Origin of the sequence: Streptomyces sp. NPDC057697 (genome assembly GCF_042799335.1) — a bacterium.
In the GTDB taxonomy this organism is placed as follows: domain Bacteria; phylum Actinomycetota; class Actinomycetes; order Streptomycetales; family Streptomycetaceae; genus Streptomyces.
On the sequence record NZ_JBHVJA010000001.1, the window covers coordinates 1,064,617 to 1,163,227 of the forward strand.

General features: G+C 72.2%; 84 protein-coding genes, 2 tRNA genes and 1 pseudogene (1 of these 87 cut by a window edge). 44 read left to right on the top strand and 43 right to left on the bottom strand.

The window, feature by feature from the left end; translation table 11 throughout:
• Positions 1-126, top strand: partial view of a glycoside hydrolase family 3 protein gene (locus ACFVFH_RS04630; protein ID WP_383763264.1) — the 3' portion only. Its footprint begins 1,740 nt before the window's first position; only the last 126 of its 1,866 coding nucleotides appear in the window; its start codon lies beyond the left edge, outside the window; the stop codon is at positions 124-126.
• Between the two features lie 540 nt (positions 127-666).
• On the opposite strand, the gene ACFVFH_RS04635 is transcribed toward ACFVFH_RS04630, so the two are convergent.
• Entirely contained in the window at positions 667-1,110 is a 444-nt protein-coding gene (locus ACFVFH_RS04635; RefSeq protein ID WP_383763625.1) for a hypothetical protein, read from the bottom strand.
• On the opposite strand from ACFVFH_RS04635, the gene ACFVFH_RS04640 reads away from it, so the two are divergent.
• Both ACFVFH_RS04640 and ACFVFH_RS04645 read left to right on the top strand, forming a co-directional pair.
• Positions 1,085-1,507 (top strand): peptidoglycan-binding protein, encoded by a 423-nt coding sequence (locus ACFVFH_RS04640; RefSeq protein ID WP_383763607.1) that lies wholly within the window; start codon positions 1,085-1,087, stop codon positions 1,505-1,507. The two genes, ACFVFH_RS04635 and ACFVFH_RS04640, sit on opposite strands and share 26 nt — an antisense overlap.
• Positions 1,508-1,649: 142 nt before the next feature.
• Positions 1,650-3,044 (top strand): choice-of-anchor A family protein, encoded by a 1,395-nt coding sequence (locus ACFVFH_RS04645; RefSeq protein ID WP_383763267.1) that lies wholly within the window; start codon positions 1,650-1,652, stop codon positions 3,042-3,044.
• Positions 3,045-3,243: 199 nt separating this feature from the next.
• On the opposite strand, the gene ACFVFH_RS04650 is transcribed toward ACFVFH_RS04645, so the two are convergent.
• Together ACFVFH_RS04650 and ACFVFH_RS04655 are read right to left on the bottom strand one after the other, a co-directional pair.
• The gene (locus ACFVFH_RS04650) at positions 3,244-4,728 is read right to left on the bottom strand and encodes a S28 family serine protease (RefSeq protein ID WP_383763270.1); all 1,485 of its coding nucleotides are present in this window, start codon (positions 4,726-4,728) and stop codon (positions 3,244-3,246) included.
• Positions 4,729-4,858: 130 nt separating this feature from the next.
• Positions 4,859-5,305, bottom strand: coding sequence for a hypothetical protein (locus ACFVFH_RS04655; protein WP_383763272.1), 447 nt, complete (start codon positions 5,303-5,305; stop codon positions 4,859-4,861).
• A 174-nt stretch (positions 5,306-5,479) separates the two neighbouring features.
• Between ACFVFH_RS04655 and ACFVFH_RS04660 the strand changes: the two genes are divergently transcribed.
• Positions 5,480-5,974, top strand: a complete 495-nt coding sequence (locus tag ACFVFH_RS04660; RefSeq protein ID WP_383763275.1) for a hypothetical protein — start codon at positions 5,480-5,482, stop codon at positions 5,972-5,974.
• A gap of 30 nt (positions 5,975-6,004) precedes the next feature.
• Here the strand turns inward: ACFVFH_RS04660 and ACFVFH_RS04665 are convergent, their stop codons facing one another.
• From ACFVFH_RS04665 to ACFVFH_RS04685, 5 genes are all read right to left on the bottom strand, one after another.
• Positions 6,005-9,823, bottom strand: a complete 3,819-nt coding sequence (locus ACFVFH_RS04665) for an ABC transporter ATP-binding protein (RefSeq protein WP_383763278.1) — start codon at positions 9,821-9,823, stop codon at positions 6,005-6,007.
• A gap of 156 nt (positions 9,824-9,979) precedes the next feature.
• Positions 9,980-10,951 carry a serine hydrolase gene (locus ACFVFH_RS04670; protein WP_383763281.1) on the bottom strand — a complete coding sequence of 324 codons (972 nt, stop codon included), beginning with the start codon at positions 10,949-10,951 and terminating at the stop codon, positions 9,980-9,982.
• A 201-nt stretch (positions 10,952-11,152) separates the two neighbouring features.
• Positions 11,153-12,838, bottom strand: a complete 1,686-nt coding sequence (locus ACFVFH_RS04675; protein WP_383763284.1) for a thiamine pyrophosphate-binding protein — start codon at positions 12,836-12,838, stop codon at positions 11,153-11,155.
• The gene (gene speB, locus ACFVFH_RS04680) at positions 12,835-13,803 is read right to left on the bottom strand and encodes an agmatinase (RefSeq protein ID WP_383763287.1); all 969 of its coding nucleotides are present in this window, start codon (positions 13,801-13,803) and stop codon (positions 12,835-12,837) included. Before speB ends, ACFVFH_RS04675 begins: the two co-directional genes overlap by 4 nt.
• Before the next feature lie 99 nt (positions 13,804-13,902).
• Complete coding sequence (locus ACFVFH_RS04685) at positions 13,903-15,378, bottom strand: sodium:solute symporter (RefSeq protein WP_383763290.1); 1,476 nt, start codon at positions 15,376-15,378, stop codon at positions 13,903-13,905.
• 123 nt (positions 15,379-15,501) lie between these two features.
• On the opposite strand from ACFVFH_RS04685, the gene ACFVFH_RS04690 reads away from it, so the two are divergent.
• Positions 15,502-16,971 carry a PucR family transcriptional regulator ligand-binding domain-containing protein gene (locus tag ACFVFH_RS04690; RefSeq protein WP_383763293.1) on the top strand — a complete coding sequence of 490 codons (1,470 nt, stop codon included), beginning with the start codon at positions 15,502-15,504 and terminating at the stop codon, positions 16,969-16,971.
• 45 nt (positions 16,972-17,016) lie between these two features.
• Here ACFVFH_RS04690 and ACFVFH_RS04695 read toward each other — a convergent pair whose 3' ends face one another.
• Positions 17,017-17,346, bottom strand: a complete 330-nt coding sequence (locus tag ACFVFH_RS04695) for a hypothetical protein (protein WP_093548558.1) — start codon at positions 17,344-17,346, stop codon at positions 17,017-17,019.
• A 287-nt stretch (positions 17,347-17,633) separates the two neighbouring features.
• Between ACFVFH_RS04695 and ACFVFH_RS04700 the strand changes: the two genes are divergently transcribed.
• The 4 genes from ACFVFH_RS04700 (at position 17,634) to ACFVFH_RS04715 (ending at position 20,606) form a co-directional block, all read left to right on the top strand.
• Positions 17,634-18,431, top strand: coding sequence for a helix-turn-helix domain-containing protein (locus ACFVFH_RS04700; RefSeq protein ID WP_383763295.1), 798 nt, complete (start codon positions 17,634-17,636; stop codon positions 18,429-18,431).
• A complete protein-coding gene (locus ACFVFH_RS04705) occupies positions 18,424-18,660 on the top strand; it encodes a DUF397 domain-containing protein (RefSeq protein ID WP_383763297.1) in 237 nt (78 codons plus the stop codon). Before ACFVFH_RS04700 ends, ACFVFH_RS04705 begins: the two co-directional genes overlap by 8 nt.
• Before the next feature lie 358 nt (positions 18,661-19,018).
• On the top strand, positions 19,019-19,603 hold the full coding sequence (locus ACFVFH_RS04710) for an ALF repeat-containing protein (protein WP_383763300.1): 585 nt from the start codon (positions 19,019-19,021) through the stop codon (positions 19,601-19,603).
• A gap of 226 nt (positions 19,604-19,829) precedes the next feature.
• Positions 19,830-20,606 (top strand): hypothetical protein, encoded by a 777-nt coding sequence (locus ACFVFH_RS04715; protein WP_383763303.1) that lies wholly within the window; start codon positions 19,830-19,832, stop codon positions 20,604-20,606.
• Positions 20,607-20,908: 302 nt separating this feature from the next.
• Here the strand turns inward: ACFVFH_RS04715 and ACFVFH_RS04720 are convergent, their stop codons facing one another.
• The 5 genes from ACFVFH_RS04720 to ACFVFH_RS04740 all read right to left on the bottom strand — a co-directional run bounded on the left by ACFVFH_RS04720 (position 20,909) and on the right by ACFVFH_RS04740 (position 27,020).
• Entirely contained in the window at positions 20,909-22,147 is a 1,239-nt protein-coding gene (locus ACFVFH_RS04720; RefSeq protein WP_383763306.1) for a lanthionine synthetase LanC family protein, read from the bottom strand.
• Positions 22,148-22,498: 351 nt separating this feature from the next.
• Positions 22,499-22,663 carry a hypothetical protein gene (locus ACFVFH_RS04725; RefSeq protein ID WP_383763308.1) on the bottom strand — a complete coding sequence of 55 codons (165 nt, stop codon included), beginning with the start codon at positions 22,661-22,663 and terminating at the stop codon, positions 22,499-22,501.
• Positions 22,627-25,332, bottom strand: coding sequence for a lantibiotic dehydratase (locus tag ACFVFH_RS04730; protein ID WP_383763311.1), 2,706 nt, complete (start codon positions 25,330-25,332; stop codon positions 22,627-22,629). The genes ACFVFH_RS04725 and ACFVFH_RS04730 overlap by 37 nt, the downstream gene beginning before the upstream one ends.
• 1 nt (position 25,333) lies before the next feature.
• The gene (locus ACFVFH_RS04735) at positions 25,334-26,164 is read right to left on the bottom strand and encodes a thiopeptide-type bacteriocin biosynthesis protein (RefSeq protein ID WP_383763313.1); all 831 of its coding nucleotides are present in this window, start codon (positions 26,162-26,164) and stop codon (positions 25,334-25,336) included.
• Positions 26,165-26,657: 493 nt separating this feature from the next.
• Entirely contained in the window at positions 26,658-27,020 is a 363-nt protein-coding gene (locus ACFVFH_RS04740) for a VOC family protein (protein WP_383763315.1), read from the bottom strand.
• Positions 27,021-27,253: 233 nt separating this feature from the next.
• Between ACFVFH_RS04740 and ACFVFH_RS04745 the strand changes: the two genes are divergently transcribed.
• The 4 genes from ACFVFH_RS04745 (at position 27,254) to ACFVFH_RS04760 (ending at position 30,985) form a co-directional block, all read left to right on the top strand.
• Positions 27,254-27,673 carry a peptidase inhibitor family I36 protein gene (locus ACFVFH_RS04745; RefSeq protein ID WP_383763318.1) on the top strand — a complete coding sequence of 140 codons (420 nt, stop codon included), beginning with the start codon at positions 27,254-27,256 and terminating at the stop codon, positions 27,671-27,673.
• Between the two features lie 235 nt (positions 27,674-27,908).
• Complete coding sequence (locus ACFVFH_RS04750; RefSeq protein ID WP_093548542.1) at positions 27,909-29,066, top strand: acyl-CoA dehydrogenase family protein; 1,158 nt, start codon at positions 27,909-27,911, stop codon at positions 29,064-29,066.
• 19 nt (positions 29,067-29,085) lie between these two features.
• Positions 29,086-29,961 carry an acyl-CoA thioesterase gene (locus tag ACFVFH_RS04755; protein WP_383763321.1) on the top strand — a complete coding sequence of 292 codons (876 nt, stop codon included), beginning with the start codon at positions 29,086-29,088 and terminating at the stop codon, positions 29,959-29,961.
• 52 nt (positions 29,962-30,013) lie between these two features.
• Positions 30,014-30,985: a cation diffusion facilitator family transporter gene (locus ACFVFH_RS04760; RefSeq protein WP_383763324.1), complete on the top strand. Its 972-nt coding sequence runs from the start codon at positions 30,014-30,016 to the stop codon at positions 30,983-30,985.
• Positions 30,986-30,991: 6 nt separating this feature from the next.
• Here ACFVFH_RS04760 and ACFVFH_RS04765 read toward each other — a convergent pair whose 3' ends face one another.
• The 5 genes from ACFVFH_RS04765 to ACFVFH_RS04785 all read right to left on the bottom strand — a co-directional run bounded on the left by ACFVFH_RS04765 (position 30,992) and on the right by ACFVFH_RS04785 (position 37,486).
• Positions 30,992-32,620, bottom strand: a complete 1,629-nt coding sequence (locus ACFVFH_RS04765; protein ID WP_383763326.1) for an NACHT domain-containing protein — start codon at positions 32,618-32,620, stop codon at positions 30,992-30,994.
• Between the two features lie 130 nt (positions 32,621-32,750).
• Positions 32,751-33,536, bottom strand: a complete 786-nt coding sequence (locus ACFVFH_RS04770) for a phosphatase (RefSeq protein WP_383763328.1) — start codon at positions 33,534-33,536, stop codon at positions 32,751-32,753.
• 71 nt (positions 33,537-33,607) lie between these two features.
• The gene (locus tag ACFVFH_RS04775; RefSeq protein ID WP_383763331.1) at positions 33,608-35,116 is read right to left on the bottom strand and encodes a DUF6056 family protein; all 1,509 of its coding nucleotides are present in this window, start codon (positions 35,114-35,116) and stop codon (positions 33,608-33,610) included.
• Positions 35,113-36,615 (bottom strand): glycosyltransferase, encoded by a 1,503-nt coding sequence (locus ACFVFH_RS04780; protein WP_383763334.1) that lies wholly within the window; start codon positions 36,613-36,615, stop codon positions 35,113-35,115. The genes ACFVFH_RS04775 and ACFVFH_RS04780 overlap by 4 nt, the downstream gene beginning before the upstream one ends.
• Positions 36,616-36,880: 265 nt before the next feature.
• Positions 36,881-37,486 carry a TetR/AcrR family transcriptional regulator gene (locus ACFVFH_RS04785; RefSeq protein ID WP_383763337.1) on the bottom strand — a complete coding sequence of 202 codons (606 nt, stop codon included), beginning with the start codon at positions 37,484-37,486 and terminating at the stop codon, positions 36,881-36,883.
• Positions 37,487-37,582: 96 nt separating this feature from the next.
• Here ACFVFH_RS04785 and ACFVFH_RS04790 point away from each other — a divergent pair, with 96 nt between their 5' ends.
• From ACFVFH_RS04790 to ACFVFH_RS04820, 7 genes are all read left to right on the top strand, one after another.
• Positions 37,583-39,190 carry a carboxyl transferase domain-containing protein gene (locus ACFVFH_RS04790; protein WP_383763340.1) on the top strand — a complete coding sequence of 536 codons (1,608 nt, stop codon included), beginning with the start codon at positions 37,583-37,585 and terminating at the stop codon, positions 39,188-39,190.
• 13 nt (positions 39,191-39,203) lie between these two features.
• The gene (locus tag ACFVFH_RS04795) at positions 39,204-41,285 is read left to right on the top strand and encodes a biotin carboxylase N-terminal domain-containing protein (protein ID WP_383763610.1); all 2,082 of its coding nucleotides are present in this window, start codon (positions 39,204-39,206) and stop codon (positions 41,283-41,285) included.
• Complete coding sequence (locus ACFVFH_RS04800; RefSeq protein WP_383763343.1) at positions 41,282-42,223, top strand: hydroxymethylglutaryl-CoA lyase; 942 nt, start codon at positions 41,282-41,284, stop codon at positions 42,221-42,223. The genes ACFVFH_RS04795 and ACFVFH_RS04800 overlap by 4 nt, the downstream gene beginning before the upstream one ends.
• 32 nt (positions 42,224-42,255) lie before the next feature.
• Positions 42,256-43,422 carry an acyl-CoA dehydrogenase family protein gene (locus ACFVFH_RS04805; protein WP_383763346.1) on the top strand — a complete coding sequence of 389 codons (1,167 nt, stop codon included), beginning with the start codon at positions 42,256-42,258 and terminating at the stop codon, positions 43,420-43,422.
• Positions 43,423-44,017: 595 nt separating this feature from the next.
• Entirely contained in the window at positions 44,018-44,278 is a 261-nt protein-coding gene (locus tag ACFVFH_RS04810; protein WP_383763348.1) for a hypothetical protein, read from the top strand.
• Positions 44,259-45,023, top strand: a complete 765-nt coding sequence (locus ACFVFH_RS04815) for a hypothetical protein (protein WP_383763351.1) — start codon at positions 44,259-44,261, stop codon at positions 45,021-45,023. Before ACFVFH_RS04810 ends, ACFVFH_RS04815 begins: the two co-directional genes overlap by 20 nt.
• Entirely contained in the window at positions 44,993-45,238 is a 246-nt protein-coding gene (locus tag ACFVFH_RS04820) for a hypothetical protein (protein ID WP_383763354.1), read from the top strand. The genes ACFVFH_RS04815 and ACFVFH_RS04820 overlap by 31 nt, the downstream gene beginning before the upstream one ends.
• Before the next feature lie 160 nt (positions 45,239-45,398).
• On the opposite strand, the gene ACFVFH_RS04825 is transcribed toward ACFVFH_RS04820, so the two are convergent.
• Entirely contained in the window at positions 45,399-45,560 is a 162-nt protein-coding gene (locus ACFVFH_RS04825; RefSeq protein ID WP_383763357.1) for a hypothetical protein, read from the bottom strand.
• 72 nt (positions 45,561-45,632) lie between these two features.
• On the opposite strand from ACFVFH_RS04825, the gene ACFVFH_RS04830 reads away from it, so the two are divergent.
• Positions 45,633-46,205 carry a helix-turn-helix domain-containing protein gene (locus ACFVFH_RS04830; protein WP_383763360.1) on the top strand — a complete coding sequence of 191 codons (573 nt, stop codon included), beginning with the start codon at positions 45,633-45,635 and terminating at the stop codon, positions 46,203-46,205.
• An 18-nt stretch (positions 46,206-46,223) separates the two neighbouring features.
• Here the strand turns inward: ACFVFH_RS04830 and ACFVFH_RS04835 are convergent, their stop codons facing one another.
• Positions 46,224-47,276 carry an NAD(P)/FAD-dependent oxidoreductase gene (locus ACFVFH_RS04835; protein ID WP_383763363.1) on the bottom strand — a complete coding sequence of 351 codons (1,053 nt, stop codon included), beginning with the start codon at positions 47,274-47,276 and terminating at the stop codon, positions 46,224-46,226.
• Positions 47,277-47,581: 305 nt separating this feature from the next.
• Between ACFVFH_RS04835 and ACFVFH_RS04840 the strand changes: the two genes are divergently transcribed.
• From ACFVFH_RS04840 to ACFVFH_RS04855, 4 genes are all read left to right on the top strand, one after another.
• On the top strand, positions 47,582-48,271 hold the full coding sequence (locus ACFVFH_RS04840) for a rhodanese-like domain-containing protein (protein ID WP_383763366.1): 690 nt from the start codon (positions 47,582-47,584) through the stop codon (positions 48,269-48,271).
• A 251-nt stretch (positions 48,272-48,522) separates the two neighbouring features.
• The gene (locus ACFVFH_RS04845; protein ID WP_383763369.1) at positions 48,523-49,887 is read left to right on the top strand and encodes a rhodanese-like domain-containing protein; all 1,365 of its coding nucleotides are present in this window, start codon (positions 48,523-48,525) and stop codon (positions 49,885-49,887) included.
• A 144-nt stretch (positions 49,888-50,031) separates the two neighbouring features.
• A complete protein-coding gene (locus ACFVFH_RS04850; protein WP_383763372.1) occupies positions 50,032-50,781 on the top strand; it encodes a sulfite exporter TauE/SafE family protein in 750 nt (249 codons plus the stop codon).
• Between the two features lie 470 nt (positions 50,782-51,251).
• Positions 51,252-51,959: a B3/4 domain-containing protein gene (locus tag ACFVFH_RS04855; RefSeq protein WP_383763374.1), complete on the top strand. Its 708-nt coding sequence runs from the start codon at positions 51,252-51,254 to the stop codon at positions 51,957-51,959.
• Between the two features lie 24 nt (positions 51,960-51,983).
• Here ACFVFH_RS04855 and ACFVFH_RS04860 read toward each other — a convergent pair whose 3' ends face one another.
• Together ACFVFH_RS04860 and ACFVFH_RS04865 are read right to left on the bottom strand one after the other, a co-directional pair.
• Positions 51,984-52,787, bottom strand: a complete 804-nt coding sequence (locus tag ACFVFH_RS04860; protein ID WP_383763377.1) for a hypothetical protein — start codon at positions 52,785-52,787, stop codon at positions 51,984-51,986.
• A 177-nt stretch (positions 52,788-52,964) separates the two neighbouring features.
• Positions 52,965-54,407, bottom strand: a complete 1,443-nt coding sequence (locus ACFVFH_RS04865; RefSeq protein ID WP_383763379.1) for an MFS transporter — start codon at positions 54,405-54,407, stop codon at positions 52,965-52,967.
• Positions 54,408-54,586: 179 nt separating this feature from the next.
• Between ACFVFH_RS04865 and ACFVFH_RS04870 the strand changes: the two genes are divergently transcribed.
• The gene (locus ACFVFH_RS04870; protein ID WP_383763382.1) at positions 54,587-55,042 is read left to right on the top strand and encodes a MarR family winged helix-turn-helix transcriptional regulator; all 456 of its coding nucleotides are present in this window, start codon (positions 54,587-54,589) and stop codon (positions 55,040-55,042) included.
• An 85-nt stretch (positions 55,043-55,127) separates the two neighbouring features.
• Positions 55,128-55,769, top strand: a complete 642-nt coding sequence (locus tag ACFVFH_RS04875) for a GNAT family N-acetyltransferase (protein ID WP_383763385.1) — start codon at positions 55,128-55,130, stop codon at positions 55,767-55,769.
• Between the two features lie 97 nt (positions 55,770-55,866).
• Here ACFVFH_RS04875 and ACFVFH_RS04880 read toward each other — a convergent pair whose 3' ends face one another.
• A complete protein-coding gene (locus ACFVFH_RS04880) occupies positions 55,867-57,501 on the bottom strand; it encodes a beta-N-acetylhexosaminidase (protein WP_383763613.1) in 1,635 nt (544 codons plus the stop codon).
• Positions 57,502-57,648: 147 nt separating this feature from the next.
• Between ACFVFH_RS04880 and ACFVFH_RS04885 the strand changes: the two genes are divergently transcribed.
• The 3 genes from ACFVFH_RS04885 to glmS all read left to right on the top strand — a co-directional run bounded on the left by ACFVFH_RS04885 (position 57,649) and on the right by glmS (position 60,836).
• Positions 57,649-58,530, top strand: a complete 882-nt coding sequence (locus tag ACFVFH_RS04885; RefSeq protein ID WP_383763388.1) for a DUF4429 domain-containing protein — start codon at positions 57,649-57,651, stop codon at positions 58,528-58,530.
• Positions 58,531-58,672: 142 nt separating this feature from the next.
• Complete coding sequence (locus ACFVFH_RS04890; RefSeq protein ID WP_072489218.1) at positions 58,673-58,948, top strand: hypothetical protein; 276 nt, start codon at positions 58,673-58,675, stop codon at positions 58,946-58,948.
• A gap of 58 nt (positions 58,949-59,006) precedes the next feature.
• Positions 59,007-60,836: a glutamine--fructose-6-phosphate transaminase (isomerizing) gene (gene glmS / locus ACFVFH_RS04895; protein ID WP_383763391.1), complete on the top strand. Its 1,830-nt coding sequence runs from the start codon at positions 59,007-59,009 to the stop codon at positions 60,834-60,836.
• Positions 60,837-61,234: 398 nt separating this feature from the next.
• Here glmS and ACFVFH_RS04900 read toward each other — a convergent pair whose 3' ends face one another.
• Positions 61,235-61,756: a universal stress protein gene (locus ACFVFH_RS04900; protein ID WP_383763393.1), complete on the bottom strand. Its 522-nt coding sequence runs from the start codon at positions 61,754-61,756 to the stop codon at positions 61,235-61,237.
• A 940-nt stretch (positions 61,757-62,696) separates the two neighbouring features.
• Here ACFVFH_RS04900 and ACFVFH_RS04905 point away from each other — a divergent pair.
• From ACFVFH_RS04905 to ACFVFH_RS04915, 3 genes are all read left to right on the top strand, one after another.
• Positions 62,697-63,926, top strand: a complete 1,230-nt coding sequence (locus ACFVFH_RS04905) for a helix-turn-helix domain-containing protein (protein WP_383763396.1) — start codon at positions 62,697-62,699, stop codon at positions 63,924-63,926.
• Between the two features lie 9 nt (positions 63,927-63,935).
• Positions 63,936-64,538, top strand: coding sequence for an oligoribonuclease (gene orn / locus ACFVFH_RS04910; protein WP_383763398.1), 603 nt, complete (start codon positions 63,936-63,938; stop codon positions 64,536-64,538).
• Positions 64,539-64,664: 126 nt separating this feature from the next.
• Positions 64,665-64,737: transfer RNA gene (locus tag ACFVFH_RS04915), tRNA-His, on the top strand.
• Positions 64,738-64,893: 156 nt separating this feature from the next.
• Here ACFVFH_RS04915 and ACFVFH_RS04920 read toward each other — a convergent pair.
• The 7 genes from ACFVFH_RS04920 to ACFVFH_RS04950 form a co-directional block, all read right to left on the bottom strand.
• Positions 64,894-66,951: a TerD family protein gene (locus ACFVFH_RS04920; RefSeq protein WP_383763616.1), complete on the bottom strand. Its 2,058-nt coding sequence runs from the start codon at positions 66,949-66,951 to the stop codon at positions 64,894-64,896.
• A 203-nt stretch (positions 66,952-67,154) separates the two neighbouring features.
• Positions 67,155-68,186, bottom strand: a complete 1,032-nt coding sequence (locus ACFVFH_RS04925) for a LacI family DNA-binding transcriptional regulator (RefSeq protein WP_383763400.1) — start codon at positions 68,184-68,186, stop codon at positions 67,155-67,157.
• Between the two features lie 203 nt (positions 68,187-68,389).
• Positions 68,390-69,865, bottom strand: coding sequence for a GH1 family beta-glucosidase (locus ACFVFH_RS04930; protein WP_383763402.1), 1,476 nt, complete (start codon positions 69,863-69,865; stop codon positions 68,390-68,392).
• 156 nt (positions 69,866-70,021) lie between these two features.
• Entirely contained in the window at positions 70,022-70,939 is a 918-nt protein-coding gene (locus ACFVFH_RS04935; protein ID WP_383763405.1) for a carbohydrate ABC transporter permease, read from the bottom strand.
• Positions 70,940-70,954: 15 nt separating this feature from the next.
• Complete coding sequence (locus tag ACFVFH_RS04940) at positions 70,955-71,953, bottom strand: carbohydrate ABC transporter permease (protein ID WP_383763408.1); 999 nt, start codon at positions 71,951-71,953, stop codon at positions 70,955-70,957.
• 365 nt (positions 71,954-72,318) lie between these two features.
• On the bottom strand, positions 72,319-73,650 hold the full coding sequence (locus tag ACFVFH_RS04945; protein ID WP_383763410.1) for an ABC transporter substrate-binding protein: 1,332 nt from the start codon (positions 73,648-73,650) through the stop codon (positions 72,319-72,321).
• Between the two features lie 783 nt (positions 73,651-74,433).
• Positions 74,434-75,135, bottom strand: coding sequence for a FadR/GntR family transcriptional regulator (locus ACFVFH_RS04950; protein ID WP_383763412.1), 702 nt, complete (start codon positions 75,133-75,135; stop codon positions 74,434-74,436).
• 145 nt (positions 75,136-75,280) lie between these two features.
• On the opposite strand from ACFVFH_RS04950, the gene leuA reads away from it, so the two are divergent.
• Entirely contained in the window at positions 75,281-77,089 is a 1,809-nt protein-coding gene (gene leuA / locus ACFVFH_RS04955) for a 2-isopropylmalate synthase (protein WP_383763414.1), read from the top strand.
• A 241-nt stretch (positions 77,090-77,330) separates the two neighbouring features.
• On the opposite strand, the gene ACFVFH_RS04960 is transcribed toward leuA, so the two are convergent.
• The 4 genes from ACFVFH_RS04960 to ACFVFH_RS04975 form a co-directional block, all read right to left on the bottom strand.
• Complete coding sequence (locus tag ACFVFH_RS04960; protein WP_383763417.1) at positions 77,331-78,773, bottom strand: ATP-binding protein; 1,443 nt, start codon at positions 78,771-78,773, stop codon at positions 77,331-77,333.
• Positions 78,770-79,480 (bottom strand): response regulator transcription factor, encoded by a 711-nt coding sequence (locus tag ACFVFH_RS04965; protein ID WP_383763420.1) that lies wholly within the window; start codon positions 79,478-79,480, stop codon positions 78,770-78,772. Before ACFVFH_RS04965 ends, ACFVFH_RS04960 begins: the two co-directional genes overlap by 4 nt.
• A gap of 167 nt (positions 79,481-79,647) precedes the next feature.
• Entirely contained in the window at positions 79,648-80,574 is a 927-nt protein-coding gene (locus ACFVFH_RS04970; RefSeq protein ID WP_383763422.1) for a spermidine synthase, read from the bottom strand.
• A 108-nt stretch (positions 80,575-80,682) separates the two neighbouring features.
• Positions 80,683-81,132 carry a hypothetical protein gene (locus ACFVFH_RS04975; RefSeq protein ID WP_383763425.1) on the bottom strand — a complete coding sequence of 150 codons (450 nt, stop codon included), beginning with the start codon at positions 81,130-81,132 and terminating at the stop codon, positions 80,683-80,685.
• 251 nt (positions 81,133-81,383) lie between these two features.
• Between ACFVFH_RS04975 and ACFVFH_RS04980 the strand changes: the two genes are divergently transcribed.
• Positions 81,384-82,730: a tetratricopeptide repeat protein gene (locus tag ACFVFH_RS04980; protein ID WP_383763428.1), complete on the top strand. Its 1,347-nt coding sequence runs from the start codon at positions 81,384-81,386 to the stop codon at positions 82,728-82,730.
• A gap of 12 nt (positions 82,731-82,742) precedes the next feature.
• Here the strand turns inward: ACFVFH_RS04980 and ACFVFH_RS04985 are convergent, their stop codons facing one another.
• A complete protein-coding gene (locus ACFVFH_RS04985; RefSeq protein ID WP_383763430.1) occupies positions 82,743-83,339 on the bottom strand; it encodes a histidine phosphatase family protein in 597 nt (198 codons plus the stop codon).
• A gap of 230 nt (positions 83,340-83,569) precedes the next feature.
• Here ACFVFH_RS04985 and ACFVFH_RS04990 point away from each other — a divergent pair, with 230 nt between their 5' ends.
• Genes ACFVFH_RS04990 through ACFVFH_RS05005 form a run of 4 tightly spaced genes read left to right on the top strand, consistent with a single transcriptional unit; the run spans position 83,570 to position 88,578 of the window.
• The gene (locus tag ACFVFH_RS04990; protein WP_383763619.1) at positions 83,570-84,577 is read left to right on the top strand and encodes a phosphatase PAP2 family protein; all 1,008 of its coding nucleotides are present in this window, start codon (positions 83,570-83,572) and stop codon (positions 84,575-84,577) included.
• Entirely contained in the window at positions 84,462-85,649 is a 1,188-nt protein-coding gene (locus tag ACFVFH_RS04995) for a hypothetical protein (RefSeq protein ID WP_383763432.1), read from the top strand. Before ACFVFH_RS04990 ends, ACFVFH_RS04995 begins: the two co-directional genes overlap by 116 nt.
• A complete protein-coding gene (locus ACFVFH_RS05000) occupies positions 85,640-87,247 on the top strand; it encodes a hypothetical protein (protein WP_383763434.1) in 1,608 nt (535 codons plus the stop codon). The genes ACFVFH_RS04995 and ACFVFH_RS05000 overlap by 10 nt, the downstream gene beginning before the upstream one ends.
• The gene (locus ACFVFH_RS05005) at positions 87,244-88,578 is read left to right on the top strand and encodes an AAA domain-containing protein (RefSeq protein ID WP_383763437.1); all 1,335 of its coding nucleotides are present in this window, start codon (positions 87,244-87,246) and stop codon (positions 88,576-88,578) included. Before ACFVFH_RS05000 ends, ACFVFH_RS05005 begins: the two co-directional genes overlap by 4 nt.
• A 21-nt stretch (positions 88,579-88,599) precedes the next feature.
• Here the strand turns inward: ACFVFH_RS05005 and ACFVFH_RS05010 are convergent, their stop codons facing one another.
• On the bottom strand, positions 88,600-89,448 hold the full coding sequence (locus tag ACFVFH_RS05010) for a helix-turn-helix domain-containing protein (RefSeq protein ID WP_383763439.1): 849 nt from the start codon (positions 89,446-89,448) through the stop codon (positions 88,600-88,602).
• A gap of 14 nt (positions 89,449-89,462) precedes the next feature.
• Positions 89,463-89,816 (bottom strand): annotated as a pseudogene (locus ACFVFH_RS05015) (DUF6879 family protein); the annotation flags it as partial.
• Positions 89,817-90,766: 950 nt separating this feature from the next.
• Here ACFVFH_RS05015 and ACFVFH_RS05020 point away from each other — a divergent pair.
• Positions 90,767-90,976 (top strand): DUF397 domain-containing protein, encoded by a 210-nt coding sequence (locus ACFVFH_RS05020; RefSeq protein WP_383763442.1) that lies wholly within the window; start codon positions 90,767-90,769, stop codon positions 90,974-90,976.
• Between the two features lie 506 nt (positions 90,977-91,482).
• Here the strand turns inward: ACFVFH_RS05020 and ACFVFH_RS05025 are convergent.
• From ACFVFH_RS05025 to ACFVFH_RS05035, 3 genes are all read right to left on the bottom strand, one after another.
• On the bottom strand, positions 91,483-91,935 hold the full coding sequence (locus ACFVFH_RS05025; RefSeq protein ID WP_383763444.1) for a hypothetical protein: 453 nt from the start codon (positions 91,933-91,935) through the stop codon (positions 91,483-91,485).
• Between the two features lie 399 nt (positions 91,936-92,334).
• Positions 92,335-92,679 (bottom strand): hypothetical protein, encoded by a 345-nt coding sequence (locus tag ACFVFH_RS05030; protein ID WP_383763446.1) that lies wholly within the window; start codon positions 92,677-92,679, stop codon positions 92,335-92,337.
• Positions 92,676-93,389 (bottom strand): DUF6232 family protein, encoded by a 714-nt coding sequence (locus tag ACFVFH_RS05035; protein WP_383763448.1) that lies wholly within the window; start codon positions 93,387-93,389, stop codon positions 92,676-92,678. Before ACFVFH_RS05035 ends, ACFVFH_RS05030 begins: the two co-directional genes overlap by 4 nt.
• A 217-nt stretch (positions 93,390-93,606) precedes the next feature.
• Between ACFVFH_RS05035 and ACFVFH_RS05040 the strand changes: the two genes are divergently transcribed.
• From ACFVFH_RS05040 to ACFVFH_RS05050, 3 genes are all read left to right on the top strand, one after another.
• Entirely contained in the window at positions 93,607-93,948 is a 342-nt protein-coding gene (locus ACFVFH_RS05040) for a hypothetical protein (RefSeq protein WP_383763450.1), read from the top strand.
• A gap of 239 nt (positions 93,949-94,187) precedes the next feature.
• Positions 94,188-94,907, top strand: coding sequence for a hypothetical protein (locus tag ACFVFH_RS05045; protein ID WP_383763453.1), 720 nt, complete (start codon positions 94,188-94,190; stop codon positions 94,905-94,907).
• Positions 94,898-94,971 (top strand) — tRNA-Lys (locus tag ACFVFH_RS05050). The genes ACFVFH_RS05045 and ACFVFH_RS05050 overlap by 10 nt, the downstream gene beginning before the upstream one ends.
• Before the next feature lie 66 nt (positions 94,972-95,037).
• Here the strand turns inward: ACFVFH_RS05050 and ACFVFH_RS05055 are convergent.
• Positions 95,038-96,279, bottom strand: coding sequence for a M6 family metalloprotease domain-containing protein (locus tag ACFVFH_RS05055; protein WP_383763455.1), 1,242 nt, complete (start codon positions 96,277-96,279; stop codon positions 95,038-95,040).
• Between the two features lie 451 nt (positions 96,280-96,730).
• Between ACFVFH_RS05055 and ACFVFH_RS05060 the strand changes: the two genes are divergently transcribed.
• Entirely contained in the window at positions 96,731-98,530 is a 1,800-nt protein-coding gene (locus ACFVFH_RS05060; protein ID WP_383763458.1) for a putative bifunctional diguanylate cyclase/phosphodiesterase, read from the top strand.
• The last annotated feature ends 81 nt before the right edge of the window (positions 98,531-98,611 follow it).

A 98,611-nucleotide genomic window follows, 5' to 3' on the forward strand; every position in this document is an offset into this window, starting at 1 on the left:
CTGCGGGCCGCCGCCCGGGTGATCGCGGGCCGCGCCGAGCCGCGGGGCACCCTGCCGGTCCCGGTGCAGCGCGCGGACGACCCGACGCGGGTGCTGCACCCGGTGGGGTACGGCCTGACGTACTGAGAAGCGCCCTCGGGCCGGGGACGGGCGGCACACGGGACCACGGGGTCCCGTGTGCCGCCCGTCCGCGTATCCGCGTATCCGCGTGCACCCTCCCCCTCGGCCCGCAGTCGGACAGGCCCACATTTCACCTTTGAAGTGTGATGTACGTCACGCTTTAATTTCCAATTAAGGTGGCATGTCCGATCGCTGACCCCTTGGCACGTTTTGTTCAAAGTTGACGCATGCTCACGTTGTACGCGAAGGTCACGGAACCCCCTCCCCACATCCTCGATTCCGTCACAACCTGGAGTTCCCGATGTGCCGCGCGACCCTCTTCCCGTCTGCACGCATGCGCCGTTCAGGCGCGTGAGACGGCCCCGAACCCCCGCATATGGATCAACTTCGTCGAACGGCCCGGACAAGGAGCTCGGAGCACGTGGGCTTTCAGCAATTCACGCCGCGCACAACGGAAATGGAATGCGCCCCGCAGTCGGCACACGGCCGGGCTTCCTACGGCGAGGACCAGGTTTTCGGAAAGGTGTCCGCTTCCCGCCGGGACGGTCAGGGCGCCCGCCCGGCCGATATCGAACTCTTCGAGGAGAACGCTCCCCTGACGGGAATTCCCGCGCCACCCGTGCCCCCTTCGCCTGCGACGTCCCCGTCCCGGCCGGCTCCCTCGGCCCGCAGGGCCGCCCGGCATTCCGCGAGGCGGCGGAAGCAGTCCCCCGCGCTGCTCATCGGCACGGTGACCGTGGGGATCGGCACCGCGATATCGGTCTCCCTGCTCTGTGACGCGTTCACCGCGCGCCACACCGAATTCAGCGCTCCGGTCTCCTCCACCCTCTCCACCCGGGACTCCGCCACCCCGGCCCCCTCCGCCTCCGCCTCCACCTCCGCTTCGCCCACCCGTCCACCGCGTCCGGGCCAGGAACCGGCCCACGTGCGGGTCGCGCCGTCCGCCGCCGGTACGCCTGCGTCCGTGCCGCCGTCGGCGGCGTCGTCCACGCCGCCCTCCGGCGCCCCCTCAACTCCGGCCGGTCCGCCGGAGGTCCACCCGTCACCCCCACGGGAGCGGACCCGACCGGCGGACCGTCCGGGCCCCGCCCTGGGAAGCACGGGCCGCGACGTCCAGGACCTCCAGCGAAGGCTGCAACAGCTCCACCTGTACCTGGGCAGCGCCGACGGGAACTTCACGACGGCCGTGGAAATCGCGCTGAGCCGCTATCAGAAGGCCCGGAACATTCCCGAGGAGCCGGGCGTCTACGGGCCGATGACCCGTGCGGCCCTGCGGTCGGAGACCGAATCGTCCGACCGGAATTCCCACCGGTATGGAGATTCGTACCGGTACGGGGATGCGTACCGGTACGGCGATTCGCGTCCCTACGGGGATGCGTACCGGTAGGAATTCGTACCGGCAGCGGGTCCCGGCACCCGCGCTTCTTCCCGCTCCCCCGGCCGCGCCGACGGGTTCTCCCGCCGCGCCCGGCCGCGTCCCTCCCGAAATTCTCCCGAATTCTCCCGAAGAAAAGACAAGGACCCAGCTCATGCACGTCACCGGAAGAACCGTCGGGCGGACCGGCACCGCACTCGCCGTTCTCCTCTCCCTCGGACTGCTCGGCACCGGGAGCGCCTTCGCGGCCCCCGCCGCCTCCGACGACGGGCCGAAGTACTGCCCGTCCACCGGACTTCCGGGCATCGGCCACAATCCGCAGTTCGCCGACGGCAACGTGGCGCTCTTCGCCGGCGGCGACTACACCGTCGACGGTTCGTCCGCGGAGGCGGAGGGGCTGCTCGTCGTCAAGGGCGACGCGACGCTCGCCAAGGACTCGGGCGGCATCTTCAACATCGGCCGGGTCGGGGCCGGTTCCGGCATCCTGCCGGACGCGGGCGAGCTCATGCTCGCGGTCGGCGGCAACCTGACGATCGCCAAGGGCACCAAGGTGGACGTCGGCTTCGGCCTCACGTCGAGCTCCGGCTACGGCGGCGCCGTCCAGGTCGGGAAGAAGATCGACGAGAAGGGCGAGCTGACGACGAACGGCGGAAAGCTCGCCTCGGGCCTGGGCGCCGAACGCGCCCTGAGCCCCTACCAGTCGTTCGACAGCACCATCGGCGAGGAGTCGGCCTCCCTCGGGAAGCTGAAGCCCACCGGCACGACCGTGCGCACCGGCGAAACGGTCACGTTCAAGAGCACCGGCGCGGGCACCGGCGACCTCCAGGTCTTCGAGATATCGGCCGCCGAACTCGACGGCGCCTCGTCGTTCACGTTCGAGTCCATCCCCGACGGGGACTCCGTCGTGGTCAATGTGACGGGCTCCCACGCGGTGTCGATGGCCCCGATGTCCGTGGGCTTCAACAACGACCGCGTCGACGTCTACAGCTCGGCCCACTTCGGTGAGGCAGCCTCGCGCATCCTGTACAACTTCGCGGGCGCCCCCTCGCTCACCCTCGGCGGCGGCGGGAACTTCATGGGCTCGATCCTCGCCCCCAAGGCCTCCGCGGACTTCACCGCGAGCACCAACGGACGGGTGTACGTCGGCGGGGACATCAGGACCCACGGCACGGGCAACGAGAGCCACAACTACCCGTGGACCGGCTCGCCGGCCTTCACCTGCAAGCCCGAGCCGTCCAAGCCCGGCACCCCGACGCCGAAGCCGTCCCAGCCCGAGCAGCCGTCGCAGCCGCCCGTCGTGCCCGGCAGCCCGACCCCTTCGGCCTCCCGGCCCGGCACCCCGGCCCCGACGCCGACCGAGGCCGAGGAGTCCCCGCAGCCGGTCCCCACCCCGTCCACGCCCTCCTCGGAGCCGAAGGACGAGGGCGGCTTCCTCGCCAGCACCGGTGCGCAGGTCGGCATGTACGCGACCGGCGCGGCGGTCCTCGGCGTGCTCGGCGCGGGCCTGCTCGTGTTCACGCGCCGTCGTCGCGGCCAGAGCCGGGGATAGGGACCAGCGGAGACAGCAACCAGCAGGGACGGGGAACGGACAGGAACCGGGGCCGGGTCGTACGCGCGCGTACGACCCGGCCCGCGGTGCGTGGACGGTCCCGGGCCGCCAAGGCCGCCCGGGGCCGGAGATCCGAGGCCCCGCGGCCCCGCCGTGCCCGGTCGGCCCGGCGGCCGGACCCCGATCCGCCGGGCGGGGCTCAGGACCGCGGCCCGCGCCGGTCCATCACGTCCTGCTTGTCGAGCCGTACGTCGAACTCGGCGAGCGGCTCGGCCTTCGCCGGGTCGTCCCGCACGGCGGCCGGGGCGACGCCCGCCCAGCGCAGGATGGCCGCGGTGGCCTTCGCCCGCTCGTCCTCGGGGAGCCCGGACACGGAGGCGCCGTGGTTGCCGCCGGGCACGGTCATGACATAGCTGTCGCGGGAGCCCGCGCCGAGCCGGAAGCGCTCCGCGCCCCACGGGTCGTTCTCGCCGTACACGTACAGCATCCGGTCGGCGTGGTGCCGCACCCAGCTGTCGACGTCACGCATCACCGACGGCTGGAACCTCATCGGGATGGAGCGCGGCACGAAGGTGCGCGGCGGCTGGTACCCGTACCGGCTGAGGTCGCCGAGCCACGGCTGGCGGATGTCGGGCGAACCGAGCTGGGTGCCCGCCTGGTAGTAGTACGGGGTGTTCCGCTCCAGGCCCTGGTCGGTGTAGCTGGAGAAGCCGGAGATCGCGTCGACGGAGTCCCAGATCGCCTGGTCGGGGGCGGATCGGGCGTCGGCCGGGATGGTGTCGCAGTCGGACAGCAGGCTGTACTGCCAGAACGCCCAGACGTAGTCCATGACGACGGCCTCGTACGCCTTGTCGAGCGAACCGGTGGTGGCGAAGGTGTAGCCGTTGGCGGCGGCGTACTCCTCGTACTTCTTCTCCAGCGGCTTGCGGCGCACCAGCGCCTCGCGCTGGACGGCGTTCACCCGGTCACGGCACTGCTTGGTGCCCACCTTCGCGAAGAACCGGTCGTAGGCCGAATCCTCCTTGTCCACCACGTCGTTGGGGGCGACGTACGCCACGACGCCGTCCATGTCCTTCGGGTGGAAGCGTTCGTAGTAGGTGGCCGTCATGCCGCCCTTGGAGCCGCCGGTGGTCAGCCACTTCTCGGGGTAGATCTTCTTCAGCGCGGTGAAGACGCGGTGCTGGTCGTCGGCGGCCTGCCGGATGTCGAGCTTGGTCCAGTCGGCGGGCGCCGGGCGGGACGGGGTGAAGTAGCGGTACTCCAGGGAGACCTGGTTGCCGTCGACGATCCGCGTCGGCTCGGCGCGGCCGGGGCTGGTGGAGACGTTGTATCCGCTGGTGGAGAAGACCGTCGGACGGGAGGTGTCCTTGTGCAGCACGGTGATGCGCTGCTGGAAGGTGCCCCGGGACGGGTGCCGGTGGTCGACCGGCTGGGTGTAGTTGAGGACGAAGAAGCGGTAGCCCGCGTAGGGCTTCTCCTCGATGAGACTCATCCCGGGGATGGCCAGGATGCGGTCCTTGATGTCCGTGCCCGCCCCGCTGTCCGTGCCCACGCCGCTCGCACCGGCCGTGCTCCGGAACGCCGCCGGTTCCGCCGCGGTGGCCGCCCCGGCAAAGGCGCCCGTCGCACCCATGGTGCCGATGAGCACCGCGAGCGACAGGAACCCTCTGAACGCCTTGCGCATACGCCCTCCCAGGAGTCACTGGATTCGTCGTGAACCTAGCGGGGCGGCCCCCGTGCCGCCAGACCCTCCGGCACGGAGGCACCGCGTGTCCGGGCCGGTCAGCCGGTCGGCAGCGGCGCCGGTCAGGCCGTCAGCAGAGGATCCAGCCGGTGGAGCCGGACTTCCCCGAGATCCGGGCCGAGGCCCTGACGCACCGGTTGAGCGCGTGGACCGTCACCGGCCCGGCCTGCTTGGTGTACTTGCCGCTGTCGACGACCGGGTTGGCGCCGCGCGCCTGGATCGTCACGGACATCGCGCGGCGCGAGCCCGACTTCTTGGCGACCGCCACCGCGCAGGCGTAGGAGCGGCTCTTGTAGACGCGCAGCTCGCCGGTCTTGAACGGGACCGTCTTCGCGGGGCGCCCGGCGCAGACCGTGGCGGCGGCGGCATGACCGGCCGCGGGACCGCCGAGCACCAGGCCGACGGCGGCCAGCAGCGGCAGGACGACCGCGAGCACCCGCGCCCGGCCGCCGCCCACGCCCCCGCCTCCGCCGCCGTCCCCGTCGGCCGCTGCGGCCCTTGCCGTCCCTCTGCTCACCCGCAACCCCATCACCAGTCGAACGCTTACACCCTTGCTCGGCGCATACGCATACATGCGTACGACGCAGGAACCCGTCCGAAGGTTGCCTTCGGCGCGCTCCGCCCCCGGGGCAACCGAATCGGCACAGCATGACTCCCACTGGACAGAGCCATACGAAAGGAAGGAACTGTCATGCTCCGACTCCGCAACGCACAGCCCTCCCGCAGCGGCCGCATCGGCCGGACGCTGCTCGCCTCCGCTCTCCTCACCGCCGTCGCCGCGGTCCCGGCGGTCGCGGCCACCCCGCAGACGGCGCACGCCCCGGCGCAGGTCCGCAAGGAGACCAGCACCTCCGCGCACCAGCAGGTCGCCCACTTCTACGGCGCCTACATCGACGCCGTCTCCGCCGAGGGCGGCGGCAAGCTCGCCACCGCCCTGCGGACGTTCTACCTGACTCCGGGCCTGCGCTCCCAGCTGAAGACCTGGGAGCAGCGCAACCACGCGGACGGTGTGCTCCGCGCCCAGAACACCCCGATCGCCTTCCGGGTCACGCCGGGCGACAGCGGCGCCGGTCACACCTGGTCGACGGTGCGGCTCACCTGGAGCGGCGGCAAGCACCCCACGTACTCGTATCTGACCGTGCGCTCGGACCTGCGGACCGGGAAGATCTCCGGCATCGGCGACTGAGGCGACTGATCCGGTGGACGGGCCCGGCGCTCAGACCGCGGCGGGCTCGTCCTCCCCGACGAAGGTGCGCCACAGCACGGCGTAGTGGCCGTCCCTGGCGAGGAGTTCGTCGTGCGTGCCGTCCTCGACGACCCGGCCGTGGTCCATCACCACGACCCGGTCGGCACGGGCGGCCGTGGTCAGCCGGTGGGCGACGACCAGGGTGGTGCGGCGGCCGGTGAGCCGGTCGGTCGCCTGGTTGACCAGGGCCTCGCTGGCCAGGTCGAGGGAGGCGGTCGCCTCGTCGAGGAGCAGCACGTCCGGGTCGACGAGTTCGGCGCGGGCCAGCGCGATCAGCTGGCGCTGACCGGCCGAGAGGTTGCGGCCCCGCTCGGCGACCTCGTGCAGATAGCCGCCCTCCAGGGTGGCGATCATGTCGTGGGCGCCGACCGCCCGCGCCGCCGCCTCCACCTGGGCGTCGGTGGCCTCGGGCCGCCCGTAGGCGATGGCGTCGCGGACCGTGCCCGCGAAGAGGTACGCCTCCTGCGGGACGACGCCGAGCCGGTGCCGGTAGGCGGTGAGGTCCAGGTGGCGCAGATCGGTGCCGTCCGCCGTGACCCGGCCGCCCGTCGGGTCGTAGAACCGGGCGACGAGCTTGACGAGGGTGGACTTCCCCGCGCCGGTCTCGCCGACGAACGCGACCGTCTGCCCGGCCGGTATGCGCAGGTCGACGCCCGCGAGGGCCTCCTCGGCGTCGTCGCCGGAGCCGTAGGCGAAGGACACGTCCTCGAAGGCGATCTCGCCGCGCAGGGAGAGCACGTCCAGCGGCTCGTCCACGGCGTCGGTGGAGGTCGGCTCGCGCAGCAGTTCCTGGATGCGGCCCAGCGAGACGGTGGCCTGCTGGTAGCCGTCGAAGACCTGGGAGAGCTGCTGCACCGGGGCGAAGAACAGATCGATGTAGAGCAGGTAGGCGACCAGCGCGCCCGTGGTGAGCGTGCCGTGGTCGACCCGGCCCGCGCCGACGATCAGGACGGCGGCCGCGGCCACCGAGGACAGCAGCTGCACGAAGGGGAAGTAGACCGATATCAGCCACTGGCCGCGGACCCTGGCCTCGCGGTAGTGGTCGCTGCGCCCCGCGAACCGGGCGGCGCCGTCGTCCTCGCGGCGGAACGCCTGCACGATCCGCAGCCCGGAGACGGACTCCTGGAGGTCGGCGTTGACCACGCTGATGCGTTCGCGGGCCAGCTCGTACGCCTTGACGCTCCTGCGGCGGAAGAAGAACGTGCCGACGACCAGCACCGGCAGCGTCGCGAAGACGACGAGGGCCAGCTGCACGTCGAGGACCAGCAGCGCGACCATGATGCCGAAGAAGGTGACGACGGAGACGAAGGCCGTGACCAGTCCGGTCTGGAGGAACGTCGACAGCGCGTCCACGTCGGTCGTCATCCGGGTCATGATGCGGCCGGTCAGCTCGCGCTCGTAGTAGTCCAGGCCGAGCCGCTGGAGCTGCGCGAAGATCTTCAGGCGCAGCGAGTACAGCACCCGCTCGCCGGTGCGGCCGGTCATCCGGGTCTCGCCGATCTGGGCGGCCCACTGCACCACGACGACCACCAGGGCCAGTGCGGACGCCGCCCAGACCGCGCCGAGTGCGAGCTGCGAGACGCCCTGGTCGATGCCGTGCCGGATCAGTACGGGCAGCAGGAGACCGGCCCCCGCGTCGACCGCGACCAGCAGCAGGCTCACCAGCAGCGGCAGCCCGAAGCCGCGCAGCAGCCGGCGCAGGCCGTACGACTCCTCGGGGCGGACGGCCCGCGCCTCGTCGATGCCGGGGGTGTCGGTGGCGGGCGGCAGCGCCTCGACCTGGGCGAGCAGCTCGGGGGTGGCGGGCATGCCTGCGGCGCCGGTGTCGCGCGGCTCCTCCCGGCGGACCCAGAGGCGGGGGCTGATGCCGCGCTCGGCGTCGAACTCGGCGTCCAGCTCCTCCTGGAGCGCGCGCTCGTCCTCGGGGGTGGTCCCGGCGGCGGGGGTCAGGTGGTGGTGTCCGGGCGAGGTGCCGCCCAGCTCGTCCGGGTCGGTGAGCAGCCGCCGGTAGAGCGGGGAGCGGCGCTCCAGCTCCTCGTGCGTGCCGATGTCGGCGAGGCGGCCGTGTTCCAGGACGGCGATCCGGTCGGCGAGGCCGAGGGTGGAGCGGCGGTGGGCGATGAGCAGGGTGGTGCGCCCGGCCATCACCTGGCGCAGCGCGTCGTGGATCTCGTGCTCGACCCGGGCGTCGACGGCGGAGGTGGCGTCGTCGAGGAGGAGGAGCCGGGGGTCGGTGAGGATGGCGCGGGCGAGGGCGACGCGCTGGCGCTGGCCGCCGGAGAGGGTGAGTCCGTGCTCGCCGACCTTGGTGTCGTAGCCCTCGGGCAGCTCCGCGATGAACCGGTCGGCCTGGGCGGCGCGGGCGGCTTCCTCGATCTGCTCCTGGGTGGCGTCGGGGAGGCCGTAGGCGATGTTGGCGCGGACGGTGTCGGAGAAGAGGAAGCTGTCCTCCGGCACGAGGCCGATGGCGGCGCGCAGGGAGGCGTGGGTCAGTTCGCGGACGTCGTGGCCGCCGACCAGGACGGCGCCGTGCGTCACGTCGTAGAAGCGGGGCAGCAGCAGCGAGACGGTGGACTTCCCGCTGCCGGACGCGCCGACGACGGCGACGGTCTCACCGGGCTCGATGGTGAGCGAGAAGCCGTCGAGCACGGGCCGGTCGTCGGCGTAGCCGAACCGTACGTCGTCGAACTCGACGCTCGCGGGGGCGTCGGCCGGGAGTTCCCTGGTGCCGTCCTTCATGGTCGGCTCGGTGTCGATCAGTTCCAGTACGCGTTCGACGCCGGCCCTGGCCTGCTGTCCGACGGTGAGGACCATGGCGAGCATCCGGACCGGGCCGACGAGCTGGGCGAGGTAGGTGGAGAACGCGACGAACGTGCCGAGGGTGATCTCTCCCCGGGTGGCGAGCCAGCCGCCGAGGGCCAGCATCGCGACCTGGCCGAGCGCGGGGACGGCCTGGAGGGCGGGGGTGTAGCGGGAGTTCAGCCGGATGGTGCGCAGCCGCCCGGCGAACAGCTTCCGCCCGACCTCGCGCAGCTTGCCGGTCTCCTGCTCCTCCTGCCCGAACCCCTTGACGACCCGGACCCCGGAGACGGCCCCGTCGACGACTCCGGCGACGGCGGCGGCCTGGCCCTGGGCGTACCAGGTGGCGGGGAAGAGGCGGGCGCGCGAGCGGCGGGCGATGAACCAGAGGGCGGGGGCGACGGCGATGGCGACCAGGGTGAGCAGGGGCGACAGCCACGCCATGATCACCAGGGAGATGAGGAAGAGCAGGACGTTCCCGATGGTCATCGGGAGCATGAACAGGAGTCCCTGGATCAGCTGGAGGTCGCTGGTGGCGCGCCCGACGACCTGGCCGGTGGAGAGCTCGTCCTGGCGCTTCCCGTCGAGGCGGGTGATCGTCCCGTACATCTCGGTGCGCAGGTCGTGCTGGACGTCGAGGGCGAGGCGGCCGCCGTAGTACCGGCGGATGTAGGTGGCCAGGTAGACCAGTGCGGCGGCGGCTATGAGGAGTCCGGTCCAGACGGCGAGGGACCGCGTGTGGCCGACGACGACATCGTCGATGATCACCTTGGTGATCAGCGGGACGAGGGCCATCACCGCCATGCCCGCGAGTGACGAGCCGAGCGCGAGCAGTACGTTGCGCCGGTAGCGCCACGCGTAGCCGCAGAGCCGCCGGGCCCAGCCCGGGGTCCGTGTCGCGCCCTGTACGTCCGCTGCGTCCGTCACCGGTGCCTCCCCGTTCCGCCTGTTCCGACGGAAGGCACCAACGCGGTGGGCTGCGGATTTCATCCCGCTGTCACAAAGACGGGCCTTTCGGCGCAGGGCGGTACGCCGATCGGCGTAGGACCGGTCCGCGGGGGTGTCCGGCGGCGGGGTGCCCGGCCCGCGGGGCGTGCGGCCGGGGCCGGAGCGGTGTCCGCCCCGGCCCCGGCCCGTCGGCCGGCGTTACGCCCGCGGGGTCGCGGTGAGCATGCGTACCGCCGGGGCCTCGGGCACCGCGGGCACCGCTTCCTGCGGGGCGGCGGGCGGGGCGACCGTGGCGGTCTTCTTCGCGGCGGCCGCCGGGTTGAGGTCCTTGTGGACGGCGCGGGCGACGGCCTGGATGGTGTTGATGCCGTCGTTCATCGTCTTGTTGTCGTGGGTGAGCACGGTGATCCCGTAGTCGTGCCCCTTGCCGGTGAAGGCGCCGATGCTGTGCACCCGCCAGCCGTGGGTGGCGCGCGGCAGCCAGCCGTTCTTGACCTGGACGGTCGTCCCGGACGGGGCTCCGGCGGGGGTGCCCCAGCGCTGCGAGGAGACGACCTTGCGCATCAGGCCCAGCTCGTAGGAGCGCGAGTTGTCGCTCAGTACGGAGTTCTTGGCGGTCAGCAGCGTCAGCAGCCGCAGTTCGTCCTGGGCGGTGATCCGGGTCAGGCCCCAGTAGCCGCCGGAGCCGGGCACGGTGTGGGTCATCCCGGCCGCCTTGAGGAAGCCCTTGACCTTGGTCACGCCGAGCTGCTTCCACAGGGCGGTGGTCGCGTCGTTGTCGGACTTGGTGATCATGGCGGTGGTGAGGTTGATCTCGCGCTGGGTGAGGTAGCGGTTGTGCTTCTTGTTGTCCCAGAGCAGCGTCGCCAGCACGGTCGCCTTCACGACACTGGCGGAATCGTAGGCGGAGGTCGCCCGCAGGGTGCAGCTGGTCTTGGTCGTGCGGTCGTAGAGCGCCACGGCCGTCGTCGACTTCCGGCCCTTGAGGGCGGCGGTGATGTCCTTCTTCAGCTTGGCGGCGAGACCGGCCTTGCCGGATGTGCAGCTCACCGTCGGCGTCGCCGCGACGGCGGGCGCGGCGCCGAGCGCCACGGGTGCGAGCACGCCGGCGGCGAGCGCGACGGACAGCGCGCCGCGTGCGCGGCGGGATATGCGGGGCTGGTCCTTCATGCGGTGTTTCCCCCTGAGTGGTTCCGTACGGCGGCGTGCCCCCCGGCACGCCCGCCAGTAACGACTTCCGAACGGCCGAAAGGTTGTGCGACCGGTGCGGTGGTGTTCCTCTCCGGACCGCGCGCGGCCGCGGGGCGGCGCGCGGGAACGGGTCCGCCCGCGCTCCCGGAGCGGGGGCGCGGGCGGGCGTCGGGCCGGTGCCTACAGATGCGTCGGCTCGAACATCCTCAGCAGGGCCGGGAGGACGACCACCGAGGGGCCGGGCCGGGCGAAGGACTCCGCCAGGTCGGCGGCGAGCGTCTCCGGGGTGGTGCGGACGGCCGGGACGCCGAAGGACTCGGCGAGGGCGACGAAGTCGGGGCGGGACAGCTCCGTCGCCGTGGCCTCGCCGAAGGCGCCCGTCATGTACTCGCGCAGGATGCCGTAGCCGCCGTCGTCGACGATCAGCCAGGTGACCGGGAGGTCGTACTGGCGGGCCGTGGCCAGCTCCGCGATCGAGTACATCGCGCCGCCGTCGCCGGAGACCGCGAGGACCGGCCGCGTACGGTCGGCCGCGGCGGCGCCGAGGGCGGCGGGGAAGCCGTAGCCGAGGCCGCCCGCGCCCTGGGCCGAGTGCATCGTGTTCGGGCGGCGGGCGTCGAAGGCGGACCAGGCCCAGTAGGCGAGGATCGTCATGTCCCAGAAGCTCGGGGACGTGTCGGGCAGCGCCTCGCGGACCGAGGCGATGAGCCGCTGCTCCAGGGTGAGTTCCTGGGCGGCGATCCGGTCCCGTACCGCCTGGAGCACCGTACGGACCCGGTCCGTGGCCGTGGGGTCCTCGCGGCGGTCGACCGCTTCGAGGAGGTCGGACAGCGCCTCGCGGGCGTCGGCGTGGATGCCGAGCGCGGGGTGGTTGGACTCCAGCTTCCCGGCGTCCGCCTCGATCTGGACGATCCGGCCGCCCGGGGCGAACGTGTGGTAGTTCGAGGAGAGCTCGCCGAGCCCGGAGCCGACGACCAGCAGCACGTCGGCGGATTCCAGGAACTCCGTCGTGTACCGGTCCTCCAGCCAGGACTGGAGCGAGAGCGGGTGCTCCCAGGGGAAGGCGCCCTTGCCGCCGAAGGTGGTGACGACGGGTGCGTCGAGCTTCTCGGCGAGCGCCAGCAGCTTGCCGGAGGCGTCGGAGCGTACGACTCCGCCGCCCGCGATGATCGCCGGGCGCTCGGCCTTCGACAGCAGGTCGGCCGCCACGGCCGTCAGCTCGGGACGGGCGTGCAGTTCGCGCGGGGTGGCGTCCATCGCGGTGACGACCGGCAGCGTGGTCCGCGCGAGGAGTACGTCCTGCGGGATCTCGATCCAGACCGGTCCGTGCGGGGCGGTCAGCGCGGACTCCCAGGCGGCGGCGATGGCCGACGGGATCTGGGAGGCGGTGCGCACGGTGTGCACCGACTTCACGACGTCGCGGAACGACGCCTTCTGGTCGCGCAGCTCGTGCAGATAGCCGTGGCGGCCGCCGCCCAGTCCCGCGGTCGGGATCTGGCTGGAGATCGCCAGCACGGGCGCGGAGGCCGCCGCCGCCTCCTGGAGCGCGGCGAGGGAGGTGAGGGCGCCCGGCCCGGTGGAGAGCAGCAGCGGCGCCACCTCCCCGGTGATGCGGCCGTAGGCGTCGGCGGCGAAACCGGCGTTGTTCTCGACCCGCAGGCCGATGTACGTCAGCGAGGAGCGGCGCAGCGCGTCGAACATGCCGAGCGCGTGCTGGCCGGGCAGGCCGAAGACGGTGGTCGCGCCGAGGCCCTGGAGGGTCTCGACGACGAGGTCGCCGCCGTTGCGCCCGGCCGGGGGGTTCAGGGCGGCCGCGATCTGTGCGGGGGTGAGCCGCGGCCGCTCGTCGTGGTGGTCGTGGCTCACTTGGTACGTGCCTCCGCGATCTGGCGGGACATGATCGTGGTCAGCTCGTACGCCGTGTGGGAGGCGGCGACGGAGGTGATCTCGGCGTGGTCGTACGCGGGGGCCACCTCGACCAGGTCGGCGGAGACCAGGTTGCAGGAGGACAGTCCGCGGACGATCTCCAGGAGCTCGCGGGAGGTCAGGCCACCGGCCTCGGGGGTACCGGTGCCGGGCGCGTGCGCCGGGTCCAGGACGTCGATGTCGATGGAGATGTACAGCGGCCGGTCACCGATGCGTCGGCGCAGCTGGTCGGCGACCTCGTCGACGCCGCGCCGCATGACGTCGGCGGAGGTGACGATGCCGAAGCCCATCTTCGCGTCGTCGTCCAGGTCCTGCTTGCCGTAGAGCGGGCCGCGGGTGCCGACGTGGGAGAGCGCGGAGGTGTCGAGGATGCCTTCCTCGACGGCGCGGCGGAACGGGGTGCCGTGGGTGTACTCGGCGCCGAAGTAGGTGTCCCAGGTGTCCAGGTGCGCGTCGAAGTGGAGCAGCGCGACCGGGCCGTGCTTCTTGGCGACGGAACGCAGCAGCGGCAGCGCGATGGTGTGGTCGCCGCCGAGCGTCATCAGCCGGGCGCCGGTGGAGAGCAGGTCGTCGGCGGCGGCCTCGATCGTCTCGACGGCCTCGTTGATGTTGAACGGGTTCGCGGCGATGTCCCCGGCGTCGGCGACCTGTGCGAGTGCGAACGGCGAGGCGTCCTGCGCCGGGTTGTACGGGCGCAGCAGGCGCGAGGCCTCGCGGATCGCGTTGCCGCCGAAGCGGGCGCCGGGGCGGTAGGAGACACCGGTGTCGAAGGGCACGCCGACGACGGCGACGTCGGCGGTGCCGACCTCGTCGAGGCGGGGCAGCCGGGCGAAGGTCGCGGGTCCGGCGTACCGCGGGACGCGGGAGGAGTCGACGGGGCCGCGCGGCGTTTCGTTGCTGCTCATGTGAGGTGCCTTCCTTCGGTTTCCATGCGTTGTTCGGTGTGGTGGGGGCGGGCGGGCCCCGTACTGCCGGGCGGGCCCTGCGCGACTGCCGGGCGGGCCCTACGCGCGGGTGACCGCGTCGTCGTCCACCGGTTCCCCGGTCTCCGCGCCCCGCCCCGCGAGCCGTTCGCGCCAGGCCGCCAGTACGGCCGCGTCGGTCGGCTTCGTGGCCAGGGAGACGATCACGTACACGGCGAGCGAGGCCAGCAGACCGTAGTACACCGGTTCGTTGGCGAGGATGCCGTACGCCGCCATCAGTCCGATCACCGCGAGGCCGCCGACCGACACGGCGGCCAGCGCGCCCGCCGCAGTGCCCCGGCGCCAGAGCAGACCGCCCAGGATCGGCACCAGCAGTCCGCCGACGAGCAGGTTGTACGCGACGGTCAGGGCCTCGACGACGTCGTTGAGCGCGATGGCGATCAGGATGACGGCGACACCCATGATGAGGATGAAGACCCGGTTGCCCTTCACCTCGTCGTGTTCCTCGCCCCCGCCGCCCCGGGAGACCACGCCCCGCAGCCGGGACCAGATGTCGTTGTTGGCGACGGTGGCGCAGGCGATCAGCGCGCCGGAGGAGGTGGACATCACGGCGGCCAGCGCGGCGGCCAGCACCAGCCCGCGCACGCCGATGGGCAGCTCGTCCTTGACGATGGTCGCGAACGCGGAGTCGGCGCTGGGGAGCTTGGGGTACATGACCTTCGCGGCGGTGCCGATGACGGCGCCGGCGATGGCGTAGACGAGGCAGTAGGTACCGGCGACGGTGCCGCCGATGCGGGCGACCCTGTCGCTGCGGGCGGTGAACACCCGCTGCCAGATGTCCTGGCCGATCAGCATGCCGAAGGTGTAGATCAGCACGTAGGTGAAGATCGTCTCGCCGCCGATGCCGAGCGGGTCGAAGTACTCGGTGGGCAGCTTCGCCTTCATCTCGCTGAAGCCGCCCGCCTTGATCACCGCGATGGGCAGCAGGAGCAGCAGCACCCCGATGGTCTTGACGACGAACTGCACCATGTCGGTGAGCGTGATCGACCACATGCCGCCGAGCGTGGAGTACGCGACGACGATGGCGCCGCCGAGGATGATCGCGATCGTCCGGTTCAGGTCGAAGAGGACGTCGAAGATGGTGGCGTACGCGATGGTCGAGGTGACCGCGAGCATCAGCGTGTACGCCCACATCACGACGCCGGAGATGATCCCGGCCCGGCCGCCGTAGCGCAGGTCGAGCATCTCGGAGACGGTGTAGACCTTCAGCCGGGCGATCCGCGCGGAGAAGAAGACGGACAGCGCGAGCAGCCCGAGGCCGATGGTGAAGACCATCCAGGCGCCGGAGAGCCCGTACTGGTAGCCGAGCCCGACACCGCCGATGGTGGAGGCGCCGCCCAGGACGATGGCGGCCATCGTGCCGGAGTACATCCCGGGGCCGAGCCTGCGGCCCGCCACCAGGAATTCGCTCTTGGACTTGGCGCGGCGCATGCCCCACCAGCCCATGGCGAGCATGCCGGCCAGATAAATGATGATCACCGCGTAGTCGACGGCCATGGGCTTCCTCCGTTTCCGTCACAAGTGCACATGTCTTACGTGAAGAAGACGGTAGGTGGCCCGAAGGCGACGCTGAAGAGTACGTTTTATCCATCATTGAAGACTCTGATGGATGGATCATCCATGCCGGATGCCCCGGGCGGGCCGCCCCCGACGCCCACTCCGCCGCCCACCCCTCCGATCCCGCTCGGCGAACTGCTGGCCCACGAGGAACTGGGCCTCCACCGGATCGCGGGCCCGGCCGGGGCGGAGCTGCTGTGGGTGCACACCTCGGAGATGGCCGACCCCTATCCGTACCTGCTCGGCGGTGAGCTGCTGCTGAGCGCCGGGGTCCAGCTGAAGGACCCGGACACGTACGTGGCCCGGCTGGTGGAGGCGGGGGCGGCGGCGCTCGGTTTCGGGGTGACACCGGTCTTCGACACGGTGCCGCACAAGCTGATCGAGGCGTGCGACCGGCACGGACTGCCGCTGCTGGAGGTGCCGCCCGGGACCCCGTTCACGGCGATCGCCCGGACGGTGTGGCGGCTGATGGCCGAGGCCCGCCACCGCGAGCTGCGCCGGGTGACGCGCGCCCAGCAGGCCCTGGCCACGGCGGCGGCCCGGCCCGACCCGGTCCCGGCGGTGCTGCACCAGCTGGCGGCCCAGCTGGAGGGCCGGGCGGCGCTGCTCACCGCCGACGGCGAGGAGCTGCACGCCTCCGGCCGCCGCCCGGCCCCCGACGTCCGGGCGGCGCTCGCCCGGCTCACCCGGGTGGTCTCCGCCGGGGCACGCCCCGCCCCGACGTCCGCCACCGACACCCTCCGGGACACCCATCTGTCCGCGTACGCGCTGGGCGGCGGGCAGGGGCTCGTCCTGGCACTGGCGACGGACCGGCGCGAGGCGGGCGACCACACCATCGCCGGGGTCGCGGTCGTGCTGCTCTCCCTGCTGGCCGCCCCGCACCAGGGCGCCGACGCGGCGGGCCGCTCCGCCGCCCTCGTACGGATGCTGCTGGGCGCGGACCCGCAGGACGTCGCGCCGCTCCTCGGCGGCGCCGAGGAGTGGACGGTGGTGCACGCGCGCCGCAGCGGCGACGGCCCGGTCGACCCGCTCACCACCGGGGCGCTGGGCGCCGCGCTGGGCTCGCCCCTGGTCGACGGGGGCCGGGGCGGCGACGCCGTACGCGTACTGGTCCCCGGCGCCGACCGGATCACCCCGCAGCCCGGCTGGACGCTCGGCGCCTCCGCCCCCGCCCCCATCACCGCCCTCGACCTCGCCGACGACCAGGCCGCCCGCGCCCTGGGCCGCGCCGCCGCCACCCGCACCCCGCTCGCCCACCACCACAACGGCGGCGCCGGTCTCGCCGCCCTGATCCCGCCCGACCGCGCCGAGGCGCACGCCCGCGCCCTGCTCGCCCCGCTCACCGAACCGCTGCGGGAGACCCTGAGCTGCTGGCTGAGCCTCCACGGCAGCTGGGACCGCACGGCCACGGCCCTGCGCATCCACCGCAACACGGTCCGCCAGCGCATCGCCCGCTGCGCGGCCCTGCTGGACGCGGACCTGGACGACATGGACGTCCGGACGGAGCTGTGGTTCGCGCTGCGGGTGCGGTGAGCGGGGCGCCGGGGCGGTCGGTCCTCCCCCCGCCCCCTGCCCGGTTCAGCCCCGCGACCGGGGCGAGCTGCTCCCCTCGCACATCGCGGCGGCGAGCCGTTCGCCACGGCTCCGGGCGATCCGGTGCACGTCGCGCAGGGACTCGGCCATGCGGGCCACGACGTAGCGGAGCTGCGCCGAAGTGACCTGGCGGTCGTCGAGCATGTCGTCGGCGTGGTCGAGCAGTTCGAGAGCCATGCCGAGCTGCACGCTCTCGACGTTGTCGGCCACGTGGGAGACGTATCCGGTGCCGTCCCCGATGACGTAACAGGGCTTGCCCCCCGAACCGGCCCAGGGAAGCAGTCGTGCCGAGGCGTCGGGGGTCCGGGAGATCATGCGGGCCCCTCGATGGTGCGGGCGTTGCGGTGCAGCACGTCGTCAACTCCGTTGAGGTAGAAGGTTGAAGGCCATGCCCCCGGACCGTTTCGAAGCGGTCGCGAGGGCCCGACGCGTTCGCGGCCGGCCTCCGGGGGCCGGCCCCATCGCGACGACAGCGGTCGATGCCTGGATCTGGATATCGGCATCCACCTCTGTGTAGCGATCCACTCACAGAGTGAGATGGTCCCGGCTAGGCTCGCCAGGGGGTTTCCGGTGACGGAACCGTTGTCGCACGGGAGTTGACCATGAGTAATACCTATGGCGATTGGTTGAAGGCGCAGCGCGAGGCGGCGGGCCTGACGCAACAGGAGCTGGCCGACGCGGCGATCATGACGCGATCGCACATCTCACACATCGAGGCGGGGCGCCGCATCCCGTCCGAGGAGGACGCGCGGCGCCTGGACCAGGCCCTGAACACCGGGAACGTACTGAGCAGCTTTCTGCCGGGCAAGAATGACGGCACGATCGCCAACTACTTCGAGCCCGCACGCCAGCTCGAACAACAGGCGACGATGATCCGGGAGTTCGCCCTGAACTTCGTACCGGGAATCCTCCAGACGGAGGGGTACGCGCGTACGGTTCTCGGCACTGCCTTTCCTCCCCGGAGCGATGAGGAACGCGACAGGCACGTTGTCACACGGCTTGAACGAGCCAAGATCCTCAGTGATCCCGTGACGCCCGTAGTCTGGGTGCTGTTGGACGAGGGAGTGCTGCGTCGCCCGGTCGGCGGGCCGGAAGTCATGGCCGAACAGATCATGCACATCGTCCGTTTGGCCGAGAGCAGGAGGGTGCGTGTTCACGTCTTGCCGTTCGCTCTGGGCTCCCATCCGCTCATGCAGAGCATGCTGACGTTGATGTGGTTCGAGGATCAGCCTCCTGCCGCTTACACCGAAGCCATTTCCATCGGCAAGGTCCAAGACTCTCCGGCTGTGGTCCAGCGACTGCAGAGCGTCTACGATCTCGCCCTGAGCGACGCACTCCCGCTTGAGGAGTCCCTCGCCTTGATGAGGGCAACGGCAAAGGAATACGGGCACCATGACTGAGCACACCATTGCGGACGCTTCCACGCTGAGCGGATGGCGCAAGTCGTCCCACAGCGGCAACGAATCCGGCAGCTGCGTCGAGGTGTTGGACAACCACCCCTCCGGCGTCCCCGTCCGCGACTCCAAGGCCCCGCACGGACCCGCCCTGGTGATCCCCACAGCCAGCTGGTCCGCCTTCGTCACCTCCGTCAAGGACGGGGCCTTCCACGCCACAGCGTTCTTGGAGTAGTGCCGCACCCAGTCGCACGGCCGGTTGCCACACGTTCCAGGCTCCCTCGCGCCCTGCCCGCGCTGATCGACCGTTGGGCCGCCGCCTCCCACTCACCCGCTCGGGCCGCGCCGCACTACACCACGACCGCCCTCAGGCATCGTCTCGCCCCGATCACGCCCCGGCAGTCACGAGCCGCGCTCAAGGCCGCCCTTCTCGAAGGCGCGCCGCCGTGAAACATCGGCCATGTCTGCGGCGACGGTGTCCTGTGACCGCAGCGGGCAACCGCCGCTGTCAGACCCAGGTGGCAGGATCACCGGAGTGGACGTTCCGAGGCGTCCTCAACTCACCTCCGTAGCGAACGAAGAGGAGCATTCCCTTGCGACTTCATCGCGCAACGCCCGTCATCGTCGCGGGCATTCTCGCCCCGGCCCTCCTGCTCGCCACCCCGTCCTTCGCCGCCACGGCGGCCCCGACCGCGGTGGCGGTGCCCGCGGTGTCCTCGTCCGCGGACGAGCCGGACGCCGACGACCTGAGGGTGGCCATAGTCCGGATCCTCGCCGATCCGGACAGCGGCCGACGGGTGAAGCGAGAGGCCAACGCCCTCCTCGATGCCAACGACCCCGAGGCGATGCGCGCCTGGCTGGAGACCGGCTACCGCATCGCCCAGGCCGAGGACGACCGCGTCGCCATCGCCCGCATCCTCGCCGACCCGGACAGCGGACGACGTGTGACACAAGAAGCCAACGCCCTCCTCGATGCCAACGACCCCGAGGCGATGCGCGCCTGGCTGAAGACCGGCTACCGCATCGCCCAGGCCGAGGACGACCGCGTCGCCATCGCCCGCATCCTCGCCGACCCGTCCATCAGCCCGGCCCTGCGCGCGGCGGCCAACGCCGCCCTCGACGACAACTCACCCGAAGCGCTGCGCTACTTCCTGGAAGTCGGCAGGTACCAGGTCTGACCGGCACAGCGCCGCACCACAGCGCGTCGCCCGGGTGGCACCCCTGCCGCACGCCCGGTCGCCGGAACGCCGAGTATCCCGGCGGGGCCTCCTGTACCTCTGTGTGCCGGCGGCCCCGCCCGGCAGGCCCTGTGGCGGCTCGGCGCCCTCCGCAGGGCTCCGTGGTCTCGCCGCCCGGTGCGGCATGGACCACCGACACCTCCGACCGCAGAGAGCACATTCTTCGATGACCACACACCCCCTGCGCACCGGGCGCGGCGGTCTGCGGACCGCTTCCGTCGTGACCGACCTGCCGTTCAAGCCTCAGCTCGTCAAAGCGGTGTTCAGGGACGTGACCTCGTTGCACGTCTCCCGGCCGGCCGCATGGGCCGCCGCGTCGGTGACGCGGACCGTGCTGACGGAGATCGTCGACGCCGCGAGAGGTGCGGCGGCCGAGGAGGGCAGGAAGAGGCTGATTCCCAGGGACCTCGTCTCGGCAATCGACCGGAACGCCGAGATGGAGGTGGGATCGGCGTGGTACCTGCACAGCCCGAGCTTCCACGGCCTGATGGGCGAGGTGCGCAACGCCGACGGTGCGCTCGTGTCACTTCGTGAGCGGCGCGGGGCGCGTACACCGAGTGGTGTGGCCGGCGCCCACCGGTTCGGGACCGGGGTGAGAAGAGTGCTGGGGAGCCGGGGGGTGAGGGCGGTCCCGGCGATGGTCCGCGACCTGGACGGAATCGCGAGCGTGTTCCTGACGGCCCTGGCCCGGGACGCGGCCGAGGTCGTCCGCGAGGGCGGGGTCAGGCGGTTCGGGACGCTCGGTCCGGTGGTGCCGGGCGAGCCGGTCCCGGCCCCGCTGCCCAACGGCCCCCTCCTCGCCGCGTCCACCCGTCGCGGGGACGGGCGGACCGTTGGCCGGGACGACGTCCTGGCCGCCGTCACGATGCAGCTGTCCGGCGGTCTCGGGCAACGCGCCATCACCGAGGCAGGCGGGACGACCCGGAGCGCGTCGGCCGACTGATCGGGCCCGCCCCTGCGCGCGCTGCTCCAACTCGCTCGCGGCAGCATCCGCTTGCTGCGACTCCGATTGCCACGACTCCGAACGACGTCGACGTCGTACTTCTCGGTGTGGAAGATACGAGCGGTCCTGACGAGACTGCCCTGTGCTTTCCGACGGCGGACTCGTTGGCGTTCAAGGTCACGCGCCCCGGATGCACGGCTCGGTACAGGTGACAGGCGTGCCCAGGCGTGCCTCGTGGATCATCCACTGGCCGCCGGGCCAGTCGTCCACCGTGACGTACAGCCCTCCGCGATCGGCGTCCGCTATCGCAGCCCCAGGCAGGGCAGCCAGTCGCGTGAGGTGTCGTGGGTGGCGGTGAGCAGGGCGCTCAGCGCGCCCGGGGCGCCGTCGAGGAGGGCGGTTGCCGGGCGGCCGGGGGCGAGGGCCGTCGGCAGCCGGGTGGTCAGGTGTCCGGTGAGCCGGGACGCGAGTGCGGCGGCGGCCGGGAGTCCGGCCCATCGGTGGAAGGCGTCCGCCACGGCCAGCACGCCCGCCGCGCCGTGGCAGAGCGCGAGGCGGTCCGTCAGGGGTTCGCCGTAGAGGTGGAACTCCTCGTCGTACCGCTCCGCGAGGGTGGTGAAGGCGGCCGCCGCCCAGTCGGCCGTCGCCCGGTCGCCCAGGGCGTCGGACGCGTCCCAGAGCGCCCAGGCGACGCCGGGGGTGCCGTAGCACCAGGCCTGGCGGGCCCGTGCCCCGGCGGGCGGCGGGCCGTCGAGCCCGGTGCCGTCCCAGCTGCGGACGGAGCGGGCGTCGTCGAAGGACTGCCGTACCAGCCAGCGGGTAACGCGGTGCAGGGCCTCCGTCAGCGGGGGGCGTGGTCCGGTGCGGCGGAGCGTCGCGGTGAGCGCGGCGGCGAGTCCGGCCACGCCGTGGCCCATGCCGGTGTTCACCCGGCCCTGGAGCCAGCCCAGGCGCGGATGGCCCGCGTACCGGCCGATGTGCAGTCGGGGCAGGTCGTCGCTGTCGCACAGGGCGGCCAAGTGGTCGGCGAAGGCGAGCAGTTGGCGGCTCGGGGGTCTGGTCCCGGCGCAGAGCGCGAGCAGGGTGCCGGACGGGCCGCCGATGAGGTCGTAGTCGGGCAGGCCGACGTCCGCCGTGCGCCAGGGGCGCGCCGAGGCCCGGTCCAGGAGGTGGTCGCGCAGCCGGTCGGCGGCGCGGTGCAGCGGCGGGTGGATGCGGGCGGCCATGCGCAGGCCGACCAGGGTTCCGGCCAGGCCGCCGTCGTACAGGCCGTCGTGGGAGGGGCCGCGGCCGACGGTCCGGGCCCACGCCGCCACCGCGCGCCGGGCGCTCGCCGTGGCCTTCGGGTCGGGCGTCTGCGCGACCAGGGAGGCCAGGACCGGGATGCCGGGGTCGGATGTCGCGTAGCCGCCCGTGGCGAAGTCGTCGAGGAGCCGGACGGCGAGGCCGAGAACCACGCGGCGCGGCGGGGCCTGGTCGGCCGGGGACGGCGGAGCCTGGTCGGCCTGGGACGGCGGGGCCTGTTCGGCCTGTTCCCGCACGGTCCGGCCAACCAGGGACGACGGAGCCGAGGCAGCCGGGGACGACGGAGCCGAGGCGGCCGGGGACGGCGGAGCCTGTTCGGCCTGTTCCCGCGCGGTCCGGCCAACCAGGGACGACGAGGCCGAGGCAGCCGGGGACGACGGAGCCGAGGCAGCCGGGGACGACGGAGCCGAGGTGACCGGGGACGACGGAGCCGAGGTGACCGGGGACGGCGAGGCCGAGGCGGCCGGGGGCGGCGGAGCCTGGTGGGATGGGTGCATCGGAGCTCCTCGTGGGGGGAGCCACCCGGACCGGTCCGGGTGGCTCCGTTCATCTCGATGGTGGACACGGAGTGTCCGGGTGGGGGGCCGTCAGCAGTTGATGGCGGATCCGCAGACGGTCGAGCCGCCGCAGATGAGGACGGTGGCGCAGACCAGGCTGTCGCTGGCCTCCACGGCCGGCAGGTCGGCGCCGGTGATCCTCTCGTCCAGCTCGTCGATCAGGGTGTCGAGGTCGGTGAGTTCCATGACGGACATGGGCTTTCCTCCTGTTTCCTTGGTGTTCCCTGTGGGGTGTTGGCCGCCCCGGCGGCCGCCGCACCAGGTGCGCGCGGGCCGGGGACGTCGTGGATGAGCGCGGCGGCGGATGCCGCCAGCTCATCGGCGGTCCGGTCGAAGGGGAGCCTGAGCAGCAACCCGGCGGCCACCGGTTCGCCCCGGTGCAGCGCGTCGCGCAGCACCGGTCCCCGCGGTCCGGCCACGGGGCCGGGCAGCATCTCCTCCAGGACCAGTTCGTCACCGGGCAGCGCGGCACAGGTGCGCTCGATGACGTTCAGCGCGGTCAGCGCTTCGAGATCGGCCGGTACGGGCTTGGCCCCGAACGCGGGCCGCACGAAGACGAATCGCGGCAGACCGGCGGAGCGCCGGAGCGAGGCGAGTGCCCGCACCCGGTCGAAGTCCGTGTCGCCCCGCCGCCACAGGTGGGCCCGCGGCACCCGCCAGGCGGCCGGGGAGACGACGAGGTCCCCGCCGGTCGTCACCCTGGGCGTGCGGGTGACGGACGGCTCCGCGGGGAAGGCCGCGGCGGGGCCGTCCAGGCCGAGGACGGTCCCCGACCAGGGGTGCCCGGCGGAGAGCAGCAGCCGTACCAGCCGGTCGTACGGCGGCATCGGATTGCGGGTGGCGTGGTGGACGGGCACGACGCGCACGCCGTCCGCCTCGGCGATGACGCTCCGGCCCGACCGCCGCAGCGTGATGCGGTCCAGCGGCAGGTAGCGCCGGGGCGGCCCGCCGGGTCCGAAGTACACGGACGGGTTGGGGTCGCCGGTCCACCAGCGGGTGATGACGGGCCGTCGGACGGTGTTCGCGGCATGGTCCGTGACCGGCGGTACCAGCAGTTCGACGAAGCGCACGCCGGAGCGCCGCTCCACGGCGGCCAGGAAGTCGCGGTAGACCTCGACGTTGTCGTAGCCGCCGTTCAGGCCCTCCAGCGCCTCCACGAACCGGGCGTCGATGATTCCGGCGGGCGAGGCCGTCTCCAGCACCGCGAGCGGTCCCGGTCCGGAGAGCGGGCGCAGCAGGCAGTCCAGCGGCCAGGGCGGCACCACGTCCTCGGCGGGCGGTGCCCCGAGGGCGTACAGGAGGTCGTCGTCGATGTCCACCTGTGCCGCGTCGCGGTGGGCGGCGAGGCGGGCGAGGAGCCGGGCGTAGCCGGATTCCGGGTCGCGCGCCGGGTGCCATCCCCGGGGGCGGCCCCGGTCCGGCCCGGCGGGCGGCCGCTCGTCGGACGCGAGCAGCTCGGCCAGGATCTCGCCGACCGGACGCGGCTGTTCGTCCAGCCGCTCGGTGCCCGGTACGGGGGGCGGCGCGCCGGAGCCGGTCTCCCGGTCGGCCCGGCGCAGCGCGTCCAGGCGGTGGGCGGCCCGCACGGCGCGCTGGACGCGGGCGGCGGCCCGGTCGGGCACGCGGGCGTCCAGGCCCCGGTAGGAGTCGAGGAACCAGCCGCCCGGCCCCGGGTCCCCGGGGCGGGTGCCCGGCCGGGGCAGCTCGCCGGATCCGGCCACCCGGGCGGCCGGGGACCAGGCCGCGGCGCGTTGGCGGGGGGCCGTGCAGAGCTGGAGCACGCCCAGCCCCATGAGGTGGGTGAGGAAGCCGCGCAGTACGGCGGGGTCGGCGACGGGCAGCGCGCTTTCCAGCTCCGCGAGGGTGCGCGGGCCCTCGGCGAACAGTCCGAGCAGCACGTCCAGCAGCGGGGTGCGCCGGACGGCGGTCCGGCGCAGCCGCCTCGGGTCGTCCGGGTCGATCGCGTAGCAGCACAGCGTGCCGCCGGTGCCGTCGTCGCCGCCGCCGTCGGTGAGGTGCAGCGGGGCGGGCGCGAGCGCGGACGCGGGGTCGGCGGTGCGCAGGTCCCGGGTGCCGGCCCGGGTGCGGACCGCGTGGACGTTCTCCACGGCGGTGGCGGCCAGGGCGGCCAGTTCGGCGCCGGGGGTGAGGAGCCTCAGACGCGCCCCGTCCGCCGTGCCGCCGACCGGGACCGGGGCGACCTGGCCCACCCAGCCGCGCGGTGTGGTCTTCATCGCCGCCCGGCCCACGACCCGCCACAGATAGGCGGACCGCTTGCGCAGCCGCTTCCCGCCCCAGGAAGCGCCGTCGGCGAGGCGGGCGGCCATCTCGTCCGCCAGCCCGGGGCTCGCGGTCTCCAGGAACTCCCGCAGGACCGGGCTGGACGCCACCAGCGACCAGGCCAGCGCGCCCTCCCGTTCCCGCTCGTCGACGATCGCCCGCTCCAGCCGGGCCCGGGTCCGGAGCGCCGAGCCGGCGGCGGCGCAGAGCCCTCCCGCCTCCTGTACGAGCCGTTCGGGCACGGCGGCCAGTGCCTCCAGGAATCCGCAGTCGGCCGGGGTCGGCGGGGAGCCCGCGTGCAGGCGCCGCCGCAGGGCGAGCACGGCACGGCGCTCGGTGTCGGTCAGCCGGGGGTCGGGGACGACGCGGCCCAGGTCCTCGGCCAGGTCGCGGGCGTGCGCGGACTGCCGGTCGACGGTGTCGGCGTGCTCGGCGACCCGGCCGAAGAGTCCGGAGTCCCCCGCCGCCGTCCACAGCGGGCCGGGGATGCCGGAGGCGCGGACCAGCGCGGTGGCGCCCAGGAACCGGCCCGCGGCGGTGCCGGGGAAGGCGGGTGACGGGGCGGCGGTGTGGATTCCGGTCATGTCAGTCCACCGCCCCGTCGTCGGCCAGGGCCTCGGTGACCAGGCTCTGCCGGGCGTACGAGAACCGGCCCCGGTTCCAGTGGAAGACCACGGCGTAGGCGGCGGCGCGGCGCGGGCCGCGTACCGCGTCACCGGACTCGAAGTAGCCGGTGCGCCAGTGGTCGGCGGCCCGGTGCACCGCCTCGCCGTGGCGTTCCTGGTCGTCGCGCCATGCCTCGGGCAGCCCGGCGAGCTGCCGGGCGCGGGGCAGTTCCCAGTAGGCGCGGATGCCCTGGGCCGCCCGGCGGAGCGCGGCGTCCTGCGGGCCCTCGGGGAGGCGGCGTCCGGTGTCGGTGCGCACCGCGTCCCAGACGCCCCGGTGTTCCCAGCCGACGATGTGCAGGCCGTCGAGCATCTCGCGGAGCAGGAACAGGGAGAGCCGCCAGTCGGCCGCGGCGTCCCCGTCCGCGGGGCGCCGGGTGTGGTGGTCGAGCCAGGCCAGGGAGTCCGCGGTGAACACCTCGTGCACCCAGGGCATGGAGGCGGGGCCGCCGAAGAGGTAGGACTCCGGCTCGTACACCGTGCACACCGGCGGCCCGGCCAGTCCGTCGAACCCGCCCAGGCGTTCCAGGAGTTCGGCCCGGAGCGGGACCGTGCCGTCGGCTCCGTACGCCTGGAAGCGCACCCGCAGGCCGGGGGGCTTGTGCATGAAGAAGAAGGCACGCGCGGTGCGTGCGTCGAGGAGGCCGTGCGCGGTGGCCGCGAGCCATTCGTACAGGCGTGGCCAGGCGAGCGGTTGCGGGGCCAGGTTCACCTGAACCCAGCTCGCCTCCGGGTGCGTCACCCCCAGCATGGGACCTCCGTGTGTCGTGATTCCGGCACGGCGGGGCGGCTCACCGGCCGCCCGACGAGTCCGCGGAGTCGGTGCCGCGGACCCGCCCGGCTGCCGGGAGTGGCCCTGGTTCGTTCTGTGTGGTCCGCAGTTCGATGTGATGTGGCGCGCGGTACCCGCGGAGCTCGCGGTCGGACCGGATGCGCCGGACGGATGCGGAACCGTCCTTCTCGCCTCTGTCGGCCTGCTCAGGCCCTTCATCCAGCAGATTTCCCGCAGCAACACGAGCTGAAAGAAAAATGACCATTAGTCATATGATGGATGGGTGTGCGCTTGGCGTGATCCCTGCGGCACAAGCGCGGCCGGTCGCGCCGTCGCACAGTTCACCGATCGCCACCGCTCCCCCGTGCGACCGCCGCGCGACCTGCGCGAACAGTCCCCGGGGCGCCCGGACGGAGTGCCCCGAGGGGGGCGTTGAGCCGGGGCGCGGGGCTCCGGTCCGGAGCCTTCGGGCCTACGGGCCCTCGATGCCGATGACCGTGCCGAACGGGTCGCGGAGCTGTGCGATGCGGCGGCCGGGCCCGATCACCAGGGGACCGCGGTGGTGCGCGCAGCCGGCGGCCAGCAGCCGCTCCCGGACGGCGCCCACATCGGGTACGCGCCAGTAGACGACCGGGGAGCCGCCGCGCGGGTTGCGGGCGTCGTCGGCGGGGTGGAAGCCGAGCTCGACCCCGCCGGTCTCCACCCAGGCGTAGACCGCGCCCGTGTCGTCGGCGACATCGACCCGCACGGGGACGCCGAGCAGGTCCCCGTACCACCGTGCGGAGGCCTCGGGGTCCACCGCGAACACCATCACGGTGCGTACGCCCTCGAACATGATCCACCTCCGGAGGAACCCACCCTACGACGCGCCCCGGGCCGGGCACGGGGCGCCCGGCACCGATCGCGCGGAACGGGTGTTCGCGCCGGTGCGCACAGGAGCGCCGCGATCTTCCAAGCGGGCTTCGAGCGCCCCTTGTTCCGCCTGTCTGCGCAGGTGGCGGCCGTGCCACGCTGCTGATGGCCGGGGCGCGGGGCCCTGGTCACCGTTCAGGAGAAGGGGTTTTCGCCATGCATCGCATCAGTGCGCTCGCCGTCACCTCGATCGCCTTGGCCGTGGGGCTCGGCGCCGGGCCCGTCGCGGCCTCGGCCGCCGAGAGCGCCACCGCCGCACCCGCCGTCTCCGCGGGTGCGGCGACCGGAAGCGCCAGGGCTTCCTACAGCTGCAGCCCCGGCTACTTCTGTATCTACAGCGACTGGAACGGAGGTGGCACCCGCTGCCAGTGGTCGGACAAGCAGCGGGCGAATACCGCCGACGACTGCTCGTTCATCCAGCGCGGCCAGAACGTCCGCTCGGTGTGGAACGCGACCGGGCACCGCGTGCAGTACTACACCAAGACCAACTACAACTCCCGGGTCGGTTCCACCGCCGCCGGAAACGGCGGCAACCTCCAGGGCGACTACCAGATCCGCTCCTTCAAGCCGCAGTAGGCGACGGCCGCACACCCGCGACGTCCTCCCCGGCCACCGGCCGGGGAGGACTTTCGTGTCTCCGCGGCGGCGCTCCGGGCGGGCCCGCCGCGTGGGCGTGCTGCGCATCACCCTGGACAGCGCCGGTGACCCCCGGGTAACTTTTGACTACATCTGAGCAAGCGCTTAGCCAGTCCGGCCGGGGACACGTTCCGGGGCCGGCCCGCTCGCCCGCAGCCGACCAAGGAGGCACCCCGTGCGCCGTACGGTATTCAACGAGGACCACGAGGCGTTCCGGGAGACCATCCGCGCCTTCATCGAGGCCGAGGTCGCCCCCGTCTACGACGAGTGGTTCGCGGCCGGCCAGGTGCCCCGCGACTTCTACTACAAGCTCGCCGAGCTGGGCATATTCGGCATCGAGGTGCCGGAGGAGTACGGCGGCGCCGGGGTCGAGTCCTTCAAGTTCGAGGCGATCATCTCCGAGGAGTGCGCCCGCGCGGCCGTCAACTTCGGCGGCTCCGGCGTCCATGTGCTGCTCTGCCTGCCGTACATCAAGGCGTACGCCACCGAGGAGCAGAAGAAGCGCTGGCTGCCGGACTTCGTCACCGGCAAGTCGATGTACGCCATCGCCATGACCGAGCCGGGCACCGGCTCCGACCTGGCCGGGATGAAGACCACCGCCAAGCTCTCCGAGGACGGCACGCACTACGTCCTCAACGGCGCCAAGACCTTCATCACCGGCGGCGTCCACGCCGACCGGGTCATCGTCTGCGCCCGCACCGACGCGCCCCGGGCGGACGACCGTCGGCACGGCATCTCGCTGCTCGTCGTCGACACCAAGGCCGAGGGCTACTCGGTCGGCCGCAAGCTCGACAAGCTGGGCCTGCGCACCTCCGACACCGCCGAACTGGCCTTCGTCGACGTCAAGGTGCCGGTGGAGGACCTCCTCGGCGAGGAGAACAAGGGCTTCTCCTACCTCGGCCAGAACCTCCCGCAGGAGCGCCTCGGCATCGCCGTCGGCGCGTACGCCCAGGCCAAGGCGGCCGTCCGGTTCGCCCAGCAGTACGTGAGCGAGCGGACCGTCTTCGGCAAGACCGTCGCGTCGTTCCAGAACACCAAGTTCGAACTGGCCGCCTGCCAGGCCGAGGTGGACGCCGCCGAGGCCGTCTGCGACCGCGCCATCGAGGCCCACGACGCCGGAGAGCTGACCGCCGCCGAGGCCGCCTCCGCGAAGCTGTTCTGCACCGAGGTCGCGCACCGCGTCATCGACCGCTGCCTCCAGCTGCACGGCGGCTACGGCTACATGAACGAGTACCCGATCGCCCGCCTGTACGCGGACAACCGGGTCAACCGCATCTACGGCGGCACGAGCGAGGTCATGAAGTCGATCATCGCCAAGTCCATGGGACTGTGAGAGCGGCTACGTTCGTCCCATGAGCGCAGCACTCGACTCCCTGCTCGATCTGCTCGACCTGGAGCAGATCGAGCGGGACATCTTCCGGGGCACCAGCCGTTCGGCCCTCGTGCCCCGGGTCTTCGGCGGCCAGGTCGCGGCCCAGGCCCTGGTGGCCGCGGGCCGCACCGTCCCCGCCGACCGGAGCGCCCACTCGCTGCATTCGTACTTCCTGCGGATGGGCGATCCGGGCGCGCCGATCGTCTACAGCGTCGACCGCATCCGCGACGGCCGCTCCTTCACCACCCGCCGGGTCGTCGCCGTCCAGCACGGCCAGCCGATCTTCCACCTCTCGGCCTCGTTCCAGACGTACGAGGAGGGCCTGGAGCACCAGGCGGCCATGCCGCCCGCCCCGGACCCCGAGACGCTGCCCACGGCGGCGCAGCTGCTGCCCCGGTACGCGGACCGGTTCAGCCACCCGGGGGTCGTGGACCGGCTGATCGAGGCGCGGGCCGCGGTCGACCTGCGGTACGTGGACGCCCCGCCCTTCGCCAGCGTCGGCGAACCGCGCGAGCCCCGCTCCCAGGTGTGGTTCCGCACCAACGGCAAGCTCGCCGACGATCCGCTGCTCCATGTCTGCATGGCGACGTACGTCTCCGACATGACGCTGCTCGACTCGGTGCTCCTCGCCCACGGGCGCGGGGGCTGGGCGGTCGGCGACGTGGTCGGCGCGAGCCTGGACCACGCGATGTGGTTCCACCGGCCGTTCCGGGCCGACGAATGGCTGCTGTACGACCAGGAGTCGCCGTCCGCCTCCGGCGGGCGCGGGCTCGGCCAGGCCCGGATCCACACCCAGGACGGCCGACTGGCGATCACCGTCATCCAGGAGGGCGTGGTGCGCGTCCCCCGGGACTGACGCGCCCCGCGCCGACGGGCCGCCCACCGCCGGTTCGGACATACTCCCCACCATGAGCGACGAGACCACGAGCGGGGCGCGGGCCGGTGGCGGGGAGTCCACGTTCACGGTGATCGTCGCGGCGGCGGCCAACCTCGGCATCGCCGTGGCGAAGGCCGTCGCCGGGCTGATCAGCGGATCGAGCGCGATGCTCTCCGAGGCGGCGCACTCGGTCGCCGACACGGTCACCGAACTGCTGCTGCTCACCGCGCTGAAACGCAGCGAGAAGCCCGCGGACGAGGAACACCCGCTGGGCTACGGCCCCGAGCGCTACATCTGGGCGATGCTCGCCTCCGTGGCCACCTTCGTCGGCGGCGCGGTCTTCTCCGTCTACGACGGCGTCCACACCCTCGTGGCGGGCGAGGAGCTGGGCGATCCGCTCGTCTCGTACCTGGTGCTCGCGGTGGCCTTCGTCCTGGAGGGCTATTCGCTGCGGACCGGGCTCCGGCAGGTCCGCGGCGAGGCCGCCCGGCTGCGGGCACCGGTCGGGCACTACTTCCGCCGCACCCCCGACACCGCGGTCAAGGCCGTGGTGATGGAGGACTCGGCGGCGCTGGCGGGTCTGGTGCTCGCCGCGGGCGGACTGCTCGGCGGTCAGCTGACCGGTTCCGGGGTCTGGGACGGCATCGCGTCGGTCCTGATCGGCCTGCTGCTGGTGTACGTCGCCTGGGTGCTGGGCCGGTCCAACGCCCAGCTGCTGATCGGCCGCCCGGTCTCACCGGCGATGCGGGCCGGTATCCGCGAGGAACTGCTCTCCGTCCCGCACATCATCGAGGTACTGGAACTCACCACGCTCATCCAGGGCCCGACCGAGATCCTGATCGCCGCGAAGATCGACTTCCGGGACGCCTCGACCGCCGGGCAGATCGAGTGGGCGTGCGAGGAGGCGGAGGAGCAGCTGCGGGAGCGCTATCCATCGGTCCGCCGGGTCTATCTGGACCCGACACCGGGCCTGCGGCAGCGGCGGCGCGGGGCCGACGGCTGACCCGGCCTACGAGCGGGCCAGGTTCCGCAGTTCCTGGTCGGACATGCTCCCGGCGCGGGCCGCGAGGTGGTCCTGGATGGTCTTGTGCAGGAAGGCGTAGCCGTCCCCCGCACGGCGCGTGATCGCCCGGTCGGTCGTGTGGTCGAGGAACCTCCGCTGGAGGTGGTTCATCACCGGCGACCCCAGGAGCGGGAGGGGCACCTGGTAGAGGAAGACCATGCCCCGGTAGAACCGGTTCGGCCGGCTGGCGGGGTTCCCGGCCTCGTAGCCGCTCATCCACCGCATGCCCCGCAGCATCCAGTACATCACCCCCGGCAGAAGCCTCCTGGCCACGTCGTCCGGCGCCTGGAGGATCACGTGCGAGGGATCGTCCGGGTAGTACACCGTGGCGTGGACCAGGCTCAGGCTCTGGGCGAGCCGCAGCAGATCGGCGTGCACCTGGCCCGCGGGGCGTTCCGGCGTGATCGGCCGACCGCGCAGGCTCCGGTCGCGGTGGATCATGCGCTCGACGTAGGCGTCGAAGATGCGCCCCCTGCGCTCCCCCGCGTCGCCGGAGGCCGCGACCTCGTTCTCGTCCACGCCCTCGTAGGCGAGGACGGCGACGCCCAGCATGAGCGGTGTGGTCAGCAGCCGGGCCAGCACCGGATCGGCGGCCGCCGCTGCCGCCAGGCCGCGCAGCCGTGCGCCCGCGCTGTCGAGCAGGGCGTGTACGGCGGCGACCTCGAGGGGCTGTACGCAGACCGCGCCGTTGACGGTGAGCCGTTGCGCCAGCTCGTCGTAGTCGGTCGAACGGCACGAGACGGCGATCGGGCACCGCGGGTACTGCTCGGCGGAGAGCAGTTCGTTGACCGCCCGGACACAGTCGCCGCGCAGGTCCGGAGCGACCTCGTCGAGCCCGTCCAGGACCAGGGCGATGCCGTTGTCCCGCAGCAGCGCGAGGCCGGTCGCCCGGGGCACCCGGTACCGGGTGTGCAGTTCGTCGAGGATCCACCGTGCGAACGGCTCGCCGTGCCAGTCCGTCAGCAGCAGGAAGGCCGGTACGGGCGCGGTCCCGTCCCGCTCGGCCGTCTCGATCAGCTTCTCGGTCAGTTCGAGCATCCGCGAGGTCTTGCCCGCGCCGGGGGAGCCCAGCACCAGGAGCTGACCGCGGTGGCGGTCGAAGACCTCGTCGATCCGCGTGCCCGCGGGCAGCGGCACCCCGCTCCCCCGACCGCCGGTGACCAGCCGGGGCGCGCCCCAGGGGTCGTGCACGGCCGCCTGCTGCTCGGCCAGGCCCAGCTCGATCCGTACCGACCGCTCCCAGGCCCGGTCGGCGCCGTCCGTCCAGCTCCGGCGCACGGCGTGCAGCAGGGCGGCGCGCACCGAGGCCCGTTCACCGGCGCCCGGCTCGGGGGCCTCGTCCTGGGGCACCAGGGCGCGCAGATACACGATGTAGAGGAGCAGACCCACCACCACGAAGGCGATGGCCGCGCTCACGAGGAGCGTCCGGCGGTCCTCGCCCGCGAAGCCCTTGTAGATGTCGGGCAGCAGCCCGGCGGCGAGCTCCTGGAGGATGAAGAGGGCGAGCAGGATGAGCAGCCCGACGAGAACCGACCTCGAACCGCTCCTGCGGGGCCGCTGTCCCGGTATCACCACGCGCCCCCACCCGCTGTCCGATGCTCGTGGCGCAGAGTAGCAACTGCGCGGGCGGGGCGTGGAGTCACGGCCCGGCTCCGGGCCGGGGACAGCACCGGCCCCCGGCCCGAACCGGGCCGCACGGCCCTGATCAGCCCTGGGTCAGCCCCGCCGCGTCCAGCAGGTACTCCGTCATAGGGTCGTAGAACCGCGGGTCCAGTACGTGGTCGTCCAGCGGGACGGCCACCTGGAGCGTCCCCTCCGCCTCGCCGAGGAAGAGCGCCGGGTCGTTGCAGTCCGCGTATCCCATCGCGTCCAGTCCGCGCTGCGCCGCGCATCCCGCCCAGCCGTGGTCGGCGACGACCAGGTCCGGCAGCGGGCGGCCCTCGCGCTCCAGGCCGTCCAGGATGGCGGCCATCGGGGCGGGCGAGTGGGTGTGCCAGAGGGTCGCGCCGCGCTCCTGCACCGCGACGTCCGCGAACTGGAAGACCATGCCCTCGTCCGCGACCAGGCCCGAGGGGATCGTCACGATCTCGCATCCGGCGGCCCGCAGCGCGGCGGCGGTCTGCCGGTGCACGTCGAGGAGCCCGCCCGGGTGCCCGGTCGCGAACAGCACCCGCTCCGCGCCCGCCACCGCCTTGCGCAGCCGCGCCGCCATCCGCTCCAGGGCGTCGACGGTCAGCTCCGGGTCGATGGTGTCCTGCCCGAACCGGTGCTCCGGGTCGTCGCTGACCCCGCAGCGCTCGGCCATCACCGCCAGTACGTCCTGCTCGTCGGACCACCGGTCCCCGAGCTCCAGCCCCAGCCAGTAGTGGCGGTCTCCGTTGGCGAGCTTGCGGTAGTGGGAGAGGTTGTTGTCGCGCGGGGTGGCGACGTCTCCGGCTATACGCGTACGGACGAGGTGTTCGACGAGGGCGGCGCGGCTGGGTATCGGCATGAACCCATTGTGCCGTCAGATGTGCGCAGTGTGCCGGGTGTCTTTCCCGACCACCCGGTCGGGCGCCCCGGTCAGCGCGGCCGGGGCGCGTATGTGACCTTCTCCAGGTGGTAGTACCGGGCGACGCACTGCGCGGGCCAGGGCCGCCGCCCGTGGTCGCCGAACGGCTCCAGCAGCCTGCTGACCGACACCGGGGTGTACGGGAGGACCCGGGCGCCGCGCGCCGCCCCCTCTCGCAGCGAGCGGTCCTGGTGGTCCCAGCGCTGGGCGCGCACCTCCATCTGGGTGGCGAGCCGGAACAGCGGGACGGCGAGGCCGACGCAGGCCAGCGCGCATACGGCGGCGGCCACCGCCGTCGCCGTACCGGTCCCCCGCCGGCGGGCGCGCAGCCAGTGCCCCAGCAGGGCGCCGAGACCGGTCAGCAGCAGCACGAACACCAGCAGGAAGTCGCCCCAGACCCGGGGCGCGACCACCACGCTCGCCCCGAAGGCCGGATAGGTGATGACGGTGCAGAGGAAACCGCAGACCAGGAAGACGAGGAGGCCGGTGAGGGCCGGGAGCAGCGGCCCGCGGCGCGGCGAGCCCGCCGGCGCGCGCCCGCCCCCGCGCACCGTCAGCCCCAGCAGTACGCCGACGGCGAGCACCCCCAGGTAGGGCCAGGTCGTGAGGACCGTCCCCAGGATCTCGCCGAACGCCCGCAGCGCCGCGTTCAGCTCCCGCGCGCCGAACATCGCGCCCGCGTCGGCGCCGAACCGTGCGCGCCGGGCGTGCGCGCCGGGTGAGAAGTACAGGACGGCCGCCCCGGCCAGGACCCCGGCGAGGGCGACCGCGCACCAGCGGCGGGCCAGGGACCTGCCGGGGCCGGGGAGGGCCCGCAGGCCCAGCAGCAGCGCGGTGCAGAGCAGCACGCACGCGACGACCGCGGTCTCCTCGGAGAGCGTTCCGACGAAGACCCCGGCGACCGGGGCGAGGGCCACCGCGAAGGCCCTCCCCCGGCGGGTCCGCGCGCGCAGCAGCGGGATCACGGCGGCACAGGCCAGCACGGGTGAGACGGTGTGCGAGACGGAGTTGGCCGGCCAGTAGAACACCTTGTACGTGTCGGGCGTAGCGAGGAAGAGGGCCGCCCCGCACACCGCGGCCACCAGCAGCGGCACCCCGCGCGGCGCGGTCAGCCCGGCCCGGCCGAGCACCGCGGCGGTCAACGCCCACAGGATGCCGACCATGAGCACTCCGCTGACCAGCGCGAACCACTGGTGGCCCGGCACGCCGAACGCCCCGTACGCGGCGACCAGCAGGGCGTTGGCGACGCGCCCGTTGTCCTGGAGGTAGAACTTCGCGACCATCCCGGAGACGCCCTCGTCCCGCACCACCGGGAGGAAGCACCAGTCGTCCGCTCCGGGGCGGACCAGCCGGCCGGTCCAGAAGGCCGCGCCGAGCAGGGCGAGCGGGAACGCGGCGAGGGCCGCCGGCAGCCCCGCCGCCCACCGCCGCCCGGGACCCGGGCGCTCCTCGGGCGAGGGCGGCCGCCCGCACTCCCGCTCCTGCCGTGTACCGGCGGCCCCCGACGTGTCCACGGTCATGCGCAGTGCTGCCCTTCGTAGGGACGCCTGCCCGCCAGGGACGCACCGGAGTCGATGGCCCAGCGGGCGAGCAGGAACGAGAACGGTGTGGCGAGGAGCCCGGCGGCGACGGCGGCGAGGTTCTTGTCCATGTCCAGCCCGCTCACCCCGAGGGAGAGCAGGACGCCGGTGAGGACGAGACCGGCGGCGCTCGACAGCGGGTACCGCACGCCCGCCTGCCAGGTCGGCCGCGTACGGCAGGTGAGGTAGGTGTTGAGCAGGAAGGAGCCCACGACACTGACCGCGTATCCGAGGACATGGGCGGCCAGATAGGGAATCCAGCGGTTCAGCGAGGCGTACACCGCCAGATATACCGCCGTGTTGACGACGCCGATCGACGCGAAGGTGAGGAACTGACGCGCGGTACGGGGACCGGCGGCACGGGAAACGGCGGCGCCGGGCACGGTCGCCCCGGCACGGGAACCCACCGGAACGTCGCCCACCGCAACGGCACCTTCCTGGGGAACGGACGAAGGAACGGGCGAAGGAACGGGCGGGAAGGCATTCGGGGAGGAATTCCGGGGAACGCGCGGGGATTCGCTCGTCTCCCGCACCACATAATGCGGCCGCCGTTTGGATTCGCAGTAGATGCGTCCCACGTATTCACCGATGACGCCCAGGGTGGCGAGCTGGATTCCGCCGAGCGCGACGACGGCGGTCAGCAGGGTGGTGTAGCCGGGCACGCCGACGCCGTGCAGTGCGACGCCCGCGATGATCCACAGGGCGTACCCCAGCGCCGCCAGCGCGAGGGCGAGCCCGGCGTGGATGGCCAGGCGCAGCGGGCGGCTGTTGAAGGAGATCAGTCCGTCGATCCCGTAGTTGAGCAGGTGCCTGCCGCCCCATTTCGAACTTCCCGCCGCCCGCCGGACGTTCCGGTAGGTGAAGGCGGTGGTGTCGAAGCCGATCCAGGAGAAGATCCCCTTGGAGAACCGGTTGGTCTCGGGCAGCGCGAGCACGGCGTCCACGGCGTTGCGCGACAGCAGCCTGAAGTCGCCCTCGCCGTCGACGACGGACACGTCCATGCACCGGCCCATGGCGCGGTAGTAGAGGGTGCTGAGCAGGGTGCGCAGGGCACCCTCGCCGGTGCGGTCCCGCCTGGCCACGACCTGGTCGTAGCCGTGCCGGCGCAGCTCCAGCATGCGGGGCAGCAGTTCCGGCGGGTGCTGGAGGTCGGCGTCCATGAGGACGACGGCGTCGCCGCGCGACATGCGCAGCCCGGCGAGCATGGCGGCCTCCTTGCCGAAATTGCGGCTGAAGGAGGTGTAGCGCACACGCCGGTCCGCGCCGGCGAGCGAGCCGATCCGGTCCCGTGTCCGGTCGCTGCTGCCGTCGTCGACATAACAGATCTCGAATGTCTGCCGCGTCGGTTCGAGTGCGGAGACCAGCTCGCGGTGGAATGCCTCGATCACCTCGTCCTCGTTGAAACAGGGGACCACGACCGAGACCTGACATGTATTCATTCAACTTCCCCGGCAGGCGTGGGCGAGACGACTCAAACCATATGCCTGGGGAACGCCGCGACACTCCGATGGACGGAGCCGGGACAAAGGAAATGGGGGAGAATTTGAGCGGCCCTTCTCCCCTTGCGCATCAATTCATATATTCGAAGCCCGGCTCATGCATTCGAAGCCCGGCGGGAGATCACCCGGGCGCGTACGCGTGGGGCCGGGCCGGCCATGGGCCCTGCGGGACCCGCGCGGGCGCGTACCCGGCGCGGGCCGGGCCCTAGGCGCGGGCCGCCGCCTCGAACGCCCCGCGCGCGAGCCGGTGCAGCAGCGCCGCCGTGTCCGCGCGGTCCGGCCGGGCGTCGGGGCGGCCCAGGTGCGGGGTCGAGTTCAGCAGGCCGAAGACGGCGTGGACGGCGGCGCGGGCCTCGTGCTCCGGCAGCTCCGGGTACATCTCGCGCACCACCTCCACCCACACCTCGACGTACTGCCGCTGGAGCTGGCGGACCCGCTTGCGGTCGGCGTCGCGCAGGCGGTCCAGCTCGCGGTCGTGGAGGGTGATCAGGGGGCGGTCGTCGAGGGCGAAGTCGATGTGCCCCTCGATGAGTGCGTCCAGGAGGGCCTGCGGGGAGCCGCCCCCGCAGGCGGCGTCCTCCGAGACGCGCAGCCGCCCGCCCGCCAGCAGCCGCTCGCTGATGCCGACCAGCAGCTCGGCCAGCATCGCGTCCTTGCCGGGGAAGTGCCGGTAGAGCCCGGGGCCGCTGATCCCGACGGCGGCGCCTATCTCGTCGACGCCCACGCCGTGGAAGCCGCGCTCGGCGAAGAGGCGGGCGGCCTCCTTGAGGATCTGCTCGCGGCGGGTGGGGGCGTCGGTCCTCGTGGTCATGCTTTCGATTCTAGACAGTTGGGTTAGCGAACGTTAACCTGAGAGGGACGTTAACGGTCACTAACTACTGCGGTACGGGCAAGGGGGCTCGACACGATGCAGCAGGCACCGGTGCTGGCGAGCGCGGCCGATCCCGCCTCCGAGGCCTGGAAGGCCAACGAGGCGGCGCATCACGCGCTTGCCGACGAGCTGCGCGAGCGGCTCGCCACGGCCAGGCTCGGCGGGGGTGAGAGGTCCCGCGCCCGGCATGTGGCGCGCGGCAAGCTGCTGCCCAGGGACCGGGTGGACACCCTGCTCGATCCGGGGTCCCCGTTCCTGGAGCTGGCCCCGCTGGCGGCCGAGGGGCTGTACGGGGGCGCCGCCCCGGCGGCCGGGGTGATCGCCGGGATCGGCCGGGTCAGCGGCCGGGAGTGCGTGATCGTCGCCAATGACGCGACCGTCAAGGGCGGCACGTACTACCCGATGACGGTGAAGAAGCATCTGCGCGCCCAGGAGGTGGCGCTGGAGAATCGTCTCCCCTGCCTCTACCTGGTCGACTCGGGCGGCGCGTTCCTGCCGATGCAGGACGAGGTGTTCCCGGACCGGGAGCACTTCGGGCGGATCTTCTACAACCAGGCCCGGATGTCCGGGGCGGGCATCCCGCAGATCGCCGCCGTACTGGGCTCGTGCACGGCGGGCGGGGCGTACGTCCCCGCGATGAGCGACGAGGCCGTGATCGTCCGCAATCAGGGCACCATCTTCCTGGGCGGCCCGCCGCTGGTGAAGGCCGCGACCGGCGAGGTCGTGACGGCCGAGGAGCTGGGCGGCGGCGAGGTGCACTCCCGTACGTCGGGGGTGACCGACCATCTCGCCGAGGACGACGCGCACGCGCTGCGGATCGTGCGGAACATCGTGGGCACGCTGCCGGCCCGGGGCGCGCTGCCGTGGTCCGTGCGCCCCGTCGACGAGCCGAAGGTCGACCCCGCGGGGCTGTACGGCGCCGTCCCGGTCGATTCGCGCACCCCGTACGACGTACGGGAGGTGATCGCCCGGGTCGTCGACGGCTCCCGGTTCGCCGAGTTCAAGGCCGAGTACGGCACGACGCTGATCACCGGCTTCGCCCACATCCACGGCCACCCGGTGGGCATCGTCGCCAACAACGGCATCCTGTTCTCCGAGTCCGCCCAGAAGGGCGCCCACTTCATCGAGCTGTGCGACCAGCGCGGCATCCCGCTCGTCTTCCTCCAGAACATCTCCGGCTTCATGGTCGGCCGGGACTACGAGGCCGGCGGCATCGCCAAGCACGGCGCCAAGATGGTCACGGCGGTCGCCTGCACCCGCGTCCCGAAGCTGACGGTGGTCGTCGGCGGTTCGTACGGGGCGGGCAACTACTCCATGTGCGGCCGGGCCTACTCCCCCCGCTTCCTGTGGATGTGGCCCAACGCCAAGATCTCCGTCATGGGCGGCGAGCAGGCCGCGTCCGTCCTCGCGACGGTCAAGCGGGACCAGCTGGGCGACGACTGGAGCGCGGCGGACGAGGAGACCTTCAAGGCCCCGATCCGCGAGCAGTACGAGACCCAGGGCAATGCCTACTACGCCACGGCCCGGCTCTGGGACGACGGCGTGATCGACCCGCTGGAGACCCGGCAGGTGCTGGGGCTGGCCCTGACCGCGTGCGCCAACGCCCCGCTGGGTGAACCCGGCTTCGGCGTCTTCCGGATGTGAGGAACAGATGACGATGTTCGACACGGTTCTGGTCGCCAACCGCGGCGAGATCGCGGTGCGGGTCATCCGTACGCTGCGGGAGCTGGGCATCCGCTCGGTCGCCGTCTTCAGCGACGCGGACGCGGACGCCCGGCACGTCCGGGAGGCCGACACGGCGGTACGGATCGGGCCCGCCCCCGCCGCGCAGAGCTATCTGAGCGTGCCCGCGCTGCTGGACGCGGCCCGCCGCTCCGGCGCGCAGGCGGTCCACCCGGGCTACGGCTTCCTCGCCGAGAACGCCGGGTTCGCGCGGGCGTGCGCCGAGGCGGGGCTGGTCTTCATCGGCCCGCCCGCCTCCGCCATCACGCTGATGGGCGACAAGATCCGGGCCAAGGAGACGGTCGCGGCGGCCGGGGTCCCGGTGGTGCCCGGCTCGTCCGGCAGCGGGCTCACCGACGCCCGGCTGATCGACGCGGCCCGCGAGATCGGGATGCCGGTGCTGCTGAAGCCCTCGGCGGGCGGCGGCGGCAAGGGCATGCGGCTGGTGCGCGAAGAGGCGCTGCTCGGGGACGAGATCGCGGCCGCCCGGCGCGAGGCGCGGTCCTCCTTCGGCGACGACACCCTGCTGGTGGAGCGGTGGATCGACCGCCCCCGGCACATCGAGATCCAGGTGCTGGCCGACGCCCACGGCAACGTGGTCCACCTCGGCGAGCGCGAGTGCTCGCTCCAGCGCCGCCACCAGAAGATCATCGAGGAGGCGCCCTCGGTCCTGCTCGACGAGGCGACCCGGGCCGCGATGGGCGAGGCGGCCGTCCAGGCGGCCCGCTCCTGCGGCTACGTCGGCGCGGGCACGGTGGAGTTCATCGTCCCGGGCAACGACCCCGCCTCGTACTTCTTCATGGAGATGAACACCCGGCTCCAGGTCGAGCACCCGGTCACCGAGCTGATCACCGGCCTGGACCTGGTGGAGTGGCAGCTCAGGGTCGCGGCGGGCGAGGTCCTGCCGTACGGCCAGCAGGACATCACCCTCACCGGCCACGCCATCGAGGCCCGGGTCTGCGCCGAGGACCCGGCGCGCGGCTTCCTGCCCTCGGGCGGCCGGGTCCTCGCCCTGCGCGAGCCGCAGGGCAACGGGGTGCGGACGGATTCCGGGCTCGCCGAGGGCGGCGAGGTCGGCAGCCTGTACGACCCGATGCTGTCCAAGGTCATCGCGTACGGCCCCGACCGCGCCACCGCCCTGCGCCGACTGCGCGCGGCGCTCGCGGACACGGTGATCCTCGGGGTCCCGACCAACGCCGGATTCCTGCGCCGGCTGCTCGCCCACCCGGCGGTGGCGGCGGGCGATCTGGACACGGGGCTCGTGGAGCGCGAGGCGTCCGGGCTGGTCCCGGAGGGCGTGCCCGAGGAGGTGTACGCGGCGGCGGCGCTCCTGCGGCGGTCCGCCGCCGCCTCCCCGGCCGACGCCTCCGGCTGGGCCGACCCGTTCTCGGCGGCCGACGGCTGGCGCCTCGGCGGCACCCCCGCCCGTACGGTGCTCGACTTCCGGCTGCCGGGCCACGACCCGGTGCAGGTCTCGATGCGCCGCTGCCCGTCCGGTACGGAGCTGACCTTCGGCCACGTCGGGGAGGGCGCGCAGCCGCCGCAGCCGGTGACGGGGGCCTGCGGCCCGCTGGCCCCGCTGCCCGGCGGCCGGGAGGCGGCCCGTGCGGTCGAGGTCTCCGGCCCCCGCCTCACTCTCGAACTCGGCGGCCTCACCCACACGTTCACCCATGTCACCGCCCCGGACGGGGTCTGGCTCGGCCGGGACGGCGACAGCTGGCACGTACAGGACCACGACCCGGTGGCGGCGTCGCTGGCCGACGCGGGCCGGTCCGGCGCGGACACCCTCGCCGCGCCCATGCCCGGGACGGTCACCGTCGTGAAGGTGGCGGTCGGGGACGAGGTCGTGGCCGGTCAGAGCCTGCTCGTCGTCGAGGCGATGAAGATGGAACACGTCATCTCCGCCCCGCACGCCGGGACCGTGACCGAGCTGGACGTCACCGCCGGTGCCACGGTCGCCATGGACCAGATCCTGGCCGTGGTGGCTCCCGTCGAGGCTCCCGAGGAGGAAGCATGACGACGAACCGCACCCTGCCCATGATCGTGCCGGCCCAGGACCTGCCCGCCCGGGTGCGCGTCCACGAGGTCGGCGCCCGTGACGGACTCCAGAACGAGAAGACCACCGTACCGACCGGGGTGAAGGCGGAGTTCATCCACCGGCTGGCCGCGGCGGGCCTGACCACCATCGAGGCGACCAGCTTCGTGCGCCCCGAGTGGGTGCCCCAACTGGCCGACGCCGAGGACCTGTTCCCGCGCCTCGCCGACATCGACGGCGTCGCGCTGCCGGTCCTGGTCCCGAACGAACGCGGCCTGGACCGGGCGCTGGCGCTCGGCGCCCGCCGGATCGCCGTGTTCGGTTCCGCGACCGAGACGTTCGCCGCCCGCAACCTCAACCGCACGGTCGACGAGTCGCTCGCCATGTTCGAGCCGGTCGTCGCCCGCGCCAAGGCCGACCGGGTGCACGTCCGCGGCTATCTGTCGATGTGCTTCGGCGACCCCTGGGAGGGGCCCGTCCCCGTCCACCAGGTCGTCCGGGTCGCCAAGGCACTGATGGACCTCGGCTGCGACGAGCTCTCCCTCGGCGACACCATCGGCGTCGCCACGCCCGGCCACGTACAGAACCTGCTCTCGGAGCTGAACGAGGAAGGGGTGCCCACCGACACCATCGGCGTGCACTTCCACGACACCTACGGCCAGGCCCTCGCCAACACCCTTGCCGCGCTCCAGCACGGGGTGACCACCGTGGACGCCTCCGCGGGCGGCCTCGGCGGCTGCCCGTACGCGAAGAGCGCGACCGGAAACCTCGCCACCGAGGACCTCGTGTGGATGCTCGAAGGTCTCGGCATCGAGACCGGGGTCGATCTCGACGCGCTCACCGCCACCAGCGTGTGGCTCGCCGAACAACTGGGCCGACCCAGCCCGTCCCGTACCGTCCGCGCGCTCTCGGTGCGGTAGACACCCCCGTCCCACAAGGAGTGACCCCTGCCATGTCCCTGGACCACCGGCTGACCGCCGAACACGAGGAACTGCGGCGCACCGTCGAGGAGTTCGCGCACGATGTCGTCGCGCCGAAGATCGGCGACCTCTACGAACGGCACGAGTTCCCGTACGAGATCGTGCGGGAGATGGGGCGGATGGGCCTGTTCGGGCTGCCGTTCCCGGAGGAGTACGGCGGCATGGGCGGCGACTACCTCGCCCTCGGGATCGCGCTGGAGGAGCTGGCCCGGGTCGACTCCTCCGTGGCGATCACGCTGGAGGCCGGGGTCTCGCTCGGCGCCATGCCGGTCTACCACTTCGGCACCGAGGAGCAGAAGCGGCAGTGGCTGCCGAAGCTCTGCTCGGGCGAGGCGCTCGGCGCCTTCGGCCTGACCGAGCCGGACGGCGGCTCGGACGCGGGCGGCACCCGGACCACGGCGGTGCGCGACGAGGCCACCGGCGAGTGGGTGATCAACGGCTCCAAGTGCTTCATCACCAACTCCGGTACGGATATCACCGAGTTGGTGACGGTCACGGCGGTGACCGGCCGCAAGGAGAACGGCGCCCCGCGCATCTCCTCGATCATCGTCCCCTCCGGCACCCCCGGCTTCACGGTGGCCGCCCCGTACTCCAAGGTCGGCTGGAACGCCTCGGACACCCGCGAGCTGTCCTTCACCGACGTCCGCGTCCCCCTGGCGAACCTGCTGGGCGAGGAGGGCCGCGGCTACGCCCAGTTCCTGCGCATCCTGGACGAGGGCCGGATCGCCATCGCCGCCCTCTCCACGGGCCTGGCCCAGGGCTGCGTCGACGAATCGGTGAAGTACGCCGCCGAGCGCCACGCCTTCGGCCGCCCGATCGGCGCCAACCAGGCGATCCAGTTCAAGATCGCGGACATGGAGATGCGGGCCCACATGGCCCGGATCGGCTGGCGCGACGCGGCCTCGCGCATGGTCGCGGGCGAGCCGTTCAAGAAGGAGGCGGCGATCGCGAAGCTGTACTCGTCGACCGTGGCGGTGGACAACGCCCGCGAGGCGACCCAGGTCCACGGCGGCTACGGCTTCATGAACGAGTACCCGGTCGCCAGGATGTGGCGCGACTCCAAGATCCTGGAGATCGGCGAGGGCACGAGCGAGGTCCAGCGCATGCTGATCGCCCGCGAACTGGGCCTGCCGGCCTGACACACATGAAAGGGGCGGGCCATGCCGGGGGCCCGCCCCTTGCGCATGCCCGCCCCTTCACGCCTCGCGCCCCGCTGCCGCCACTTTCCGCCATACCGCCACGCCTCCAGCCTGTGCAGTGAGCACATCACGAAGCAACTCCTCTGCTCATGTGGATGAGTTGGGTTCACGGAATGCCCAACTCCTGTGCATGAGTCAATCTCCACCAGGCCGTCCGAGTGCGGAATCGAACAACCAGTGTCCGGTACCGCTTGACTCTGCACATGTCAGCTCCAAGCCTCAAGTGATCTTGCAGTGGTCGACGTGACCTTGCATCGAGCGGTGGGGTTGGCTGGACGTGGTGCATGCGTCAGCGGTCCTGCCGGGTGGTTCCGCTGGGCCTCCGGCGACTGGGTTCGATGTCGCGTACGTCGCCCCGGACGGGACGGAGTTGCGGCGTCCGCTGCCGGATGCATGGTCGGTGCCGTTCGAGCACGCGCTTCCCGTACGGGCCTTTGCGTCGTACCGGCGGCAGCGGAACCTGCCGGGCCTGTGGTGGTCGGCGACCACCGGCGGGCACGTCGGGTACGAATCCTGACTGGAGCGCGACCAGGTCATGCTGCTGGACTTCGATCCGACGGTGGTGGGCATCTCCTCGCGGCCGTTCTGGCTTTTCTGGTCGGCGGCGAACGGGCGGACGGTCTCGCACGCGCCGGACTGCTTCGCCCGCCGCGAGGACGGGACGGGCGTGGTCCTCGACTGCCGCCCGGCCGATCGCCGCGGCCCGCGGGACGTGGTGAAGTTCGACGCGACGGCGGCGGCCTGTGCCGAGGTGGGGTGGGAGTTCCGGCTGCTGGGTGACCTTCGACGGCGGTGAGCATCAGGTGGTGGCTCTGGCCGGGACGGCGGTGCGGCTGCGGTCCGCTGTCGGGGCGGATTCGGTGGTGCTGGCCTCGTATCTGATGGCGGCGCCGGACTTCGCTGTTGCCGGCGTTGAGCCGCTGCCGGAGACGGAGCCATTCGGCCTGCTGGAGACACTGCCGGAGCCGGCGCGGGCGGCGGCGGTCAAGTGGCAGCGGCATGTGGTGGAAGTGGAGACCGGGCTGCCGCCCGGCGCCGAGCCGGGAACACCCGCGCGGCCGGGGTACGATCCGGTCTCGCGGACGGTGGTGGAGCGGGCCCAGGCGAAGGCCGACGAACTGGGCGTGAGCCTGCGCACGGTGATGGCCAAGCGGTCGCGCTACGCCCGGCAGGGGTTGTGGGGGCTAGTTGATCAGCGGTTGGTTCGGGTGAAGGAGGCGACCGGGCGGGCGGATGCGCGTGTGGTTGCGGCGATCCCGCCAGGTGCTGGACGACCGGACGCAGGTGTCGACCGGGGCGCGGTCGCGGGTGATCCGGCGGGTGGTGAAGCTGGTGGAGGCCACTCACGGCGAAGGGGTGGTGCCCCTGCCGAGCCGGAACACCTTCTACCGCCTCATCGACACGCTCTCGGCCGGGCGGCATGCCTTCGGGTCGGCGGTCACGCGGCGGCAGGCTGCGAACCGGCCGACGGGGCCGTCCACGCCGACATTCGCGGATCGCCGGGGAACAGGTGCAGATCGACTCCACCCCGCTGGATGTGATGGTGGTCCTGGACTCGGGGGTGACGGCGCGGGCGGATTTGACGATCGCGGTCGATGTCGCCACACGCACGATCTGCGCGGCGGTGCTGCGGCCGGTGGGCACCAAGGCGGTGGACGCCTCGCTGCTGCTGGCGCGGATGCTGGTCCCGGAGCCGATGCGGCCGGGCTGGTCCGCGAGCTTGCGGATGGCGGCCTCGCGGATGCCGCACCGGTAGCTGCTCGGCGTCGACGAGCGGATGGAGCAGGCCGCGGCGGGGTGGTGATCGCGAAGTTCGCGTAGCCGGGGCGTCGTTCGGCGGGCTCGACACCGAACAGCTTGCCGCGCACGCGTGGACCGCGAGACCCGGCCGTCATCGACAGCTCGTCCGCGACTGATCACTGCTCAGGGACGGCCGTCTTCCGAGCGCCGCGGACCACGGCGATCGCCGTCGGCTGCACCTGAAGGGTGGTCCCCACCGCGAGGAACACCGCGCAGGCATTGACGATCTCCTGTGCCTGCGCCAGCACCTCCGGGTCGAGCCGCTCGCCGAACGCCACCGTCGCGGACTGCTCAGTTGCTGCTCGAACTCGAATTGGAAGGGGCCATACCGTTTCGGGCAGTATCCGGGTATGAACAGCGCGAAGAAGGACGTTCTGGATGCGGTCGGGCCCCGTCTGCGGGAGCTGCGACGCCGGCGTGGGATCACGCTGGCTGAGCTTGGCCAGCGGACCGGAATCAGCGAGAGCACGCTGTCTCGTCTGGAGGGCGGCAGTCGCAAGCCGACTTTGGAGCTGCTGCTTCCACTCGCCGAGGTGTACGCGGTGCCCCTCGACCGTCTCGTGGGCGCGCCCCCTACGGGAGACCCGCGCATTCACCTGCGCCCGGTGACCCGGGGCGGCATGACGTTGGTGCCGCTGAGCGATCCCGGTGGCGCCCAGGCTTATAAGCTTGTCATTTCACCCACGTTCCAGAGCGAGCCGGAGCTGCAGACCCACGATGGTTTTGAGTGGATTTATGTGCTCGCCGGACGGCTCAGGCTGCTGCTGGGCGAGCAGAGCCTGAGCCTCAAGCCGGGCGAGGCCGCGGAGTTCGACACGCACGTGCCGCACTGGATCGGCGCCGACGGCGACCAGGCCGTTGAACTTCTCATCCTGCTGGGACGCCAGGGAGAACGGGCCCACCTCCGGGTCCGCGCCACCTGACCCGGTCGCGGTAAGGGCTCAGTTCCCGCCGGTGAGGGAGCCCAGTCCGTGCGCACGGCTGCCCAGCACCCGCCGCGACACCTCGGCCTCCATCGCCCCGCTGAACACTTCACCGCGCTTAGCCGCGCGAGCGGCGGCTTCCGCGTCGGCCTTCAGCAGGTCCATGTGGATCGCGGCGGCCGCGGTGGTTCCGGCCGCTGCCGCGACGGGAACCCCGGCCAGTACATCGCTGACGTTCCCCGCGGCCCACACGCCCTGCACTCCGGTGAACCCGGAGGCGCCCACCTGGAGCTGCTCCCCCAGGCCCATGGGGTGTTCCTGCATCGTCACGCCCAGCTCGCGCAGGAAACCGGCGCGCGCGAGGAACCGGGGGGCGACCACCAGTTGCTGGACCGGCACCACCTTTCCCGACGCCAGCCTCACACCCGCCAGCTGGTCCTGGCTGTCGACCTCGAGCCCGGTGGCCTCACCGTCGACCACGCCGACGCCGAGAGCGGCCAGCTGCTCCCACTGTTCGTCGGTCAGTTCCGTTGCGGTGTGCAGGAACAGCGTGACGTCCTTGGACATCTGACGGAACAACAGTGCCTGGTGGAAGTTGCCGAGCACCCCGATGACCTTGTCCCGGATTTCCCAGCCGTGGCAGTACACGCAGTGCAGCACGTCCCGCCCCCACCGTTCGGCCAGCCCTGGCACGTCCGGCAGCACATCGACCAAACCAGTGGCCACCAGCACTCTGTGCGCCCGTAGGCGCTGCCCGTCCTCGGTGACAACCCGGAAGCCCGCGCCGTCCCGGGAGATCCGCGCGACCTGCCCCGAAACGACACGACCGCCGTACGAAGCGACCTCCTCGCGCCCGAGCCGCAGTAGCTCCAGGGGAGAGATGCCCTCGCGGCCGAGCACACCATGGGCGCCGGCAGCCGGGGCGTTGCGGGGCTCACCCTTGTCGATCACCAGAACCGACCGGCGCACCCGGGCCAGATTCAAAGCCCCGGAAAGGCCGGCGGTCCCACCCCCGACCACCACGACGTCCCAGGTCTGTTCACCATCTCGTATCAACTCGAACTCGCTCATGCCATCAGCGTGCGACGGTGCCGGCGATGCGGCAAAGGTTCTTGCTGAACTGGCAAGGCGCCCCGGTACCTCGCCGCCTGCGATGGCCTGCCGATCGGCTGACGGCCGGGCCCACGCCGATCACCTTGCTAGTCCAGCAAGAAGATTCGTCGCCTGCGGACACGTGTGTGCAGGCTGCGTCCAGACGGTTCCGGCTCACAACCGAAAGCCGCTGTCTCCAGGCCTCGGTCGTGTTCCCTCATTCGTTGGGAATTCCTCCGGCACGAGCAGCCTGTCGGTAGTCGAAATACTTGAGGAAGCAGCAGATGGAAAATCGCCACGTCGTGATCATTTCGATCGAGATTGATGAGGAAAAGGAAGCCGTTTATCTCGCCGCATGGCAGGATGCCGCGGAGGTGATGGCGGCGCAGCCCGGTTTCCTCCGGACTCACATGTTCCGCACGATCGTTCCGGGAAGCAAATTCTCTCTCGTCAACGTGGCGGAATGGGAGTCCACCCGTCACTGGGAAGAGGCAATGAATGTCTGCCCGATGATGGGACAGCAGATAGCCGTCGTCCATGCCTCGAACTACGAGGCGATCCGGACGGTCCTGCCCGCGCAGAGCCTGAGTTCCGGCGACGGCCGCATGCCCGCTGACCTGTCTCCTGTTGAGGCGCGTCGCCGTGCCGTGGACGGGCAACTCACGCTGGTCGATGTCCGTGAAGACGACGAATGGGCAGCGCGTCACCCGGCCGACGCCGTCCACGCCGCGCTCAGCACTCTGCCAGCGTCGCTGTCGGATCTGCCTGACGGCCCACTGGCCTTCGTCTGCCGCACAGGCAACCGCAGCGCGCAGGGCGGCGTGCAGGCGATCCGCGCGGGCCGGTCCTCCGTCTACAGCGTGGCGGGCGGCCTTGAGGCGTGGGAAGCAGCGGGGCTGCCGGTCGTCCTTCCCGGGAGCGAGACCGCAGAGAACGACAGCGGTCGCGTCGCAGACGCGGTACGCGAGGGCTGACGAAAGCAAACCGGCAGATAGCCGTCGCATGCGTCCGCCGGCATGAGGCCGGCCGGATACGCCGTCCGCCCGCAGTCTTCGGAAAGTTCACTTGCCGCCATTCCAGACGGTGACCGTTTACGCAATGGCCCAGGACGTGAGAGTCGCGGATATCGCGAACGGTTCGGAGTGGCGCAAGAGTTCCGGAGCTGCGGCGGCGGCTTCCCGAAACGGAGTTACCCGGGTACGCCATCCCGGAGAGGAGTCACACCATGTTTTTTGTCGACACTCTGGAGTTCGAGGGGCTGGGCAACCGTAGCTATCTGGCAGGGGGTCGGAGAGCGGCGGTCGTGGTCGATCCGCCGCGGGACGTCGATCAGGTGATCGCCCTCGCCGCGCGGCGAGGGGTGCGCATCGCCTACGTGGCGGAGACGCACGTGCACAACGACTACGTCACCGGCGGGCTGGAACTGGCCCGCCTCACCGGCGCCCGCTACCTCGTCCCGGTCGGCGCCCGCGTCACCTTCCCTCGCACTCCTGTCGCGGACGGGGACGTATCCGAGGTGGACGAGTACCTGGTGCTGCGCGCGATAGCCACCCCGGGCCACACCCCGCACCACACCTCGTACGTCCTGGAGGAGGAGGGAAGCCCGGTGGCTGCTTTCACGGGCGGCTCGCTGCTGATCGGCTCCGTGGGACGTCCGGACCTGGTGGACCCGCGGCTGACCGAGCAACTGGCCCGTGCCCAGCACGCCTCCGTCCACCGGTTGGCGGCGACACTCGACGACGAGGTGCCGGTGCTGCCCACGCACGGTTTCGGTAGCTTCTGCTCCTCGTCCCAAGCCGAGGGCGATGCAAGCACGATCGGCCAGGAACGCGCTGGCAACGACGCATTCACCCTGGATGTCGACGACTTCGTGAAGCGGGTCCTGGCCGGGCTGGAGAACGTGCCCGCCTACTACACGCACATGGGCCCGGCCAACGCCGCCGGCCCCGCGCCCGTCGACCTGACCCCGCCCGAACCCGCCGACGCGGCACAGATCGCCGAACGACTGGCGGCGGGTGAGTGGGTGGTGGACCTGCGCAACCGGGTCGCCTTCGCCGACGGCCACGTGGCCGGATCGTTCAACTTCGAGGGCACCGGCAAGCCGGCCACCTACCTGGCCTGGCTGATCCCGTGGGGCAAGCCGGTCACCCTGCTCGGCGACACCCAGGCGCAGATTGCCGACGCGCAGCGAGAGCTGACCCGGGTCGGCATCGACCGCCCGGCCGCCGCCGCCACCGGGGATCCAGCCACCTGGGTCCGTCGGGGGGAACGGCTCGCCTTCTTCGCCCGCGCCGGCTTCGCCGACCTCGCCGATGCACACAAGCGCGGCGAGGACGTGGTGGTAGTGGATGTGCGCCGGGACTCCGAACGCGCGAACGGCTTCATCGAGGACTCCGTGCACATTCCGCTCCACGAGCTGCACGGCCGGACCGGTGAGGTGCCGGACGGCACGGTGTGGGTGCACTGTGCCGGCGGGATGCGGGCGGCGATCGCCGCCTCCCTCCTGGACGCGACCGGACGAAAGGTCATCGCCGTCGATGACGGCTTCGAGGCCGCCGCCGACACAGGCCTGACCATCACCCGGCCCTGACCCCCTGTCCCGCCCGCACAGAAGGCATGCGATGTTCCTGTTCCGCCACAGTCCTGGCCCCCTCGACCCCGAACAGGCCCACCTCCGCGTCACCGGAACCGAACGGCCTGTGTCCCACGACAGCGGACACAGTGGGCGAACAGCGTGACCGCCCTGATCCTGGCCCTGACCGCAGGAGCCGTCGTCGGCCTGGTACTCGGCGCCCTCGGCGGCGGTGGCAGCGTCCTGGCGGTGCCCGCGCTGATCTACCTGCTCGGGTTCACCCCCGCCGCGGCCACCACCGCCGCCCTGATCATCGTCACCGCCACATCCCTGACCGCTCTGTACACGCACGCCCGGGGCGGACGGGTGCGGTGGAAGGCCGGAGCGGCGTTCGCAGCCGCCGGGATCCTTCCGGCGGCTGCCGCCGGAGCCGCCGCCGCTCACCTGCCCCATACCGCCCTCACCCTTGCCTTCGCCGCCACAGCCGCCCTCTCCGCCATCAAAATGCTCCGGCCCGCTGACACCGCCCGCCCCAAAGACGACGGTGTACGGCCGGGCAAGGCAGCCGGGGCCGGCGCCGCACTCGGCACGCTGACCGGACTGCTCGGTGTGGGCGGCGGCTTTCTCGCCGTCCCCGCTCTGGTCACCGTCCTGGCCTTCGAGATGGACGCCGCAGTCGGCACCAGCCTGCTGGTCATCACGGCCAACTCACTGGCCTCCCTGGCCACTCGCTCCGGCACCGCTGCCTCGCTCGACTGGGCGCTGATCGGCCCGTTCATCGGAACCGCGATCCTGGGCGCCTGGAACGGCAAGCGCATGGCCGCGAAGGTCTCCGCGCCCCACTTGCAGCGCATCTTCGCCGTGGTCCTGTTGGCTGTGGCCGCCTTCATGCTCGCCGACGCCGTGACGTGACGGCAGCCCAGACCGGCGACAACTTTTCCAGGCGGGCCCGCATCCGCCCGGTATCCCCGGCCGCCAACCCGCCCTCCTCTCCGGTTGGCCTCCTACGTGACGAACTTCTCGGCACCGGATCCCGCCGCCCCAGGCCGTTCGGACCGGCGGTGATGTGCGACATCCCGTGAGTTCCCCTGAGCCCCGCTGAGTCCCTCGCGCCGGGGCCGTTTCGGCCGCCGCGTCCGCCCCGGCGATCGGCCCGATGAACGCGCTCTAGCTCGTCACCGCGCCGGACCCCGCCACTGCGCCCGGTCCGCGCGGAGCCGGCGCGGTGCGGTCGTCGCTCTCCGGCTGATCTTCCCGCGCCGGGCGCCATCCGGCAGGCACGGCCCGGCACGCGCCGTCCGGCAGCGGTACGCTCCCGCGCACGGCCCCGTACCTCGCCTCGCCCCACCTCGCCCCACATCAACCCCAGCAAGGAAACCGCCATGCCCGCCTTCCGTCTCTCCGCCGACGTCGCCGCCGCCTTCCCCGACACCCTCATCGCCCTGGTCACCGCCACCGGCCTGCGCGGTCACGAGTCCTGGCCCGGTACCGCTGCCGCCCTGACCGGCCTGGAGCGGCAGCTCGCCGACGGAAGCTGGCAGCCCGCCGACGAGAACGATCCCCGGATCGGGGCCTGGCACACCGCCTACCGCTCCTTCGGCACCAACCCGCGCCGCATCCGCCCCAGCGTCGACGCGCTCGGCCGCCGGCTCGCCAAGAAGGGCGCTCTGCCCCGTATCAACCCGGCCGTCGACTCCTACAACGTCGTCTCCGTCCGGCACGGCCTGCCCGCCGGGGCCTTCGACCTGGACCGGGTCGCAGGCGAGGTCGTCATCCGCCGGGCGGACGGCACCGAGTCCTTCACCCCGCTCGGCGAACCCGACACCATCGAGAACCCGAAGCCGGGCGAGATCGTCTACGCGGACACCACCGATGTCCTCACCCGTCACTGGAACCACCGCGATGCCCACCGCACCCGCGTCACCGAGGACTCCACCCGCGTCGTCTTCGTCCTCGAAACGCTCCACGCCGACCGCGACGGCCATCTCCTCACCGCCGCGGCCGGGGAGTTGCGGGATCTGATCGCCCCGCATGCCGAGCAGACCATGGTGCGCCACCTCGGCCCCGCAGATCCCGAGGTCACCGTCTGATACCCCCGGGCGCGGCACGGCCGGTCAGTAGCGGTGGTGGGGCCAGTGCGGGTCCTCCCAGCGGGCCGGGCCGGTGAGGCCGAGCAGGCGTATGCGGTGGAGCAGTTCGGCGGGCGCTCCGTGGGCGACGAGGCGGGGGCGGGCGTGGTGCAGCAGCCAGGCCGTCAGTTCAGCGCGGCGCTCCTCCCCGTCGTCCTCGCTGTCCCAGGCGTCCCAGGGGAGCGCGTCGCCGAGGAGGTGGTACTCCCAGTGGTCGGCGGCCTCGACGAGGTGCCGGGTGGCCGGGGTGCCGGTCTGCGTCTCCCAGTGGGCGAGCCACGGGGTGAGCGCGCCGGACGCCTCGGCGAGCAGGGCGAGGAGTTCATGGGCCGGTACGGCCGGGGCCGGGTCGGTGAGGGTGTGGGCCCACCAGGCGTGGAGGAACTCCCTTACGGCTCCGGCCTGTTCGGCGGGCCACTGCCGCCAGTGGCCCCGGGCGAACGAGCGGCCGATCTCCTCCGGGCCGAGAAAGGGTTCGACGCCGCCCGCGACGAGGGACCGGGCCAGCTGCGGGAGGATCCGGCGCAGCACCGCCGCGTGGTCGATCCAGTCGGAGGGCCGCCAGGTGCGTTGCAGGAGATCGTCATCCAGTTCGATGTCCGGGACCTTGAGCAGGGCGAGTTCCTCGGCACTGCCCCAGTGGCACTCGCAGTTGTCCTCGTCGGGGTGGGCGGTCATGCCGCGGAAGGCGACCGCGAGGCCGTCCAGCGCGGCGTCGAGGCGGCGGCGGGCGGAGAGCGCGGCGTCGGGGCGCGGGGAGGAGAGCGGGGAGGAGCGTGGGGAGGTCATGGGCGTGATCGCCTTCGGGGCTCCGGAGGCCGACGCCGTCCGAAGGGCGCGACCTTACCGGAACCGCCGCCGCCCGCTCGCCCGTCCCCCGCGAACGCGGAGAACGGGCGACGGCGGAGAGGCGCGACGCGCGACGCGGGTGCCCGCGACGCCAGGCGCGGATGCCCGCGACGCGCGTCAGGCCTTGGCCGGGGCCGGTTCCGGCATGGTCTCGGCGCCGTCCTCCGTGCGGCGCAGGGCCGGGATGGCGGCGGCGATGACCGCCGCGACCAGGGCGACGCCACAGCCGACCACGAGTCCGGTACGGAAGCCGTTCTCGGAGGTGAAGGTGTGGCCGCCCATGGTGACGGTCAGCTGCGAGAGGACCACGCCGACCACCGCCGCCCCGATGGACGTGCCGAGGGAGCGCATCAGCGTGTTGAAGCCGTTGGCGGCCGCGGTCTCGGACAGCGGCACCGAGCCCATGATCAGTGCGGGCATCGCCCCGTACGCCAGGCCGACGCCGCTGCTGGTCACCATGTTGACCACCATCAGGCCCCACGCGGAGCCCATCAGCACCAGCGCCAGGCCGTAGCCGACCGCGATGACCAGGATGCCGCAGACCAGGGTGAACTTCGGGCCCCGGGCGTCGATGAGCTTTCCGCCGAGCGGGGAGACGATCATCATCATGATGCCTCCGGGCGCCAGCCACAGGCCCGCCGCGAGCATCGACTGGCCCAGGCCGTAGCCGGTCGCGGAGGGGAACTGCAGCAGCTGCGGCGAGATCAGCATGCTGGCGTACATGCCGAAGCCGACGAAGACGGAGGCGAGGTTGGTCATCAGCACCCGGGGGCGCGCGGTGGTGCGCAGATCGACCAGCGGGTCCCGGGTACGCAGCTCCCACAGGCCCCAGGCGACCAGCACCACGACGGCGGCGGCGAACAGGCCGAGCGTGGTCGCCGAGCCCCAGCCCCAGTCGGCGCCCTTGGAGACGGCGAGCAGCAGGCAGACGAGGCCCGCCCCGAGACCGAGCGCGCCGAGCACGTCGAAGCGCTGGCCCTTGGCGCCGGCCGGCACATCGGGGATCAGGAACCAGATCAGCACCGCGACGACGGTGGCCAGACCGGCCGAACCCCAGAACAGCACCCGCCAGTTCGTGTACTGGGCGACCGCCGCGGCGATCGGCAGGCCGAGCGCGCCACCGATGCCCATGGAGGCGCTGACCAGCGCGATGGAGGAGCTGAGCTTCTCCGCCGGGACCACGTCGCGCAGCAGGGCTATGCCGAGCGGGAGCACGCCCATGCCCATGCCCTGGAGGCCCCGGCCGACGATCATGGGGATGACGGACGAGGAGAGCGCGCACACCACCGAGCCGACGATCAGCGGCACGGAGCACACGAGCAGCATCCGGCGCTTGCCGACCATGTCGCCCAGGCGTCCGGAGACGGGCACGCAGACGGCGGAGACCAGCAGGGTGACGGTGATCACCCATGCCGCGTTCGACGGGGTGGTGCTCAGGATCTGCGGCAGTTCCCCGATGAGCGGGGTGACCAGGGTCTGCATGATCGCCGCCGTGACACCGGCGATGGCCAGTGTGGCGACGACGCCGCCTGGGCGGGTTGTTGGCTGGGGGGCGCCCATCCGGGACTCCTCGGGATGTGTATGGAAGAAGACGATGTGTATCGGAAGAAGATTATGCATCGTACACACTTCATGCATCGAGCACGTTATATGTACGTTGCATGAGCCTGTGGGAGAATGGAGGGCGACATTCGGAAACATGCCGGGACGCCCGGACGACAGCAGGAGGCGGCAGGCGCATGACCAGGCCCACCCACGAGGTCGAGTACGAGCAGATGCTCCTCAGCCGCCACGGGCTCCTGCACAACAAGGGCGGCCGGCGCAAGGACGGCCTGATGGACCACAGCGCCTACATCCTGCTCAGCCGCGTCCGCATCCAGGGCCCGATGTCCATCGGCGAGCTCAGCGACGCCTTCGGGCTCGACGCCTCCACCCTCAACCGGCAGACCGCGGCGGCCATGCGCGCCGGGCTCGTGGAGCGCATCCCGGACCCCGAGGGCGGCATGGCCCGCAAGTTCCGGATCACCGACGAGGGCGCCCGCATGCTCGACGCGGAGCGCGAGGGCCTGGTCAGCTCCCTGGAGCGGGTCATGGCCAACTGGTCGGACGAGGACATCTCCGGCTTCGCCGCCTATCTGAGGCGCTTCAACACCGACATCGAGCGCCTGGGCGGCCGCCCCTGGCCGCGTCCCTGACCCTTCGCGGCACCGGGTCGGCGGTGCGGCCGCCGGGCGGACAATCCGTTCGACAGCGCACCGCGCCGCGCGGCAGAGTCCGTCCATGAAGCCGCAGCACTGGCCCCTGTACGGGCTCCGCCTCCGCACACCGCGCCTGGAACTACGCCTTCCCGGGCTGGAGTTGCTGGACGACCTCGCCTCGGTCGCCGCCGAGGGGGTGCACGCGCCGGACGAGATGCCGTTCACGGTCCCCTGGACCGCCGTACCGCCCGAGGAACGCGGCAAGGCGGTGTTCCAGCACGTGCTGTCCACCATCGCCGACTGGTCGGTACGGGACTGGGCGCTGAGCCTCGCCGTGCTGCACGAGGGGCGGGTGGTCGGGCGGCAGGACCTGATGGCGCGGGACTTCGCCGTGACCGGCCAGGTCAGCACCGGTTCATGGCTGGGCCTCGCCCATCAGGGCCGGGGCATCGGCACCGAGATGCGGGCCGCCGTCCTGCATCTCGCCTTCGCCGGTCTCGGGGCCCGGACGGCCGTGTCGGCCGCGATGAGCGACAACCCGCGTTCGCTGGGCGTCTCGCGCCGGCTCGGCTATCTGCCGGACGGCACCGCCGTCGCCGCCGTGCGGGGCGCGCCGGTCACCGTGCGGCGGCTGCGGATGGACCGGGCGCGCTGGGAGGAGTACCGGAGCGTGGAGGTCACCGTCGAGGGACTCGACGGCTGCCGCGCGGAGTTCGGGGCCTGACGCCGCCGGCGCACACCTCGGTCCCGGCCGGGCGGGGCCCGGGAGCCGGACGGAACCCGCCCACCGGCCGGGCCCGGCCGGTCCGCCCGGGGCCCGCTCACTCGGTGGCCCAGGGGACCTCCGGCGCGCGGTAGTAGTCGATGCCCAGCGCCGAGAACCTCGGCCCCTGCGCCCCCAGCCGCACCTTGTACGCGTCCCAGTCGTGCGCGGCCTCGGGCGACCAGCCGAGCTCCGCGATGCCGGGCAGCCGGGGGAACGCCATCTGCTCGATCCCGTCGCTGTCGGTCAGGGTCTCCGACCAGAGCGGCGCCTCCACCCCCAGGACCGAGTCCGCCGGGGCACCGGCCAGGTACGTCGCCGGGTTCCAGTCGTACGAGCGCCGCACCGGGACGTAACCGGCCCAGTTCAGGCCCAGCACGGTGTCCTCGTCGTACTTCATGTCGAGGTAGCTGCGGTCGGCCGGGGACAGCACCAGCCGGGTGCCGTGCGCGGCGGCGGCCGCGACCTGCGCGCGCTCGGCGGCGCCCGTCCTGTCGTACCCCCAGTACTGCGCGACCGCGCCCTTCGCCGGTGTGCCCCCGGTCAGCTGGTGCCAGCCGACCACGGTCTTGCCGTACCTGCCGACGACGGCCTGCGCCTTGTCCATGAAGGCCACGTAGTCCTCGTGGCTGGTGGAGTGCGCCTCGTCGCCGCCGATGTGGATGTACGGGCCGGGGGTGAGCGCCGCGATCTCGCGGACCACGTCGTCCACGAAGTCGTAGGTGACGGCCTTCGGGACGCAGAGCGAGCTGAAACCGACCTCGGTGCCGGTGTACGGCGGCGGCGCGACCCCGTCGCAGTTCAGCTCCGCGTACGAGGCGAGTGCCGCGTTGGTGTGGCCGGGCAGGTCGATCTCCGGGACGACCTCCAGATAGCGGGAGGCCGCGTACCGGACGATCTCCCGGTAGTCGTCCTTCGTGTAGAAGCCGCCGGGGCCGCCGCCGACCTCCGTCCGCCCGCCGTACGTGGCGAGCCTCGGCCAGGAGTCGATCGCGATCCGCCAGCCCTGGTCGTCGGAGAGGTGCAGATGGAGCTTGTTCATCTTGTAGAGGGCGAGCTGGTCGATGTAGCGCTTGACCTCGGCGACGGAGAAGAAGTGCCGGGAGACGTCGAGCATCGCGCTCCGGTACGCGTAACGCGGCACATCGGTGACCGTGCCGCCCGCGACCGTCCACGGCCCCCGCTGGGGGCTCCTGCGCTCCACCCCGGCCGGGAGCAGCTGGCGGAGCGTCTGGACGCCGTGGAAGAGCCCCGCGGGGCCGCGCGCGGTGATGGTCACCGAGCCCCGGCCCGACTTCAGGCGGTAGCCCTCGGCGCCCAGTTCGCCGTCGCGGGCGTCGACGCGCAGCCGGATGCCGTCGCCCCCGTCGCCGGTGACCGGCAGCGGGTAACCGGTGGACGGGCGCAGCACGCCCGCCAGGTAGTCGCCGACCTTCCGGGCCTCGCCCGAGCCGTCGACACGGATCCTGGTGCCCGCCGTGATGGTGTACGGGGAGCCGCCGGGTTCGGCCGCGGCGGGGGCGGGCACGACCTGGCCGAGCGGGCGGGGCGGGGCGGCGGCCGGGCCGCCGTGCGCCGCCGGTCTCTCCGCCGCTCCGGCACCGGAGATCCCGGCCGCGGTGACCAGGAGCAGCGAGCCGAGGAGTCTGGGCAGGGTGGTGCGCGGTGTCCTGTGCAGTCTCACGAGCCGGATCCCTTCGACGGGTTCACACCTGTGGATCTCCTGCGTGACCGATGCGGATCTCTGAGCGACCATGCCATCACCATGCGTATCGCGCGTCTCACGCGCGGTCAAGGTGCAGACCGCTTTCCCTGTTTCGCGGCTGACAGAATCTGTCGCATGGCGGAAATAATCCAGCGCGACGGGACCTGGCACTTCGACGGCGAAACGGTACGGATCGTGCCGGGCCGGGGCAAGGGCGTCCATCCGCTCCGGCAGGAGCTCGGCGAGTGCGCCGTACCGCTGCGGGCCCTGGCGGGCGTCTCCTTCGAACCGGACCGCAAGGGCGGTCGGCTGCGGCTGCGGCTGCGCGACGGCGCGTGCCCGGTGCTGCGGGCGGCCGGCGGGCGGCTGAAGGACGCGGCGGACCCGTACCAGCTGACCGTGGAGAAGGACCGGAGCGGGGTGGCGGAGTACTTCGCCGACGAGGTGCGCGACGCCCTGCGGGTCGAGCAGGTGCCCACCGGCGCGGTCGACGGCTTCCTGCTGCCGGGGCCCGCGGTGCCGGTCGCCGGTGGCGGCGGGGACGGCACGGCCTCGTTCGACGGGGAGACCGTGCGCCTGACGTGGAACTGGAAGGCCAAGGAGGTCAAGCTCTCCGGCGGTCCGGTCGCGTTCCCGGTGTCGGAGGTGACGGGTGTGCACTGGATGCCCGCCATCGGCCTGGAGAACGGCCATCTGCGCTTCGTACGGGGCGAGGACCCGGCCTCCCGCGCCCAGGAGGCCGAGTACGACCCGTACGCGCTGGACCTGTGGGGGCTGTCCAAGAAGGAGTACACGGCGGTCCTGGTCGCGGCGGCGGTCCTGGTGCGGCTGCCGGGCGCGGCGGAGCGCGCCCCGGCGGCGCTGCCCGCCGCTCCCGAGGAGAGCGCGGCCCCGGCGGCCGACGACCACGACGTGGCCCTGCGGCGGCTGCGCGAGCTCGGCGAGCTGCACCGGTCCGGGGTCCTCACCGACGACGAGTTCGCCGCCGCCAAGCAGGCCGTCCTCAGGCGCCTGTAGCGTCCCGGAGCGCCGCGCGCCGGGCCCGTCCCGCCCGCCTCCGGACGGTTCCCGGGCCGTTCGAGACCGTCATCACACCCGAGCCTGCCCGATATCGGGCAGGATTGTTGCGTAAGCGCCCCGCCCATCGCAATATCAACGAGTGCTCGAACGCCGCCCGTCGCATGACGACCTCATCGACCACCTGGTGCGCAGCACCGCGCTCCAGCGCGGTGAAGCCGCCCGGGTGATCCTCGACGTGCTGGCGTACTTCGACGAGACGACCGACGACTTCGTCCGCCGCCGCCACCGCGAACTGCAGTCCGGCGGCCTGGTCAACGCGGAGATCTTCGAGCGGATCGCGGCCGAGCTGCCGCACCGCGCGGTCGCGCCGCCGGAGCTCTCGCTCCGCCAGCTGCGCCGCATCGTCTACGGCTGAAGAACCCGCGGCCGAGCGCCGGGCACCACAGGTACGTCGATGGAGGGGCAGAGACTCTATGTGCGGAATCGTCGGATACATCGGGAAGCGTGACGTGGCTCCGCTGCTGCTGGAAGGGCTGCAGCGGCTGGAGTACCGGGGTTACGACTCCGCGGGCATCGTCATCACCGGCAAGGCGTCGGCGGGCAGGCCCGCCGCGCTGCGGATGGTCAAGGCCAAGGGCCGGGTCCGCGAGCTGGAAGCCCGCGTCCCCAAGCGCTTCACCGGCACCACCGGGATCGCCCACACCCGCTGGGCCACCCACGGCGCCCCGAGCGACGAGAACGCGCACCCGCACCTGGACGCCGACAACAAGGTCGCCGTCGTCCACAACGGCATCATCGACAACGCCTCCGAGCTCCGTGCGAAGCTCGTCGCCGACGGTGTCGTCTTCCTCTCCGAGACCGACACCGAGGTGCTGGTGCACCTCATCGCCCGCGCCCAGGCGGACACCCTGGAGGAGAAGGTCCGCGAGGCGCTGCGCTCGGTCGAGGGCACGTACGGCATCGCGGTCATGCACGCCGACTTCAACGACCGCATCGTGGTCGCCCGCAACGGCTCCCCGGTGGTGCTCGGCATCGGCGAGAAGGAGATGTTCGTCGCCTCGGACGTCGCCGCGCTGGTCGCCCACACCCGCCAGGTCGTCACCCTGGACGACGGCGAGATGGCCACCCTGAAGGCCGACGACTTCCGTACGTACACGACGGAGGGCTCGTCCACGACGGCCACGCCGACCACCGTGGAGTGGGAGGCCGAGTCGTACGACATGGGCGGCCACGACACGTACATGCACAAGGAGATCTCCGAGCAGGCCGACGCCGTCGACCGGGTGCTCCGCGGCCGGATCGACGACCGCTTCGCCACCGTACACCTGGGCGGCCTCAACCTGGACGCCCGGGAGGCGCGCGGGGTCCGCCGGATCAAGATCCTCGGCTGCGGCACCTCGTACCACGCGGGTCAGATCGGCGCCCAGCTGATCGAGGAGCTCGCCCGCATCCCCGCCGACGCCGAACCGGCCTCCGAGTTCCGCTACCGCAACCCGGTGGTCGACCCGGACACGCTGTACGTCGCGGTCTCGCAGTCCGGCGAGACGTACGACGTGCTGGCCGCCGTCCAGGAGCTCAAGCGCAAGGGCGCCCGGGTGCTCGGCGTCGTCAACGTGGTCGGTTCCGCGATCGCCCGGGAGGCCGACGGCGGTACGTATGTGCACGCCGGGCCCGAGGTGTGCGTCGTCTCCACCAAGTGCTTCACCAACACGGTCGTCGCGTTCGCGCTGCTCGCCCTGCATCTGGGCCGGATCAGGGATCTGTCGGTCTCCGACGGCAAGCGGATCATCGAGGGGCTGCGCAGGCTCCCCGCCCAGATCAGCGAGATCCTGGCCAACGAGGACGAGATCAAGAAGATGGCGGCCGAGTACGCGGACGCCAAGTCGATGATGTTCATCGGCCGGGTCCGCGGCTACCCCGTGGCCCGTGAGGCCTCGCTGAAGCTCAAGGAGGTCTCCTACATCCACGCGGAGGCGTACCCGGCCTCCGAGCTGAAGCACGGGCCCCTCGCGCTGATCGAACCGGCGATGCCGACGGTGGCGATCGTGCCGGACGACGACCTGCTGGAGAAGAACCGCGCCGCGATGGAGGAGATCAAGGCCCGCAGCGGCCGCATCCTCGCCGTCGCCCACCAGGTGCAGGAGAAGGCCGACCACACCATCGTCGTGCCGAAGAACGAGAACGAGCTGGACCCGATCCTGATGGGCATCCCGCTCCAGCTCTTCGCGTACCACACGGCGCTGGCCATGGGCCGTGACATCGACAAGCCGCGCAACCTGGCGAAGTCCGTCACCGTCGAATAGGCCCTCCACCGTCGAACAGGCCCTCGCGGAACGGCCGAGATATGCCGTGCGGTCCCGCATCCGCCGCCACCGCGGATGCGGGATCGCGTCGGCACCGGCCGGTGCCTGCCCCGGTGCACCGGCCTGTCCGGTAACCGTGATGTACCCCCCACAAGCACCCAATCCACCTTTCCCGGGCCCTCAAATGCCGGTTTTTGACGGCGATTTGACGCCACGTCGAACGGATGCGCCACAGCGAGGGCACCCAGGGGACGGAAGGGGCCGCGGGGGCGCAGGACGCCGGACTGCCGGGCGCGGGGAGCCGGGCCGTCCGTGCGGGCTTCGGGCCGGCCGCCGCGAGCCGCACGGACACGGCCGGAAGGCGCCGCGGCGGTCCGCGGGAGGTCCGGTGACGGCTCTCAGGGGATGACGACGACCGGGCGCTGCGCGCGTCGCGCGAGGCGGCCCGCCACCGAGCCGAAGATCCTGCCGACGATGCCGTGCGTGGAGCCGACGACGATGGCGTCGGCCGAGTACTCCCGGCCGACCTCCTCCAACTCGTGGCAGATGTCCCCGCCGCGCTCGACGAGCACCCAGGGGACCTCGGTGAGGTAGTCCGCGCAGGCGAGCTCCAGGCCGAGCACCTCGGTGCGGTGATCGGGCACGTCCACGAAGACGGGAGGTTCGCAGCCCGCCCAGACCGTGGTCGGCAGCCGGTTGGCGACATGGACGATGATCAGACCGGAGCCGGATCTTCGGGCCATCCCGATGGCATAGGCGAGGGCCCGCTCGCTGGAGGTCGAGCCGTCGAAGCCGACCACGACCCCATGGCGGAACGCCGGATCGCAGGAATGACGTGTTTCTTCGACCGTCAGCGGGTCCGACATGGGGTCGGCTACCTGCTTGCGGTCGGCGGGTTCGGGGATTTCGTGACCGGCCATCGGTGTCTCGGCGAAGAGAGTCCTCGTGAGGAGAGCGACGTGGGGAAGGAGCGTCAGCGGGCGGTGTTGCGGTGTCCGGGAATCATCTTCCCAACCCCTTACCCCCAAGGGTACGGCGCCACTCCTCCACTGCCCAGACCCGCGCAAAGCGCGCGCGACGTTTCACGGAGCATGCCCGAGGCGGACCGGTATGGCAATGCCGCTTGTGCTGTACACCGACGCCGCCGGGGACGTCCGGCCGCGATCCGTGACCGGACGGAGCCGGGTCCGTCGCCCCTGCGCGCCGGGGTGCGCCCTCCGGGCCCCGGCGCGGCCGCGGAATGGATCATCGCGCCGCCGCCGACGGCACCCCGCCCCGGGAGTCACACCGCACCCGCTCCGGCCCACCCGCCCCGTCGGGCCGATCCACCCGGACGGGTACCTGCACCGGCCCGGCGGGCGGAATCCGGTCGTTGCGGTTTGCCACCACCCCGTTCCGTACGATCACCCCTCCGACCTGCCCAGGGGGCGCAAAGAAGCGGTTGATCACCCGGGTTGTGCGCCGGTTCAATGACTGAATCACGTATGCACAACCAGCTATTTTCAGCCAACTTCATACCCGTACCCATTCCTTGCCGAATTGGCCGATCAACCCCCTTGTCACCAGGCAGGAAGAGACCGCGCGGTACGCTTCCACCCAACGGGGACGGGCCATGAACGCGAGACGCCCTTCCCTGCACGGCCATCGGATGAAACGCTTCGTGATCGAATGCTTCCCGCCAAGTTGCCTTGTCGACATAACGCCGGTTGGTGAACTTGTCACGCCGGCACCACGGGACGCAGTAGATTCGATCTTGGGTATCGAAGTCTGGGGAACTCGTGCAGGACCGAGGGGAAAAGTGCAGGTGCGACAGGCCCGTAAGGACCAGGAAGACGCGAACACCGAGGGGGGCTTAGCGTCATGAGCCAGGACTCCGCCGCCGCAACGGAGGCTGTACGGAAGCTCAGTGGCCGTCGACGACGAGAAGTCGTCGCCGTGCTGCTGTTCAGCGGCGGCCCCATCTTCGAGAGTTCGATCCCGCTCTCCGTGTTCGGAATCGACCGCCAGGACGCGGGAGTTCCGCGCTACCGACTCCTCGTCTGCGGAGGAGAAGAAGGACCGCTGCGAACCACCGGGGGACTCGAACTCACCGCGCCCTACGGGCTGGAGGCGATCAGCAGGGCAGGCACCGTCGTGGTGCCCGCCTGGCGCTCGATCACCTCGCCACCGCCCGCCGAGGCACTGGAGGCGCTCCGCCGCGCCCATGAGGAGGGCGCCCGGATCGTCGGGCTGTGCACGGGCGCGTTCGTGCTCGCCGCCGCCGGCCTGCTGGACGGCCGCCCGGCGACCACGCACTGGATGTACGCGCCGACGCTGGCCAAGCGCTATCCGTCGGTGCACGTCGACCCGCGCGAGCTCTTCGTCGACGACGGCGACGTGCTCACCTCCGCGGGGACGGCCGCCGGGATCGATCTCTGTCTGCACATAGTCCGCACGGACCACGGCACGGAGGCCGCCGGGGCACTGGCCCGCCGGCTCGTCGTGCCGCCGCGGCGCAGTGGCGGCCAGGAGCGCTACCTCGACAGGTCTTTACCTGAAGAAATCGGCTCCGACCCGCTCGCCGAGGTCGTGGCCTGGGCGCTGGAGCACCTCCACGAGCAGTTCGACGTGGAGACGCTGGCCGCGCGCGCCTACATGAGCAGGCGGACCTTCGACCGCAGGTTCCGTTCGCTCACCGGCAGCGCCCCGCTCCAGTGGCTGATCACCCAGCGGGTGCTGCAGGCGCAGCGGCTGCTGGAGACGTCCGAGTACTCGGTCGACGAGGTGGCGGGCCGCTGCGGCTTCCGCTCGCCGGTCGCGCTGCGCGGACACTTCCGGCGCCAGCTGGGCTCCTCCCCCGCCGCGTACCGGGCCGCCTACCGGGCCCGCCGTCCGCAGGGCGGTGGCGCGGAGCCCATGGCCCCGGTGACCGAACCGGTCGTACCCGCCCAGGGCGGTGCCGCGATCCGGCGCACCCCGGCCTCCCCGCCGGGCGCGCACGTCATCACGGCGCCGACGGCCGGCCCGGTCCCGCCGGAGCAGGGGAAACCCGTCCCCGACGCGTACACGACCGGGCGCCCGACCCTGCCCGGTCAACGGAGCGCCCCGTAGGGTGGGGCCATGAACGATCGCATGGTGTGGATCGACTGCGAGATGACCGGGCTCTCGTTGACGGAAGACGCACTCATCGAGGTGGCCGCGCTGGTCACCGACTCGGAGCTGAACGTACTCGGTGAAGGGGTGGACATCGTGATCCGCCCGCCGGACGCGGCCCTGGAGACCATGCCCGAGGTGGTGCGGCAGATGCACACCGCCTCGGGCCTGCTCGACGAGCTGGCCGGGGGCACCACCCTGGCCGACGCCGAGGCCCAGGTGCTGAACTACGTCCGCGAGCACGTGAAGGAGCCCGGCAAGGCCCCGCTCTGCGGGAACTCGGTCTCCACCGACCGCGGTTTCCTGGCGCGGGACATGTCGGCCCTGGAGGGCTATCTGCACTACCGGATCGTCGACGTCTCCTCGATCAAGGAGCTGGCGCGCCGGTGGTACCCGAGGGCGTACTTCAACAGCCCGGACAAGAACGGCAACCACCGGGCACTCGCGGACATCCGTGACTCCATCACGGAGCTGCGCTACTACCGCGAGGCGATCTTCGTACCGCAGCCCGGACCGGACTCGGAGCGGGCCAGGGCCATCGCGGCCCATGTCGCGCCGCCCACACCGTAGGACCTTGTGAAGCCGCTGGTCATAGCCCTTTCGGGGGTCAGGATCAGCGGCTGAACAATGAGGGCGCGAGCACCCTCTCGGACCCTGTACACTTTTTCTCGGCCGGTCAGAAAAAGACCGGACATGGTGGGTATAGCTCAGATGGTAGAGCACCTGGTTGTGGTCCAGGATGTCGCGGGTTCGAGTCCCGTTACTCACCCTGAAGGGAAGGGCCCCGGTCTTCGGACCGGGGCCCTTCTCGTGTTCCGCGCCTCAGGGGGCCTGGGCCCCGCCGGGCCCCTCCGCATGCGGTACGTCACACACGCGGAAGGCCCGGCGCAGGCCGCTCACCGCCCGTGCCGGGGCGGATCGGGTCTCAGCTCGCGTCCGTCCGCGCGTCGGCCCCGGAGCGGCGGGGCGCCTGCGTTTCCAGCAGGACGACGACGGCGGCGTGGAAGCGGTCCACCGCCGCGTCGACGCTCCGGATGAAGCCGGACTCCGCGTTGCCCCGGCCGCTGCCCATGCCCTTGAAGAGCGAGAGCCGGAAGCCGGTGATCTGTGTACCGTCCTTGGGCAGGATGTCGGCGGGCTCGGGCCGCAGGCGTTCCAGGGTGCCGCGCGGCCCCGGGGCGTCCCCCTCGACCAGGGTCTCGATGTGCAAATCGGCCGGGGCGGCGGCCAGTTGGCGGATCAGGCGTTTGGCCTTGCTCAGCGGGTATCCCGATTCGGGCGCGGGCACCTCGATCGACGTACGCAGCTTTCCCGTCCGGAGGTCGGCGGTGATGGCGAGGAGGCCCGGCGTGCCCTCGATCCGGATGACCGCGTGGAGACGCCCCACCGCGCAGAGCTGGTCGGCCAGCTCCGCGCGGCGCACCCGCGGGTCGGCTCCGCGCTTGGCGCGCTGGACCGGCAGTACCTTCTGGCCGAGCTCGCCGCCCAGCCGCAGGCAGACCTGACGGACCAGCCGCTCCCAGTTCTCGATCACTTCCAGGGCACGGGGATCGCCCTGGCACAGCGTCTCGTCGTCGATGCCCCTGCGCACCGGGACCCAGGCCGCGCCCATGTTCTGGAATCCGTGGCAGCCCGAGTTCTCGTGCTGGAGGTAGTGGAGGAGTTCCTGGAGCAGCCAGGCGTGTGCGGCATTGCCCACGCCTTCGTGACGGATCAGCATCTGCGCCTGGTGCGCCACCTCGGCCCAGGACAGATGCCGGAGGGCGACCTTGTGCTTGCGCCGGCCGTCGATCCTCACGTCGACGAGTGAGCTGCCCTCCAGCGCCACGTCGTTGGAGAGGGTGATCACGGCCTCGTATCCACGCCGGGCCGCGATGTCCATGTACGCCTGCACCTGGTCGGCCCTGAGGGCGCTGCCGTTCGTCTTCGTCTCGACCAGCGCGGTCCACAGCTTGCCCGCCCGCTCGACCCGGATGACGCCGTCGGGACGCCGGGGAGTCTCGCCGTGCGGGAACGACACCTCCGTGAACGTCTCCATGCGTCCGGCGGGTGCCCCGAAGGCCGCTGTCAGACGGCGGCCGAACTCCGGGACCTGCGCCATGACGGACAGCACGACCGATGTCGCGCGCGTCTCGCGTTCCCGGTCGCTCTTGAGCGCCGACGCGGGAAAGAGCCGGGCCTCGCGCCACGCGTCGTTCTCGGCGAGGGACCTCTTGGCGGCCCTGGGAAGCGTCACCTTCTTCTTCGCCGTACGCGGACGGGCCGGACGCTTCTCCCGTGCCGGGGGGTCCTCGGCCGTGGCGGCGGCCGGCGGCGATGCCGGGGGCGGGGCCTGTGCGGGGATGACCGGCGGCGCCCCGGGCGCGGCCGCCGGTGCGGGTTCCGCCGGGGGCGCCTGCTCCTCACCCACCTCCTCCCGCGGCACGGCATCGTCCGCGTCGTCGTCGATGTCGACACCGAAGTCCGTGGCCAGACCCGCCAGCCCGGACGCGTAGCCGTCACCGATCGCCCGGAACTTCCAGACGCCGGACCGCCGGTAGATCTCTCCGAAGATCAGCGCGCTGACCGCTCCGGGGTCCTCGATGGCGAACCGGAGCAGTGGTTCGCCGACGCCGTCCGCGAGCGTGAGGCGCAGATCGTGGAGGCCGTCGAACCGGGAGCCGTCGTAACGGCTCGCCGCGACGACGATCCGCTCGACCTCCGGCGGCACCGCGTCGAGATCGAACCCGATCCGGTCCTCGCTGCCCTCGGCCGTGGGCGTCTTCCCCAGAAGCTGCACGCTCCCCGCGCCGGCGACGGGGTTGTTGTAGAAGCAGAAGTCGGCGTCGTTCCCGACCTTGCCGTTCCCGTCGAGCAGCAGCACGGAGACATCGGCGTCCCCCTCGCCCGTGTCGCTGCTCCAGGCCAGGCCCACCATCACCGAGCCGACGTCCTCGCTCAGCGCCGCCAGGCCGACGTTCGAACCCTTGACCATCTCGTGCATGAGGCCCCCCAGATGCACGGCCGCATCGGACGCACCCGGCAGCCTCTCGCGTGACGTTGTGTGGTGCGTCACACATTCGCCGTACACGCAAACCTTAGGGGACGGACCGTCCGTTCGTGGAGAACATGTGAAATACGGAAGTACCACTTCCGCCTTCGCGGCCCCGGGCCGGGGCACCGGTCACCCGGAGCGGGCAGCCGCCGTCATGACGAGTCGCGGACGACCAGTTCCGTGGGGAGGACGATCTGGGGGCGTTCCGGGTGCTCGCCCGCGATCTCCTTGAGCAGGACGCGGGCCATCGTGCGGCCCATCTCCTCGATCGGCTGGCGCACGCTGGTGAGCGCCGGGTCCATGTGGCGGGCCACCGCCGAGTCATCGAAGCCGATGAGCGCGACATCGTCCGGGATGCGGCGGCCCGCCTCGCGCAGCACCTGGCGGGCGCCCGCGGCCATGACGTCCGAGGCGGCGAAGACCGCGTCGACGTCGGGGCGGCGGGCGAGCAGTTCGCGCATGGCCCGTGCGCCGCCCTCCTCGGAGAAGTCCGCGGGGGCGATCAGGCGGTCGTCGGCTCCGAGACCGGCCTCGGCCATCGCCGCGCGGTAGCCGTCCAGGCGGCGCTGCGCGCCGTAGACGTCCAGGGGGCCGGTGATCGTGGCGATGGCGCGGCGCCCCCGGGAGACGAGATGGGCGACCGCCCCACCGGCACCGGCGAAGTTGTCGGAGTCGACCGAGGCGAGCGTCTCGGAGGCCGATCTGCGGCCGCTCATCACGGCCGGCATGCCGAGCTGCTCCAGCAGGTCCGGCAGCGGGTCGGCGGCGTGGACGGAGACCAGCAGCACACCGTCGACGCGGTGCGCGGTCAGGTACTGGGCCAGCCTGCGGCGTTCGCGGTCGTTGCCGACGAGGGTCAGCAGCAGCTGCATCTCGGTGTCGGCGAGCGCCGCGCCGACCCCGCGCACGATGTCGGAGAAGTACGGCTCGGCGAAGAAGCGGGTCTCCGGCTCGGGCACCACCAGCGCGATGGCGTCCGTGCGGTTCCCGGCGAGCGCACGGGCCGCGCGATTGGGTACGTAACCCAGCTCGGCGACGGCCGCCTCCACCGCCTCGCGGGTGTGCGCGCTGACCCGTGGCGAGCCGTTGATGACCCGCGAGGCCGTGCCGCGCCCCACCCCTGCCCGTGCCGCGACTTCTTCGAGCGTGGGCCGGCCACCGCTCCGTACTCGCGCTGCCGCCATGGCTGCCTCCCGTTCGCGGTCAATTTCTCACAGCCGGATGGCCAAACCAAGTCCTGGTGCGGGCTCCCCCGGCCGCCGTACGGGCCGTGCGGACACTCTGCGGCCGCCGTTCTGGGAGCGCTCCCATCCTACGGCGGCCGGAACCGGGCGGACATGACGGAGACCCGGCGCGTACGGCCGGGTCCCGGGAGGGGTGGTGCGGGTCAGCCGAGGCCGGTGGCCGGGGCCGGGGCCGGGGGCAGGGCGTTGCGGCGGATGACGTCGGCGTACCAGTGGGCGCTCGCCTTGGGGATGCGGCGCTGGGTGGCGTAGTCGACGTAGACGGCGCCGAAGCGCTTGGAGTATCCGTACGCCCACTCGAAGTTGTCCATCAGGGACCAGAGGAAGTAGCCGCGGACGTCCACCCCGTCGGCCACGGCCCGTCGTACGGCGTCGAGATGGCCGTGCAGGTACGCGATGCGCTCGGGGTCGGTGACCCGGCCCTCGGGGGACACGTAGTCGTCGAAGGCGGCGCCGTTCTCGGTGACCATGAGCGGCAGTCCGGGGTGGTCGCGGGAGACGTCGGTGAGCAGCTGGTGGAGCCCGTCCGGGTCGATCGCCCAGTTCATCGCGGTGCGCTTCCTGCCCTCGGCGAGGTGGAAGGCGACGTGCTCGGAGCCGGGCCACGGGGAGTGGTCGCTGTTGCCGTGTCCGTCGTCGCGCGAGTCGCCGGTGCCGTCCGCGGGGGCGGAGACCAGGGTGGGCGTGTAGTAGTTGACGCCCAGGACGTCGACCGGGGTGGCGATGGCGGCCAGGTCGCCGTCCCGGACCAGCTCCGGCCAGTCGACCAGGTGCGCGGTGTCGGCGAGCAGGTCCTCCGGGTACGCGCCGCTCAGCATCGGGCCGGTGAAGATCCGGTTGCCCACCGCGTCGATCCGGCGGGCGGCGTCCGCGTCGGCCCGGCCGCCGGTCAGCGGGCGGACATGGTGGAGGTTGAGGGTGACCGAGATCTGCGCGGAGGCGGGGAGGCGGTCGCGCAGGATCCCGGTCGCCCGGCCGTGGGCGAGGTTGAGGTGGTGGGCGGCGCGCAGCGCGGCGGCGGGTTCGGTGCGGCCGGGGGCGTGCACGCCGGAGCCGTAGCCCAGGAAGGCCGAGCACCACGGCTCGTTGAGGGTGGTCCAGGTGGCGACGCGGTCGCCGAGCGCACCGGCCATGATCTCGGCGTAGTCGGCGAAGCGTTCGGCGGTCACCCGCTGGGGCCAGCCGCCCGCGTCCTCCAGGTCCTGGGGCAGGTCCCAGTGGTAGAGGGTGGCGACGGGGGCGATGCCCGCTTCGAGGAGTTCGTCGACGAGCCTGCGGTAGAAGTCGAGGCCGCGTTCGACGGCGGGGCCGCGGCCGGTGGGCTGCACCCGGGGCCAGGAGACGGAGAAGCGGTAGGCCGTCAGGCCGAGCCGCTTCATCAGCGCCACGTCGTCGCGGTAGCGGTGGTAGTGGTCGGCGGCGATGTCTCCGGTGTCGCCGTTGTGGACCTTGCCCGGAGTACGGCTGAAGGTGTCCCAGATGGAAGGGGTGCGGCCGTCCTCGGCCGCCGCGCCCTCGACCTGGTAGGCGGCCGTGGCCGCCCCCCAGACGAAGCCGGTCGGGAACTGGGCCGCCTCGGACGCGGGCTTCGGGGCGGTGTCGGGTCGTACGGCAGTCATGCGGGAGCGCTCCCAGGGTTCGACGGGCGGGGGTGGGCCGGGTGGACGGTGGACGTGGTGACGCGGTGACGCGGTGACGCGGTGACGCGGTGACGCGGTGACGCGGTGACGCGGTGACGCGGTGACGCGGTGACGCGGTGACGCGGTGACGCGATGTCAGCCCTTGACGGCGCCGGACATGATCCCGCCGACGATCTGCTTGCCGAAGACCACGAACACCACGAGCAGCGGCAGGGTGCTGATCAGCGCACCGGCCATGACGATGCTCTGGTCGGGGGTGTAGGAGGCGCTCAGCTGGCCGAGGGCCACCTGGAGCGTGGGGTTCTGCTGGTTCAGGGCGAGGTAGGGCCAGAAGAAGTCGTTCCACGCCTGGACGAAGGTGAGCATCCCCAGCACCATCATCGCGGGGCGGGCCACCGGCAGGACGACGCTGATGACGATGCGGAAGTTGTTCGCGCCGTCGATCTTGGCGGCCTCGACGAGTTCGTAGGGCAGGGCCTCGCTCAGGTACTGCCGCATGAAGAACACCCCGAAGGCGCTGACCAGGGTCGGGAAGATCACCGACTCCAGCTGCCCGCCCCAGCCGATGTCGGACATCATCATGAACAGCGGGACGACGCTGAGCTGCGGCGGGATGGTGAGGGTGGCGATGACACCGGTCATCAGCGCGCCGCGGCCCCGGAAGCGCATCTTGGCGAAGGCGTAGCCGGCCAGGGTGCAGAAGAAGAGCGTGGCGGCCGTGATGCAGCCCGCGACGACGAAGCTGTTGACGATCGCCTTGCCGAGGTGCGCCTGGTTCCAGGCCGCGTCGAGGTTGTGCAGCAGCCGCCCGCCCGGCAGGAACGGCGGTGTGGTGGCGAGCACTTCGTCCTGGGTGTGGGACGCGGCCACCAGCGTCCAGTAGAGCGGCAGCAGCGAGCCGATGCCGACGACGGCCAGGGCGATGTAGGCGAACGGCCCGCCCTGCAACTGCTTGCCCGCGCCCGGCCTGAACCGGCTCGGAAGGCCCGCGTCCCGTCGGCGGGCGGGCGGCACGGTGGCTTCCGGGGCCTTGGCGGTACTGGTCATGGTCATGGAATTCGCTCCCGGTCAGACCGCGGACGTGCGGACGAAGCGGCCGACGAGCCAGTTGACCGCGGCGATGATCAGCAGGAGGGCGAGCATCGCCCAGGCCACTGCGGCGGCCGGACCGAGGTGCCCGAGATTCCAGCCGTAGTTGTAGAGGTAGACGCTGAGCGTCTCGTACTGATTCTCGTTGCCGCCGGTGGCTCCGAGCCTGCCGCCCTCCAGGAGCAGCGGCTCACCGAACAGCTGCATGGAGCCGATGGTCGAGATGACGATCGTGAAGAGGATCGTGGGCCGCAGCGAGGGGATGGTCACCTTGCGGAACTGCTGCCAGCGCGACGCGCCGTCCAGCGAGGCCGCCTCGTAGAGGTCGGTCGGCACGGCCTGCATGGCGGCCAGGTAGATCAGGGCGTTGTAACCGGTCCAGCGCCAGATCACGATGACGGAGATCGCGATCTTCGAAGTCCAGTGGCCGTTGGCCCAGTTGGTGTCGCCGAGCCCGATGAAGTGCAGCAGCCAGTTCAGCAGGCCGCCGTCGGCCCGGAAGACCAGGGCGAAGACGAGGGCGGCGGAGGCCACCGAGGTGGCGTACGGGGTGAGGACGACCGTCCGCCAGAAGGTGCTGGCGCGCAGCCGGTAGTTCAGCAGATGCGCCAGGCCCAGGGCGACGAGCAGCTGCGGGACGGTCGACATGACGCCGATCAGGAAGGTGTTGGCGACGGCCGTCCAGAACTCCGCGTCGTGCAGGATCTTGTCGAAGTTGTCCCAGCCGACCCATTCCATCTGGTTCAGGCCGGTCATCTCCACCCGGTGCAGGGCGATCCACCCGGTGTAGAGCAGCGGGTAGAGGCCGAAGGCGCCGAAGACGAGGAAGAACGGGGCTATGTAGGCGTAGGGCGACGCCTTGTCGTCGAACCGCCACAGCCGGCTCCGCCAGACCTGCCGGCCGGTTCGGGCCGACGCGTGCGGGGATCCGCCGGGTGGCGGGGCGTATGCGTCCCGGGTGGGAGTCGAGGTGGCCACGGGCGGGAGTCCTTCCCTGGGTGACGGGGGCGCCCTGGTCGGGGCGTGGAGCGTGGGGCGTGAGGCGTGGGGCGTGGGCCGGGGCGGGTGCGGCGGGTGCGGTGGGTGGTGCCGACGGGCTGGGTGGTGCGGGCATGCGGGGTGGTGCGGGCATGCGGGGTGGTGCAGAAGTGCCGGGTGGCGCTCGCGGGCTGGGTAGTGCAGGAGTGCTGGGTGATGCAGGCATGCCCGGTAGTGGAGGCATGCCGGGTGGTGCGTGGGCGTGCGGGGTGGTGCGGGGACGTGCCGGGTGGCGCGGGGACGTGCCGGGTGGTGCGGGGACGTGCCGGGGCGGGCGGCTTCGGGGCCGCCCGCACCGGCGGCGGTCAGCCGATCGCCTTGTCGATCGCGTCGGTCGCGGCCTTCCACGCCTTGTCGGGGCTGGTGCCCCGCTGCTCCATGTTGGTGATCTGGGTCGAGATGGTGTCCTTGATGACGCCGTCCTTCGGGCCGAGCACCGCCTCCGGGATGGTCTTGGCCTCGTCGGCGTAGATCTGCCCGATCGGCGCGTCGTTGAAGTACGGGAGCTTCGCGTTCTTCACGTCCGGCAGTTCGTACGCGCCCTTGTTGGACGGGAAGACACCGATCGCCTTGAAGACGGCGGCCTGCTGCTCGGGCGCGGTCAGCCACTTCACGAGCTTGCCGGCCTCCTCGACGTTCTTGCCCGACTTGGGCACGGCGAGGAAGGAGCCGCCCCAGTTGGCGGCGGTCGAACCGGGCGCGGTGGTGATGTCCCACTTGCCCTTGTTGCCCTCACCGGCGTTGGCCGAGATCTGTCCGGCCATCCACGCGGGGCAGGCCACGGTGGCGATGGTGCCCTTGCGCAGCGCGGGGACCCAGGTGTTGGTGTCGAACTGGGCCAGGCCCTGGGAGAGCTTCTTGGAGGCGACCTCGGCGGCCAGGTTCCAGCCCTGCTGGACGCTGGGGCTCTCCTTGTAGACCGGCTTGCCGCTCTCGTCGTAGTACTGCTTCGCGTTCGAGCTCACGATCGCGTTGAACATGGCGCTCGCGGAGTCCATGAAGTACGTGCCCGCGGGGGCCTTCTTCTTGTACTCCTCACCGAGCTTGAGGTAGTCCTCCCAGCCGCCCGCGACCTTCTTGGCGACCTCCGCGCGGTCGGTCGGCAGTCCGGCCTTCTTGAACAGGTCGGTGTTGTAGCAGAGGGACATCGGGCCGATGTCGGTGCCCGCGCCGATCACCGCCCCGCTGGGCGCGGTGGCCTGCTTCGCCTTCCAGGAGACCCAGTCGCCGACGTCGATCACCTTGCCGAGGTCGGCGAAGGAGTCCGCCTTGGTGTCGGTGATCTCCTTGATCCGGCCGACCTCGATGCCCTGGACGTCGGCGAGACCACTGCCCGAGTTCAGCTGCTGGAGCAGCTTGGGGTAGTAGATCTTCTCGTCGGCGGTGACGTCCTCCTTGACCGTGATGTTCGGGTGCAGTTCGTGGTACTTGGCGAAGAGCCCGGCCTCCTTGTAGCCGAACTGCCCGAAGTCGGCGACGGTCAGCGTGATGTTCCCGTTCGCGTCGGGGCCCGTGCTGCCCGAGGTGTCCGAGTCGCTGCTGCAACCGGTCAGCAGCAGGGCCGGGATCGTCAGGCCCGTGGTGGCCAGAACCGCGGCTCTGCGGCGCCGGCCGGCGACGGTGCGGGTGATGCGCATTCCACTACTCCTTGTTCCGGGTGGGACGTTCCGGGTGGGACGACCTGAACGGGACGTCCCGATGGCTGGCGTTCGGACCGCGCGACCGGACCGCCGGTGAGTGCGGGTGCCGCGTGGTTCAAGGGGGAAGGGCACGGGCAGTGCCGTTCGGACGGGCGGACCCATCCGATGTGGGAGCGCTCCCATGCGTCGATGTCGGAAGGTTCCTGCCTCGAAGGGGTGGGTGTCAAGAGTTGAAGACGCTTCCGTTGCCCGAGCGTGTCCGGCAAGTCACGCGACCGTGTCCCGCCTAGGTCTTGCCACAACCCGTAGGCGCTGTCCGGGATTTCCAGCTGTACGGAGAAACCGCAGGCCAAGGGCGCGGTGGCGGCGGCGCACCCAGCGCAGCGCGCAGGGCGGCCCCGCGGCACGGCGTTTCCGCCCGCCGCGGCGAGCGGTCCGTGTCATCCCGGGTTCACACCGCCCGCCCGCCGGAAGGTGAACGGGACATCGCACGGCGGGGCGGCCGGGACCCGTTCGACGCGCGGCCGCCTTCTTCCTCCGAAGCCGGGGCGGGACGGGGAACGGGAAGCGGGAAGCGGCAGGGAGAGGGGCGGGAAGCGGGGAGCGGCAGGGAGAGGGGAGCGGCAGGGAGAGGGGCGGTGCCCCGACCGGGGCGTACCGACCACGACGCGCCGACCGGAGTCAGGCGCGCCGGGTGACCCCAGAGACCCGCGAACCCAGGAACCCGCGAACCCAGAGACTGGCAACCCCAGAGACCGGCAACCCCAGAGGCCGGAGGGCCTACGCCGCCCGCAGCCGGGCCAGTGTGGATTCCAGTTCGTTCTGCGCGGCCCGGCCCGCCGATTCCGCGTCCCCGGCCACCACGGCCCGTACCAGCGCGTCATGGGTGGCGTCGCCGTGGTCCGGATCCTCACGGCGCAGCCCGAACAGTTCCACCAGGTCGATGAGGCCCTGCCGCAGCGCGGGCGCGAACTCGCCGAAGAGATCGGTGAGTACGGGGTTGTGCGCGGCGGCCACCACGGCCCGGTGCAGCGCGATGTCCGCGTCCACGAACCGCGCGTCGTCCCCGGCCCCCGCAGCCCGCCGCGCGGCGAGCGCCTCGTCGAGGGCGATCAGGTCCTCGTCCGTACGGCGCCGCGCGGCCAGCCGGGCGGCCTGGACCTCGATCAGCATGCGCACCTCGTACACATCGGTGACCGCGGCCCGGCGCAGCCGGGTCGGCCAGTCCTCCGTCACCCGGTCGGCGATGACGAAGACGCCCGCGCCCTGCCGGGGCTGGAGCAGCCCGAGCGTGGCCAGGGTGCGTACCGCCTCGCGGACCGTGGAGCGGCCCACGCCCAGCGTCCTGGCCAGGGTCGTCTCGCCGGGAATCCGCGTGCCGACCGGCCAGTGCCCCTCGGTGATCTGCTCGCGCAGATGGTGCGTGGCCTGTTCGACCAGGGGGCTGGGGCGGAGCGGACCGAGCGAGGACACTGCGTTCACCTGTCAGGTTGTCTGAGGACTTGTGGTGTGGCTACTCTACCGGGCATGACGCACAGCGGTCTCCTTCTTCTCGGCTGCCGCGGCGGGGCCTGAAGCGACCGGCACCCCGCCGCGGGTTGCCGTGCTGTGCCGGTCGCATCCGGCGATGCGAGAAGAGACCGTCCTCATGTCCGACCGTCAGTCCCCGATGCACGGCTTCCCCACCATCTGCACCCCGCGCGGGCCGGTGCCCGCCGACGCCCCCCGCTGGAATCCGCAGCGGACCGGCTCCATGCCCTCCCACCGCTATCGCTCCGCGTTCGACCGCGTGGACATCCCGCTGACCGGCCGCACCTGGCCGCAGGCCCGTATCGAACGTGCCCCGCTCTGGGTGCCGGTGGACCTGCGCGACGGCAACCAGGCGCTGGCCGAGCCCATGGACACCCCGCGCAAGCGCCGGATGTTCGACCTGCTGGTCGCGATGGGGTTCAAGGAGATCGAGATCGGCTATCCCTCCGCGAGCCGCACCGACTTCGACTTCGTCCGGCACCTGGCCGGGAGCGGCGCCGTGCCCGACGACGTGACCGTGGTCGTCTTCACCCCGGCCAAACCGGACCTGATCGAGCGGACCTTCGAGTCCATCGAGGGGATGGACCGCGCGGTCGTCCATCTCTACATCCCGACCGCCCCCGTCTGGCGCGAGGTGGTGCTCGGCCGCGACCGGGCCGCGGTGCGCGGCACCGTACGGGAGGCGGCGCGGCAGATGGAGCGGCTGGCGCGGGCGCGGCCCGGGGCGGACATCAGGTTCGAGTTCTCCCCCGAGGTGTTCATCCTGACCGAGCCGGACTTCATCCTGGAGATCTGCAACGGCCTCACCGAGCTGTGGGACGCCTCCCCGGACCGGCCGGTCATCCACAACCTGCCCGCCACGGTGGAGATCGCCACGCCGAACGTGTACGCGGACCAGATCGAGTACATGCACCGCCATCTGGAGCGGCGGGACTCGGTGATCCTCTCCGTCCACCCGCACAACGACCGCGGCACCGGCACCGCGTGCGCCGAGCTCGCCGTTCTGGCGGGCGCGCAGCGGGTGGAGGGGTGCCTGTTCGGCAACGGGGAGCGCACCGGCAATGTCGACCTGGTCAACCTGGCCCTCAATCTGCACGCCCAGGGGGTCGACCCGATGATCGACTTCTCCGACATCGACGAGATCCGCCGCACGGTCGAGTACTGCAACCGGCTGCCGGTGCCGCCCCGTCACCCCTACGGCGGCGACCTCGTGTACACCGCGTTCTCGGGCACCCATCAGGACGCCATCAGCAAGGGTCTCGCCCATCACGCGCGCAGCGGCTCCGAGCTGTGGTCGGTGCCGTACCTGCCGATCGACCCGGCGGACGTGGGGCGTACGTACGAGGCGGTCATCCGGGTCAACAGCCAGTCCGGGAAGGGGGGCATCGCCCATCTGCTGCGGAGCAACTACGGCGTGGACCTGCCGGGCCGGCTGCGCGCGGACTTCTCCCGCACGGTGCAGACCTCGACCGACGACAGCGGTCTGGAGGCCACTGCGAAGGACCTGTGGGAGCTGTTCGACGCGACGTACCTGGCGCCCGGACGGGACGGGGCCGTGGCCCTGACCTCCTGGTCCACGGACCGGAACCCGGCCGGTGAGCACCGCTTCATCTGCACGCTGCGGGTGGACGAGCGGGAGGGCGACTACGAGGGCACGGGCAATGGCCCGGTGTCGGCGTTCACCCGCGCACTGGCGGCCGCGGGCATCGAGGTGGACGTCCTCGACTTCACGGAACACGCGACGGGCCCGGGGCAGAGCAGCCCGGCGACGGCGTACGCGGAGTGCCGGGTGGGCGGCCGGCTGTGCTGGGGCGCCGGCCAGGACACCTCCGTCCTCACGGCCTCGATCCTGGCGGTGCTGTCGGCGGTGAACCGGGCGGAAGCGGCACGCGACCGCACCGCGTAGGAGCGGGATACGGGGCACGAGCCGGGACAGGGGTACGGGGCCGGGGCCCGGGGGCAGGCCGCCCCCGGGCCCCCGGGCCCCGGGCCACGCCGAGCGGCAGCGGATACGGCGATCGGCACCCTCCAGGCACCCTCCAGGCACCGGCGAGGCACTGGCGAGACACCGGCCAGGCACCCCGGGAGCGTGGGAATCCCGGGCCCCCGAGGCTCCCCCGGGGAGCCCATCGGGAGCCCTGAGCGGTTCAGACTCTCCCCGGGCGCTTTCGGAACGTCGCGTTCCGGCGGGCCGCCCCGCGCCGCCCCCGGTCCCCCCGGTGCCTGCGCCGGTCGCGCTCGGGCCGTCGTCCGCCGAGCCCGATCCGCAGGCACACCTCCGTACCGCCGAGCACCGAGTCGCCGATCCGCAGATCGCCGCCGGTGGACTCCACGACCCGGCGCACGATGTCCAGGCCCAGCCCGGTCGATCCCACCGCGGCCCCCGCCCCGCCCCGGCCGCTGCCGCCACGGGCGAGGGCCGCCTGAGGGTCGGCGATGCCGCCGCCCGCGTCCGAGACCAGCACGATCACCGCGTCGCCGCTGAGGTGCACATCGACGGCGAAGGCGGTCGTCTCCGGGGTGTGCCGGAAGACATTGCCGAGCAACGCGTCCAGCGCGGCGACCAGTTCGGGCCGGGCGACCGGGACGCGTACCATCCGGTCCACCCCCGCCAGGCTCACCTCCCGGCCCTCGTCCTCGGCGAGCGCCGACCAGAAGGCCATCCGGTCCCGGATCACCTCGGAGACGTCGCAGCCCGCTCCGGCGGCGCCGTTCAGGCCCTGGGTCTGCGGGCGCTGCTCGCGGGCGGTCCTGATGATGGTGTCGACCTCGCGCTCCAACTGCTGGACCGCGGCCCGGGTCTGCTCGGCGGCCGGGCTCTCGCCGAGCGAGGCGGCGTTGAGCCGGAGCACGGTCAGCGGGGTGCGCAGCCGGTGCGAGAGGTCGGCGGCCAGCTCCCGCTCGTTGGCCAGGAGCTGGACGACCTGGTCGGCCATGGAGTTGAACGCGGCGGCGGCCGAGCGCAGTTCGGTCGGGCCCTCCTCCACCACCCGGGTGCCCAGCCTGCCCTCCCCGAGGTCGTGGGCGGCGCCCGCGAGCCGCTGGGCGGGCTCCACCATCCGCACGCCGAGCCGGTCGGCGACCGCGACGGAGCCGAAGACCAGCGCGATGCCGACGCCCGCCAGCACCAGCCAGGCGGTGGCCACGCCGTTGGAGACCTCGTCCTCGGGCACGAACACCTCGACGACGGCCACGTCCCCGGAGCCGAGCGCGGTCGGCTGGAGCAGCGCGAAGCCGCCCGGCACCTCGGTGATCGAGGCGCGCCCGGCCTTGCGCACGGTGCTCAGGTCCGCGCGGGTGGCGTGGCCGACGCCGATCTCCAGGGGCCGGCTGTCGGTCTCGTCGGCGGCCGGGATGTGCACGGCCATCCGGCCCCCGCCGCCCGGTTCGGTGGTGAGCACGGCCGTTTCGAGTTCTCTGCGGTCGGTGGTGATGGAGAGCGTCGGGCCGATGGTGGCGGCCTGTCGCTCGGCGTCGGAGAAGGCGCGGTCCCGGGCCATTTCCTTGACGACCAGACCGAGCGGTACGGCGAAGGCGACCACGACCATCGCGGTGACGGCCAGACAGACCTTGACCAGGGCCCATCTCATGCAGGCCGCTCCGGGTCCGGGGCGGGCGGCTGGAGCTTCACACCGACCCCGCGCAGGGTGTGCAGATAGCGCGGCCGCGCGGCCGTCTCCCCCAGCTTCCGGCGCAGCCAGGACAGATGGACGTCGATGGTCTGGTCGTCCCCGTAGGATTGCTGCCAGACCTGGGCCAGGAGCTCCTTGCGGGGCACGACGACTCCCGGCCGCCCGGCGAGGAAGGCGAGCAGGTCGAACTCGCGGCGGGTCAGGTCGAGCGCGGTGCCGTCCAGTTCGGCCTGGCGGCGCAGCGGGTCCATGCTGAGCCCGCCGACCCGTATGACGCTCGGCGGGGGTGCCTCGCCCCCGGCGGCGCGCGAGCGGCGCAGCACCGCTGCCATCCGCGCGGACAGGTGTTCCACGGAGAACGGTTTGGTGAGGTAGTCGTCGGCGCCGTCGTTGAGCAGCCGGACGATCTCGCTCTCGTCGTCGCGCGCGGTGGCGATGATCACGGGCACGTCGGTGACGCCCCGGAGCATCTTCAGCGCCTCGGCGCCGTCCAGGTCGGGCAGACCGAGGTCGAGGATGACCACGTCGAAGCGGAAGTGGGCCACTTCGCGCAGCGCTTCGAGCGCCGTGCCGACGCTGCGCACCGTATGGGACGCCTCGGTCAGGTGCCGGATGAGGGCGGATCGTACGAACTGGTCGTCCTCGACCACGAGCACACTTGCCATGGGCGGCACCGTACGCCATTCGGGGGACAGTGGTGGTGTCCGCGGGGGTTACGGATCGGGGTGCGGCCCGATGGTGCAGGATGGGTCGGTTGCGGACCGGGGCGCGCGGCCGCGCTCGTACGGCCGTACGAGCCGTCCGGGGCCGCGCCCCGGGGGCCGAACGCGTCTCAGCCGAAGGCGGTGGGGGGCGGTGGCGGGGACGGTCTGGCGTCGGCGTCGCTCACCGCCGCCGCGCCACCGGTGAAGTCGGCGAGCGCGCGTCCGTGTTCGACGCGGCCGGGATGCGGATCGGTCGCCACCCGGCGGGTCAGCTCGGCGACCGCCGGCGGGGCGTCCGAGGCGAGCAGTACGGCGTTGCCGAAACGGCGGCCGCGCCACACGGTCGGGTCGGCGGCGAGCGCCAGTTCGGGGAAGACCGTGGCCGCGGTCGCGATCTGGCCGCGCAGATGGGTCAGCGGCGGCCCGTCCGCCAGGTTGGCGACGTAACTCCCGCCGGGCTTCAGGACGCGGCGGACCTCGGCGAGGAACTCGGTGCTGGTGAGGTGGGCGGGGGTACGGGCCCCGCTGAAGACGTCGGCGATGACGAGGTCCGCCCAGCCGTCCTGGACCTTCCCGAGCCCGGCGCGGGCGTCGGCGGTCCTGACCCGGATCCGGGCCTGCGGGTCCAGCGGGAGTTCCCGGCGGACCAGTTGGACGAGCGCGGCGTCCACCTCGACGATCTGCTGGGTGGAGCGGGGCCGGGTCGCGGCGATGTAGCGGGCGAGGGTGAAGGCCCCGCCGCCCAGGTGCACCACGTGCAGCGGCTGTCCGGGGGGTGCGACGAGATCGGCGATGTGGCCGATCCTGCGCTGGTACTCGAAGGAGAGGAACGTGGGGTCGTCGAGGTCCACGTGGGACTGCGGGGCGCCGTCCAGGGTCAGCGTCCAGGCGCGCGGCCGCTCCCGGTCGGGGACCAGCTCCGCGAGGCCGCCGTCGACCGGTTCGGCCAGGGGCTCCGTCCGGCGCCCGGACCGCCCGGTCCTGCCGTTCCCCGCTGTGCGGTCGGACCGCTTACGGGCGCCCGCACCCCCGCCCGACGCTCCTCGACGTGCCACCGCTGCTCGTGCCCGCTCACTGCTCTTCGCTCGGGACCGGTAGGGAACCGGCCGTGCCGGGGAAACCCGCCCACCTGCCCATTATGGGCGTGGGCGAGGCGGCGGTGGTCAGCGGCAGTTGTCGGCGGCTTCGATCAGCCGGGCCGCCTGGTCGAGCGCGGCCCGCAGCACGGCCGGATCGGTGACCGGGGCGTCGTCCTCGGGCGGCAGCAGCCAGCCGCTGCCGGTGACGGGCGGCTCGGCGGGGATGCGCAGCCCCCGGCCGGCGGTCCGCGTACAGGCGCTGCCCGGTACGTCCCACGCCTCGGCCGTGCCGGGCGGCACGAGGAAGCCGAGGGTGTCGCAGGCGCCGTCGTGCAGGACCGGGCCGATGTCCTGACCGGCGTCCCGGCGCAGGATGTCGACGGCCTCCAGGCCCTGGCGGGCCGGGACGGTCACCAGGTCGCAGGGTGCGGCACCGTGCTCCTCCGTGACGGCGGCGGGCGCCGGGGCGCCCGGTACGGCCGGGGTCGTCGCAGCAGTGGTCCGCGGGCCGGTCTCCGTGCCGAGGTGCAACAAGGGACCTCTCCTCTCATCGCCGGGCGGAGCCGGATTCCGTCTCCGCATGGACCAACGCGCCGACGGCGTCAAGGGCTACGGTGCCACGCCGCCGCAAAGGGTGGCAGTTCATGGCGGATCACGGGCGAGATGCCCGCTTTGTACGGAAACGCTGCGTGTGTGGCTCCTCACAGCAGGTACGTTCTTGCTCCGCCGGGACACCGGAAGCAGGAGCCCGGTTGCAGACGAGCTGCAGAAGAAAGGTCCCCGCCATGGTGTCGACAGGGGCAGTTCCCAACCTCGCCTTCCGGCGGCTGCGCGGTCAGCGCTCCGCCGGGGAGTTCGCTGCCGCGGTACGCAGATCGGCCCGCGAGATCGGCGAGCAGGTCGCGTGCGACGCCCGGTACATCGGACGCGTGGAGTCCGGGGAGATCCGTTGCCCCAACTACGCGTACGAACGGGTCTTCCTGCACATGTTCCCCGGAACGACCCTGGCGGACCTGGGCTTCTCGCCGCGCGAATCCGTACGCGGCCGGGGGGCGCGGGCCACTGCCGACACCCCACCACCCCCCACGCTCCACAGCGACACCGACGAGGAGAGCGACGTGCTGCGTCGCGTATTGATGACGAGCGGCACCACCGCGATGGCGGCCGCCACCCTGGGCCTCGGCCCCCCGTCCGCCGCCGCCGTTCCCGACCCGCGCCGGGTCGGCGAGACCGAGGTGAGCGCCGTCGAGAAGGCGGTGCGGCAGATCCGGCTGCTCGACGACCGGCACGGCGCCGACGGCCTGTACCGCAGGGCGTCCCGGCCGCTGCGGGCGGCGTACGCGCTGCTCGACTCCGGGACGGCCGCCCGGCGCTCCACCGTCGACCGGCTGCACGCCGGAGCGGGCGAGCTGGCCATCTCGGTGGGCTGGCTGGCCCATGACTCGGGCCGCTTCGAGGACGCCCGCTCGCACTACGCGGAGGCGCTCGCGACGGCCCGGGTGGCCGGGGACGCGGCGCTGGAGGCGCACGCGTTCTGCAACACCTCGTTCCTGGCCCGGGACACCGGGCGGCCCCGGGAGTCCGTGCGCGCGGCGGAGGCCGGGCAGCGGGCGGCGCAGCCGCTGGGCTCGCCCCGGCTGCTGGCCCTGCTCGCGCTGCGGGAGGCGGGGGGCCGGGCGGGGCTCGGGGACCGTACGGGCTGCGAGCGGGCCATCGGCCGGGCGCACACCGCGTTCGGGCGCGGTCCGTGCGACGCCGACCCGGAGTGGATGACCTTCTTCCGGGAGGCGGAACTGGAGATGCTGGAGGCGCAGTGCTGGTCGACGCTGGGCGACTGGTCCCGGGCGGCCCGGCACGCACGGCGGGCCGCCCGGCTCCAGGACCCGCACTTCACCCGGAACCTGGCGCTGTACCGGACCGAGCTGACCTGGGACCTCGCCCGCGCGGGCCGGGTCGCGGAGGCGGCCGCGGCGGGCCACCAGGTGCTGGACCTGCTGGGCCGGGTCCGGTCGACCCGCATCCGGGCGATGCTGACGGAGGCGGTGACGGTGCTGGTGCCGCAGCGCTGCGTCACGGAGGTGCGTGACTTCCTGGAGCGGCACACGGAGGCGGCGAAGCCCGCCGCCTCGTAGCACCGCGGGCCCTCAGTGCTCCAGGTGACCGGTGTCGTTCCAGCGTTCGATCGCGGGTGCCCCGTAGGCCCAGCCCAGCACCGAGAGCGACGTCGGGTCGAGCCGGACGCGGGCCGCGAACGACACGTCCTCGCCGAGCCACCGCGCCCCCAGGGCCCGCAGGATGTGGCCGTGGGCGAAGACCAGGACGTCACGGTCGGCCGAGCGGGCCCAGGCCACGATCTCGTCGGCGCGGGCGGACAGCTCGGCCGGGGTCTCCCCCTCCGGCACCCCGTCGCGCCAGATGAACCAGTCCGGCCGGATCGCCTTGATCTCGGCCGGGGTCATCCCCTCGTACGCCCCGTAGTCCCACTCCATGAGCGCGTCCCACGGCTCGGCCCGGTCCGCGAATCCCGCGAGGTCACAGGTCTCCCTGGCGCGCACCAGCGGGCTGGTGCGCACTTCCAGGCCCGGCAGCTCTGCCCACGGTCCGCGCCGCAGCCGCTCGCCGAGGAGCTTCGCGCCCGCCCGGCCGGTGTCGAGGAGCGGGATGTCCGTCCTGCCGGTGTGGTTGCCGTTGACGGACCATTCCGTCTGCCCGTGCCGGGCGAGCAGGATACGCGGTGCCATGACGGCTCTCCCTGAACTGAGATCTGAGGCCGGCGATCGCGATGATGTGGATCATCCGGTTTTCCCATCATCGCGTACGTGCTCGCGAGGCAACCTGCGGGGCCGCGCCGACGTCCCACTCTGCGCGGAGAAATCTGCCCGCACGCGGGAATTCCGAAAGGACCCCGTGGGAATCGCGACCGGACCGCCCCGTACGGTTGAACGCCCGTCGTCGGTCGCATGAACACATGATGGAGAGCTTCCGGATGCAGCCTGCCAGCACCGCGCCCGTGGCGCGCCCGCGGCCCCGTTGGTGGACCGAGCTGCCGCTGTTGGCCCTGGTGTACGGAGCCTACTCGGCGGGCCGGCTGGTGGCGCGCGGCGACGTGTCCACCGCCGTCGACCACGGCCTGAGCATCCTGCGCCTGGAGAAGACGCTCCACATCAACCTCGAACACCCGCTCAACCGGCTGCTCACCGCGCACCCCTCGATAGGCATACCCTCCGACTTCGCGTACGCGTCCCTGCACTACCTCGTCACCCCGGTCGTCCTGGTCTGGCTCTTCCGCCGCCGCCGGGAGGTGTACCGCAGGGCCCGCACCTGGCTGATGACCTCCACCATGCTCGGCCTGATCGGCTTCACCCTGCTGCCGACCTGCCCGCCCCGGCTGCTGGAGGCCCGGCACGGCTTCGTCGACACGATGGCGCAGTACAGCTCGTACGGCTGGTGGGGGACCGAGGCCAGCGCCCCGCGCGGCATGGGCGGCATGACCAACCAGTACGCGGCGATGCCGAGCCTGCACGTCGGCTGGGCGCTCTGGTGCGGCATCCTGATCTGGCGCCACGGCAAGAACCCGTACGTCCGGGCCCTGGGCGTCGCCTACCCGCTGATCACCACCTTCGTGGTGATGGGGACGGCCAACCACTACCTCCTCGACGCGGTCGCGGGCGCCGCCGTGATGGGCCTCGGAGCGTTGCTGGCCCGGCCCGTGATGCGTCTCGCGGACCGGATCAGGGACCGGGTCGGGGCCCGCTTCCCGAGGATCGCCCCGGTCGCGGAGTCCCCGGTTGTCAGTGCCGGATGCAAGACTTCCGCGGGTGAGCGAATCCCCGGCCAGCGGACCACCTCCGCAGACTCCACCGATGCCGCCGCATCGGCCGACGCAGACGCCTCGGCCGGTCGCGTCCCCCGGGCCGACGCCGCCGCCCCCGCGGGAGCGGGAGCCGCGGGCGACGACGCTCCGGCAGCGACTCGCTGAGCTGCGGGGCCCGGCCGTCCCGCCGCGTCCGCTGGACGCCCGCGCGCTGGCCGCCCTGGCCGCCAACCCCGGCTGCCGCCGCCGCGCCCTGCTGGACGGCGCGGGGGTGGACAAGGCCGCCCTGGCCTCGGCGCTCGGCTCTCCGGCCCCCTACGGGCAGTCGCAGTTCGCCTTCGTCCGGGGCAACGCCTTCGAGGCCAGGGTCAAGGCCGACGGCGGCACGGAGCTGATGCGGCTGCTGCACGAGCACCTCGGCGGCGGCGGTGAGGAGCCGCACGGGATCGCGGTGCCCGATCTGACGGCGGCGGGCCCCGAGGGCCGCGCCGCACGCACGGCGCTGGCACTGCGGGAGGCGACCGAGGCGGGCGGCTGGGCGCTGCTGGACCACCCGATGCTGGCCCTGGAGGTGGCGGGCTCCCCCGCCTATCTGGAGCCGGACGCGGTGGCGGTGCACCCCGACGGCACCTGGACGGTCGTCGAGATCAAGTCCTTCCCCATGGTCGACGGCTCGGCCGACGCCGCGAAGGTCGGCGCGGCGGCCCGGCAGTCCGCCGTCTATGTGCTGGCGCTGGAGCGGGTCGCGGAGCGCACCGAGGGCGCCGAGGTCGGCCACCGGGTGCTGCTGGTCTGCCCGAAGGACTTCTCCAACCTGCCCACCGCCTCGGTGGTCGACGTGCGCAAGCAGCGCGCGGTCACCCGCCGCCAGCTGACCAGGCTGACCCGGATCGAGGAGATCGCGGCGGCCCTGCCCCCGGGCGCGGGCTTCGACCCGGAGCGCCCCCGGCAGCAGTTGGAGGCCGCGGTCGAATCGGTCGGCGCGGCGTACGCCCCGGAGTGCCTGGCCGCCTGCGAGCTGGCCTTCCACTGCCGGGCGAGGGCGCGCGAGGCCGGTGCGGTGGAGGCGCTGGGCCGGAGCGTGCGCGGCGAGCTCGGCGGGCTGACCACGGTGGGCGAGGTGCTGGCGGCGGCCGCGGGCAAGGAGGGCGATCCGGCGGATCCGACGGTCGCGGCCCTGCGCCGGGCGGCGGCGCTGCGCGCCGAGGCGCTGGCGGGCGGTCCGGCATGTCACTGATCAGCACCCTGGCCCGGCTGGAGGCCGTGGAGAGCGGCCGGGCACAGCCGATGGCGACGGTCCGGCACCGCCACCTCACCGACCGGCCGCTCGTCCTGGTCCCGCTGACCACGGCCGGTGAGGCGGGCGCCCCGCTGGGCGCGCTCGTCGGGACGGACCGGGAGGCGCCCCGGCTGCTGACGGTCGCGCAGCCGCGCGACCGGGACCTGCGGTTCTCGTTCCTCGCCGAGCTGGCCGAGGCGGTGCTGCCGCACATCGAGGCGTACGAGGACGTCGTCGAGCCCGCCGAGCGCAACGAGACCGACCCGGAGACCGGGAAGCGGACCAAGGTCGAGGTCGAGCTGTGCGCGGACGCGCCGCAGCTGATCGTGCCGAGCCGGGCGGGCATCGAGTTCGTCCGGCTGCTGGGCCGTTCCATGCGGTTCCGGCGCACCGCCGAGGACGACCCGGACGCCCCGTACCCCGCGCCCGCCCGGGTCCCGCTGCTGGGCCGCTGGCTGACGCACTACGGGGAGCGGGCCAGGGTGCCCGGCTCCTCGCTGCTGCTCGCCACCACCGATCTGCTGAACCGACACTGGGCGACCGGGCAGAGCAGCCTGGAGGATCAGCATCTGGGTGCGCTGCTGGCCTGGATCGACACCCCGGAGGGCGAGTCGGGCGCCTCGGCGGCGCTCCGGGCGGAGCTGGCGCGGGACGGCGAGGGGCAGCTGCTGTGCCCGCCCGCCGGTCCGGCCACGGACCCCGCGTTCGACAACCGGCTGCTGGCGCCCGCCATCGAGAAGTACGACCGGGCGCGCACCTCGCTCGCGGCGGCGGAGGACGGCCTGGCGGCCGATGCCCGGCTGGGCGAACTGACCGCCGCCGAGCGGGAGATCAGGGCGCTGCTGGCCCGGGTCACCCGGCCGACGTGGGACGCGGTGTGGCGGGGCCTGGATCTGCTGCGGGAGCTCCCCGAGGGGGCCAGGGCCGAGGACCGCTGGACCAGGGACCGCTGGTCGTTCACGGGCCACCGGGACCGGGTGCGTTCGGGCGAGCCGCCGCAGCCGCGCCGGGACGACGCGGTGACGGCCGCGCAGAAGCTGGCCTCGCGGGAGACGGCGCAGGCCCAGCTGGAGGCCCAGGAGGCGCTGGACGATCCGCTGGTGCTGGCCGGGCGGCGGCTGGCCGGTGAGGCGTTCGTCGCGGAGGTGGCGGAGGTGGTGATGGCGTACAGCGAGTCCAAGCGCCCGTCGCCGCGCCCGCTGGTCACGGTCCGCACGGAGGAGCACCCGCATCTCGGCGAGCGCACCAAGGTGTACCGCTCCCTGGAGGGCAGGCCGCAGACCGCCGAGTTCGTGGGGTACGCCGAGCCGGACGACGGGGGCGCGCCCCCGCTGGTGCTGCGGATCCTCGACCGGATGGGCCGGGGCAAGGAGCCCGCCCCGGGTTCGTTGCCCGAGCCTGGCGACCGGATCGCCTGGACGCTCTTCGAGCACGATCAGCGCGGCGGCCCGAAGCTGCCGGACCCGGAGGCGACGCCCTGGACGCACGGCGGCCCGCCGGGTGCGGCCGGGCTCCCCGAGCATCCCGACCCCGTGACCGCGGAGGACCTCCTGTGACCGCCGTATCCGACCCGGGCGCCCAGGCCGCTCGGGCCACCGACGCGATCCTCGCCGACACCCTGGGCGGTACGTCGCGCGGCATCGTGGTGGACTCCCCGCCGGGCGCGGGCAAGTCGACGCTCGTGGTGCGCGCCGCGCTCGAACTCGCGGCGGCCGGACATCCGCTGATGGTGGTCGCGCAGACCAACGCCCAGGTCGACGACCTGGTGGTGCGGCTGGCGGAGAAGGATCCGGGGCTGCCGGTCGGCCGGCTGCACAGCAACGACACCGACCCGTACGACAAGGCCCTGGACGGGCTGGCCAACGTACGGAAGTCGGCGAAGGCGTCCGATCTCGCCGGGCTCGACGTCGTCATCTCGACGGCCGCCAAGTGGGCCCATGTGAAGAACGTCGAGCCGTGGGGCCACGCGATCGTGGACGAGGCGTACCAGATGCGTTCGGACGCGCTGCTGGCCGTCGCGGGGCTCTTCGAGCGGGCGCTGTTCGTCGGCGACCCGGGCCAGTTGGACCCGTTCTCGATCGTCGGCGCGGACCAGTGGGCGGGGCTCTCCTACGATCCGTCCGCGAGCGCCGTCTCCACGCTCCTCGCGCACAATCCCCGGCTGCCGCAGCACCGGCTGCCGGTGTCCTGGCGGCTGCCCGCCTCCGCGGCTCCGCTGGTCTCGGACGCGTTCTATCCGTACACCCCGTTCCGCAGCGGTACGGACCACGGCGACCGGCGGCTGTCGTTCGGCGTCGCGTCCGACGGCTCCGCCCCGGACCGGGTGCTGGACGAGGCCGCGGAGTCCGGCTGGGGCCTGCTGGAACTGCCGGCCAGGCACACCCCGCGCACCGACCCGGAGGCGGTGCGGGCGGTGGCCCTGGTGGTCCGCAGACTGCTGGACCGGGGCGGAGCGGCGACCAGCGAGCGCTCCCCGGACCCGGTGCCGGTGACGGCGGACCGGGTCGCGGTCGGCACCGCCCATCGCGACCAGGCGGCGGCGGTCCGGGCGGCGCTCGCGGAGCTGGGGGTGACGGGCGTCGCGGTGGACACGGCGAACCGGCTCCAGGGCCGGGAGTTCGACGTGACGGTGGTCCTGCACCCGCTGTCCGGCCGCCCCGACGCCACGGCCTTCCACCTGGAGACGGGCCGGCTCTGCGTCCTCGCCTCGCGCCACCGGCACGCCTGCGTCGTGGTCTGCCGGGCGGGCGTCACCGAGCTGCTGGACGAGCACCCGTCGACGGAGCCGGTGCAGCTGGGCGTCACGGTGAAGTTCCCGGACGGCTGGGACGCGATGTTTACCACATACCTTCACCTCCTGGAGCACCGTGTGTCCTGGCGGCCGTGAGCTGCGGTGACGCGCAGGCAGTCAGTCCAGGGACGCCAACGCACCCGCTATGAGAGAACGTGCAGCCGCTCCCCTCACGGCTTCCTGTGACAGCCGCTCAAAGGCCCGGCTGTACAGCTCGACCTGGCTGGGCTGCGTGAGGGTGGCGGCAGCGTCCAGGGTGTCCGCGTGCACCCTGGTGTCGTCGAAGATCGTGAAGGTGGGCATGGGCCACACCGCTCGTTGAGCTGAGAACGGAATGAGCCCTACGGCAACGTTCTGGAGATCCATGACCCCGAGCAGGTGACCAAGCTGTGCCGCCATCGTCTCGGCGCTGCACAGCCGGTACCGCAACACCGACTCCTCCAGTACGAACGAGAACCGGCGTACGCCGTTGCTCAGCACCTCGTTACGCCTCATACGGGCCGCCACAGCATCGCTCACGTCGTCCGGAGTCCCCCGGAAGTGTGCGATGGAGGACAGCAGGGCAGTGGCGTATCCGGGTGTCTGGAGGAATCCGGGGATCACGTCGGAGACGTAGACCCTGAATATCTTTGTCTGTTGGTACAGATCCCCAGTGGACTCCTGCAAGCGGCGGAGACCGCTTCGCTGGAGTCGCCTCCACTGCACATGAGCATCTGCGGACTGTCTATTGGCAGCGATCAAGTCGGGGGTCTGGTCATCGGCGGCGCAGGCCCGGCACCACGCTTTGATATCCGCGTCGGAGGGAGGGGTCTTGGCGTTCTCGATGCGGGAAGACTTCGACTCCGACCAGCCGCATGTGACGGCCAGCTCCCGCCCGCTGATCCCCGCATCCTTCCGGATCTCGCGCAGACGGCTGGCCAGCTCTTCACGGGCCTTCTGAACGCGTGAGGAGGGGTGTGGGGGCATGGAGCCGGCTTTCGTCAGATCTCGTACAGGTGGTGCGGGATCGCTCGCTCCCAGACCGCTTCGAAGGCGGCGGAGCACAGCTTCACGGCTTCCAGGTCCGCCGTGATCTCGTCCTCCACCACCGCGCCGTCCCCCGAGAAGTGGTGGACCCGGAGCAGCAAGTCATCGAACAGCCAGAAGTCGTTTCCCGGCAGGGGAATGGTGGTTGCCCGTCGCCGGGGCAGCCAGCGGACTTGCTCCCCCGCTGTGACGTTGGCATGAGTGACGTAGTGCTCCCAACGGATGTAGTCCGATACCGGCTCGGAGACCACCCGCGCCCTTCGGATCACCACACCCCTGGCCACGGTGTCAGCAATCAATTGGTCATGCAGTGGTCCCGGTCCGTGTCGGGGTCGATTCCAATGAACTCCACGGCCATGGTCGGCTCCCTGGTCCAGGTGCTTGCTCGGGCTTGCATCAGCTTCGCTGACCTGTGGAGACAGCGTCAATAGCGCTACTGGCCAAGCCAACTGATGTGCAAGCTCATGCAAGTTCATGGAGCCCGACACTCGCCACTTCCTACCGTCGGCACATCGACGCAAAATCGATCGGGAGAGTGCGGTGCTATGGGCGAGAGCAAGGCGCGGGACACCGAAGCGGCTGATCGTCTGAGCAGCAGTGAAGCCCGACAATTCCTATCGCGTCTCCCCGGGGGGGCTCGGCGTCGGCGGTGTACTCCTGGTGCAGAAGTCTGACTCTGGCGCGGAAGGCGCCGACCTTGCACCGGGTTCTGCTCTGCGATGGACCAAGTGCGAGTGCGGCAGCCCGAAGTGCCCCGACCATGAGCCACCGGCCGAACTGCTGTCCGAACTCCTGAGCGCCAGGGTCGCCGAGGCCAACAGGCGGAGTCGTAGAGGTGGGCTGTGACCCCTGCGACCGCGACGAGACCAGCCAAGATATGCCAGGCCCGGAAGGCCCTGCCGAAGGCCGCAGCGACGCTTCCCGTGCCCGCGACCTATTGCGGGCTGTGCACTGGGCACCGTTCGATCTGGTGTCCCGACTGTTTCGGGTTCGAGGGGTGTCGGACCTGCCGCCGCACTTACAAGGTGCCCTGCCCTGCCTGTGCGGCGGCACGTCGGAACCGATCAGATGGTGAGAACCCACGTCTCCGTCCCTGCCGGACGTAACCGAATTGGGCCCCCGTACCCGTTCGGAATCTCGGCGGGGGCGGCGCACGCCCCCGCCCCGGTGGTGGAAAACCCTGGACAGGTCGAGCGGCCGGGGCGGGTTGCTCACACGGGGACCGCTTCCCCGCACGCATGGCGAAGGGATACGCACGATGGCCACAGTTCCCGAATTCGAGTTCCGCACGTCGAGCGCGTGCCAGTACAACAACAACGACCCCCGGTGTGTGGAGGTCGCGACCAACATCCCCGGCAAAGTGGCCGTCCGTAACACCGCCAACGGCCGGACGGTCGAGTTCACGGCTGTGGAGTGGACCGACTTCCTGAGCGGTGCCAAGCTGGGAGAATTCGACGTCACGGCATAGGGAGTTGTCATGCAGCAGTGCCCCCGGTGCGGTGGCAGCGCGGTTGGTGATCCGGAACACTCCGGGGTGATGCGCTGTATGTCGTGCTGGGAAGTGTGGGCGCTGCCTGCTGAGCGACGTTGTCCGGGCGCAGGCCGGGGCACCTTCGCTCCCGCGCTGCGGATGCTGGAGGAGTTCCGGGACCTTCGGCGCTGACCAACAAGCGAACGCCCCTGCCATTCTCGGCAGGGGCGTTCCTTGGTTTGTTCGAGCGGTTCGGAGCAGAGCCAGGAAGGGGCTGGCAGGGGCGAACGGTTCCGACCGCCTCACTGGCTCACGCCCTGGAGCCTTCTTCGGGGCCGGTCGGTAGGTGTCCATCTGTACGACCGTGGCACGGTTCGGGTCACGTTCCGGTCCGGCCGGCATCGCCTCCGCAACCGTTTCTGTGGACTCAGCGTTTCCGGAAGTGTCACCACGGAGTGCGAAAACCGTTGCCGGTCGGCCTGTCTTGCCCGACCGTTCCACGGTCACTGTGATTTCGGGCAGAGCCTTGATCTCTGCGGCGGTCGCTCCGACGTACGGAAGCACCTGGGAGGATGCAGCCCGACCGCCGTGCAGTTCGATCCGGGCCCGCACCTTTGGATTCCGCTGCGCCGGGCCGTTCCGGGCTTGGTGGATTCGGTCAGGGACTGGAACGCGTGCTCCGCGCCGATCCACCCGAAGTGGTCCGCGTCGAGCGGGAAGAACCGGCGGTAGTACACGCCGACGCCGTGCACCCACAGCGGGACCCGGTCGGCGCCGACGACGCTGCACGGCTCACCTGCGCCCTCCCGATGGCCGCGCGCCAACTCGCGTACGACGAACACCCGGTCCGCCTCGCGCAACCGTCCGGCGTCGATGCGGGACACGTCACCGCACAGATAGACGGTCTTCCCCGCGAGACCGGGCGATCCGGAGGCACGCTCCTCCGGCGTGATCACGGCCCCGAAGAATTCCCTGACCAGGACCGCCGCGTCGTCCCCCGCCCCCCCGGCTCCCCCAGTGCGACCAGGACGTTGCCCGCATCCTCGATGCGGGCTTCCGTCGGCTCCGTCGCGTACATCACACGGCCCCCGCTGTCCGCAGATCTCATGGCAACGGCCCGCGCTCTTCCCTCCGCGTCGCGAGACACGGCGAAAGGGAGCGGACCGGTGTCCCCGATGCTCTCACGGGGGCGCGACGGGGAACATCGGATTCCCCGGGCGGGCACGGTGAAGTTCCCGCAGGACGTGACGTCCGCGCGGGCTCGGCCCCGGCGCGGGGAGGGGCCGGGCGTTGCGCGTGCCGCCGCGCCCGGCCGGGCCGAACAGCTGTGGGTCGTTACGACCCGTTACGACCCTCTACAAGCCGAGGAGTTGGCGGATTCCGTTCACCGCGCTCTCGATCGGCTCCCGCAAGGACCCGGCGGTCGCGACGATGCCCGCGATCGCCGTCAGCGCGTTGAACCGGGCCTGCGGCTGGACCGCGGCGTCCGGGGCGAGGGCCGGGAGGGCCGCGTCGATCCGTTGCGCGTCCGCGGGCGCCACCACCGCCCGAAGCTCTTGCAGCTTCACGGTCAACTCGGCCAGCGCTGCCTGGAGTTCGGGGCTCACGGCGGCCGGTGCCATGTTCTTCACCATGCCGATGTTGCCGGTTCCGTGCACATTGACGTTGTCGCCCGCGATGTGGAAGTTGTCGCCGCTCACTGTTTCACCATTCCCGTATTGCCCGAGCCGCCGTACATGTTGACGTTGTCGCCGAACTGGTAGTTCTTCGGGTTGATCATGAGGGTGTCGACCTTCACCTGGAACTCGACGTCCGGGTTCTCGATCGCGTTCACGACATGGCCGACCAGTTCATTGAGGTGGGGGATGTTCTTGCTGGTCACCAGCGCGGTCGACAGGCCGGACGTCTCGACGGCCAGCACCCAGTGGGCGCGGGCGGTGAGGACCATCAGCAGCTCCACGCCGGAGAAGACGAACGCGATGAGGCCGCCGGTCTGGACGAGTCCGGTGATCGAGCCCGAGTCCTCGCTGGAACCGAAGCGGGTGATCCCGTCGAGGATCAGCAGACCGAACGCCACCGCGAGGATGAGGGCGAGCCGTTTGAAGAAGCGCACGGTCGCCTCGCCCCGTTTCGGGGTGAGCAGGAAGGTGTAGACGCGTGTGATGTTCCGCAGGGGGTAGGCCGCGCCGCCGACCCACAGCAGCCGCTTGCCGACCCGCAGATCGACGCTGCCGCCCAGGTGCGGGGGGAGCGGTGGCGGGGGAGGCGTGGGCACTCGGTTCTGCCAGGGCCGGTCGCCGCCGGTCGGAGCGGGCGTGCCACTCGCAGCGGGCGTGCCGCTCGGCCGCCGGGGCGGTATCGGCGGCGTGTGCCGGGGCGGCTCGGCCGCCGGCTTCTCGGGTTCTTCCATGACCTGTCGTCCCCCCGGAAAAGTGATGCCCCTCACTGGGGGGAGAACCCTAGCGGGGTGTACGCCCGCGGTGACACCCTTTTCCGGCCATGGAGCGCACCCGGGCCGTGGCCCGCGGCACGGCGTCGGCGGCTCCGGACGGTGGGGGACTTGCGGGGGGTTGGACAATGGAGGGTGGCCGTCGGGACGGTCCGGTGACTCAAGGAGGCAACACCCCATGGCACAACCCGAGCGGAACGGGCAGCAGCGGATGCGCCCCGCACCCCTGCTCTTCGAGCCGTCGGCGGCAGTCGCCGATCCGGAGCACTTCTTCGACCTGGAGTCGATGGACGATCCGAAGGAGCTGCTGTCCCGCGCCACCGAGCTGACCCTGGCGTTCCGGGCCGCGACCGACCGGGCGGTGGAGTTCCAGGCGATCGCCGCCGCCCAGCTCGCCGATCCGCGCCGGTTCGACCGGCTCACCACCGCGGACATCGCGGAGCGCGCGCAGTGGACCGAGGACTATGCCAAGAAGATGGTCGAGTTCGGCCGGAGTCTGCTGGGCGGTGCCGCGCCCTGACGGCCGCGGGGCCCGGCGCCGGCCGTGCGGGCGGCCGTGACCGCGGTCGTCGCGCGGACGAGTTCCGCCGCACAGGTCGGACGCCCGGATTCCGGCGGACGGCCGGGCGGGGCCGATGCTGACTCCGGGTTGAACCACTGGCATATGCCCGAGCGCAAGATACTCCCCCGCCCCCCGGCCTGTCCCGGTTTCCGGCAACTCTCGGAATCCGCTTGATCACTCCAGGTAGACATGTCGGCATGAGCGCATGGCTGCCAGACAACTCGACCCTGCACCACGGCGACGTCCCCCGTCCGCACGACGCCGACGTCTTCGCCGTACTGCGGAACCAGGCCACGCACCAGACGGCCCAGCTCACGGCGGCCGGTGCCGCCTGGCTGGCCGGCGCGGCCGCGTATCCGCGCAGCACACTGGCCCAGTGGGAGGCGCACCCCTCCTCGCCGGGGGTGCTGCCGTGCGGATCGGCCTTCGACGTGGTGAACGTGCCCACGCTCTTCGGGCGCCGGATGCTGGAGCACCTGTGGTCCGACGGCCCCGGCTCCGGACCGGTGGCTACCCATCGCGGGCGGATGCTGCTGTTCGCCTCGCCCGGCACCGCCCAGCGGCTGCCCTCGCTGCTCGACTGGGAGGAGTGGGGCGGCGGGGCCGAGCCGCGGGCCGCCCTGGGGCCTCGGGGGCGGGCCGACGGCGAGGACGGCGACGGCAGGGTCCCGCCGCTGCTCTGCCACGGCACCGGGGACGCGGTGACCGTACCGCCCCTGACCTGCGCCCCGGGCTCCCCCGGCCCCCGCTGGCTGGTCGCGCCCGACACCCGCAACCCCTGGCTGCCGGGCCCCGACGTACTGCTCTGGGCCTGTGTGCGGGTGACCAGATCGGCGCCCTCGTCGGCGGCCAGGAATTCGATTTTTCCTCCCGCCGATCCGGATGCTAATGTCTACGACGTCAGCAGGCGCCGCTAGCTCAGTTGGTTAGAGCAGCTGACTCTTAATCAGCGGGTCCGGGGTTCGAGTCCCTGGCGGCGCACAGACGGAAGAAGCCCCTCGCGGAAGCGGGGGGCTTCTTCGTTCGGGCCGGACGGGGGCGGGTCCCTCAGGTTCCGGTGGTGATCCGGACCGTCCAGGCGCCCGAGGGCTTCCGGTCGGCGACCTCGACCCTGGCGTGCCCGCCGGGGATGCTGTACGTCTCGCCGACCCGCAGCGGGGCGTCCGCGAGCGGGGCGTAGACCGAGCGGTCCCAGCAGGCGTCGGTACGGGGGTGGGTGTCGAGGACCTCGACCGGGCCGCCGCCGGACGGGGTCTCGTTGCTCACCCGGTAGAGCAGGACACCTTCGGTGCAGGTGGTGCTGTCGTTGCCGGTGGCGCTACGGGCCTCGATGGCCACGGCGCTGTTCTCGCCGGTCCTGATCACCGCGAGCCGGGTGCCGATGGAGGCCCCGGGTTCCGGCGCGGCGGCCATCGGCTCCAGGGTGATGTCCCGGCTGCGCTGGACGCAGACCACCTGTCTGCGGTCGAGCCAGCCCAGCTTCCACTTGTGCCAGCCGAAGAGGTCGGGCGCGAGTCCGAACTGGCTCCCCATCACGTCCCAGTCGCCGACGTAGGTGTCCCAGTCGCCCTTGCCGTCGGACGGGCGGTGGTAGAGGTCCGGCAGGTCGAAGACGTGCCCGGTCTCGTGGGCCAGCACATTGCGGTCCGGCGGATGCTGTTCGAAGACGGTGACCACGCGGCGGATCTCCGTGCCGTCGGCGTGCAGCGGCCGGTCGAAGTTGACGACCTTGGTGGCGTCGGAGTCGACCCCCGGGGCGTCCGGGTCCGCGACCAGGTAGACGATCCCGTACCGGGAGAAGTCCACCTTCGGATCGGCCACGGCGATGGCGTCCCGGAGGTAGGCGGCGCGCCCGTCGTCGTCCCAGTCGCGGCGTATGCCGTACCGGTCGGAGGTCCTGGGCATCCTGATCCACTGCCGCATCGGGTGCGGGCGCAGGGTGAACTTCCCGTACGAGGCGCGCTGGAAGAACCGGGTGGTGGCGGGGAAGTGGTCGGCGGCGAGCTCGGCCGGGGCGACCGTGGGGGTGTGGTCCGGGAAGGACAGGAAGATCATGACCGCGTCGAGGGGGTGGTCGGGCCGGGGGTACGCGCCGTTCCAGTCGCTCAGCCCGAGCGAGTGGTGGGCCTCGGTCCGGGTCAGGGCGCAGGGTCCCTCCGCCCCGGTGGCGGCCACGGCGGGCCCGGCGACGAGGGAGGTGGCAGCGAGCGCCAGGAGAGAGGTCACGGCGGCGCCGACGGAGCGCAGGCTCGGCCTCTCGACTCCCCCGGGTCTGTGCTGACGCGGCACGACTACCTCCGGGTACGAAATGCGGTCACCCACTCACCCTGTGTCGGCCCGGGGCCCGCGTCCTGTTGGGCTGCACCAGTCGAGTCAGCGGACGATCATGACCCTGACCCTCACAGACAGTCACAATCGGTCATCGAGGTTGCGCAGGAGAACGCAAACACTCAGAAGTGATCGGTTACGGGCAAAACGGAGCCCTGCGCGAATGGCCCATGCGGGGCGAACGCGGGGCATGGAAGGGTCGGGCGCTGGAACGGCCGACGCACCAACCTCTATGCTTCACCAGGCTTTCCCGCGCGATTCCCGCCTTCGACCCAGGCGCTCCGCGCGACGGGCCAGTCCGGCCACACCTGTTCAGGACAGAACCGCACGGCGGGAGCGATCGGTGAGCGGAACCCCCGAAGGGCGCGGGCCCAGGGCGGGCACACCCCGGCATTCCGCAGGACCGGCGGCCATGGATCGTCACGCTCCGTGGCCTCCGGCCGAGGGCGGGTGCTCCGAGCCGCACGGCTACCGGGCCGCGTTCCTGGCCGCCACGCTCCCGATGGCCGTGGTCGACCACGAGGGCCTGGTGGTCACCGCCAACGAGGCCCTCGGCACCCTGCTCGGCCGCCCCGCCCCGAGGCTCACCAGCCAGTCCGCCGCCGATCTGCTCGACCTCGCGGCGGACGGCCGGACCTGGCACGCCTACCGCGAGGTGCTGCACGGGCGGCGCTCACGGTTCCGCTGCACCCACCGGCTCAAGCACCCCGACGGCCGCGCGCTGTGGGCCGAGGTCACCGTCGTGCCGATGCCCGACCGGGCGGCCGGCGCGGACGACGGCCCCGGGCCCGGCCGGGTGCTGCTCTCCGTCTCGGACATCAGCGACCGGCGCGAGCTGCAGAAGCGATTGCGCCACCTCCAGATGCACGACCCGGTGACCCGGCTGCCCAACCGGACGCTGTTCTTCGAACGGCTCTCGGCGGTGCTGGAGACCCCGTCGTACGACGACGGCGTCTCCGGACACGGCCGGGTCGGGCTCTGCTACCTGGACCTGGACGGCTTCAAGGCCGTCAACGACACGATGGGCCACCGGATCGGCGACCGGCTGCTCGCCGCGGTCGCCGCACGGCTCACCGACTGCGCCGCCCAGGACGGCCCGCGCCGCTCCGGCGCCCATCTGGTGGCGCGCCTCGGCGGCGACGAGTTCGCCATCCTGGTCGAGGACTCCGCCGGTACGAAACAGCTCACCGACCTGGCCCGCTCGGTCCTCGCCGCCCTTCAGCAGCCCTTCGACCTGGCCGGGCAGCGGCTCTCCGTCTCCGCCTCGATCGGAGTGGTGGAGCGGGCCGTGGCCGGCACCTCGGCCACCGGTCTGATGCAGGCCGCGGATACCACGCTGTACTGGGCCAAGGCGGACGGCAAGGCCCGCTGGACGGTCTTCGACCCGGAGCGCAACGCCCACCGGATGACCCGCCAGACGCTCTCGTCCAATCTGCGGCCCGCCGTGGAGCGCGGCGAGTTCACCATCGAGTACCAGCCGCTGGTCGGCATGGCGGACGGGGTCGTGCGCGGGGTGGAAGCCCTGGTCCGCTGGAACCATCCCCAGTTCGGCATGCTCTCGCCGAATCGGTTCGTCGCCATCGCCGAGGAGGACGGCTCGATCGTCCAGCTCGGCCGCTGGGTGCTCCAGTCCGCCTGCCGGCAGGCCCGGCGCTGGCAGCTGGAACACCCCGCCGACCCGCCGCTGTTCATCAGCGTCAACGTCGCCGTGCGCCAGGTCTGGGACTCCGATCTGGTCACCGACGTCGCGGAGATCCTCGCCGAGACCGGTCTCGACCCCTCGCTGCTCCAGCTGGAACTGACCGAGTCCGCGGTGATGGGCTCGGCGGGCCGCCCGATCCAGGCGCTCCAGGCGCTGAGCGAGATGGGCGTGCGGATCGCCATCGACGACTTCGGCACGGGCTATTCCAACCTCGCCTATCTGAGCCGGCTGCCGGTCTCGGTGCTGAAGCTGGACGGCTCCTTCGTCCGCGGCTTCCGCTACGACGACGGCGCCCATCCGAGCCCGGCCGACGAGACCATCGTCGAGGCGATGGTGCAGCTGGCGCACCGGCTGGGCCTGACCGTCACCGCGGAGTGCGTGGAGACGGCCGGCCAGGCGGAACGGCTGCGCAGGATCGGCTGCGACACCGGCCAGGGCTGGCTGTACTCGCGCGCGGTGGCCCCGGAGCGGATCGCCGAGCTGATCGGCACCCGCCCGATGCAGGGCTGACGTGGCACGGCCGTCCGGACGGCCGTGCCACGACCGGGATCAGCGCGTGGGCAGTCCGTAGGCGTCCGCGATAAGCGCGTA

Bases quoted from the DNA above. Each gene is read 5' to 3' on its own strand.
- ACFVFH_RS04905 (WP_383763396.1), top strand. From the start codon at position 62,697: ATGAGCCAGGACTCCGCCGCCGCAACGGAGGCTGTACGGAAGCTCAGT.
- ACFVFH_RS04770 (WP_383763328.1), bottom strand. From the start codon at position 33,536: ATGCCGATACCCAGCCGCGCCGCCCTCGTCGAACACCTCGTCCGTACG.
- ACFVFH_RS04755 (WP_383763321.1), top strand. From the start codon at position 29,086: ATGAGCGCAGCACTCGACTCCCTGCTCGATCTGCTCGACCTGGAGCAG.
- ACFVFH_RS04990 (WP_383763619.1), top strand. From the start codon at position 83,570: ATGGAGAGCTTCCGGATGCAGCCTGCCAGCACCGCGCCCGTGGCGCGC.
- ACFVFH_RS04860 (WP_383763377.1), bottom strand. From the start codon at position 52,787: ATGACCTCCCCACGCTCCTCCCCGCTCTCCTCCCCGCGCCCCGACGCC.
- ACFVFH_RS04705 (WP_383763297.1), top strand. From the start codon at position 18,424: ATGACTGAGCACACCATTGCGGACGCTTCCACGCTGAGCGGATGGCGC.
- ACFVFH_RS04980 (WP_383763428.1), top strand. From the start codon at position 81,384: ATGGTGTCGACAGGGGCAGTTCCCAACCTCGCCTTCCGGCGGCTGCGC.
- ACFVFH_RS05040 (WP_383763450.1), top strand. From the start codon at position 93,607: ATGGCACAACCCGAGCGGAACGGGCAGCAGCGGATGCGCCCCGCACCC.
- ACFVFH_RS04665 (WP_383763278.1), bottom strand. From the start codon at position 9,823: ATGAAATCCGCAGCCCACCGCGTTGGTGCCTTCCGTCGGAACAGGCGG.
- ACFVFH_RS04690 (WP_383763293.1), top strand. From the start codon at position 15,502: ATGCCGGATGCCCCGGGCGGGCCGCCCCCGACGCCCACTCCGCCGCCC.
- ACFVFH_RS04725 (WP_383763308.1), bottom strand. From the start codon at position 22,663: ATGTCCGTCATGGAACTCACCGACCTCGACACCCTGATCGACGAGCTG.
- ACFVFH_RS04740 (WP_383763315.1), bottom strand. From the start codon at position 27,020: ATGTTCGAGGGCGTACGCACCGTGATGGTGTTCGCGGTGGACCCCGAG.
- ACFVFH_RS04995 (WP_383763432.1), top strand. From the start codon at position 84,462: ATGCCGCCGCATCGGCCGACGCAGACGCCTCGGCCGGTCGCGTCCCCC.
- ACFVFH_RS04885 (WP_383763388.1), top strand. From the start codon at position 57,649: ATGGCGGAAATAATCCAGCGCGACGGGACCTGGCACTTCGACGGCGAA.
- ACFVFH_RS04965 (WP_383763420.1), bottom strand. From the start codon at position 79,480: ATGGCAAGTGTGCTCGTGGTCGAGGACGACCAGTTCGTACGATCCGCC.
- ACFVFH_RS04745 (WP_383763318.1), top strand. From the start codon at position 27,254: ATGCATCGCATCAGTGCGCTCGCCGTCACCTCGATCGCCTTGGCCGTG.
- ACFVFH_RS04945 (WP_383763410.1), bottom strand. From the start codon at position 73,650: ATGCGCATCACCCGCACCGTCGCCGGCCGGCGCCGCAGAGCCGCGGTT.
- ACFVFH_RS04790 (WP_383763340.1), top strand. From the start codon at position 37,583: ATGCAGCAGGCACCGGTGCTGGCGAGCGCGGCCGATCCCGCCTCCGAG.
- ACFVFH_RS04700 (WP_383763295.1), top strand. From the start codon at position 17,634: ATGAGTAATACCTATGGCGATTGGTTGAAGGCGCAGCGCGAGGCGGCG.
- orn (WP_383763398.1), top strand. From the start codon at position 63,936: ATGAACGATCGCATGGTGTGGATCGACTGCGAGATGACCGGGCTCTCG.
- ACFVFH_RS05060 (WP_383763458.1), top strand. From the start codon at position 96,731: ATGGATCGTCACGCTCCGTGGCCTCCGGCCGAGGGCGGGTGCTCCGAG.
- glmS (WP_383763391.1), top strand. From the start codon at position 59,007: ATGTGCGGAATCGTCGGATACATCGGGAAGCGTGACGTGGCTCCGCTG.
- ACFVFH_RS04985 (WP_383763430.1), bottom strand. From the start codon at position 83,339: ATGGCACCGCGTATCCTGCTCGCCCGGCACGGGCAGACGGAATGGTCC.
- ACFVFH_RS04935 (WP_383763405.1), bottom strand. From the start codon at position 70,939: ATGACCATGACCAGTACCGCCAAGGCCCCGGAAGCCACCGTGCCGCCC.
- ACFVFH_RS04800 (WP_383763343.1), top strand. From the start codon at position 41,282: ATGACGACGAACCGCACCCTGCCCATGATCGTGCCGGCCCAGGACCTG.
- ACFVFH_RS04865 (WP_383763379.1), bottom strand. From the start codon at position 54,407: ATGGGCGCCCCCCAGCCAACAACCCGCCCAGGCGGCGTCGTCGCCACA.
- ACFVFH_RS04845 (WP_383763369.1), top strand. From the start codon at position 48,523: ATGTTTTTTGTCGACACTCTGGAGTTCGAGGGGCTGGGCAACCGTAGC.
- speB (WP_383763287.1), bottom strand. From the start codon at position 13,803: ATGAGCAGCAACGAAACGCCGCGCGGCCCCGTCGACTCCTCCCGCGTC.
- ACFVFH_RS04780 (WP_383763334.1), bottom strand. From the start codon at position 36,615: ATGAATACATGTCAGGTCTCGGTCGTGGTCCCCTGTTTCAACGAGGAC.
- ACFVFH_RS04870 (WP_383763382.1), top strand. From the start codon at position 54,587: ATGACCAGGCCCACCCACGAGGTCGAGTACGAGCAGATGCTCCTCAGC.
- ACFVFH_RS04735 (WP_383763313.1), bottom strand. From the start codon at position 26,164: ATGCTGGGGGTGACGCACCCGGAGGCGAGCTGGGTTCAGGTGAACCTG.
- ACFVFH_RS04930 (WP_383763402.1), bottom strand. From the start codon at position 69,865: ATGACTGCCGTACGACCCGACACCGCCCCGAAGCCCGCGTCCGAGGCG.
- leuA (WP_383763414.1), top strand. From the start codon at position 75,281: ATGCGAGAAGAGACCGTCCTCATGTCCGACCGTCAGTCCCCGATGCAC.
- ACFVFH_RS04960 (WP_383763417.1), bottom strand. From the start codon at position 78,773: ATGAGATGGGCCCTGGTCAAGGTCTGTCTGGCCGTCACCGCGATGGTC.
- ACFVFH_RS04795 (WP_383763610.1), top strand. From the start codon at position 39,204: ATGTTCGACACGGTTCTGGTCGCCAACCGCGGCGAGATCGCGGTGCGG.
- ACFVFH_RS04835 (WP_383763363.1), bottom strand. From the start codon at position 47,276: ATGAGCGAGTTCGAGTTGATACGAGATGGTGAACAGACCTGGGACGTC.
- ACFVFH_RS04760 (WP_383763324.1), top strand. From the start codon at position 30,014: ATGAGCGACGAGACCACGAGCGGGGCGCGGGCCGGTGGCGGGGAGTCC.
- ACFVFH_RS04785 (WP_383763337.1), bottom strand. From the start codon at position 37,486: ATGACCACGAGGACCGACGCCCCCACCCGCCGCGAGCAGATCCTCAAG.
- ACFVFH_RS04670 (WP_383763281.1), bottom strand. From the start codon at position 10,951: ATGAAGGACCAGCCCCGCATATCCCGCCGCGCACGCGGCGCGCTGTCC.
- ACFVFH_RS05010 (WP_383763439.1), bottom strand. From the start codon at position 89,448: ATGCCCCCACACCCCTCCTCACGCGTTCAGAAGGCCCGTGAAGAGCTG.
- ACFVFH_RS04805 (WP_383763346.1), top strand. From the start codon at position 42,256: ATGTCCCTGGACCACCGGCTGACCGCCGAACACGAGGAACTGCGGCGC.
- ACFVFH_RS04685 (WP_383763290.1), bottom strand. From the start codon at position 15,378: ATGGCCGTCGACTACGCGGTGATCATCATTTATCTGGCCGGCATGCTC.
- ACFVFH_RS04840 (WP_383763366.1), top strand. From the start codon at position 47,582: ATGGAAAATCGCCACGTCGTGATCATTTCGATCGAGATTGATGAGGAA.
- ACFVFH_RS04900 (WP_383763393.1), bottom strand. From the start codon at position 61,756: ATGGCCGGTCACGAAATCCCCGAACCCGCCGACCGCAAGCAGGTAGCC.
- ACFVFH_RS05035 (WP_383763448.1), bottom strand. From the start codon at position 93,389: ATGGAAGAACCCGAGAAGCCGGCGGCCGAGCCGCCCCGGCACACGCCG.
- ACFVFH_RS05020 (WP_383763442.1), top strand. From the start codon at position 90,767: ATGGCCACAGTTCCCGAATTCGAGTTCCGCACGTCGAGCGCGTGCCAG.
- ACFVFH_RS05000 (WP_383763434.1), top strand. From the start codon at position 85,640: ATGTCACTGATCAGCACCCTGGCCCGGCTGGAGGCCGTGGAGAGCGGC.
- ACFVFH_RS05045 (WP_383763453.1), top strand. From the start codon at position 94,188: ATGAGCGCATGGCTGCCAGACAACTCGACCCTGCACCACGGCGACGTC.
- ACFVFH_RS04830 (WP_383763360.1), top strand. From the start codon at position 45,633: ATGAACAGCGCGAAGAAGGACGTTCTGGATGCGGTCGGGCCCCGTCTG.
- ACFVFH_RS04695 (WP_093548558.1), bottom strand. From the start codon at position 17,346: ATGATCTCCCGGACCCCCGACGCCTCGGCACGACTGCTTCCCTGGGCC.
- ACFVFH_RS04855 (WP_383763374.1), top strand. From the start codon at position 51,252: ATGCCCGCCTTCCGTCTCTCCGCCGACGTCGCCGCCGCCTTCCCCGAC.
- ACFVFH_RS04920 (WP_383763616.1), bottom strand. From the start codon at position 66,951: ATGCACGAGATGGTCAAGGGTTCGAACGTCGGCCTGGCGGCGCTGAGC.
- ACFVFH_RS04875 (WP_383763385.1), top strand. From the start codon at position 55,128: ATGAAGCCGCAGCACTGGCCCCTGTACGGGCTCCGCCTCCGCACACCG.
- ACFVFH_RS04715 (WP_383763303.1), top strand. From the start codon at position 19,830: ATGACCACACACCCCCTGCGCACCGGGCGCGGCGGTCTGCGGACCGCT.
- ACFVFH_RS04645 (WP_383763267.1), top strand. From the start codon at position 1,650: ATGCACGTCACCGGAAGAACCGTCGGGCGGACCGGCACCGCACTCGCC.
- ACFVFH_RS04660 (WP_383763275.1), top strand. From the start codon at position 5,480: ATGCTCCGACTCCGCAACGCACAGCCCTCCCGCAGCGGCCGCATCGGC.
- ACFVFH_RS04775 (WP_383763331.1), bottom strand. From the start codon at position 35,116: ATGACCGTGGACACGTCGGGGGCCGCCGGTACACGGCAGGAGCGGGAG.
- ACFVFH_RS04925 (WP_383763400.1), bottom strand. From the start codon at position 68,186: ATGGCGGCAGCGCGAGTACGGAGCGGTGGCCGGCCCACGCTCGAAGAA.
- ACFVFH_RS04730 (WP_383763311.1), bottom strand. From the start codon at position 25,332: ATGACCGGAATCCACACCGCCGCCCCGTCACCCGCCTTCCCCGGCACC.
- ACFVFH_RS04650 (WP_383763270.1), bottom strand. From the start codon at position 4,728: ATGCGCAAGGCGTTCAGAGGGTTCCTGTCGCTCGCGGTGCTCATCGGC.
- ACFVFH_RS04810 (WP_383763348.1), top strand. From the start codon at position 44,018: ATGCTGCTGGACTTCGATCCGACGGTGGTGGGCATCTCCTCGCGGCCG.